We start from the raw sequence: 108,660 nt of genomic DNA, 5'->3' as shown, positions 1-108,660 counted from the left end.
CGGGGGGGCCCCCCCCCCCCGCCCCGGGGGGCGCCCCCCGGCCCCGGGCACCCCCCCCCCCTGCGCGCCCCCCCCCCCGCCGGCGGCGCCGTGCCCGGCCCCCACGGCCCCGTTCCGGCTGCCATGAGCCGGGAAGGAGGCACACCGTGGCCGGTGAGATCCCACCCGCCCAGCCGCCCACGGGCGTTCCCGGCCGCCGTCCCGCGGGGTCGCGCCCGCCGCTCCTGTGGCGGTGGCGCCGGAACCCCCTGCGGCGCCGCACCGACCGGCTGCGGGTCTGGCTGACGCTCGGGCTGGTGCTCGGCGTGCTGGTGACGGCCCCGGCGGCGATGTTCACCGTCGGCGACGCGGCCCACCGCCACTACCGGAGCGTCGCCACCCACGAGGCCGCGTCCCGGGACCAACGCCCCGCCGTCCTCGTCCGGGACGCCCCACGGCATCCGGAACCGGGGTCGGACGAGGCGAGGCGCACCCGGTATCCGGTCGAGGTCCGCTTCACCGGCCCGGACGGGACGTCGCGGACCGGGCGCACGGACGTCGAGCCGGGCCGGACCGCCGGCAGCACCGTGCTCGTCTGGGTCGACCCGTCGGGCGGCATCACCGGGCCTCCGCTCAGCACGGAGCAACTGCGCAGCCGCACGATGGGCTGGGCCATCCTCGCCTTCCTCGGCGTCGTCCTCACCGGCCTCGCCGCCCACGGCGTCGCCGGGCTCGTCCTGTGGCGCCGCGACCTCGCCGCCTGGGACGCCGCGTGGGCCGCCACCGCCCCGCGGTGGAGCAGGTCCCCGTGAGGGGCGTCAGGCCGTCGCCGCGTCCGGGGCCGGCGGGGTGAGGTGCTGGGCCAGCCAGGTCGGTACGCCGCCCAGCAGCCGGAAGAGCCGTCGGGCCTCCTCCCGCAGCCGGGACGCCTCCGGTTCCGTCTCCGCGTCCGCGAGGGACGCCAGCGCGGGCGCCGTGCCGACGAGGTACCCCAGCTCCTCGCGGATCCGCAGGGACTCGGCGAAGCCGTGCCGCGCCTCGGCCAACTCGCCCTCCCGCAGGGCGAGTCCGGCCAGATGCCGCCAGGTGAAGGACAGCAGCAGCGGCTGTCCGTGCGCGGTCGCCCCGGCGTGCGCGCGCCGGTACGCCGCGCGGGCGGACTGCGGTGAGCGGCTCAGGTTCTCCGCGACCAGTCCGCGCCGGAAGTCCAGCAGCGCACGCCCGTCGGCCCCCGGCGCGATGAGCGCCGCCGCCCGGCCCAGCGCGGCCCGTGCCTCGTCGGCCCGGTCGCGCACCTGGTGCACGGTGGCCGCGTAGGCGAGTTGCCCTCGTTCACAGGCGGCCGCCCCGCGCTCGTCGTCGCTGTGGGCCAGCGCCTCCGCGGTGCGCAGCGCGTCCTCGGCCTCCGCCCAGCCCTGCTCGGTGTACAGGCACCGCTCCACCAGCAGCGCGGTCCGCTGCAGGGCGGTGGCCGCGGTGACCGGCTCCAGCAGGGCCGCCGCGTCGGCCCAGCAGGCGCGCGAGCGCAACCGCCATACCGCGGTCTGGAGCGGATCGTCACCCTCGGTCGTTCCCCAACCAGAACCAGCCATGGCGGAATGCGCCACGTCGCCCTCCCCTTAGCACGCCATCGAGCTCTCGAGTGGTGGCCGCATCTCAGCACGGATCCGGCGGCCCGGCCAAGGGGATGGGTGAAAGATTTCACAAAGTCGTGGGACTTCCCGCGCCCGAGGTTTGGGGATGTTCCGGGCCGGAAAGCGCCCGCGCCTCAGCTCATCCGCAGTGCGAGGAAGAAATCCAGCTTGTCCTCCAGGCGCGACAGGTCACGCCCCGTCAACTGCTCGATCCGGCCGACGCGGTAGCGCAGCGTGTTGACGTGCAGGTGGAGCCGGTTCGCGCAGCGTGTCCAGGAGCCGTCGCTGTCGAGGAAGGCCTCCAGCGTCGGGATCAGCTCGGCGCGGTGGCGGCGGTCGTAGTCGCGCAGCGGGTCGAGCAGCCGCGCGGTGAAGGCGCGCCGGACGTCGTCGGGGACGAAGGGGAGCAGCAGCACGTGCGAGGCCAGCTCCTGGTGGCCCGCCGCGCAGACCCGGCCGGGCCGGGCCGCGGCCACCCGCCGCGCGTGCCGGGCCTCCTCCAGCGCCCCGCGCAGCCCCTCCGCCGAGTGCACGGCCGCGCTGACGCCGAGCGTGACCCGCCCGTCCCCGTCCAGCCCCGCGGACAGCGGTTCCCGTACGGACTCCAGCAGCGCGTCCGCGAGGACGCCGGTCTCGGAGCCGTCGTGCTCGGTGGAGACCGCCGGCAGCGGTACGAGGGCCACGGCCTCGTCACCGGTGTGCGCCACGGCGATGCGGTCGGAGTGCTCGGGGCCCGTGGCGTGCGGGTCGACGAGGATCTCCTCCAGCAGCGACTGGGCGACCGGGCCGGTCTCCGCCGTACCGTCCTCCCACTCGACGCGGGCCACCACGACCTGCCAGTGCGGGGCGGCGCCGAGTCCGGGCAGCAGCACCGGCGCCGCCACCCGCAGCCGGGCCGCGATCTCGGCGGGCGCGGCGCCCGTCTGCACCAGCTCCAGGACCTCCTGCGCCAGCCGCCGCCGCACCGTGCGGGCCGCGTCCCGGCGGTCCCGCTCAACCGCGATCAGCTGCGTGACCCCGTACAGCAGGTCGAGCCGCTCCTCGGCCCAGTCCCCGGCGTCCGCCTCCACCACGAGGAGCCAGTCCGACAGCACCGTCTCCCGCACCTCCCGGGACACACCCACCGCCTGCGGGGTGCGGGCGCCGGCCCGCACCGGGAAGACGCTGTACGTGCTCCCCGCCACCGGCACCCGGTGCGGTGCGCGCCGCCCCGCGCGGGTGGCCGCCAGGTGCTCCGCCGCCAGCCGCGCGCACACCTCGGCGGGCAGCGCGGGGCCCGCCGCCTTCGAGCCCGCGACCGGCCGCCCGGTCGGCGACAGCACCCAGGCCCGCAGGTCCAGGTCGGAGCCGAGGAGGTCGAGGACCACGTCGGGGCCGCCGCCCGCGGGGCCCGAGGTCATCATCCGGCGGTGCCGGTCCACCACGGCCGCGAGGTCACCGGCCCGCTCGCCCGAGACCTGCCGGACGACGTGCTCGGTGATGGTCGCGAAGGCCACCGACTCGTGCACCGCGAACAGCGGCAGCCGGTGCCGCACGCAGGCCAGCACCAGGTCCTCCGGCACGCTCCCCAGCTCCGCCTCGCCGGCGGCCAGGGCGCTCACGCCGGACTGCACCAGGAGGCGCACGAAAGGCTCGGAATCGTCGGCGTCCCGCCGCCAGGCCAGGCCGGTCAGCACCAGTTCACCGCCCGAGAGGTAGCGGCTGGGGTCCCGCAGGTCGGTGGTCATCACGCCGCGGACCGATCGGTCCAGCTCGTCCTCGCCGCCGAGCAGCTTGAGGCCCAGCGCGTCGGTGTCCAGCAGTGCGCGCAGCCGCATTCTCGTCGCCGCCGATCTTTGTCTCGAAGTGTTCCAGGTCACGCGGCTGTGGCGCGCGTTTCCGGAGGAAAACGAGGAGGTTACTGAGGACCTCCTTTCATACGAATCTACAAGATGCCTGCCCTGGCCAGCCAACTCCTTCATGGTTTCTGCGACTGACCCCGGTGGAGCACAGGACGGTGTACTGAGGCCAATCCACGTGAACAGCACATGAACGAGCCGGGCCCGCCGCACACGGATTGGCTCAATCTGTACGCCCCACAAGTAGACGAAGAAGAGAGCCGGTCATGGACTTCCTTCGCCCCGCCAGCTGGGAGGAGGCGCTCGCCGCCAAGGCCGAGCACCCCACCGCTGTGCCGATCGCGGGTGGCACCGACGTGATGGTCGAGATCAACTTCGACCACCGCCGGCCCGAGTACCTCATGGACCTCAACCGCATCGGCGACCTCTTCGAGTGGGAGGTCGGCGAGGACTCCGTACGGCTCGGCGCCTCCGTGCCCTACACCAGGATCATGGAGAACCTGAGCGCCGAGCTGCCGGGTCTCGCCCTCGCCTCGCACACGGTCGCCTCCCCGCAGATCCGTAACCGCGGCGGCGTGGGCGGGAACCTCGGCACCGCCTCCCCGGCCGGCGACGCCCACCCGGCGCTGCTCGCCGCGGGCGCCGAGGTCGAGGCCGAGTCGGTGCGCGGCAGGCGCCTGATCCCGATCGACCAGTTCTACACGGGCGTCAAGCGCAACGCCCTGGAGCCCGACGAGCTGATCCGTGCCGTGCACGTGAAGAAGGCCGACGGACCCCAGCAGTTCTCGAAGGTCGGCACCCGCAACGCCATGGTCATCGCCGTGTGCGCCTTCGGCCTCGCCCTGCACCCCGAGACCCGCACCGTGCGCACCGGCATCGGCTCGGCCGCCCCCACCCCCGTGCGGGCCAAGGCGGCCGAGGAGTTCCTGAACGCGGCGCTCGACGAGGGCGGCTTCTGGGACAGCGGAAAGATCATCACCCCGTCGGTCGCCAAGCAGTTCGCCGAGCTCTGCTCCGGCGCCTGCAACCCGATCGACGACGTCCGCGGCACCGCGAACTACCGCCGCCACGCCGTCGGCGTCATGGCCCGCCGGACGCTGACCTGGACCTGGGAGTCGTACCGCGGCACCCGCACCGCCACGGAGGGAGCTGCGTAATGCGCGTCAACTTCACTGTCAACGGACGTCCGCAGGAAGCCGACGACGTGTGGGAGGGCGAGTCCCTGCTGTACGTGCTGCGCGAGCGGATGGGCCTGCCCGGCTCCAAGAACGCCTGCGAGCAGGGCGAGTGCGGCTCCTGCACGGTCCGCCTGGACGGCGTGCCGGTCTGCTCCTGCCTGGTCGCGGCCGGACAGGCGCAGGGCCGCGAGGTCGTCACCGTCGAGGGCCTCGCGGAGTTCGCGAAGGACCGCGCCGAGGGCTGCGCCACCGGCGCCTGCGGAAGCGACGCGGGCAAGGGCACCACCCTCGACCAGGCCAAGCGCTGGCAGGCCGGCGGCACCGACTCCCAGACCGGCGAGGGCACCGAACTGGCCCCGATCCAGCAGGCGTTCATCGACGCCGGCGCCGTCCAGTGCGGCTTCTGCACGCCCGGACTGCTGGTCGCCGCCGACGAGATGCTGGAGCGCAACCCGAACCCGTCCGACGCGGACATCCGTGAGGCGCTGTCGGGCAACCTGTGCCGCTGCACGGGCTACGAGAAGATCATGGACGCGGTCCGCCTGGCCGCGGCCCGTCAGTCCGAGGGGGTCTGAACATGGCTGCCACCGGCGCACCCACCAAAATCACCCAGGGTTCCCAGACCAAGGGCGGTATCGGCGAGTCCACGCTCCGCCCGGACGGCACCCTCAAGGTCACCGGCGAGTTCGCGTACTCGTCCGACATGTGGCACGAGGACATGCTCTGGGGCCAGATCCTGCGCTCCACCGTCGCGCACGCCGAGATCGTCTCCATCGACACCGGCGAGGCCCTCGCCATGGCCGGCGTCTACGCCGTCATGACGTACGAGGACCTGCCCACCGAGGTACGCAACTACGGCCTGGAGATCCAGGACACCCCCGTCCTCGCCCACGGCAAGGTCCGCCACCACGGCGAGCCCGTCGCCATCGTCGCCGCCGACCACCCGGAGACCGCGCGCCGCGCCGCCGCCAAGATCAAGGTGGAGTACCGCGAGCTGCCCGTCATCACCGACGAGGCCTCCGCGACGGCGCCCGACGCGATCCTCGTCCACGAGGGCCGCGACGACCACCACATCGGCCACGTCCCGCACCCCAACATCGTGCACCGCCAGCCGATCGTCCGCGGCGACGCCGACGCGGCCGCCGCGCGGGCCGACGTGATCGTCAAGGGCGAGTACTACTTCGGCATGCAGGACCAGGCCTTCCTCGGCCCCGAGTCCGGCCTCGCGGTGCCCTCCGAGGACGGCGGCGTCGAGCTGTACGTCGCCACCCAGTGGCTGCACTCCGACCTGAAGCAGATCGCCCCGGTACTCGGCCTGCCCGAGGACAAGGTCCGCATGACGCTCTCCGGCGTCGGCGGCGCCTTCGGCGGGCGCGAGGACCTGTCCATGCAGATCCACGCCTGCCTGCTGGCGATGCGCACCGGCAAGCCGGTCAAGATCGTCTACAACCGCTTCGAGTCCTTCTTCGGCCACGTGCACCGCCACCCGGCCCGCCTCTTCTACGAGCACGGCGCCACCAAGGACGGCAAGCTCACCCACCTCAAGTGCCGCATCGTCCTGGACGGCGGCGCCTACGCCTCCGCCTCCCCGGCCGTCGTCGGCAACGCCTCCTCGCTCGCCGTCGGCCCCTACGTGATCGACGACGTGGACATCGAGGCCATCGCCCTCTACTCCAACAACCCGCCCTGCGGCGCGATGCGCGGCTTCGGCGCGGTCCAGGCGTGCTTCGCCTACGAGGCGCAGATGGACAAGGTCGCCAAGGAACTCGGCATGGACCCGGTGGAGTTCCGCCGGATCAACGCCATGGAGCAGGGCACCCTCATGCCCACCGGCCAGCCGGTCGACTCCCCGGCGCCGGTCGCCGAACTGCTGCGCCGCGTCAAGGCGATGCCGATGCCGCCGGAGCGCCAGTGGGAGTCCAGCGAGGGCGCCGACGTGCGCCAGCTGCCCGGTGGTCTGTCCAACACCACGCACGGCGAGGGCGTCGTCCGCGGTGTCGGCTACGCGGTCGGCATCAAGAACGTCGGCTTCTCCGAGGGCTTCGACGACTACTCCACCGCCAAGGTCCGCATGGAGGTCATCGGCGGCGAGCCGGTCGCCACCGTGCACACCGCCATGGCGGAGGTCGGCCAGGGCGGCGTCACCGTGCACGCGCAGATCGCCCGTACCGAGCTGGGCGTCACCCAGGTCACCATCGCGCCGGCGGACACCCAGGTCGGCTCGGCCGGCTCCACCTCGGCCTCCCGGCAGACGTACGTCACCGGCGGCGCCGTGAAGAACGCCTGCGAGCTGGTGCGCGAGAAGGTCCTGGAGATCGGCCGCCGCAAGTTCGGCTCCTACCACCCCGCCTGGGCCACCGCCGAACTCCTGCTGGAGGGCGGCAAGGTCGTCACCGACGGCGGCGAGGTCCTGTCCGGCCTCGTCGACGTCCTGGAGGGCGAGACCGTCGAGGTCGAGGAGGAGTGGCGGCACCGGCCGACCGTGCCCTTCGACCTGCGCACCGGCCAGGGCAACGGCCACGTCCAGTACTCCTTCGCCGCGCACCGCGCCGTCGTCGAGGTCGACACCGAGCTCGGCCTGGTCAAGGTCATCGAACTGGCCTGCGCGCAGGACGTCGGCAAGGCGCTCAACCCGCTGTCCGTCATCGGGCAGATCCAGGGCGGCACCACCCAGGGGCTGGGCATCGCCATCATGGAGGAGATCGTCGTCGACCCCAAGACGGCGAAGGTCAGGAACCCCTCCTTCACGGACTACCTGCTCCCCACCATCCTCGACACGCCGACGATCCCGGTCGACGTGCTCGAACTCGCCGACGACCACGCGCCGTACGGGCTGCGCGGCATCGGCGAGGCCCCCACCCTGTCGTCCACCCCGGCGGTCCTCGCGGCCATCCGGAACGCGACGGGGCTGGCGCTCGACCGCACGCCGGTACGACCGGAGCACCTCACCGGCACGGCGTGAGTCAGGGGGTGTCGTCCGGATCGGGCCGGCACCAGGCAACGGCGCCCATGGAACCGAGCCGAGTGGGGTCTGGTGCGTGCAGCTGCAAGGCGGAGGAGGGCGACAGGGCGGAGCCCTGGCAACCGACGACAACGCCGCAGATGTGCGTGCCAGACCCCGCGACCCCGGCCGGATCCGGACGACACCCCCTGAACCTCCGGGCGGCGCACGGAACGTCACACACTCCGCGCCGCCCGGAGCACCGACCGGGTCCCGTCCCGCTCGCGGGCCTCGAAGTTTCAACAATCATGCGTTCGTCTCGGGCCGTCCCCCGGGTCGTGCACATCCCAAATCCCCGCAGCCGCCCCAGCGGCACGCGCGGGTGCCCCTTTGAACCTTGGGAGACGGCCCCATGACCCAGCAGTCTGTGGAGCCCAAGACCACCGCCGAGGAAGCGGGCGCGGGTTCCCGCGTCCCCTCCGGCCGGTCTTGGCTCGACCGGTACTTTCACATATCGCACAGAGGATCCACGGTCGCGCGTGAGGTGCGCGGCGGCATCACCACCTTCATGGCGATGGCGTACATCGTCCTGCTCAACCCCGTCCTGCTCGGCGGCAAGGACGTCGCGGGCGACACCCTCAGCCAGAAGGCCCTGATCACCGCGACGGCGCTCGCCGCGGCGGTCACCACGCTCCTCATGGGCTTCATTGGCAAGGTGCCGCTGGCCCTGGCCGCCGGACTCTCGGTGTCCGGCGTCATCGCCGGCCAGGTCGTCCCCCAGATGACCTGGGGACAGGCCTTCGCCATGTGCGTGATGTACGGCGTGGTCATCATGCTGCTCGTGGTCACCGGGCTGCGCGAGATGATCATGAACGCGATCCCGCTCGCCCTCAAGCACGGCATCACGATGGGCATCGGCCTCTTCATCGCCATCATCGGCCTGGTGAAGGGCGGCTTCGTACACGCCGGCGAGGCGACCCCGCTCACCCTCGGCCCCGCCGGCGAACTCGCCGGCTGGCCCGTGCTGCTCTTCGCGGGCACGCTGCTCCTGATCTTCATGCTCCAGGCGCGCAACACCCCGGGCGCGATCCTGATCGGCATCGTCACCGGCACCATCGTCGCGGCGGTGCTGAACGCCGCCGGGGTCATCGACCCCAAGCAGTGGGCGAACGGCGCTCCGGAACTGCACGGCAGCGCGGTCTCCATGCCGGACTTCTCGCTCTTCGGCACGCTGGAGTTCGGCGGCTGGGGCGAGGTCGGCGCGATGACGGTCGGCATGATCGTCTTCACGCTGGTGCTGGCCGGGTTCTTCGACGCGATGGCCACCATCATCGGCGTCGGCACCGAGGCCAAGCTCGCCGACGAGAAGGGCCGCATGCCGGGCCTGTCGAAGGCGCTGTTCGTCGACGGCGCCGGCGGCGCCATCGGCGGTGTGGCGGGCGGCTCCGGCCAGACCGTCTTCGTGGAGTCCGCGACCGGCGTCGGCGAGGGCGCCCGCACCGGGCTCGCCTCGGTCGTCACCGGCGCGTTCTTCGCGGCCTGCCTCTTCTTCACGCCGATCACCGCGATCGTGCCGCAGGAGGTGGCCTCCGCCGCCCTGGTCGTCATCGGCGCGATGATGATGATGAACGCGCGGCACGTGGACTGGGCCGACCGGGCCACCGCGATCCCGGTCTTCCTGACCGTCGTCCTGATGCCGTTCACGTACTCCATCACGGCGGGTGTCGCCGCCGGAGTGATCTCCTACGTCGCCATCAAGGTCGCCCAGGGCAAGGCCCGGGAGATCGGCGCGTTCATGTGGGCCCTGACGGTGATCTTCGTCGTCTACTTCGCCCTCAACCCGATCGAGAGCTGGCTGGGCGTGCACTAGCCGCCACGACGGGAACCCGTTCACGTACCCCTTGTCTCAGGAGGACCGACAGATGCTGGACATCGCCGACGAGCTGAACCGGTGGGTCGAGCAGGGACGCGACTTCGCCGTGGCCACCGTGGTGGCCGTCGGCGGCAGCGCCCCCCGCCAGCCCGGCGCCGCCCTCGCGGTGGACGCCGACGGCACGGCGATCGGCTCGGTCTCCGGTGGCTGCGTGGAAGGGGCCGTGTACGAGCTGTGCCGGCAGTCGCTGGAGGACGGCGAGACCATCCTGGAGCGCTTCGGCTACAGCGACGAGGACGCCTTCGCCGTGGGTCTGACCTGCGGCGGGGTCATCGACATCCTCGTGACACCGGTACGGGCGGCGGACCCCGCCCGGCCGGTGCTGGCCGCCGCGCTCGCCGCCTCCGCACGGGGGGAGGCGGCAGCGGTGGCGCGGGTCGTGAGCGGCCCGGCGGAGCTGATGGGCCGCGCGCTCCTCGTCCACCCGGACGGCTCCCGCGCCGGCGGTTTCGGCGCCCACCCCGAACTGGACCGGACGGTGGCCGCCGAGGCGGGCGCCTTCCTGGACGCCGGCCGCACCGGCACGCTGGAGATCGGTGAGCAGGGCTCGCGCTGCGGGGCGCCGCTCACGCTGCTGATCGAGTCCTCGGTGCCCGCCCCCCGCATGATCGTCTTCGGCGCGATCGACTTCGCCTCCGCGCTGGTCCGCGCCGGAAAGTTCCTCGGCTACCACGTGACGGTGTGCGACGCCCGCCCCGTCTTCGCGACCCGGCTCCGCTTCCCGGACGCCGACGAGATCGTCGTCGAGTGGCCCCACGAGTACCTGCGGCGCACGGAGGTGGACGCGCGCACGGTGCTGTGCGTCCTGACCCACGACGCCAAGTTCGACATCCCGCTGATCAAGCTGGCGCTGCGGCTGCCGGTGGCGTACATCGGCGCGATGGGCTCGCGCCGCACCCACCTGGACCGCAACGCGCGCCTGCGCGAGGTCGGCGTGAGCGACCTGGAGCTGACCCGCCTCAGGTCGCCCATCGGCCTCGACCTCGGCGCCCGCACCCCCGAGGAGACGGCCCTCTCCATCGCCGCCGAGATCGTCGCCACCCGCCGCGGCGGCACGGGTGCCTCCCTGACCGGCGCCCACACCCCGATCCACCACGACGGCCCGACGACACCGGCGGGGCGGATCGGGTCGGTGGCCTAGAAGCCCACGGCCCAGGTGGGGCGGGCCCCAGGGCAGCGCTGCCGCTCGGCCCGCGCGGGCCCGGGGCGGCACGGACGCGGCGCCGCCCGGCCCTGCGGGTCGGGAACGGCAAGGACGCCGTGCCCCGGGTTGCCCACCCTGTGCCGGGCCACCCGGCCCCGGGGCGGCTCAGCGGCGCGTCAGTGACACGTCCGCCACCACCGGCCGGTGGTCCGAGGCCACCGCTTCCTCCGGTACGGCGGCGCCGCGTACCCGCACGCCCTCGCCCACGGTCACGTAGTCGATCCGCTTCACGGGCGCCGCGGCCGGGAACGTGCCGCCGGTGCCCGACCCGGCGTCGCGCAGCTCCCGCCACAGCGGCCCCAGCTCGGGGGCCGTCGGCTCGGCGTTGAAGTCGCCGAGCAGCACCTGGCGTGCCCCGGGCCGGGCCGCCCGCTCCCGGGCCATGATCCGCCGCGTGTCGGCGACCTGCGCGACCCGAACGGCCGGGTCGGCCCGGTAGTCGAGGTGGGTCACGAACACCTGCACCGGCACCCCGCGCACCTTGAGCGTCACCTCGCCGAACCCGGGTGCGGGAGCCGGGACCGGGTTCTCGTCCTGCGTGGACAGACGCGTGATCTCGTGGTTCGCCGCGGAGCGGATCGGGAAGCGGGACAGCACCGCCACGCCGTACTCGCGCCGGGGGCCGCCCTCCGTCACGGGGTCGAGGCTGTAGATCGGCGCGAACGACACCCGCATCCCGAGCCGCCGTGCCAACTCCCCGGCCACGTCGAGCCCCTGGCTGCGGTCTCCCCAGTGCACGTCGACCTCCTGGAGGCCGATCACGTCCGCGTCGAGGGCGCGCAGCGCGGCGGCCTGCCGGTCGAGGTCGAAGACGCCGTCCGAGCCCGTGCCGGCGTGGATGTTGTACGTGGCGATGCGCAGCGGGACGGTGTGGCCCTGGCCGGCGGAGGCGGGCGGTGCCGCCACGGCCAGGGTCAACAGGGCTCCGGCGACGGACAGTTGGACGAAGGTGCGCGCTCTGGCAGACATGACGGCACGGTACGCGGGAATCGGGCGCCGCGAGCCGCGCCGCGCGAACTCGTCGCCGGCCCGTACCTCGTCCGCCACCCCGGGTTCACGGGCGCCGCAGCAACTGGTTGACCGCGCGGCCGAAGACGTAGCGACCCGAACCGCCGAGCGCGCGGTCGAAGGCGGACGGCAACAGCCGGACGTCCAGCTCCTCGCGCCACAGGACCCGGGTCCGGCCGCCGGGACCCGGCCGCACCTCGATCTCGGCCCACCCCCGCACCAGCCGGCCGCGCTTCTCCAGCCGGCACCGGCCCGGCGTGTCGTCCCCGGGCGGCTGCCAGACGGTGACCTCCATCCGGTCGTCGAAGGCGAACGGACCGCCGCCGGTGCGGGCCACGATCACCGTGCCCCGGCGCGTGGGCCCGGGCGTCTCGACGGTGACCCGGGTCAGCGGCACGGCGTCGCCGTGGCGGGACCAGGTGGTGAGGCGCCGCCACGCCTCGTCGAGGGGGAGCGGGGCGGTGCGTTCCAGCGAGAAGGTGACCACGCGACGATCGTAGGGAACGCGGGCCCCGGGATGCCGCCGGCCGGTCCGGGCGGTACCGCGCCGACCAGCAGTCCATCCGCAGACCTCACGCTCGGTGACATGTGGACGCATGTCCGGAAACGGAGTGCGTCCATGAGCGTTTGAGGCGACCGCCCCGCGGCACCCGCGAAGCCGAGACGGACCCCCGCGACACCTCGCCGCTCGGAGCACCCCTCATGCGCAACCCCGGTACCGACGCCACGTCCCACGACCCGCGCCACCCGCTGCGGCGCCCCGGCCCCGCGGCGCGCCGGGGGAGGGCGGCCGCATGAGCCCCGGACACGGCCGCGCGGGCCCCGGGAACGGCTACGCCGTCGTCGTCCCCACGCTCGTCCGCGACTCGCTGGCCGACTGCCTGGCCGCGCTGGCCGCCGCGACCGGTCCCGGCCCCGACGAGATCGTCCTGGTCGACGACCGGCCCGGGCCCCGCGCCGACCCGGGCGCGCTGGAGCACCCGCTGACCGTCCTCGGCGACCTGCGCGAGCGCACGGTGGTGCTGCGCAGCGGCGGACGCGGCCCCGCCGCCGCCCGCAACACCGGGCTCCGCGCGGTCACCGCGCCCTGGACCGCCTTCCTCGACGACGACGTCCAGGTCGGCCCGCACTGGTGCGGGGATCTGATCCAGGACCTCGCCGAGGCGGCCCCCGACACCGGCGCCGTGCAGGGCGTGATCGCCGTCCCGCTGCCCGGCGAGCGCCGCCCCACCGACTGGGAGCGCGACACCGCGGGGCTCGCCCGGGCCCGCTGGACCAACGCCGACATGGCGTACCGCACCGTCGTGCTCCGGCAGGTCGGCGGCTTCGACGAACGCTTCACCCGCGCCTTCCGGGAGGACGCCGACCTCGCGCTGCGCGTCCTCGACACCGGGTGGCGCATCCGGCGGGGCCGCCGCACCACCCGGCACCCCGTGCCGCCCGCCGCCCGCTGGGTGTCCCTGGGGCAGCAGCGGGCCAACGCCGACGACGCCCTCATGCGACGGCTGCACGGCCCCGACTGGTGGGCCAAGGCGGTGGCGCCGCGGGGTCGGATCCGGCGCCACGCGGCGATCACCGCCGTGGGAGCCGCGACCTTGGCCCTCACCGTCGCCGGGCGGCCCCGCGCCGCGGCCGTCACCGGCCTCGGCTGGGCGGCCGGCACCGCCGAGTTCGCCTGGGCCCGCATCGCGCCCGGCCCGCGCACCCGCCACGAGGTCACGACCATGCTGGTCACCAGCGCGCTCATTCCGCCCACCGCTACCTGGCACCGGCTCAGCGGCTTGTGGCGCCACCGCAACGCCCCCGCCTGGCGGGAGACGCCCGCATGAGCCCGCCCGCGGCCGCCGGGTGCGGGCCCCGCTCCGGCGCCCGCGCGCGGCCGGGCGTCGAGTTCCGCGCCGGCCCGGCCTCCGTCCCCGCCGGCGCTCGCGACGTCACCCGCGCCGGTACTCGAACCCGCGTCGGCATCCGCTCCCTCACCGGCCCCCCGGCCGCTTCCCGCAACAGCCGCCCCGAACCGCCGGACGGCTACGGCCGGGGAGCGGCCCCCAAGGAGGTGACCCGATGAGGATCGCCATGGTGTCCGGGCACGCGAGCCCCCTCAGCGAGCCCGGCGGTGACGCCGGCGGGCTGAACGTCTACGTGGCCCGCCTCGCCGAGGAGCTGGCGGCGCGCGGCCACGACGTCACGGTGCACACCCGCCGCGACGCCCCCGACCTGCCCGCCCGGGTCGCGCTGCCCGGCGGCGTGGTCGTCGAGCACGTGCCGGCCGGCCCGCCCGAGGCGCTGCCCGTGGAGGGGCTCCTGCCGCACATGGGCGGCTTCGGCGCACACCTGGCCCGGGTCTGGGCCCGGGAGGGGCCCGACGTGGTGCACGCCCACTTCTGGCTGTCCGGCCTGGCCGCGCGGACCGGCGTGCGGCCGCACGGCATCCCCCTCGTGCAGACCTTCCACACCCTCGGCACCGGCACCGGCGGCCCGCCCGAACGCGCCGCCGCCGAACGGCTGCTCGGCCGTGCCTGCCGACGCGCCCTGGCCGTCAGCACCGACGAGGCCGACGCCCTCGGCGCCCTCGGCATACCCGCCCGCCGGGTGTCGGTGGTGCCCTGCGGAGTGGACGCCGAGCACTTCCACCCCGCCGCCGACACCGGCCGCACCCCCGAGCGCCGCCAACGGCACCGGCTGCTCGCCTGCGGACGACTGGTGCCCGGCAAGGGCTACGACCAGGCCGTCCGCGCCCTCGCCGAGGTCCCCGACGCCGAACTCCTCGTCGCGGGCGGCCCGCCGGCCGGTGCCGTGGCGGCCGACCCGGAGGCCCGGCGCCTGACCGCGCTGGCCCGCCGCACCGGTGTCGCCGACCGGGTCCGGCTGCTCGGCGCGGTCCCCCCGGACGACATGCCCGCCCTGCTGCGCAGCGCCGACCTGGTGCTGTGCACCCCCGTCCACGAAGCGTTCGGCTTCGTGCCGCTCGAGGCGATGGCGTGCGCGGTGCCCGTCCTCGCCACCGACGTCGGCGCCCACCGCGACTGCGTGGCGGACGGCAGCACCGGCCGCCTGGTCGCGCCCGAGGACCCCGCCGCCCTCGCGGACGCCGTCCGCGCACTCCTCGCCGAGGAACGGCTCCGCCGCCAGTACGGCAGGAACGGCCGCGAACGGGTCCTGCGGCACCACACCTGGACCCGGGTCGCCGACGCGGTGGAACAGGTCTACCGCCTGGCCCTGCCCGAGACGCCCCCGGTGACCGCCCCCTCAGCGCCCGACGACCGGCCCGAAGGCCTCGCGCACGTCGGCGGCGGAGGGCGTGACGGCCATCCGTGACGGCAGACTGTCGAAGTACCTGAGGATGCCCGGGCAGCTCTCGCCGCCCATCTGCACCTTGCGGTCGGTCACGAGCTTCCCGGTCCGCAGGGCGTACGCCTTCACCCGGACCGCCAGCCTGTTGAACCTGACACTGCCGATCCGGCCGTTGTGGTCCCGGTACCGGCACGTCTCGACGACGTCCCCCGCCTCCGTCCCGTCCGCGCACACCACCAGCGCGGCGTCGGCCGCGTCGCCGGCCTTCCACGCCTCGGGCAGCTTGTCCGTGTACGTGGTGGCCTCGGTGTCGCCGACGAACAGGGCGCGGCTCTTCCCCTCGCGGTACGCGGGCGCCCCGGCGTACTTCGCCGGTTTCCGGCAGTATCCGGTGCTCATGCTCTTCGCCTCCGTCACCAGCGACCTGACGTCGCTGAGCTGGATCGCCAGGCCCGCCTTCCTGATGCCGCCGCGCGCGTCGTCGGCGCGGTCGTCGCCGGGATGCTCGTCGAGCAGCCGCTGGTACATGTCCCGCGCGTTCACCCACTGCCCGTCGGCCAGGAGGGCGTCTCCGCACTCCTCGAGCGCCTCGGGGGCTATCCGGGCCGCGGTGGCCGAGGAGGGGCCGTCGAGGGCCTTCGGCCCGGACTCGCGCTCCCGCAGCCAGTCCGCGATGTCCATCGTCCGGCAGCCGTCCTCGGTCGGCAGCCCCTCAAGGAAGTCCGTCAGCGTCACCCCGACGGCCCGTTCGTTGCCGGGCTCGCCGAGGACCGCGCCGAGCCGTCCGAAGCCGGTCTCCAGCGCGTCCAGGTCGCCGGTCAGCCCGGTGCTCAGGTAGCCGGCGGCCGTGTCCAGGCGCTCGCACGCCTCGACCACGGCGTCACCCCGGGCGGCCACCGGTGCCGCGGCGAGCCGGTGGCGGAACCCCACCTCGTCCTGGGCCGCCACCGCCTTGCCGCAGTCCCCCCGCGCGTGGGCCCCCGCCACGGCGTCCTCGATGCCGTGGGTGTCGTACCGCACCCACCCGGCGGCCACCAGCACCGGCAGGGTGAGACCGAGCGCGAGCACCCGCTGACCGGTCCGGGGGCCCGCCGCGGGGTGCCGCCGCGCCAGCCACAGGCCGTGCGCGACCATCACCGCCCACCACAGCAGCAGGAGCACCTCGCACCACGTCTCGGCCGTCGAGTACGTCAGCCGCAGCAGCGCGACCGTGACCACCGCGCACGCCCAGAACAGCCACCGGCGCCCCAGCATCAGATAACCCGCCCCGAGCAGCGAGGCGTTGCCGACCGCGACGGCCAACGGGTCGGGCTCACGCGGCGGCCGGGGCCCCACGGGAGGCCGGGGCTCCCAGCCCGGATCCCAGTACCCGGGCCGGCCCGCCCCCGGCTCCTCGGCCTCGGAGTGCTCCGGATCCTCGTACGGCGGCCGGGTCACGCGTCCAGCTCCTCGCCGGTGCGGAGGTACTCCTCACGGGCCCGGACGTACTCCTCGGCGGCCGGGCGGTACAGCAGCACCACACCCGGGACCGCGAGCAGCGCGCCGAGCAGCAGCGTGGTGCCGCCGTACAGCGCGTCCCCGAACGCGAACGCCGCCCCGAGCACGAAGACCACCGCCGTCAGGCAGGTCACCGCGGTCCGGGCGCCGCGCCGTCCCCGGCCGGCCCGGACCGCGAACCAGAAGCAGACCGCCACCAGCAGCAGCACCAGGGCCCCCGCCTCCTGCGGACCGGCCGCCGTCGTCGCGGCGACGAACGTTCCGAGCATCACCAGCACCACCGCCGGCGTCACGCTCGGCGGGCGACGGGTCGCCTCGGCGGTCATCGGATCACTTCCCTCATCTGTCCGTCCCTGAGCCCGGCGTACGCCCACGACCGTCGGCGTACGCGAGGTGCCTGCGGGGTGGCGCGGCCATGAGCGGCACGGCCTGCGCGCCACCCCGCAACTCCCCCGAGCACCGATTCCACCCCGCGGTGGCGTTGTTCAGCAGCCCGGCCGCCGCCCTGAACAATGCGGAACCGGCACGCGGCCCACCGGGCGGCACCCGACCCCGCGGAACCGGAGTGAAGACACCGTGAACTCCGCGTGCGCCACCGGCGGATGCCCGCCCCCGCGCTTGCCGCCCCTCCCGCGCGTGCCTACCGTGGGCGCCCGGACGGGGACCGGGAGCCACGGCGGGGCGGGGACACGTGAGCGGACGCGGAGTGGGACGCCGGGAGCGACGGCTCGACCCGGGAGCCGGACCGGTGCAGCGGTTCGCCGCCGAACTCCGCGCCCTGCGCGAGTCGGTGGGCCGGCCGACGTACCGGACGATGGCGGACCAGGTGCCGTTCTCGGTCACCGCCCTGTCCCAGGCCGCGGCCGGGCGTCAACTCCCCACGCTCGCCGTGACCCTCGCCTACGTCGAGGTCTGCGGCGGCGACCCCGAGGAGTGGGAGCGGCGCTGGCGGGCGGCGAGCGCGGAGGCCGCCGCCCTCGCCGCCGCCGAGGAGGAGTCCCGCCCGCCCTACCGGGGCCTGACACGCTACGAACCGGACGACGCGGCGCTGTTCTTCGGCCGCGACCGGCTCGTGGACCGGCTGACCGCGCTGACCCGCCGGCACCGCTTCACCGCCGTCTTCGGTCCCTCCGGCAGCGGCAAGTCCTCCCTGCTGCGGGCCGGGCTCATCCCCCGCCTGCGCACCCCGGAGACCGGTCCGGACGCGCCCTGCGCCCCCGCGGCCGTCCGCGTCCTCACCCCCGGCGCCGACCCGCTGAGCACCCACGCGGACCGCCTGGACCCCGCTCCCGGCGCGGCACCGGGGGCGGACACCTGGCTCATCGTCGACCAGTTCGAGGAGCTGTACACCCTCTGCGCCGACCCCGCCGAACGCAACGCCTTCGTCGACCGGCTGCTCGCCGCGGCCGCGCCGGGCGGTTCCGTGCGGGTGGTGATCGCCGTACGCGCCGACTTCCTGGGACGCTGCGCCGAACACCCCGCCCTCACGGCGGCGTTGCAGGACGCGACGCTGCTCGCCGGTCCGATGAGCCGCGAGGAGCTGCGGGAGGCCGTGGTCCGGCCGGCCGCCGCCGAGGGCCTGGTCGTCGAACGCGCCCTGACGGCACGGCTGCTCGACGAGGTCGAGGACGCCCCGGGCGGACTGCCGCTGATGTCGCACGCCCTGCTGGAGACCTGGCGGCACCGCACCGGCCGGACCCTCACCGAGACCGCCTACGAGACCGCCGGCGGCCTGCGCGGCGCCGTCGTGCGCACCGCCGAGGAGGTCTACGGCGAACTCGGCCCGCCCCAGGCCGAACTGGCCCGCCGCGTCCTGCTGCGGCTCGTCGCACCGGGCGACGGCACACCCGACACCCGGCGGCCCGCCGAACACGCCGAACTCGACCTCGGCGACCAGGAAGGCACCCGCGCCGTCCTGGACCGGCTGGTCCGCGCCCGGCTGCTCACCCTCGACGACGGCACCGTCGAACTAGCCCACGAAGCACTGATCAGCGCCTGGCCGAGACTGCGCGGCTGGATCGACACCGAACGCGACCGGCTGCGCGTCCACCGCGCCCTCTCCGAGGCCGCCCGCACCTGGACCGGCCTCGGCCGGGAGAACGCCGCGCTCTACGCGGGCTCCCGCCTGGCCGCCGCCCACGAGGCCTTCCCGCCCCACCAGCACGTCGAACTCACGCCGACGGAGCGCGAGTTCCTGGCCGCCTCGACCGGCCGGCGGCGACGCGCGGTGTGGCTGCGGCGCGGGCTGTCGGCCGCCCTCGCCCTGCTGGTGCTCGTCGCGTCCGGCACCGCCGTCATCGCCCTCGGGCTGCGCGACGACGCCCGGGCCGAGCGGGACGTCGCCGTCTTCGGCCGGATCACCGCGGAGGCCGACCGGCTGCGCCCCACCAGCACCCCCCTGTCCGCCCGGCTCGACATCGCCGCGCTCGGCATGCGCACCACCCCCGAACTCAGGACGGCGCTCACCACGGACGCGGGCCGGGTGCTGTCCACCCGGCTCCCCGGACACCGGGACATCGGCAGCGCCGTGGCCTTCGCCCCCGACGGCCGCACCCTCGCGAGCGGCGGCCACGACGGCACCGTACGGCTGTGGGACACCTCGGGAGCCGACCCGCGCGCACCGCTCGGCGAGCCGCTGCGCATCACCGGCGACGACGTCGGCGCGCTCGCCTACTCGCCCGACGGCACGCTGCTCGTCGCGGCCGGGCAGGACGGCGGCATCCGCCTGTGGGACGCCCGCGACCGCGCGCGGCCCCGCCCGCTGGGCCGGCCCCTGGTGAGCCACGGGGGGAAGTCCGTCACCTCCGTCGACCTCGCCCCCGACGGCCGCACCCTCGCCACCGCGGGCGACGACGGCACCCTCCGCCTCTGGGACGTCCGGGACCCGGCCCGGCCCACGCCGCTCGGCGACCCGGCCCGCGCCGACACCCGCAGCGTCCGGGACGTCGCCTTCGCGCCGGACGGCCGCACCCTCGCCACCGCCGGACACACCGGGACCGTACGGCTCTGGCGGGCCGGCGGCGCCGACGGGCCGGCCCCGCTCGGTGAGCCGCGGCGCGCGCACGACGAGGCGGTCTGGTCCCTCGCGTACTCCCCGGACGGCGACACCCTGGCCACCGCCGGCTACGACGACATGGTCCGCCTGTGGGACGTCTCCGGCGGCGACGCCCCGCGCCCCCTGGGCGAAGCGCTCACCGGGCACTCCGCCGCCGTGTGGTCCGTGGCCTTCAGCCCGGACGGACACACCCTGGCCAGCGCCGCGCAGGACGACACCGTGATCCTGTGGAACGTCGCCAACCCCGCCTACCCGCAGCGGATCGGCGAACCGCTGACCGGCCACACCGAGGGCCTGTGGGACCTGGCGTTCGCCCCGGACGGCCGCACCCTCGCCACCACCGGCGCCGACCGGGGCGTCCGCCTGTGGCACCTGCCGGAGAACGTCCTCACCGACTTCACCAACCCGCTCACCGCCGTGGCCTACGCCCCCGGCGGGCGGCTGTTCGCCGCCGCGAGCACCGACGACGCCCTGGTCCGGCTCTGGGACGTCGGCCGGCCGGAACACCCGCGCAGGCTGCCGCGAGCCCTCACCGGCCACGAGGCCGCCGTCCTCACCGTCGCCTTCTCCCCGGACGGCCGCACGGTCGCCTCCGGCGACGAGGACGGCGCCGTACGGCTGTGGGACGTCTCCGACCCGGCCCGTCCCGCCCCCGCGGCCACCCTCCCCGGCGCACACCCGGGCGGCGCCCTCACCGTCGCCTTCGCCCCGGACGGCCGGACCCTCGCGACCGGCGGCGCCGACGAGCGGGCCCGGCTGTGGGACGTCCGCGACCGCGACGACGTACGTCCCGTCGGGGCGCCGCTGACCGCCCACACCGACTGGGTCGGCTCCGTCGCCTTCTCGCCGGACGGACACACCCTCGCCACGGGCAGCCAGGACAAGACGGCCCGCCTGTGGGACGTCCGCGACCGAGACCGGGCCCGGCCGCTGGGCGAACCCCTGACCGCCCACGGCGACTGGGTCAACTCCGTGGCCTTCGCCCCCCGGGGGCACGTCCTCGCCACCGGCGGCCGGGACCGCACCGTACGGCTGTGGGACGTCACGGACCCCGGCCGGGTCCGGCCCCTGGGCGAGGAGCTGACCGGACACCGCGGCGGCGTCACCTCCGTGTCCTTCGCCCCTGACGGGCGCACCCTCGCCAGCGGCGGCGAGGACCACGCCGTACGCCTGTGGAACGTGGCCGACCCCGCCCACGCCGAGGCGTTCGGCGGCCCCCTGACCGGCCACCTGGATACGGTCACCTCGGTCGCGTTCGCGCCCGGCGGCGACACCCTGGCCTCCGCGGGCAACGACCTGACGGCCAGGATCTGGACCCTGGACACGGACCGGGCCGTACGGCACGTCTGCGCCCGCACCGGCGGCGACCTCACACCCGCCCGCTGGCACGAACTGCTGCCGCAACTCGCCTACCGGCCCACCTGCCGGTAGCGCCCCCGGCTCACAGCGCGTTGGTCACGGTCACCGTCACCTGCGCGCCGGGCGCCGTCCCGGCGAGCGCGGCGGTCACCGCGTCGCGCACCGCGCGGGCGACGGTCAGGGCGCGGTGACCGCGGCGGACGACGATCTGGACGTCGACCTCCCACGGCCCCGCCGCGGAGGCCCGGGTCACCCGGACGCCCGCGGGCGCCCGCCCGGCCGCGCGCGGCGGTCCGGTGCGGGCGGAGCCCCGGACCAGGTCCGCGAGCCCCGGGCGCAGAAAGGCGACGCCCGGCACGCCGGCGGTCACCCGCGCGACGGTTCCGGCGAGTGCGTCACGGCCGGTGGCGGCAGCGGTCACGGTCGGGTCCCTTCTGCCGCGCCGGCCGGTTCCGGCTCCGCGCCGGCCGGCTCGGTCACATCGGTGATGTGCACGTCCACGTGGTCCACCGGCAGTCCCAGGGAGTCGTCGGCCGCTGCGCGCACCCGCCGCCGGATCTCCTCCGCCAGGTCGCGCAGGTGGGCCGTGAGCGGTACGACGACCTCCAGCCGTACCCGGACCGGCCCGCGCGAGGGCCCGGTGCCGGACTCGGCGGGCCGGATCCGGCAGGAGCCCGCGCGTACGCCCGGCACGGTCTCGGCGGCGGCCCGCAGCGCCTTGGCCGCCATCGCCTCCCGCACCCACAGGTCCTCCGCGGGCTCACCGAGAGGCAGCGGCCGGCCGGGCCGCAGCTCCAGCCGGACGACGTCCATGACCCGCTCGGTCAGCGCCCCGGCGTCCCACTGCGGCTCCCGCCCGCTCCCCGCCTCGCGCACCGCGGCCCCGAGCAGGTCCAGTTGCCGGACGGCGGCCGAGCAGTGCGGGCAGTCCCGCAGGTGCGGGTCGTCCGCGGCGTCCTCCCAGGACTCCCACACCGCGGACAGCAGCCGCCCGCATGCCAGCCGTTCGTCGTCGCCGGGGTCGTGCGCACCGCCGGGCCCGGTGCCGGGCCCGGGCAGCTCAGCGCCGGTGTTCATCGCCATGCGGTCATCGCCTCCGTCAGGCAGCGTCGTGCGCGGAACACCCGGCCGCGGGCAGCCTCGGGGCTGATCCCGACCGTCTCCGCGATCGTCTCGTACGACTGGCCCTCCAGCTCTCTGAGCACCCAGCAGACCCGCTGCTCGGGGGAGAGCTCGGACAGCGACCTGCCCAGCGCCAGCGCGGCGGCGTGCGACTCGGCGGCCCGTGCGGGGGAGACCGCGTGGTCCGGCGCCTGCGGCTCGGGCACGCTGTCGAGGTCCGTGACGGGCCGTCTGGAACGCAGCATGTTCAGGCACCGGTTGACGACGATGCGGTGCATCCAGGTGCCGAAGGCGGACCGCCCCCGGAACTCCGGGAGCCTGCGCCACGCGCTGACGAACGCGTCCTGCACCGCGTCCTCCGCCTCGGAGGGACTGCCCAGCATGCTCGCCGCCAGCCGCAGCAGCCCCGGCGCGTGCCGGCGCACGAGCGCCTCGAAGGCGTCCTCGTCGCCCTCGGCGGCCCGTACCGCGAGCAGTCCGTCGTCGCCCGGCACGTGCGCTCCCTTCCGTCGTTCCCCACGGTTCCCATGGGCGGGTTCCCCAGTTGGACACGCCGCCCGCTCCCGGCGTTACGCGAAGAGGTGAGGCCGCGGGAGAAAAAAAATCCCCCGGGCCGCGTAACGCCGCACCGCGACCCGTGTCCAACGTCCAGCAACACCAAACGACCACCGTTGACGGAGGACACCATGACGACGACACCGCAGACGGCCACGACCGAGAAGAAGAGCGGCGGCACCGGCATCGGCGCGCAGGGCGGCGCGACCACCGTGAGCGGCGGCTCCACCGGCGCCACCGAACCGGCCGGCACGCGGGGCCGTACGTCCATCGCCGACGTCGTGGTCGTCAAGATCGCGGGCATGGCGGCGCGCGAGATCCCCGGCGTGTACGACATGGGCGGCGGCCTGTCCCGCACCATCGGCGCGGTCCGCGACCGGGTGCCCGGCGGCCGGCCCAACGTGGGCCGCGGCGTGAAGGTCGAGGTCGGCGAGCGGCAGACCGCGATCGACCTGGACCTGGTCGTGGAGTACGGCGTCCCGATCGCGGACCTCGCCCGGGACGTGCGGGAGAACGTGATCGACGCCGTCGAGCGCATCTCGGGCCTGGAGGTCGTCGAGGTCAACATCACGGTCAACGACGTCCACCTGCCCGACGACGAGGACCCGGAGCGGCCGGTGGAGGCACGGGTGGAGTGAGGAGCGTTTTCCGGAGCATGAGCAGGTGCGAGGCGGAGGTGAGTGATGAGCAGAGCGGTGATCGGAATGCTGGTCGGCATGGCGCTGGCCTTCGCCGGGTATTTCGGCGGGTTCGGGGCGTTCCTGCTGGTGGCCGCGCTGGGCGCGGTCGGCGCCGTGGTGGGGCGCCTGATCGACGACGGCACCGACTGGCGTGAGTTCCTGGCCCCCCGGGACCGGAGGCCGAGGTGACGGCGGCACCGGCCGAACGCGGCAGGACCGTCGTCGCCGACCGGGCCGTGCGCCGCATCGCCGAACGCGCCGCCACCGAGGCCGACCTCGGCGGGCGGCGCGCCCGGGTGACGCACGGCGCGGCGGCCGTCCACGGGCGCCACGCCGATGTCCGCGTGGACGTACGCCTGCCGTATCCGGCGGCGCTCGGCGAGACGGGGGAGCGGGTCCGGAGCCGGATGGCAGACCGGGTCGCCGAGCTGAGCGGCCTGACGGTGCGTGCGGCGACGGTCCGCGTCCAGTCGCTGGCCGCGGACCGGACGGCCCCGTCGCCGCCCCCGGCCGACGGTGCCGGTCCCCCACGCCGGGCCCGGCGGCCCTGGTCGGGACGCCGGGTCCCCGCCGCGCTGGTCGCCCTCGTCGGGACGGGAGCCTGTTCGCTCCTGCTGTACGACGTCCTGGCCGTGCACGTCGCCGGCCGCGGACCGGCCGCCTGGCGCACGGACGCGGTCGACTGGGCGGCCACGCACGGCCCCGGGGACGCCCCGGTCGTCGCGGGCGGCGCCGTCGCGGCCGTCCTGGGTGCCTGGCTGCTGTGGCTGGCGCTCACCCCGGGCCTGCGCGGGGTGCTCCCGATGGCCCCGGTGCCGGGGAGCGGCCTGCAGCGGGCGGTACTGGAACGGCCGGCGGTGGCCGAACTCCTCCGGGACGCCGTCACCGCCGTACCCGGGGTGACGGACGTCCGCGTGCGCTGCGGCAGACGGCGCGTCCGCGTCCGCGCCCGCCTCGGCTTCGGCGATCGCACCACGACCCTCACCGCGGTCCGTACCGCCACCGCCACGACCCTCGGCACGCTCGGCCTCACCCGCCCCCTCAAACCCCGCGTCACCCTGCGCCCGGAGCCCCACTGGCGCCCACCGGAGGCGACACCGACGGCGCCGCCCGCCGGGCCGGGACCCGCCACCGAGCCGCCGCCGCCCCCGAAGGAGACCGATTCGTGAACCCGATGCGCAACGCCGTCAACCGGACGCTGCTCGCGCTGACCGGGGCGGCCCTGCTGGCCGGCGGTGGATGGCTCGGGCTCGGCGGCGGCGCGGTCGCCGACCGGCTGCCCGGCTGGTGGCCCCGGCCCGAGGACGGCACCGTGCTGCTGGACCGGGCCCGTCTCGCCGATCTGCGCGGTGCGGACTGGTGGACCCCCGTGGTCGTCGCCGGTACGGCCGCCGCGCTGCTGCTGTGCCTCACCTGGCTCCTCGCCCAGCTGCGCCGCGACGGTGACCGGCGGCTGCCGCTGGCCGGCCCGCCCCTCACCCTGCGCTCCCGCGCGCTGGCCGACGCGGTCGCCCACCGCGCCGAGGCCACCCCGGGCGTCACCCGCGCCCACGTACGGCTGCCCGCCGGCCGGAAACGCTCACGGGCCCGCGTACGGCTGCTGCTCGAACCCGGCGCCGCACCCGGCCGCGTCCTCGAACGGCTCACCCACGGCCCGCTCGACGAGGCCCGCGCCGCCCTGGCACCCCACCCGCTGCGCACCCACCTCCGCATGGGCGTACGGTCCCGTCGCGAGCGGCGTACCCGGTGACCACGGTGGCGACGTACCTGGAGACCAGGCTGACCCGGCTCCGGAAGCGCACCGTGCCGTGGAGCGGCGCGCTGCGCCGCGTGCCGCGCGCGATGTGGGACGACAACGACTCCGACTGGGCGGCGGCCCTCACCTACTACGCCGTCCTCGCCCTGGTGCCCGCCCTCGTCGTCACCGCGTCCGTCATCGGCCTGGTCGCACCGGACCTGACGGACCGTCTGATCGACGACGTGACGTCCTGGGCGCCCGCCCAGTCCGGTGCCGAACTGCACCGCACCCTGCGGGAGATGGCGGGGGAGCGCTCCGCCGCGCTGACCGTGGCCGTGGCCGGCTGCGCGGGCGCGCTCTGGTCCGCCTCCAGCTACCTGGCGGTCTTCCGGCGCGCCCTGCACGAGATGCACGGCCTGCCCGACCGGCGCCCCCTGTGGCACCGGCTGCACCGCATCGTCCTCACCGCGCTGAGCCTGCTCGGACTGCTCGTCGCCGGCGCCCTGGTCCTGCTGCTGACCGGACCGCTGGCCCGGGCGCTGGGCCGGCTGGCCGGCATCGGCACGACGGCGACCGCCGCCTGGTCCCTGCTCCGCTGGCCGCTGCTGGTGTGCCTGGTCGCGCTGCTGGTCCTCGTCCTGTTCCGGACCGGCCCCGCCCCGGCCCGCCGCAGCCGGGAGGCGGTGCCCGGCGGCGCCCTGGCGGCGCTGCTGTGGCTGACCTCCTCCGCGGCCTTCTCCCTCTACGCCTCCGGCATCGGCACCTACGGCCGCCTGTACGGCTCCCTGGCCGGGGTCGTGGTCTTCCTGGTGTGGCTGTGGGTCTCGAACCTGTCCCTGCTGGCCGGTGCCCGTTTCGTCGTGGAACTGAGCCGCGCCGACCGCGGACGGAACCCGACCGCAGGCCCCGCTACCGTGCACCCATGACGACCAAGGCAGGCACGAGCGCCCCCGTCCTCGGCATCCGCGCCCTCAACCGCGCCACCCTCGCCCGGCAGTTGCTGCTGCGCCGCGCGGCCATGTCCGCCGAGGCCGCCGTCGCACATCTCGTCGGACTCCAGGCGCAGAACGTCAAGCCCCCGTACTACGCGCTCGCCGCCCGCCTCGACGGATTCACGCCCGGGGACCTTTCGGAGGCGATGGCCGGCCGACGGGTCGCCCGCCTCGTCACCATGCGCTCGACCATCCACACGCACACCGCCGACGACTGCCTCACCCTGCGCCCCCTGGTGCAGGCCGCCCGGGACCGGGAGCTGCACGCCTTCCGCAAGGGCCTGGTCGGCGTCGACCTGGACCGGCTCGCCGACCACGCCCGCGACCTGGTCGAGGCCGAGCCGCGCACCATGGCCCAGTTGCGCGAGGCCCTGCTCGCCGAGTGGCCCGACGCCGACCCGCAGTCCCTTGCCGTCGCCGCCCGCTGCCGCCTCCCCCTCGTGCAGGTCACCCCGCGCGGACTGTGGGGCAGGAGCGGCCAGGTCACGCTCACCACCGCCGAGCACTGGCTGGCCCGCCCCGCACGGCCCGCGCCCGCACCGGACGACACGGTCCTGCGCTACCTCGGCGCCTTCGGACCCGCCTCCGTGAAGGACATGCAGACGTGGGCGGGACTGACCCGGCTGCGGGACCCCTTCGAACGGCTCCGCCCCCGGCTCGTCACCTTCCGCGCCCCGGACGGCACCGAACTCTTCGACCTCCCGGACGCGCCGCGCCCCGACCCGGACACCCCGGCCCCGCCGCGCTTCCTGCCCGAGTTCGACAACCTGCTGCTCTCCCACGCGGACCGCGCCCGCGTCGTCCCGCCCACCCACAAGGGCCGTACCTGGACGGGGAACCAGGCACACCGCGTCCTCCTCGTCGACGGCTTCGTGGCCGGACTGTGGAAGCCGGCGGACGACGCCCTCGTCGTCGAACCCTTCGACCGCCTGCCCAGGGAGCGCCGGGACGAGGTCGTGGCCGAGGGGGAGCGGATGCTGGCCGTCATGCAGCCGGAAGCCGCGTACGGCGTCCGCTTCGGGACGGTACGCGGCTGACGGCATTGGAGAGGGGGCGTTGCGGGCCGCTCGTGGAGGCTCGCAACGCCCCCTGGCTTGCACCTGAGGGGTACTCAGGAGATCAGGAGACCTGCCGGGGCGGGGCTACGAGGTGACCTGCGCGGTCACCTGGTCCGAGAACGTGGTCAGCCGGGAGTAGACCCCCGGATAACCGGCCCTCGCGCAGCCCTCGCCCCAGGAGGTGACCCCTGCCAGGACGCCCCCGATGATCAGGGGTCCGCCGCTGTCGCCCTGGCAGGTGTCCACGCCGCCGGACGGCAGCCCGGCGCATACCATGTCGCTCGCGACGAAGTCGGAGCCGTACGAGCCGCCGCAGTCGGCGTCCGACACCACCGGCACGGTCGCGGTCCGCAGCTGGTTGGAGGAACTGCCGTTCTCCCGGGTGGTGCCCCAGCCGAGCACGCGGGCCTCGTTGCCGGCCGCGTAGACCGAGGTGTCCGAGGAGGAGACGTACTTCGCCGGGGTGTACGGCATCGACGAAGCCAGCGTCAGCACCGCCACGTCGTCGCCGTTGGTGGCGTCCGTGTAGTCCGGGTGCACCCAGATCCGGCTGACCCGGGCGACCGTGCCGTCCGAGCCGTCGAGGTAGGTGCGTCCGCCGACCACGCGGACGCTGCCCGCGCTCTCGCCGGCCATGCAGTGCGCGGCGGTGACGACCTTGGTGGGTGAGACGAGGGTGCCGCCGCAGAACTGGTTCTCGGAGGCGTCGGTGACCTGCATGACGAACGGGTACGCGCCCGTCGTGGTGGTGGTGCCGCCGACGATCGGCTGCGGCGCGGCGACGGCGGAGGGGGCGGCGAGCAGCGCGGCTGCGCCGGCGGTGGCCAGGACGGTGGCTGCCGATCTGGCGCGGATGAGCCCGAACATGAGTCTCCTCAAGGGTTGCCGGTGGGGGGTCGCACGGGCGTGGGGGGTTGCACGGGGGTCTCGGGACAGACCCCCGTATGCCCGGGCGAGCGGCACGTGTTCACGCTAGAACCGGCGGTCGGGGCACCCCAATGAGGGAACCCCCTAGGGGAGGCGGGCAGGGAAAACCCTCGGTGCGTGGCCGGTAAACCCCCGCCGTTCTCAGTCCGTTCGCCCGCCCGCCGCCAGCCGGACGAGGTCGACCCGGGACCGGATCCCGAGCTTGCGGTAGACCCGGGTCAGGGTCGCCTCGACGGTCTTGACGCTGACGAAGAGCCGGGCGGCGATCTCCCGGTTCGTCGCGCCCTCCATGACCAGTGCGGCCACCTGACGCTCCATCGCGGCCAGCCCCGCGAGACCGTCCGGCGTGGCGGCCGGTGCCGGGGACGGTCCCGCCGACCGCGCGGCCGCGGCCGCCTCCACCCGCTCCAGCCAGGGCAGCGCCCGGCAGCGCCGGAACAGCCGCGTCGCCTCGTCGTACGACGCCGCCCCCGGCGCCCGGCCCGGCCGTTCGGCGTGCAGTTCGGCCAGCGCGAAGGCCGCCCGCGCCTCCTCCAGGCCGTACCCCAGCCCCGCCAGCCGCTCCCGAGCCGACGTCAACCGCGCGACGGCCGCCCGGTGTTCGCCCCGGCCCGCGCGCACCAGGGCCTCCGCCCGGTCCAGCACGGCGAGCACGCTGCCCCGCCCGAGCCGCAACGCGTGCGCCCGGCTGACCTCGATGACGTCCATCGCCTCGGCCGGCTCGCCGGTCCGCACCAGCGCCTCCGCCAGATCGCCCTGCCACCGTCCGCGCGCCGGGTCGGTGATGCCCGCCCCGGCCTCCAGCTCCCGCACCCGGCGCAGCGCCCGCACGGCCGCAGCCGCGTCGCCCGCCACCAGGTTCGCGTGGCCGAGCGCGGCCAGCGCCCGCGACAGGTACACGGCGTCGCCGTCCTCCTCCGCCCGCCGCACCGCCTCCCGCGCCAGCTCCAGGGCCCGGTCCGGGTCGCCGCCCGCGGCCTCGGCGAGCGCGGCCTGCATCGCGCCGGCACCCTCGCCGATGCCCGCGTCCCGGGCCAGCGTCAGGCTCTCCCGCGCCAGTTCCAGGGCCCGGCCGCAGTGCCCGGAGTGCAGCTCGGTCTCGGCCAGGAAGCGCAGATAGTGGACCTCGCTCTCGGCCATGCCGCGGCGGCGCACCTCACGCAGCAGCGTGGTGACGGTGGCCCGCGCCTCGGCCAGCCGGTCGCTCATCACCAGCCACCGGAACCGGGACGACCCGGCCCCGTTGTGATGGCACGCCACCCGCGGGTCCTGCGGCTCGGCCAGCGCCCGTCCGATGGTCGCCGGGGCGTCCGGATGCCCCATCAGCGTCTCGCACTGGGCCTGGAACGCCAGCGCGAGCAGTTCGGTGCGCCGGTCGGCGCCCCGCGCCGCCAGCCGGGCGGCGTGCGCGGCCTCCTCCCGGCCCTGGGCGAAGTCGCCCTGCACCACCAAGGAGCGCCAGGCCAGCTGGTAGTGGACCTGGGCGAGCAGCCGCGGGTCGTCGCCCGCGTCGGCCAAGGCCTGCGGGAAGACGGCGTCGACCTCGCCGATGGCCTGCCCGGCGGCCTCGATCACCACCATCCAGGCGCGGACCCGGTCGCCCGGTGCGGTGGCCCGGGTCAGCACCTCGCGGGCGATGTCCCGGGCCAGATCCTGCTCGCCCGCCGTGATCGCGTCCTCGGCGGCCGCCACCCGGCGTTCGTCCGGTCCCGGCGCGCTGTCCGCCGGGGTGTGCCGGGCGGCGAGCAGCCCGAGCGAGGCGGCCACCGACGGCGCCCCGCGGTCCCGGGCCAGCGAGGCGGCCTCCGCCAGCCGCGCCGCGACCTCGGGGTCGGTACCGGTGGTGGCCAGGGCGAGGTGCCGGGCGCGCTCGATCGGGTCCGAGGCGGCCGTGGACAGCGCGGCGTGCGCGGCCCGCCGCTCGGGCGCCGGGGCCTCGGCGTACAGCGCGGCCGAGATGAGCGGGTGCGCGAACCGTACGGTCGGTCCCTCCGGGTCGGTCGCCAGCAGTCCGAGCGCCGCCGCCTGGGCCGTCTCGGCCTCGGCGTTCTCCCGGCCGGCCGCGCGCAGCAGGGCCGGCGTCGGGCGGGCGCCGGCGCTCGCCACCAGCAGGGTGCGGCGGGCCTCGTCCGACAGCATCTCCAGGCGGGAGAGAACCAGGGCGCGCAGCGAGGTCGGCACCGGCAGCGGTTCGCCGGGCCGGGGCGCCGCGGGGCTCTCGGCCAGCGCCCGGCCCAGTTCCAGGGCGAAGAGCGGATTGCCGCCGCTGGTGCGGTGGATGTCGCGGACCGTGGCCCGGTGCAGGCCCGCGTAGCCGCGTTCGCCGAGCAGTGTCGCGACCTGGGCGCGGGTCAGCGGGCCGAGGCGGACCGCGCGGGTGTCCGGCGGGGAGGCGCGCAGATGGCGGTCGTACTCGGCGTCCTCCGTCTCGGGCCCCTCGGTCCGCACCGCGCACAGCAGCCGCACCGGGGTCTCGCCCAGGCGCCGGGCGGCGAAGCCGAGGAGTTCCGCGCTGGCCGGATCCAGCCACTGGAGGTCGTCGGCGACGACGAGGACGGGGCCCGCGGCGGCGAGGGCGCGCAGGGCGGACAGCACCGCCAGCCGCAGCGCCAGGCCGTCGCGCTGGAGGGTGGACTCGCCGCGGCCGGTGAGCGCCGACTCCAGCGCGGTGCGCTGCGCGGCGGGCAGCGTCCGGGACACGTCGTCCAGGACCAGACCCAGGAGGTCGGCCAGGGCGAGGAAGGGAAGATGCGATTCGGACTCCGTGGCCGAGCAGCGCAACACGGTGTGCGAGGTGCGGGCATATTCCGCCGCCAGGGTGCGCAGGACGGTCGACTTTCCAATTCCGGCGGGTCCGTGCAGCAACACACTGCCGCCCCGGGCCAGCTGCTCACGTGCCGCGCCGAACGACTCCTCCCGCCCGATGACCAGGTCGGAGCGGAATCCGGCAGACTCCGCGAAGTCCCGTGGCACGGTGACCGCTCCCTCCGAGTGTCGTGTCCGGGCCAATGTTAGGCAACGGGCCATTGGATTAAGGAGGGACGAGGAGGTGAGGCAAATAACAAACCGGCGGGCACGGAAATCAAAGAGCCGTGGGAAATCCCCGGGCCGCCCCGCACCCTACGGCAGCCATCCTGTCCGGCGGGCCCGGGCGACCGCCTCCGTGCGGGTGCGGGCGCCCAGCTTGCGCATCGCCGAGCGCAGGTAGCTCTTCACGGTCTCCGCGCCCAGCCCGAGCCGCTCCGCGGCCTCGACGTTCGTCGCGCCCGCGGCCACGCAGGCCAGCACGTCCACCTCGCGCGGGGCGGGCCGGGGCCCCGTTCCCGGCCCGCCCCCGGGCGCCAGCAGGCCGCAGGCGCGCAGCAGCTCCTCGCGCAGCGCGGGGTCCGCGATCCGGGGCGCCAGCGCCCGCAGCGCCGCGTGGGCCTCGCGTACCTGCTCCCAGCCCGCCGCGTCCGCCGGGTCGGGCCCCCGGCCGGGCCGGGCCGCCGCCAGCAGCTCGTCCGTCTCCTCCCGCAGCACCAGCGCCTGCTCCACGTCCCGGGCCGCCGCCACGGCCGCTCCCAGGGTGCGGTCGCCCAGCGGCTGCGCGGTGCGCAGGGCGCCGTACAGCACACCGCGCACCCGGCGCCGTACCACCACCGGGACCGCCAGCACCGAGCGCAGCCCCTCGGCGGCGACGGGCCGGTCGTACTCGTGGCTGATCTGCGCGGAGACGGAGTAGTCCGTCACGGCGCAGGGTCGCGACAGCGCCACCGCCCGGCCGCCGAGCCCGTTGCCCGAGGTCACCGCGAGGGCGCTGAGCGCGGCCGTCGCCGTGCCGCTCAGCTCGCTGATGCGCACCTGCCGCCGGCCCGCCTCCACCAGCCCGCCGAAGGCCACCGGCAGCCCGGTCGCCCGCCGCAGCCGCACCAGCGCACCCCGGATCTCTCCGCCGTTCCCCGGCTCCACCGCCACCCGTTCCGCCCTCCCTCGCACCCGTCCCGGGGCGCACACCCCCGTTCGGGGGTAGTGAGACCTGCATCACGGATTACACGATGGCAGAGAGCCGCCCGGCAAGGTCCGGCACGAAGGAGGACAGATGACGACGGCCACGGAGCTGTTCCGCAGCGCGCGGGACTTCCTGCTGGAGCACCGCGAGGACTACACCGCCGCCTGCGAGGGCTTCACCTGGCCCCGCCCCCGGGACTTCAACTGGGCGCTGGACTGGTTCGACGTCATCGCCGACGGGAACGAGCGCACCGCGCTGCACATCGTCGAGGAGGACGGCTCGGAGGTCCGGATCTCCTTCGCCGAGATGTCCGCCCGCTCCGACCGGGTCGCCAACCGGCTGCGGGAGTGGGGCGTGCGTGCCGAGGACCGCATCCTCGTCATGCTGGGCAACCAGGCCGAACTCTGGGAGACCGCGCTCGCCGCGATGAAGCTCCGCGCCGTCGTCATCCCGGCCACCCCGCTGCTCGGCCCCGCCGATCTGCGCGACCGCGTCGACCGGGGCAAGGTGCGGCACGTGATCGTCCGCGCCGGGGACGCCGGCAAGTTCGACGACGTGCCCGGCGACTACACGCGCGTCGCCGTCGGCGGCACGGCACCCGGCTGGCTGCCCTACGCGGACGTGTACACCGCCGACGCCGGCTTCACCCCGGACGGCCCCACCGCCGCCGACGACCCGCTGATGCTGTACTTCACCTCGGGCACCACCGCCCGCCCCAAGCTGGTGGAGCACACCCACGTGTCGTACCCGGTCGGCCACCTGGCGACCATGTACTGGATCGGTCTGCTCCCCGGGGACGTGCACCTGAACATCTCCTCGCCCGGCTGGGCCAAGCACGCCTGGTCGAACCTGTTCGCACCGTGGAACGCCGAGGCGACCGTCTTCCTGTACAACTACACCCGGTTCGACGCGGCCCGCCTGATGGCCGAGATGGACCGGGCCCGGGTGACCACGTTCTGCGCCCCGCCGACCGTGTGGCGCATGCTCATCCAGGCCGACCTCACCCAGCTCGCCCACCGCCCGCGCGAGGTCGTCGCCGCCGGTGAGCCGCTCAACCCCGAGGTGATCGAGCAGGTCCGCGCGGCCTGGGGCGTGACCGTCCGGGACGGCTTCGGCCAGACCGAGACCGCCGTGCAGGTCTCCAACAGCCCCGGACAGGTGCTGAAGACCGGCTCCATGGGCCGCCCCAGCCCCGGCTACCGCGTCGAACTCCTCGACCCGGTCACCGGTGCCCCGGGCGCCGACGAGGGCGAGATCGCCCTGGACCTGTCCGCGCACCCCGTCGGCCTGATGACCGGCTACCACGGCGACCCCGACCGCACGGCGGAGGCGATGGCCGGCGGCTACTACCGCACCGGCGACATCGGCTCCCGGGACGGCGACGGCTACCTGACCTACGTCGGACGCAGCGACGACGTCTTCAAGGCGTCCGACTACAAGATCTCCCCGTTCGAGCTGGAGAGCGCCCTGCTGGAACACGAGGCGGTCGCCGAGGCGGCGGTCGTGCCCGCACCGGACGCTCTGCGCCTCGCGGTGCCGAAGGCGTACATCGTGCTGGCGGCGGGCTGGGAGCCGGGACCGGACACCGCGAAGGTGCTGTTCGAGCACTCCCGTGAGGTCCTCGCCCCCTACAAGCGCCTGCGCCGCCTGGAGTTCGGCGAGCTGCCCAAGACCGTCTCCGGCAAGATCCGCCGCATCGAGCTGCGCGAGGCCACCGCGGCCGGTTCCGCGAACGAGTACCGCGAGGAGGACTTCCGGTGACCCCACCCCTGTCGTACGCCCACGGCACCAGCACCACCCCCCTGCTCGGCGACACCATCGGCGCCAACCTCGACCGGGCGGTCGCCGCCCACCCGGACCGCGACGCCCTGGTCGACGTACCGTCCGGACGTCGGTGGACCTACGCGGAGTTCGGCGCCGCCGTCGACGAGGTGGCGCGCGGACTGCTGGCGAAGGGCGTCGCCCAGGGCGACCGGGTCGGCATCTGGGCGGTCAACTGCCCGGAGTGGGTCCTCGTCCAGTACGCCACCGCCCGCATCGGCGCCGTCATGGTGAACGTCAACCCGGCCTACCGGGCACACGAGCTGGAGTACGTGCTCCGGCAGTCGGGCATCAGCGTCCTCGTCGCCTCCCTCGGCCACAAGGGCAGCGACTACCGGGCGATCGTGGAGCAGGTCCGCGGCCGGTGCCCCGCGCTGCGCGAGACCGTCTACATCGGCGACCCCTCCTGGGACGCGCTGAGCGAGGGCGCCGCGCGGGTTCCGCGGGACCGCCTCGACGCGATCGCCGCGGGGCTGAGCTGCGACGACCCGGTCAACATCCAGTACACCTCCGGCACCACCGGCTTCCCCAAGGGCGCCACCCTCTCCCACCACAACATCCTCAACAACGGCTACTGGGTGGGCCGCACGGTCGGCTACACGGAGCAGGACCGAATTTGTCTGCCGGTGCCCTTTTACCACTGTTTTGGCATGGTGATGGGGAATCTGGGGGCCACCTCCCACGGCGCGTGCATCGTCATCCCCGGCCCGTCCTTCGAGCCGACCGCCACGCTGGAGGCGGTGCGGCGGGAACGGTGCACATCCCTGTACGGCGTCCCCACGATGTTCATCGCGGAGCTGAACCTCCCCGACTTCGCCTCGTACGACCTCACCTCCCTGCGCACCGGCATCATGGCGGGCTCGCCGTGCCCGGTCGAGGTGATGAAGCGGGTGGTCGCCGAGATGCACATGGAGCAGGTCTCCATCTGCTACGGCATGACCGAGACCTCCCCGGTCTCCCTCCAGACCCGCATGGACGACGACCTCGAACACCGCACCGGCACCGTCGGACGGGTCCTGCCGCACATCGAGGTGAAGGTCGTCGACCCGGTGACCGGGGTGACCGTGCCGCGCGGCGACGCCGGTGAACTGCGCACCCGCGGCTACAGCGTGATGCTCGGCTACTGGGACGAGCCCGAGAAGACCGCCGAGGCGGTCGACGCGGGCCGCTGGATGCACACCGGGGACCTCGCCGTGATGCGCGAGGACGGCTACGTGGAGATCGTCGGCCGCATCAAGGACATGATCATCCGGGGTGGCGAGAACATCTACCCGCGCGAGGTCGAGGAGTTCCTCTACGCCCACCCGAAGATCGCGGACGTCCAGGTGGTCGGCGTACCGCACGAGCGCTACGGCGAGGAGGTCCTCGCCTGCGTCGTCCCGCGCGACGCCGCCGACCCGCTCACCCTGGAGGAACTGCGTGCGTACTGCGACGGGCGACTGGCCCACTACAAGGTGCCCAGCCGCCTCCAGCTCCTCGACTCCTTCCCCATGACCGTGTCGGGGAAGGTGCGCAAGGTGGAGCTGCGGGAGCGGTACGGGGAGCCCGCCTGAGCGGGACTACTGGACCAGCTCCAGGTGCGGGTGGTCCGCGGACACCGGGCAGACGTGGAGTTGCAGGGCGTAGCCGCCGGCGACGACGACCCGGGTGTAGTTCGCCGGAGGAACGCCGGGGGGAAGCGGGTCGCGGGCCCGGTCCCCCTCGGGGGCCCAACTCCCCGAGCCCTTGTTCCACTCGGTCGAGGCGATGGTCAGCAGCGGGTCCATGCCGGTGCCGCAGGCGGCGCAGGTCCGGGGCATGGGATCGGTCAGACCCCAGCGGGACCAGCCGCCGGCCTTCCAGCCGGGAGAAACGGACAGCTGGTTGACGTAGAACTCCTGCGGCGCGACGGCGTAGGCGCTGTCCACAGCGTCTCCGGCCGCCTCCCACCTGCTCCAGTCCGCCAGCCGCTCCCGCAACTCCTTGTCCAGCTCCAGGAAGTGGGGGTACTCGGTGACCTCCTCGGGTGAGAGCAGGCACGGCTGGGGCACGTAGTCGGAGGACTGGACCGCGGACGGCTCCGGAGGCGAGCCGAGGACGTCGGTGACCTCGGCCGCGGACCGCCAGTACAGCGCGGTCCTGGGGTGGGCCGGGTGGTCGAAGGGACACCACAGGACCTGGAGCAGATCGGCGTCGGCCCGCCCGGGCGCGCGCAGCAGGGGGACGTCGCGCACGTACAGCTGCGCCACGGGCAGCATGGCGACCGGGCCCTCGGGCCACGGGCGGCCGGCGCTGATCCGCTCGAGGACGGCCCGCTCCTCGGGCGTGTACCCGGACGCCGCGGCCTCGTCGATGCGCCGCCGCACCCGCACGTCCTCCGGTGACGTGGGCTCGTTCACCCCGTCCCACTCGTGCGGGCCTTCGCAGTACGGCCACGGCTCGCCGGCGGGCCACAGCAGCGGCCCGCCGACCGAACTGTCGTGCCGCGACGGCGACCCGGCCCGGGGATGCAGCCGGGTCGCCGTGCGGGCCAGCGGAGCCAGTTGAGGGAAGAGCGCGGTCACGTCGAACGGCCGCGGTGGGGTGGTACGACTCATACTGGCTCCCGATGGCGTGCTCAGCCGGGTTCAGTTCCCGAGGTTCAGCGTCCCGGTGTTGCCCTTGGTGTTCGTGATGTAGACCTCGGGGAACAGCGGCTGGGACGTTCCGTCCGCCCGCTGCACTGTAGCCGTCATCGTGACCCCCACGGGGATCGTGCTCGTGGCGTCCTTGTAGTCGGGCGTCACCTGGTAGAAGAGCGCGTCGTTCGCCTGGAAGTTGGGGTCCTCCTTCACCAGCTTCTGAGCCGCCTGTTCGAAGGTCCGCATGCTGGGCGTGCCGGTGTTCATGCCGGACTGCCAGCAGGGAACGAGGTTGTCCTGTCCGCCGTCCAGCACCTGGCCCTTGCCGCCGAGGATGTTGGGGATCAGGTGGCACCGGGCGAGCCCGGTGTTCGGCGAGTGGGTGTCGCGGTACAGCTGCGCGTCCTGCCATCCGGTGATGTCGCCGGACGCGTCGCTGCCCTCGTCGAGGTTCTTGCCCAGGCAGGCCTGCGCCACGGCGGCGCGGGTACCGGGCCCGTTCGGGGTGGTGGTCTTGTTCACCTGGGGGACCGCTTCGGTCGTGTTCCTGATCCAGCCGTCACCGGCCCGCAGCGATCCGTTCGGCTGTGTCCGCAGGCAGGCTCCCTGCGGCTGGTCGGTCGAGCCGGTGATCTCCACCTTGAACGGCTCCGCCTCGACGACCCGTTGGTTCACGAAGCCGCCGGAGAGCTGGTTCTCGGCGGACTGCTTGTCCGCGGCGGGGACGTGGGCGCGCACGCAGGACGTGCCGGAGCCGGCGTCCCCCAGTCGCTGTACGGCCCAGCCCCCGCCGGTGTTCTTGAGGACGATCTCGGCACACAGGGCGCCGTCGGTCCCGCCTTCATGGGTGGCCGCGAAGGGGAACATGCCGCAGCTGTCGTTCGCGACGACGTCCGGCATGGCCTGGAAGGGCTTCGACCCCCCGCAGGTGCGACCGGTGCGGTCGGCGATGCCGTTCTTCGCGCGGGTCAGCGGCTTGTCGCGTCCCCAGCCGCCCGCGTTCTGCTGGGCCCACTGGTATCCGACCGCCGCGGCGCCCGCGCTGGCGTCGATGCTGACCACCGGCATGATGCTGGGCACCACGCAGCCGGGGCCGGGCGTGCCGGCGGAGGCGGTGTCCCGGACGTCGTCGTCGCAGCGGATCTGCTCCGGGTTGCTCCAGGACGCGCTCGGGTCGATGATCTGGGCGCCGGGATAGGACACGAACAGCTCGTACGACGTCGTGAACTCGACCGCGGTACCGGCGGCCGGGGTGGAGGAGTAGGCCACGCGGCCGGTGCGGGAGTCTCCCTTGACCAGGGTGCCCTTGTACCAGGGGGCCGTCTTGGTGGCCTTGCAGCCGGCCGAGCAGGCGGACCTGAACCTCGCCTCCAGCGTGGTGACGGCCCCGGTCGCGCCGGTCATGGTCACGGTCACGTGCTCTTCCCACGACGTGCCCTCGGCGGGCAGCAGGGCACTGGTCGTCACGCTCAGCGTGCCGGTGCCGATCTGCTGTCCGTTGGCGTCCTTGAGCACGTACAGCACGGTCAGGCCGTTCACGCAGTAGCCGAAGCGGTTGAACTTCCACGTCCCGGGGGACGTGATCGTGCATGTGGCCGAGTCGGCGGGGGCCGCCGCCCGGGGCTGTGCGGCGAGGCTCTGCCGCCCGGCCGTCTTCACCGCTGTGGTGGTCGTGCTGACGCAGGCCTGCACGGCGCCCGCCCGGCGCTCGCGGGAGCCGGCGGCGGTGGGCTCGCAGCGCTCCCCGGGGGTCACCTCGACCGGCCTGGTCTTCGTGGGCACGGACACGTCGGCCGGATCGGCCGGGTCGGTCCGGTCGGCCTGGCGCGACGCCTGAGGTGCCGCCGCGGGCGTCTCCTGCGCCGGGGCCATCGCCGTGGTGGAGGCACCCATGGCCACGACGGCCAGCAGGGAGAGGATCACGCGCCGGAAGCGCGGTATTCGAGACGAGGGTCTCATGGTGGGACTGCCCTTTCGCATGTGGCGTGGTGCCCGGTGCGGGCCGGCGTGCCCGGCCCGCGGGCGGTCAGAAGATGGACGACAGTCCGCTGGTGATGGAGGAGACGAGTTCCTTGCCCTCTTCGGCGACCTTGTTGACCACGGGGGCCACCTTCTTGATGCCGGTGGTCACGAGCTTGCCCCGGCCGAAGGTGGCCAGGTTCAGTGCGGTGCCGCCCAGGGACTCGACGAACTCGCCGCTGGTGAAGCCGTGTTCGATGCCGGTGAACAGGGCGCCGAGCGCCCCGGCCCCGAGGGAGAGGTAGCCGAAGAAGGCCGCTCCGGCCGCCAGCGGCGGAAAGGCCAGGCTGGCCAGCCCCAGACCGGCGGCGATGAATCCGGAGGCGATACTGACCTTGTTGGCGGCGTCCGCCCACCAACCGGCGTCCGACCACCAGTCCTCCTCGGAACCGGAGCCGGTGCCGGTGCCGTTCGGGTGGACCTCGTCGTTGGTGCCGTTGTCGGCCGGGTCCCTGCCCTCCTCGCGCTCCCGCTTCGCCTTCTCGGCGGCCTCCTTGGCCTTCTGGGCGATCTCGGCCCGGCGCTTCTGGACGGCGATGCTGCGGGCCTCGCTGGCCGCCGCGGCCGCCGTGGCCTTGTCCCGGCCGGCCTCAAGGGCGGACTGGCGGGCACTGGCCGCCGACGCCTGGGCACTGTAGGAGGACTGGAGTGCCGAACGGGCGGCGTCCACGGCCTTGTTGGCGGAGTAGTTCGCCGACCTGGCGGCGCCCCGCGCGGTCGACGCGGCCGACTTGGCCTGGTTCGCGGAGGTCTGCGCGTCCGCCGCCGACCGGTCCGCGGCGTCGGCGTTCTCCCGGGCCTGATCGGCGTAGCCCTCGGCCTTGTCGGCGGCGTCCAGGGCCTTGTCGGCCCACTCCTTCGCCTCGGCCGCGGCCTGCCGGGCGTCGGCGGCGGCCTTGGAGGCCAGCGCGGCGTTCTGCTGCGCCGTGTAGGCGATCTTCGCCGCGGCCGCGATCGCCCCGCGCACCGCCGCGACGTGGGTGGCCGAGTCGTGGTCGAGCTGCGCCGCCTGGTGCCGCACGACCTGGACGAAGTTGCGGCGCATCCAGGTGGGACCCTCGAGGGCGACCTCGCCGTACGACTTGACGTACTCGCCGCCGTTCGCCACCGAGGTGGCGGTCTCCACCGCGTCGTCCTCGCGTATCGCCTCGGGGTAGGTCCGCTCGAAGAAGTCCTGGAGCGCTTCGGGGGTGTTCTTGTCCAGCGCGTCGTTGGCGGCCTTGATGACCGCCTTGCCCGGCTTCTGGTTGATGATCCGGGCGATCTGGACCTTGTTGTCGTCCTGCGAGGCCCGGATCATCCCGGAGGTCAGGAAGTCGCCCACCGCCGCGGCCTCGCCGCTCGCCAGTGCCGACTGGGCCGCCTCCGCGATGGCGGGGCTGGATATCTGTGCGATGTACAGGACGGTCTCGCGGTCGTCCTGGTTCTGGGCGATGGTCCGGTCGAGGTCGACCCAGGACAGGATGTCGTCCTCGGTCCCGGCCAGCGCGTGCTGGGCCGCCTCCCGCGTCCACGCGCCCTTCGCCTCCAGCAGCCCGGTGGCCGCCTTGCGTCCGAGCGTGGCCGCGAGCGCCAGGTCACCGGTCTCCCACAGCGCCTTCTCGGCCGCGGCGATCAGCTCCTTGAGGGCCGCGGCGGTCTGTGCCTCCTGGCTGCGCTTGTCCTCGTACTCGGCCTGCTCCTCCGCCTCGATCTCGGCGAGCAGCCGGGCCTCGTCCATGCCCTGGAGCCGGTCCTGCTCCAGGCGGGCCAGTTCCGCCTCCCGTGCCGCCGTCTCCACCGCCATGGCTTCCTCGACGGTCTTGGTGGCGGTGTCGGCCGCCTTCACGGCCGCCGCCGCGTGCGCGGTGGACTTGTTCGCGTAGTCGATGGCCTGACCGGCGAACTTCACCGCCTCCTCGGCGGCAGCCGCCGCCTTCTCGGCGTGGTCGGCCGCGGAGTTGGCGGCGTCCCGGGCCTTGCGGGCCGCGCCGGCCGCGGTGTTGGCGAGGGCCTGGGCCGTGGAGGCGGCGTTGGTCGCGCGGTTGGCGGCGGTCGTGGCGATGGCGGCCTGGCGCTTGGCCTCGGCCGCCTCGGACTGGGCGGCCCCCGCAGCGCCCGCGGCCTGCGCCGAGGCGTTGGCGGCGGCCGCGGCGTTGCGCGCGGCGGAGGCGGCCGAGGAACCGGCACTGGCGGCCTGCGCGGAGGCGGCCGCGGCGTAGTCGGCGGCCTTCGCGGCGGAACGGGCCTTCCCGGCCGCGTTCTTGGCGGCGACCGCGGCGTTCTTGGCCGCCTCGGTCTTCTTCGCGTCCTTGGAGGCGGCGATGGCGGCGTTGTAGGCGGCGGAGGCCGCGTTGCCCGCCGTCGCGGCGGCCTGGGAGGCCGCGGTGGCCGCCGAGGAGGCGCGCCGGGACGCGGTCACCGCCGCGTTGGAGGCGCTGATGGCGTTGCGCGCGGCGTTCGCGGCGCCCTTGGCCGCACTCGCGGCCTTGCGCGCGGCCGCGGCGGACTTCTTCACGTCGTCCTTGGCAGCGGCGGCCTCCGCGGCGGCCTTCTCGGCCGCCTCCTTGGCCTTCTCGGCCGCGGTCTGGGCGCGCGCCGACGCCTCCACGGCCTGGTCGGTCTCGGCCTGGGCGCGCCTGCCCTCGCGTTCGACCACCGCGACGAGTTCGGCGATGGTGGCCGCCTCCTGGTCCCGGGCCCGGGCGATGTGCTGCCCGGTGTCGAGGAACCACTGCACGTCGTTGGCCGTACCGCTCAGCGCGCGGTCCGCGTACTTGCGCACCTCGGGCCCGCCCTGGAACAGCATGGACGACACCTGGACCCTGGCGTCCTCCAGCCGGGCGTCGTACTGCCCGTCGGTGAGGAAGGTCTCCAGCGCCGCCCGGGTACCGGCGTCCAGGGCGGCGGAGGCCTCGCGCCGGACGGCCTTGTCGCCGGTGGAGGAGACGATGGACGTCGCCACGCCCAGATCCTCCAGCAGGGCGGGCTTGTACCCCGTCTCGAGGAAGGCCGCGATGGCCGCGTCGCCGTTGTCGAGCGCGGCGACCGCCTCGCGGCGCAGGCCCTTGCCGGAGCGGGCGAGGTAGCGGGCGACGGCGACCCGGTTGTCCTCGACCGTCACCTTCGGGAGGGTCTCGGAGAGGAACGTCCGCACCTCCTCGTCGGTGCCGTACAGCACGTAGGCCGCGGCGGCCTTGGTCGCCTTGCCGCCGGTGGCCCACGCCTGGACGACCCTGGCCCGCTCGGTGTCCGGCAGGGTGAGCGGGTCGGCCGGCGCGTCGCCGGCCGCGGCGCTCGCCGGGCGGGTGAGGGTCAGCGGACCGGCGGCGGCAGCGGTGACGGCGGCCGCTGCGCCGAGGAGCCGTCTGCGACTCCAGAACGACGTCTGCATAGGGTTTTCTCCTGGCGTTGGATTCAACGGGAATTGGGCCGGGATGGAGAGCCGGAGTGACCATACCAATGGGCGCCGAACGTTAAATGAGTTGCGTCCGACTGCATTTGATGATCCGCCAGATTGCCTGCTGCACAGGCCGGTTGCTTCTTCACGACTTCTCCACAGATCTTCGTACAACCTTTCCTTGGGGTGTCGAGAGTCACACGGGATCTTCAACTACCGTCCGTTTTGGCGCAGTTCATGACGTGGACAGTGATCGAAGATGGAGGTGGCATGGACAGGCTCAAGCGGAGATACGGAATGGCGAATGCCTCGTTTCTGCATTTCCGCGAGGTCTGGGGGGCCCTCATTGAATGCGGAGCCTTCATGCCTTTCAGGGGAGCCGGATGACGGAAATCCGGCCGGAACAGATTTGGACTGCGATGAAGGTACGCACCACCATTGCGCGTGTGCTCGGCGCCTCCGCCCTCGCCGGCGGCCTGGCCTGGGCCGTGCTGGCGTCCGGCGTCCAGCCGGCCGACGACGGCCCGGCGGTGTCCGTGGCGGACGAGGCTCCCGGCTACGCCGTCGAGGACTTCGCCTATCCGCAGGCCGACAAGATCCTCGAGGAGCAGGGCATCGTCCTCAAGCGAGGGGACGGCCACATCACGCTGGCCGACTGCTCCAGCGGCACCGACCTGCTCCAGGTCATGGCCCGGCGCGAGTCCCAGCCGTTCTGCTTCAAGACCGTCGGCGACTCGGGCTGGCTGACCCTGGAGATCCCCGCCGTCTACGTCATGCGGGGCAACGACTACGCGACGCAGGTGGACATGACCGTCGGGGACGAGGAGAAGTCCTTCGACCTCGAGAAGAACACCTGGACCTCGGTGGGCGAGAGCGCCGACGAGCAGAACCGTGAGCACCTGCTCGTGGAGATCAGGACCTCCAAGTAGCGCCCAGCCGAAGCCCTTTGACGGACCAGCCAGCAAGGAACCCCACCATGCGACACACCAGACCCGTGCGCCTCGCCGCACTGGCCGCGGCCCTGACCGCGGGACCCCTCGTCCTGACCGCCGTGCCCGCGGCCGCCGTGACGGGGCCCGCCGCCCCCGCCTCCGACACCACGCACGCCTACACCGCGCAGATCGTGGTCGGCGACCACGACCGCGGCTGCTCCGGCGTCCTGGTCGACACCGAGTGGCTGCTCACCGCGGCCAGTTGCTTCGCCGACAAGCCCGCCGAGAGCCTCGCCGTGCCCGCGGGCAAGCCGGCCAAGACCACCACCGCGACCATCGGCCGCGCCGACCTCACCGGCACCCAGGGCGCGGTCCGCCAGGTCGTGGAGCTGGTCCCGCGCACCGACCGCGACGTGGTCCTGGCCCGGCTCAACCGCCCGGTCACCAACGTGACCCCCCTCGCGCTGGCCACCACCGCCCCCGCCGCGGGCGAGGAGCTGACGCTCGCCGGCTACGGCCGCTCCAAGACCGAGTGGGCGCCGCTGAACCTGCACACCGGGGTCTTCTCGGTGGACGCGGCCGCCGCCACCACCGCCACCGTGACCGGCAAGGACGGCGTCGCCGCGTGCATGGGCGACACCGGTGGCCCGCTGGTCCGCACCGTGAACGGCACCAAGCAGCTGGCCGCCCTCGGCAGCCGCTCCTACCAGGGCGGATGTTTCGGCATCGACGCCGCCGAGACCCGCACCGGCGGTGTCGTCACCCGCGTCGACGACCTCGGCTCCTGGGTGGCGTCCAAGGCCGGCGCCAACCGGATCACCGACTTCAACTGCGACGGCGTCGCGGACATCGCCGTCGCCGACCCCGAGGCGACCGTCGGCGGCGACGCCAAGGCGGGCCTGGTCCGCGTCGTCTACGGCGGCGGCAAGGGCACCGCCGAGATCAACCAGGACCTCGACTGGGTGCCGGGCGGGGCCGAGGCCAACGACCTCTTCGGCCAGGCCATCGACACCGTCGACTACAACGAGGACGGCTGCACCGACCTCGCCGTCGGCACCCCGGGTGAGAACCTGGGCGACGCCGTGGACGCCGGCATGGCCGACATCCTGTACGGCGCCCCGGGCGGCCTCGGCACCGGCGCCACCAAGAACACGCACTTCCAGCAGGCCGAGGGCAACGGCTCGATCAGCGCCTCCACCCCGGAGAACGGTGACCTGATGGGGCAGGCCATGGTGGCCGGCACCACCGCCGCCGGTGAGCCCTTCGTCGTCATCGGCACGCCCGGTGAGGGCCTCGGCGACGCCGCCAAGGCGGGCGAGGCGTTCTACGTGCGCGGCGGCACCAACGTCTCCGTCCACCAGGACAAGCTGGGCGTCCCGGGTGGTGTGGAGGCGGGCGACGGCTTCGGCGCCGTCCTGGCCGCCGACGCCAACCACCTGGCCATCGGCGCGCCCAACGAGAACATCGGCGGCGACGACGCGGCGGGCAACCTCGCGGTCTTCACGCACACGCTGAACAGCGAGAAGCGGCCCACCGCGATCTTCGGCCTCGACCAGGACCTGGACACCGTCTCCGGCGGTGCCGAGGCCGGCGACCGCTTCGGCGCGGCCCTGGCGCTGGCCCCGTACCGTCCGTCGGGCGCGGCCACGGCCAACGAGTCGATCCTCGCGGTCGGTTCGCCGGGCGAGGCCCTGAACGTGGACGGCGTCAGCAAGGCGCAGACCGGCGGCGTCATCACCTTCCGGGTCACCGCCGCGGGCACCTACACCCAGCTCGACGGGTACTCCTCGGGCACGGCCGACGACGACGTCTCCGGCACCTCGGAGGCCGGTGACCACTTCGGCGCCACCATCACCGCGATCAACACGGCGCCGCGCGCCGTGAGCACCGCGGCGACCATGAGGATGGCCATCGGCGTCCCGGACGAGGCGATCGGTTCGGCGACCTCCTCCGGCGCGGTCCACGTCTTCTCGATGCTGGGCGCGCCCGGCGCCAACGACAAGTGGATCGAGTCCGGCGACGGCGACGGCATCCCGGGCGCCCCGGGGGCCAACCAGCGCCTGGGTTCGAGCATCCACTTCACCGGCACGCACCTGTACGTCGGCATGCCCTACGGCCCGAGCGCCCGCGGCGCGCTCTACGCCCTGCCGATGTCCAACGTGACCCTCGGCCAGCCCACCGCCGCCGTCACGGCCTACCAGCCGGGACAGGGCGGGCTCCCCGCCGTCGGCACCGCCTTCGGGTACGCGGCGAGGTAGTCACCGCGGTACTCCCCAGCAGCACCTCTCAGTCGGCCGTGGCGTCCAGCGCCACGGCCGACTCGTTCACCGGGCGCGGCACTCCCGACGGGTCGAGCACGAACAGCGCCACCCCGAGCAGGTCGGCACGGACCCGGGCCTCCTCGGCGTATCCGGTGAGGGAGAAGTAGACGCACCGCGCGGACTCCGCCATCGCCGTCAGCCACAGGCACTCCACGTCCCGCAGCGAGGCCGGGCCCACCGTCGGATCCACCTGGACGACGAGACCGGCCGCGGCCAGCCCGATGCCGGACAGCGGCCGCTGGTCGGCGCGGCGCACGTCCCGGTGCCCCAGCCCGCGCAGATACAGCACGGCCGCGGTGACCGCGTCGCGCGCGGTGCGGATCGGGACCGCCCGGTGGGCCGGGACCCGTGACCCGGGGGCGCGCCCGGACCGGCCCGGGGCCGCGTCGTCCACCGGCACGCGCAGCACCGTCCCGCACGGGCACCCCAGCTCCGGCCGCGGCCACCGGCCGAACGCCCCGCAGGCCGCGCAGCGCACGCCGACCCACTCCTCTTCCCACGCCCGGTGGGTGACCGCGGTCGCCGTCCCGTGCGGATCGAGCGCGGCCGCGACGGGCTCGCCGCACGCACAGGGATACGAGGGCGCCGTGTAGCGGTGCCGCCGCCCGCAGGCCGTGCAGCACACCGAGATGGTCTCGGACATGACCCCATCGTCCTCTCTTGACTGCCCTCGGCTGCCCACTTACATTACTTCCAGATCGTAGAAAACAAATTTCGCTATACGGAAGTTGCTACGGAAGAAGCTCACCGCGGGGCGCGACGGGAGTGCGAATCCGACAGCCGGAGCAGGAGTACTCGATGGCTCGTATGACCGCTGCCCGAGCGGCAGTTGAGATTCTCAAGCGCGAGGGCGTCACCGACGCGTTCGGTGTGCCGGGCGCGGCGATCAACCCCTTCTACGCGGCGCTCAAGGCGTCCGGCGGCGTCCAGCACACCCTCGCCCGCCATGTCGAGGGCGCCTCGCACATGGCCGAGGGCTACACCCGTACCCACCCCGGCAACATCGGTGTCTGCATCGGCACCTCGGGACCGGCCGGCACCGACATGATCACCGGCCTGTACTCGGCGATCGGCGACTCCATCCCGATCCTGTGCATCACCGGCCAGGCGCCGACCGCGGTGATCCACAAGGAGGACTTCCAGGCCGTCGACATCGCCTCCATCGCCAAGCCGGTGACCAAGATGGCCGTCACCGTCCTGGAGGCCGCGCAGGTCCCCGGCGTCTTTCAGCAGGCGTTCCACCTGATGCGCTCGGGCCGCCCCGGGCCGGTCCTGATCGACCTGCCGATCGACGTCCAGCTGACCGAGATCGAGTTCGACCCGGACACCTACGAGCCGCTCCCGGTCTACAAGCCGGCCGCGACCCGCGCCCAGGTCGAGAAGGCGATCGGCATGCTGAACGCCGCCGAGCGCCCGCTGATCGTGGCCGGCGGCGGTGTCATCAACGCCGACGCCGCCGACCTGCTGGTGGAGTTCGCCGAGCTGACCGGCACCCCGGTCGTGCCGACCCTGATGGGCTGGGGCGTGCTGCCCGACGACCACGAGCTGAACGCCGGCATGGTCGGCCTCCAGACCTCGCACCGCTACGGCAACGCGACCTTCCTGGAGTCCGACTTCGTCCTCGGCGTCGGCAACCGCTGGGCCAACCGCCACACCGGCAAGATCGACGTCTACACCAAGGGGCGGAAGTTCGTCCACGTCGACGTCGAGCCGACCCAGATCGGCAAGATCTTCGCCCCGGACTACGGCATCGCCTCCGACGCCAAGGCCGCGCTGGAGCTGTTCGTCGAGGTGGCCAAGGAGCTGAAGGCGGCCGGCAAGCTGCCCGACCGCTCCGCGTGGGCCGCGTCCGCGCAGGAGAAGAAGGCCACGCTCCAGCGCCGTACGCACTTCGACGACATCCCGATCAAGCCGCAGCGGGTCTACGAGGAGATGAACAAGGCCTTCGGCCCGGAGACCCGGTACGTCTCCACCATCGGCCTCTCGCAGATCGCCGGCGCCCAGATGCTGCACGTGTACCGCCCGCGGCACTGGATCAACTGCGGCCAGGCGGGCCCGCTCGGCTGGACCGTCCCGGCCGCGCTCGGCGTCGCCAAGGCCGACCCCGACGCCCAGGTCGTGGCGCTCTCCGGCGACTACGACTTCCAGTTCATGATCGAGGAACTGGCCGTCGGCGCGCAGCACAAGATCCCGTACGTGCACGTCCTGGTCAACAACTCCTACCTGGGCCTGATCCGCCAGGCGCAGCGGGCGTTCGAGATCGACTTCCAGGTCAACCTGGAGTTCGAGAACATCAACTCGCCCGAGCTGGGCGTCTACGGCGTCGACCACGTCAAGGTCGCCGAGGGCCTGGGCTGCAAGGCGATCCGGGTGACCGACCCGAACGAGCTGGGGGCGGCCCTGGAACAGGCCAAGAAGCTGGCCGCCGAGCACCGGGTGCCGGTCGTCGTCGAGGCGATCCTGGAGCGCGTCACCAACATCTCGATGTCGGGCACGAACGACATCTCGAACGTGGTGGAGTTCGAGGAGGTGGCCACGGAGCCGGGGCACGCCCCGACCGCGGTCAAGACGCTCAAGGTCTGACCCGCACCACCCGCACGGCCTGAGGGCGAGGGCGGTCCGTCGACGCGACGGGCCGCCCTCGCGCGCGTCCAGGGCCGCTCAGTCCCCTCCGCCCCCCGATCCGCAGCCCCCGTGCCCCCCGTGGCCGGAGCCCCAGTCGCCCGTGACCGAGTCCTCGTACTCGTCCCGCCACCGGAGGAACCTGCCCCGGCCCAGGGAGAAGCGCACCCCGTCCTTGGCGGCCCCCGGGTCCGTCAGGCCGGTCCGCAGCGCGAAGCGCGGCAGGAGCACGCGCAGAGCGGCGTCACCGTGCAGGGCCACCGCCAGGAGCGTGTCCTCGTCCGACATCCCGTGCCGGACCCTCTGCAGGGGGTGCCGTGCCCGCCAGAACTCCACGCGCCGGCGGGCGCCCCGGGTGGGGCCCAGCCGGGGGTAGCGCAGCAGCCCCTCGTCCGCGAGCGGGATGCGCGCCAGCGCGACTGCCAGGCGGACGTCCGGATGCCCGACCAGCTCACGGGCGGTACGGAGCTCGCGCAGGCAGTCGAGGACGGTGCCCGCGAACGGCCCCAGCCCCTCCGGCTCCGGCCCCGTGGCGCACAGTGTCCTGCGGGGGCCGATCTCCAACGCCCCCCGCAGGTGCAGGTCGACCACCGCCACCGTCACCGCGGCCCGCGGCCCGCCGCCCAGCAGCGCGATCTCGTACGGCTCCCAGCCGATCTCCGTGCCACCGTCCATGGCCCTCACCCCCGTGTGTCCGGGGATGTGCCCGGCGCGGGGGGTGGTTCAAGCGCGCGGCCGCGTTCTCAGAGGAAGACTTGAGGGAGGACGTGGGCGCGGTCAGCCCTGGGGGTGCTCGTGGTGCTCGTGCAGCCCCGGCCACTCGTCCGGACCGCCGCCCTGCCACTCGACGAGCGCGTCCTCGGCCACGTCGGTCACGTACAGGTCGGCCAGGCGCAGCAGTTCGGCGACGTCGTCGATGTGGGAGGCGACGCCCAGTGTCTCGTCGCCGGAGGTGACCCGGCGGGAGCCGTCGAGGGCGGGGGAGTGGACGACGATGTGCGGATGCTCCGGTGGATGTGCCATGACTTCAGGCTGCTGCGGGCGCCCCGGATCCGCACCCCGGCCAACGCCGAAGAGCGCCGGATGCGGGACCGTCCGCATCCGGCGCTCTCCAGCCGGTGAAGGTTCTTCACGTGGTGTCCGTCCGGCGGCGCGAGGCTGGGCGCGACAGGTCGTTCGCGCCGCCGGACGGAGTCTTGGGGCCTCCGTGGAATGCGGAGGCGGGGTTTGGCTGGGACCGCGGCGGTGCGACGGGCCCGGAGCGCTCCTCCCCTCAGGTCGTAGGAGGTACGTCCGTGCCCTTCACCACCGCACTGGCTCGCTGGCCGCCGCGGTCCTCGCCCTGCCCGCGCCGGCACCGGGCTCTCACCCCTCATCCGGGCTGCTCGGTGCCTGCGCGGGCCGCGCACACGGTCCCGGCCTCCCCGCCGGGTGCCGTGCGCGAGCCTGTGGGTCAGTCCTCGCGCAGGGCGCGGACCGCCTCCTCGACGCGCTTGCCGTACTCGGTGTCGGCCGCGTGGAAGTGCGCGAGGTTCTTCTCGACCACGTCGTTGCGGGAGACCTGGGACAGGCCGCCGGCGATGGTCGCGATCAGCCGCTTCTTCTCGTCCTCGGACATCAGCCGGTACAGCTCACCGGCCTGGAAGAAGGGGTCGTCCTTGGTGTGCTGCGGCGCCTCGTGGCTGCCGGTGTGGCCGGAGACGGCGAGCGGCGCGGCCAGCGGGCGGCCGGTCTCGACCGGGCCGTCGTAGGAGTTCGGCTCGTAGTTCCTGGCGTCACGGCCCTGCGGGTTGGACGCCATGAGGCCGTCGCGGCCGTAGTTGGCGGCGCCGCCGGGCACCGCCTTCGGGGCGTTCACCGCGAGCTGGGTGTGGTTGACGCCCAGGCGGTAGCGGTGCGCGTCCGCGTAGGCGAACAGCCGGCCCTGGAGCATCTTGTCGGGGGAGGGACCGATGCCCGGAACGAAGTTGTTCGGGGAGAACGCGGCCTGCTCGACCTCCGCGAAGACGTTGTCCGGGTTGCGGTCGAGCACCAGGCGGCCCACCCGCCGGAGCGGGTAGTCGGAGTGCGGCCACACCTTGGTCACGTCGAACGGGTTGAAGCGGTAGTTCGCCGCCTCGGCCACCGGCATCAGCTGCACGTGCAGCGTCCAGGACGGGTACACGCCCCGCTCGATCGCCTGCACCAGGTCGGTCTGGTGCGAGGTCGGGTCCTGCCCGGCCTGCTCGGCCGCCTGCTCGGCGGTCAGGCAGCGGATGCCCTGGTCGGTCTTGAAGTGGTACTTGACGAAGAAGGACTCGCCCCTGGCGTTCGTCCACTGGTAGGTGTGCGAGCCGAAGCCGTCCATGTGGCGGTACGACGCCGGGATGCCGCGGTCGCCCATCAGCCAGGTCACCTGGTGTGTGGCCTCGGGCGAGTGCGCCCAGAAGTCCCAGACGTTGTCCGGCTCCTGACGGCCCGAGAACGGGTCGCGCTTCTGCGAGTGGATGAAGTCGGGGAACTTGATCGGGTCCTTGATGAAGAACACCGGGGTGTTGTTGCCGACGAGGTCGTAGTTGCCCTCCTCGGTGTAGAACTTCAGCGCGAAGCCGCGCGGGTCGCGGACCGCGTCCGCGCCGCCGAGCGAGTCGGCCACGGTGGAGAAGCGCAGGAAGACCTCGGTGCGCTTGCCGACGGTGCTCAGGAAGTCGGCGTGCGTGAAGCCGGTGACGTCGTCGGTCACCTCGAAGTGGCCGTAGGCGCCGGAGCCGCGGGCGTGCACCACGCGCTCCGGGATGCGCTCGCGGTTGAAGCGCGCGAGCTTCTCGAGGAGGTGCTGGTCCTGGATCAGGAGGGGGCCGCCGATGCCGGCGGAAGCGGAGTTCTGGTTGTCGGCGACCGGGGCGCCGGACTCGGTGGTGAGCACGCGCTGCGACATCGTGGGCCTTCCGTGGTCTTCCGTGCGAGATTCAGCGGAAACTTGTTTCCGCTTCGTGGAGCCTAGATTTGGGGCAGAGACACGTCAACAGTTTGTTGAAGTGGGTTCCGGGCGGCGCCGCCGCTCGGGCGCGACAGGACAGGTGTCAGCGACGGCGCCACCCGGAGGTCTGGTGCGGTGCGTACGGTCAGACCTGGGCGCCGGACAGGCGCTCCACGGCCCGCAGCAGGGCCGAGTGGTCCAGGCCGCCGTCACCCTGGGCGCGCAGCGAGGCGACCAGCTGGGCCACCACGGCGCCGACCGGCAGCGCGGCGCCCACGTTGCGGGCGGCGTCGGTGACGATGCCCATGTCCTTGTGGTGCAGGTCGATGCGGAATCCGGGCTTGAAGTCGCGGCCCAGGAAGTTGTCCTTCTTCCGCGTCAGCACGGTCGAGCCGGCCAGGCCGCCGTTGAGGACGTCGAGGGCGGCCTTCAGGTCCACGCCCGACTTCTCAAGGAAGACCACGGCCTCGGCGCACGCCTGGATGTTCACGGCGACGATGAGCTGGTTGGCGGCCTTCACGGTCTGGCCCGAGCCGTGCGGACCGCACAGCACGATGGTCTTGCCGAGCGCCTCCAGGAGCGGCTTGGCCTCGTCGAAGTCGGCCTGCTCACCGCCGACCATGATGGACAGCACGGCCTCGATCGCGCCGGCCTCGCCGCCGGAGACGGGGGCGTCCAGGACGCGGATGCCCTTGTCCTTGGCGGCCTTCGCGAGGTCCACGGAGGTCTGCGGGGTGATCGAGGACATGTCGACCAGGAGCGCGCCGGACTTCGCGTTCTCCAGGATGCCGTCGGGGCCGTAGGCGATGGCCTCGACCTGCGGCGACGCGGGGACCATCGTCACGACGACGTCGGCGTCGCGCACGGCCTCGGCGATCGAGCCGGCCACGGTGCCGCCCGCGGCGGACAGCCGGTCCAGCTTCTCCTGCTCCAGGGTGAAGCCGGTGACCTGGTAACCGGCCTTGATCAGGTTCTCGGACATGGGGGAGCCCATGATGCCGAGACCGACCCAGGCGACCTTGGGGAGCGTGCTCATGATGGGTACCTCTCTGAAAATCTGAAAGTCGCGAAAGTTCCTGCGGGGGCGCTCAGCGGGCCGCGCGGGCCTCGGCCGGCAGCCAGGAGAAGGACTGGGCGCTGGGGTTGTCGCCCGGCTTGTACTCCAGGCCCACCCAGCCGTCGTAACCGGCCTTGCGGAGCTGGTCGAGCAGCTCCTCCAGCGGGAGTGAGCCGGTGCCGGGGGCGCCGCGGCCCGGGTTGTCGGCGATCTGCACGTGGCCGGTCTTCGCGGCGTACGCGTCGATCACCCGCGGCAGGTCCTCGCCGTTCATGGACAGGTGGTAGAGGTCCATGAGGAACTTGGCGTTGCCCAGTCCGGTGGCCTCGTTGACCTGGTCCACGACCGCGATCGCGGCCGGCGCCGACACCAGCGGGTAGAGCGGCGACTCGGGCTTGTTCAGCGCCTCGACCAGCAGGATCGCGCCGATCCGGTCGGCCGCGCGGGCGGCCAGGACCAGGTTCTCCAGCGCGAGGCGGTCCTGCTCGGCCGGGTCCACGCCCTCGACGCGGTTGCCGTACAGCGCGTTGAGCGCCGTGCAGCCCAGCGACTGCGCGAAACCGGCGGCCACGTCGATGTTGGCGCGGAACCGGTCCGACTCCTCGCCCGGCACCGACAGGGCGCCGCGGTCGGGGCCCGGCAGCTGACCGGCGTAGAAGTTCAGCCCGGTGAGCTGGACGCCCGCGTCCTCGATCGCCGACTTCAGGGCGTCGAGCTCGGACTGCTCGGGGGTGGGCGAGTCGATCCAGGGCCACCACAGCTCGACCGCGGTGAAGCCGGCCGCGGCGGCGGCCGCGGGGCGCTCCAGGAGCGGGAGTTCCGTGAAGAGGATCGACAGGTTGACGTTGAAGCGCTGATCTGCGAAGCCCATCGGGTGCCGCGCTCCCTTCCGTTCGATCGTGTTCCGCATTACGGAAGTTCGTTTCTGCTTAATGGAAGATTGCCGTCGAGGTTCCGGGCTTGTCAAGAGGGGGCGGCGGAAAACGGTCACCCCGCGTTAGGTTGACCGCGTGCGATTGAGAGTGGAGTTCACGACCGAACCCTTCGACCTGGACGAGGCGCCCGCCCACGCGGTGGTGGCCCGCGAGGTCGTCGAGGCCGCCGAGCTGGACGCGGTCGACGTCGGCCCGTTCGGCAACACCGCCGAGGGCGGCGCCGACCAGGTGCTGGGCGCCGTGGACGCGCTGCTGCGCCGGACCCTGGAGGCCGGTGCCACCAGGATCTCGCTCCAGGTCAACGTGGTCGACGCGGCCGACGGGAGCCGGGGCGGGGAGGGCGAGCGGTGACCGGGCAGGGGGAGGAGCCCTTCATCGCGGCCGTGAAGCCGCTGATCGACGCCATCGGCGGCGAGATGGTCCCGCCGGACGAGGCCGGCCAGGACGACGTGGTGCTCTCCTGGGAGGGTGCCGACGTCGTCGCCGTACGGCTGCCGCAGCTCGCCGACTCCCTGGACCACATCCTGGCGGCCCTGGAGCGCCGGCAGGGCATGCCGCTGGCCGACCTGGACCGCAGGGCCAAGCAGGAGGTGGTGCGAATGCTGGAGGCGCGGGGCGCCTTCTCGGTGCGCCACGGCGTCGAGACCGTCGCGGGCGCCCTCGGCGTCAGCCGCTTCACCGTCTACAACTACCTCAACCGCGAGAAGGGCGCCTGAGTGGTGGCACGCGCCTGACCAGGCACAACACGCTGAACGGCAAGCCGCCGCCCGGTTACCGGGCGGCGGCTTTCGTAACCCCGAATTTTCAACAAAGTGTTGACGGCTTGTTTCCGAAGGCGTTAGCTATCGGCACGCCCGTTCAGCACAAGGCCACGGAGGCTCCCGTGACGTCCACATCCGCGTCGGGCCTGGCCCGATTCAACACCCTCGAGGAGTCCGCGGCACGCGCCGAGCTCCTCGAGGCGTGCGCCTCCACGGCTTGGGCCCGGCACCTGCTCGCCGCCCGCCCCTTCGCCACCCCCGAGGACCTGTACACCGCCAGTGACGCCGCCATGGCCGCGCTGACGGCCGAAGACCTCGCGGAGGCGATGGCCGGACACCCGCCGATCGGCCGCCCCAAGCCCGGCGACCCGACCTCGTCCCGCGAACAGGCGGGCATGGCCGGCGCCGCCGAGGAACTCAAGGCGGAGATGCTCGAACTCAACCTGGCCTACCAGGACAGGTTCGGCCACGTCTTCCTCATCTGCGCCACCGGCCGGACCGGCGAGCAGATGCGGGACGCGGTCAAGGAGCGGATCGGCAACTCGCCCGAGCAGGAGCGGGAGATCGTCCGCACCGAGCTGGGGAAGATCAACCGCATCCGCCTGACCCGACTCGTCGAACAGGACGCCTGACCATGAGCACCAGCACCACCGCCTCCGTGTCCACGCACATCCTGGACACGAGCGTCGGCCGCCCCGCCGAGGCCGTGGCCGTCCACCTCAGCGCCCGCTCGGGCGGCTCGGCCCAGCACGGGCAAAGAGGGGACTGGCAGCGGCTCGGCGGCTCCGCGACCGACGCCGACGGCCGGTGCAAGGACCTCCCGGCCCTGCCGGAGGGCACCACCCACGTACGCCTCGACTTCGACACCGAGACGTACTTCGCCAAGAAGCAAGCCGCGGCCCAGCAGGACGCCCCCGCGCTCCGGGACAGCGAGAACGGCCGGCCCGTGTTCTTCCCCGAGGTCACCATCACCTTCGCGGTGGTGCCCGGCGAGCACTACCACGTTCCGCTGCTGCTCAACCCGTTCGGCTACTCCGTTTACCGAGGGAGCTGACCGAAACCATGACCCGTTTCGTCCTGGGACAGAACCAGTACGGCAAGGCTGAGAACCGCGTCGTCAAGATCACGCGTGACGGCGACACGCACCACATCAAGGACCTGAACGTCTCCGTCGCCCTCTCCGGCGACATGGAGGACGTCCACCGCAGCGGTTCGAACGCCAACGTCCTGCCGACCGACACCACCAAGAACACGGTGTACGCCTTCGCCAAGGAGCACGGCATCGAGAGCGCCGAGGACCTCGGCGTCAAGCTCGCCCGCCACTTCGTGGACAACAACGAGCCCATCGGCCGGGCCCGGATCCGCGTCGAGGAGTACGGCTGGGAGCGGATCGAGACCTCCAAGGGCGGCGCCCGCTTCGTCGGCTCCGAGGAGATCGCCCACTCCTTCGTCCGCACCGGCCAGGAGACCCGCGTCGCGGAGATCACCTACGACGGACACGGCATCCAGGTGCTTTCCGGGTTCAAGGACCTCACCGTCCTCAACTCGACCAACTCCGAGTTCTTCGGCTACCTGAAGGACAAGTACACGACCCTCAAGGAGGACTACGACCGGATCCTCGCCACCACCGTCTCCACCTGGTGGCGGCACAACTGGGACGGCGTCGACTCGCACGCCCCGGACTGGGACCGCTCGTACAACGGGGTGCGCAAGCACGCGCTCCAGGCGTTCGCCGAGACCTACTCGTACTCGCTCCAGCAGACCCTCTTCGAGATGGGTGTGCGGGTGCTCAACTCCCGCGACGAGGTCGACGAGATCCGCTTCTCCATGCCCAACAAGCACCACTTCCGCTCCGACCTGTCGCCCTTCGGGATCGACAACGAGGCCAAGGACGGCGCCGTCTACTACGCCGCCGACCGCCCCTACGGCCTGATCGAGGCCACCATCCTGCGCGACGGCGCCGAGCAACTGATCCCGGTCGACATGACCAACCTCTGACGCGGTACGCGCGCCGCCGGCCCGGCCACCGAGGCCGGCGGCGCGCCACACCGGAGGGAACACCATGGCAGTGCCTGCATCGGAGCCGGCGAAAGGCTCCCGTTCCACCCCGCCGGTGCACACCGAGGACGCCGTCACGTCCGTGCACCCGGTGGACGAGAAGCTCCACCCCTCGCGGCTCGTCCCCGCCGCGCTCCAGCACATCGCCGCGATGTACGCCGGCGTCGTCACCCCTCCGCTCATCATCGGCCAGGCCGTCGGACTCGACCTGGAGGGCCGCACGCGGCTGATCGCCGCGAGCCTGCTCATCGCGGGCGTCGCCACGCTGCTCCAGACCCTCGGCGTCAAGGGCTTCGTCGGCAACCGGCTGCCCTTCGTCAACGCCGCGTCCTCGGCCGGCATCGCGCCCATCCTCGCCATCGCCGAGACCAACGGCGGCGGCGGCCAACTCCCCGCCATCTACGGCGCGGTGATGGTCGCGGGCGTGTTCTGCCTCGCCGTCGGCCCGTTCTTCGGCCGACTGCTCCGCTTCTTCCCACCGCTGGTCACCGGCGTGGTCATCACCCTCATCGGCGTCACGCTGATGCCGGTCCCGGTCGCCTGGGCGCAGGGCGGCGACAAGGCCGCCGCCGACTTCGGCTCGATGCGCAACCTCGCGCTCGCCGCCTTCACCCTCGGCGTCATCCTCGTCTTCCAGCGGTTCGGCAGGGGCTTCCTCAAGCAGGTCGCCCTGCTCTTCGGCCTGCTCGTCGGCACCCTCGTCGCCCTGCCCCTGGGCATGGCCGACCTCGGCGCCCTGAAGTCCGCGCCGGTCGCCGCGCTGCCCACCCCCTTCGCCTTCGGCGCCCCCGAGTTCCAGCCCGCGGCCATCCTGTCGCTGTGCATCGTGATGCTGGTCCTGATGACCGAGTCGTCCGCCGGCATGCTCGCCCTCGGCGAGATCTGCGACCGCCGCGCCGACTCCAAGGTCATCACCCGCGGCCTGCGCACCGACGGCCTCGCCACCCTGATCGGGCCGGTCTTCGGCGGCTTCCCCACCTCCGCCTTCGCGCAGAACGTCGGCGTCGTCTCGCTGACCCGGGTGCGCAGCCGCTACGTCGTCGCCGTCGCCGGCGCCACCCTGCTGGTCCTCGGCGCCTTCCCGGTGCTCGGCGCGGTCGTCTCCCTGGTCCCGATGCCGGTCCTGGGCGGCGCGGGCATCGTCCTCTTCGGCTCCATCGCCGTCAGCGGCATCCGCACGCTGTCCGAGGCCGGACTGGACGACAGCTCCAACATCATCCTGGTCGCCGTGGCGCTCGGTGCGGGCATCATCCCGCTGGCCGCGCCGGCCTTCTACGCCGAGTTCCCCGCCTGGGCGCAGACCGTCCTCGGCTCCGGCATCAGCGCCGGCGCGCTCGTCGCGGTCACGCTCAACCTCTTCTTCCACCATCTCGGCACCCGGAGCCGCCAGCCGGTTCCGGCACTCAAATCCTCCTAGGGTCCTGCCGTGCCCTCCCCGTGGGTACTCCCTTCCCCGTCCACGGGCCCCACTGAAAGACAAGGAAGCAGCATGGCAGCATCATCGGCAGCCGAGCGCACGGTCATCGAGAACTGCGCGATCGCGACCGTCGACGCGGGCGACACCGAGTACGCCTCGGGCCATGTCGTCATCGCCGGCAACCGGATCGAGTCGATCGGCGCGGGCAGCGCACCGGAGGGTCTGGACAACGTCGTACGCCGGATCGACGGGACCGGACACCTGGTCACGCCCGGTCTGATCAACACCCACCACCACTTCTACCAGTGGATCACCCGGGGCCTGGCCACCGACCACAACCTGTTCAACTGGCTGGTCGCGCTGTACCCGACCTGGGCGCGCATCGACGAGCCGATGGCCTACGCGGCGGCCCAGGGGTCCCTCGCCATGATGGCCCGCGGCGGCGTCACCACCGCCATGGACCACCACTACGTCTACCCGCGGGGCTCCGGCGACCTGTCCGGCGCGATCATCCGCGCCGCCCGCGAGACGGGTGTCCGCTTCACCCTCGCCCGCGGTTCCATGGACCGCGGCGAGTCGGACGGCGGGCTGCCGCCGGACTTCGCGGTGGAGAGCCTGGACGGCGCGCTCGCCGCCACCGAGGCCACCGTCAAGGAGCACCACGACTCCTCCTTCGACGCGATGACCCAGGTCGCCGTCGCGCCCTGCTCGCCCTTCTCCGTCTCCACCGAACTGATGCGCCAGGGCGCCGAACTGGCCCGCCGGCTCGGCGTGCGGCTGCACACCCACGGCTCGGAGACCGTGGAGGAGGAGAAGTTCTGCCACGAGCTGTTCGGCATGGGCCCGACCGACTACTTCGAGTCCACCGGCTGGCTCGGCGAGGACGTGTGGATGGCGCACTGCGTCCACATGAACGACTCCGACATCGCCGCCTTCGCCCGCACGAAGACCGGTGTCGCGCACTGCCCGTCCTCCAACGCCCGCCTGGCCGCGGGCATCGCCCGGGTCCCCGACATGCTCGCCGCCGGCGTCCCGGTCGGCCTCGGCGTCGACGGCACCGCCTCCAACGAGTCCGGCGAACTCCACACCGAACTGCGCAACGCCCTCCTCATCAACCGCCTCGGCGCCCACCGCGAGGCCGCGCTGAACGCCCGCAAGGCGCTGCGCCTCGGGACCCACGGCGGTGCGCAGGTCCTCGGCCGGGCCGCCGAGACCGGCTCCCTGGAGGCGGGCAAGCTCGCCGACCTGGTGCTGTGGCGGATGGACACCCTCGCCCACTCCGCGATCGCCGACCCGGTGACCGCGCTGGTCTTCGGCGCCGCGGCACCGGTCACGGCCTCGTTCGTGAACGGCCGGCAGATCGTCGAGGACGGCCGCCTGCTGACCGTCGACGAGGACGCCATCGCCCGCTCCACCCGTGACGAGGCGCAGCGCCTGGCACGGATCGCCGCCCAGGCCTGAACACCGTACGACAGCACACCATTTGATCTCCGGCCGGGAGGGACGGCTCCCGGCCGGTAGCCGTGGACCCGAGCGGGGCCCACGGCGGCCTACTCCGGGGCGTGCGCCCATGCGTACGCCCCGGGGGCGGTCACCGTTTCCCCAGACGGTCCGTCACGGTCCCGCACGACCATCACCACCAGCTCCACCTCCATGACACCCGCGTCAGAGCCGACGCGTAACCGACCGGAGGGACGCCGCCGTGGCCGACCACCCTGTTGACGAGAAACTCCCGCCCCTGAAGATGGCGACGACCGGCCTGCAGCACGTGGCCGCGATGTACGCCGGAGTAGTCGCACCACCCCTGATAGTCGGCGCGGCCATCGGGCTGTCCGCCACCGAACTCACCTTCCTCACCGGCGCCTGCCTGTTCACCGCGGGCCTCGCCACCTTCCTGCAGACCCTCGGCATCTGGAAGATCGGCGCCCGGCTGCCGTTCGTCAACGGCGTCACCTTCGCGGGTGTCGCCCCCATGACCGCCGTGGTCGCCTCCACCGACGACAAGTCCGACGCGCTGCCGATCATCTTCGGCGCGGTCATCGTCGCCGGACTCCTCGGCTTCTTCGCCGCGCCGTTCTTCAGCAAGGCGATCCGCTTCTTCCCGCCGGTCGTCACCGGCACCGTCATCACCCTGATAGGCATATCCCTGCTGCCCGTGGCCTTCGGCTGGGCGCAGGGACCCAGCCCCGACGCGGACGACTTCGGCTCGGCCACCAACCTCGGCCTGGCCGCGATCACCCTCGTCATCGTGCTCCTCTTGCGCCGCTTCACCCGCGGCTTCGTCAAGCAGATCGCCGTGCTCCTCGGCCTGGTCGTGGGCACGCTCATCGCGATCCCGTTCGGCGTCACGGACTTCGCCCCGGTCGCCGACGCCGACGTCGTCGGCTTCCCGACGCCGTTCCACTTCGGCGCCCCGCAGTTCCAGATCGCCGCGATCGTCTCCATGTGCGTGGTGATGGTGGTCTCGATGACCGAGTCCACTGCCGACATGCTCGCCCTCGGCGAGATCGTGGACCGCCCGGCCGACGAGAAGACCATCGCGGCCGGCCTGCGCGCCGACACCCTCGGCTCCGCGATCAGCCCGGTCTTCAACGGCTTCATGTGCAGCGCCTTCGCGCAGAACATCGGCCTGGTCGCGATGACGAAGATCCGCAGCCGCTACGTCGTCGCCGTGGGCGGCGGGTTCCTGGTGCTGATGGGCCTGTGTCCGATGGCCGCCTCGCTGATCGCCGTCGTCCCCCGGCCGGTGCTCGGCGGCGCCGGCGTGGTGCTCTTCGGCTCGGTCGCGGCCAGCGGCATCCAGACCCTGGTCCGGGCGAGCCTCGACAAGGACAACAACGTCCTGATCGTGGCGGTCTCGCTGGCCGTCGGCATCATCCCGATCGCCGCCCCGGAGTTCTACCACTCGTTCCCGGAGAACGCGAAGATCATCCTGGACTCGGGCATCTCGACGGGCTGTGTGGCCGCCGTCGTACTCAACCTGCTCTTCAACCACATCGGCGGCCGGGCACGGGAGGCGGAGGACGTGACCCACCCGATGGAGGCGGGAGAGGAGATCACCGAGGCGTCCAGGGAACGCGGCCACGCCGTGACCCCGGGCACCTGACACGAACCGGGCCGGCGCCTCTCCCGGAGGGACGCCGGCCCCGTGGCAGGCGGCGGCCGCCTACAGTCCGAACAGTGCCGGATCCGCGGCCAGTTCCTTGAAACGCTCCCGCGGATCGGTCACCAGCTTGCGTGCCCGCAGGTCCATGAGGCCGCCGACGCCCTCCACTTCGGCGGCCACGGTCCCGTCCTGCTTGCGGATGATCTGGTGGATGCGGAAGGTCTTGCCCTCACCCCACTCGAAGGCGCAGGTCACCTCGACCTCGTCCCCGGCGAGCAGTTCGCGCTGGAAGCGGATGGTCGTCTCCAGGGCGACCGGCCCCACACCGCGGGCCACCAGATCGGCCTGCCGGATGCCGGCCGCGCCGAGCAGTGACCAGCGGGCGTGCTCGGCGTAGTTCAGGTACACGGCCTGGTTGAGATGGCCCTGCGTGTCGGTCTCGTACCCGCGGACCGTCACGGGTACGGAAAACGGCTCACTCACCGCTGCTGCCTCTCCTCTTCTGCGTACGGACTTGTGGAGGTGCTGACCGGTCGATCCTGCCACGCCGGCGGAGCGTCACACCTTCCGTGGGGAGGCCAACAGGTAACGGGCCCGGGTGCGCGGCTCGGTGTGCTCGCCGACCTGCCACCCCGCCCGCTCCAGGGTCCGCGCGCAGGCCCGCCGCGCGGAGTCGTCCGGCTCGTGCACGGCGACGGCCTCCGGCTGCGGGGTCGCGCGCACCCGGTACCCGTCGTCGCCCTCCGGGCCCGCCGGACGGTGCCCGGCCGCCTCCAGTGCGAGGGCGGCGGCCCGCACCAGGTGGGTCCGCTCCCACGCGCAGGGCAACTCCGTACTGCCGTCGGGACGCGTCATCCGGCGCAGCTCGAGCAGTCCCTGCCAGGCGCCGCGCACCTCACGCAGCCGGGCAGGCCCGTCGTCGTCCGGCACGTCCTCCTCCCCGCCCACCCGCGCGGCGAACACGCCCCCGCCGGAGTCGGCGGCCGGAGCGGGCTCCGGGCTTCCCGGCGGGTCCGGCTCGGCGCCCGCGTCCCGTATCCGGTGCCCGGCCGGGGTCAGGAAGTGGTCGTGCGGCGGTCGCGGGTGCCGGAAGGCGAGCCCCCGCTTCACCAGCGCCGCCAGCTGCGTCTCCGACCCCTTGAGGCGCCCGGTGGTGGGATCGGCCGCGTCGATGACCCGCCGCTGCGCGGGGGTGGGCGACAGTGCCACGGCGTCCTCCCTTCCCCTCGCCGGTGATCACCGGCGACGCCTTCGGTGACGCTCTCGAAGACTACGACGGCGGTCTGACATTCCACGCGGCGACCACCGGCCGCGCGTGCTCCGTGCCCAGCCGGCACAGGGTGCCGGTGCCGAGCTGGAACAGCGCCCCGTGCGAGGGCGGCAGCCCCAGGTGCCGTGCGGTCAGCACCCGCAGGAAGTGCCCGTGCGCTACCAGCACCACGCACCCCTCGGTGTTGGCGAACGCCGCCTCCACCCGGGCCAGCACCCGGTCCGCCCGCTCCCCGACCTGCTCCGGGGACTCCCCGGGATGCTCCGGCGGCCCGGGCACGACACCGTCGCTGAACAGGAACCAGTCCGGCCGCTCCCGATGGATCTCGACCGTCGTGATCCCCTCGTACCCGCCGTAGTCCCACTCGTGCAGATCCGGGTCGACCCGCACCTCGTGCAGCCCGATCAGCTCCGCCGTCTCCCGGGCCCGCTGGAAGGGGCTGACGAAGGCCGCCCCGATCCGGTGCGAGCGGATCAGCGGCACCAGACTCCGCGCCTGGTCCCGCCCGTGTTCGGTCAGCGGCACGTCCGTCAGCCCGGTGTGCCGGCCCGACCGCGACCACTCGGTCTCGCCGTGCCGGACCAGAAAAAGATCACCCATGTCTCCAGGCTACGGTCCCGGGCAGGCCGTGGCCTCGCGGACCTCGGCCGCGGCCGGCAGCTCGATCCGCACCGTGAGCCCGCCCCGGAGGTTCGACGCCGCCGTGGCCCTGCCGTGGTGCGCCGAGGCGATGGACCGGACGATGGCCAGGCCCAGACCGTGGCCCGAGCGGTCGCTGCCGACCCGGGGCCGGGCCCGGTAGAAGGGTTCGAAGAGCCGGTCCAGCACGGCCTCGTCGACCGGCGGGCCGGTGTTCTCGACCTCCAGCACCACCCGCCGCGCCGCCTCGTCCCGGAAGACGCGGACCTGGACGCTGCCGTTCTCGGGCACGTTGTGGGCGAGCGCGTTGTCGAGGAGGTTGAGGACGAGCTGCCGCAGCAGGGTGGCGTTGCCGGTGACCTCGTGCGGCTCACGGCCGTCACCGGTGTCCACGTCCAGGCGGACACCGAGCGCCGCCGCCCGTCCGGCGCGCTCGGCGGACGCCGGCACCACCAGCCCGGCCAGGTCCACCGGGTCCGGGTCAAAGGGGCCGGGGCCCGCCCCGGCCAGGTCGAGCAGGGCCCGTACGACGCCGATGTTGCGCTCGTTGGTCTCCCGCAGCAGCGGAACCAGCTCGGCGAACTCCGCGGGGGTGGGGTCGTCCCCGACGACCTGGAGGGCGGCCCGGGTGGTGGCCAGCGGGGTGAGCAGCTCGTGCGAGGCGTTCGCGGCGAACCGCTGGTGCGCGGTGAACGACTCCTCCAGCCGGGCCAGCATCCTGTCGAAGGTGTCGGCGAGGCGCTTCAGCTCGTCCTCCGGCCCCCGCGCGTCGATCCGGTCCTTCAGATTGCCGTCCGCCGCCTTCGCCGCGGCCTCGCCGATGGTGTGCAACGGGGCGAGCAGCCGCCTGGTGAGGAGCCATCCCGCGCCGAGGCCCAGGGCCGTCACCAGCGTCACCCCGCCGACGGACACCAGCAGGACCGTGTTCCAGACGTCCTCCTTGCTGGTGATGTCGCCGAGGTTCCTGGTCTTGGAGCCCTGCTCGATCCCGGGGCCGTGCTCCCCGCCGGTGGGCCGCGCGGCGACGGTCCGGGGCGGGGCCGGGTCGGGCGCGGAGGCGGCGGGGACGATCACGGTCGTGCTGAGGTCGTACGTCGGAAGGAAGCGCATCCCGACGTAGGTGATCGTGACCATCAGTGCGGCGCACACGCCGAGCACCGCCCCGAAGCCGAGGTGGAGACGGGCGCGGATGCCCAGGGCCCTGGGGCGACGGGGGCGACGGACGCGGTTCACTCGGTCCCCAGGTAGTAGCCGGCGCTGATCGCGGTCCGCACCAGCCGGGGGTCGCCCAGCTTCCGGCGCAGGGTGTGCACGACCAGGCGCACCGCGTTGGTGGAGGAGTCGGTGCAGGCGTCCCACGCCTTGTCCAGGAAGTACTCGGCACTCAGCACCCCGCCGTCGGCCCGCATCAGCAGCTCCAGGACGGTGAGTTCCTTCGGGGTGAGGCGGATCTCGGCACCCGCGCGGGTGACCCTGCGCCGGTCGGTGTCCAGGCGTACGTCGGCGAAGGCGAGTACCGGGGCGTGGGCCGTGGGGCTGCGCCGGTACAGGGCGCGCAGCCGGGCGACCAGCTCGGGGAAGTCGAAGGGTTTGGCGAGATAGTCGTCGGCGCCCAGGCCCAGACCCTCGACCTTGTCCCCGAGCCGCCCGGCGGCGGTCAGCATCAGGATGCGGCACCCCAGGTCCATGGCGACGATCCGGCGGCACACCTCGTCGCCGTGCACGCCGGGCAGGTCACGGTCGAGGACCACCGCGTCGTAGTCGTAGACGGTGACCCGCTCCAGGGCCGTGGCCCCGTCGTGCACCACGTCGACCGCCACGGCCTCCCGGCGCAGTCCCATCTCCAGGACCCGCGCCATGTACTCCTCGTCCTCGACCACCAGCACCCGCACCCGCGTCAACCCTCGCTTCCCACGACTCCCACCCGGTACGGGACCGGTTCTATCAAGCCGCGCATTTGATCCGTGTATGAGCGGCCCGGCACCTGCCGGTTCCGGCAAACACCCCTCAAAGCACCGCGCTCCTAGCGTGGATCCCATGAATCTGTTCAAACGAGCCTGGTGGCGGCTGCGCGGTCATCCGGGCAAGACGGTCATGCTCGTCGGCCTGTTCTCCGTCATCTGCACCCTGGTCCTGTCCGGTTTCCTGATCCGGTCCGCCGCGGCCCGCGCCGCCGACTCGGCCAAGAGCAGCGTGGGCGCGGTGGCCACGATGCAGCTGGACGTGGAGGCGCTGATCGGCTCGGGCGGCGCGTCGCAGGGCGACGGGGCGCGGCCCGGCACCATCGGACCCGGTGGCGACCTGCGCAGCAAGCTCGTCGACAAGGTCTGCGGGTCGCCGGTCGTGGCGTCGTGCAACTACACCGTGGACAGTGGCGCCGCCCCCACGGACCAGGTCGCGCTGCACCGGCAGGGTGAGCCGCCGACCGGGCAGGACACCACGGGCACCGACCTCTTCAGGGCGGCCGGTGTCCGTGACCTTGACTCGGTCAGGGAGTTCCGCAACGGCGACTCGAAGATCGTCTCCGGTTCCGGACTCGAACGGGACAGCGCGAGCGACGCGATCGTCGTCGAGGAACGGGTGGCCGAGGACAACGATCTCGAGGTCGGCGACCGGATCAGGCTCAGGGTCGGTGAGATCGACCCCGAGAAGGGCGGCATGAGCACCAAGGAGGTCGAGTTCACCGTCCGCGGTGTCTTCAGCAACGGCACCGCCGACACCGGCACCTACGTACCGGCGATGGCCGACCCGGCGAACCAGGTCTACGTCACCCCGGAGGGCGCGACCCGGCTGCAGGGCAAGGAACCGACCGCCGGCGGAGCCGCCCTCAGGGACGCCACCTTCACCCTGCGCGACCCCGGCGACCTGGGCCGGCTGAAGAAGGACGCGGAAGCGGCCGGCATCGACATCGAGGTCTTCCCGCTGAGCGTCAACGACAAGGCGTACCGGACGATGGTCGGCCCCATCAACAAGACCGCGGACTTCGCCACGGTCACCGTATGGCTCGTCGCGGTCGCGGGCACCGTCATCCTCGCGCTGGTCATCGCCTCGAACATGCGGGAACGACGCAAGGAGATGGGCATCCTGCTCTCCCTCGGCGAGAAGAAGCCCAAGCTGCTCGGCCAGCACCTGGTGGAGGTCGTCTGCTGCGCGGTCCTCGCCGTCGGCTTCGCGGCCGCCGGCAGCCGGTTCGTCGCCCAGGCCGTCGGCGACCGGCTCCTGGCCGACCAGGTCTCGTCGGCCGAGGACGCCGCGGCGGACGAGGGCCCCCGACGTGACCCGTCCGACCCCACGGGACTCACCAACGAGGACCCGGGCGGGGCCGAGCCCGTCGACTCGATGGACGTCGAACTCGGCGCGGACGGCATCGCCGCCGTCGGCGCCACCGGCCTCGGCATCGCCGCCCTGGCCACGATCGTTCCCGGCACCCGGATCCTGCGCCTGAACCCGCGCGACATCCTCACGAAGGGCGACTGAGACGTGACCACCACCGATGCGGGCACCCCGGTCCTGCGGCTCTCCGGAGTGAGCCGCGTCCACCAGTCCGGCAACAGCCGCCGCACCGTCCTCAAGGACGTCGACCACTCCTTCGAGGAGGGCAGGATGTACTCCGTCATCGGCCCTTCCGGCAGCGGCAAGACCACCCTCCTGTCGATCGCCGCGGGTCTCGACTCACCGACCGCGGGCACGGTCCGCTTCCGCGGCCGGGACATATCGGAGATCGGCCTCGGCCGGTACCGCAACCGCCACGCGGCCACGGTCTTCCAGTCGTTGAACCTGCTCACCTACATGACGGCCGTGCAGAACATCACCTCCGCCATGGAGATCACCGGGGTGAAGGGCGTCCGGAAGAGGCAGCGTGCCGTCGAACTCCTGGACCTGCTCGGGGTGGAGGCGGCCGACCGGAACCGCAGGACGCCGGCGCTGTCCGGCGGTCAGCAGCAGCGGGTGGCCATCGCCCGGGCGCTCGCCTGCGAGGTCGACGTCCTCTTCGCCGACGAGCCCACCGGCAGCCTCGACCAGGACACCGCCGACGGGATCATCGGGGTGTTCCGGCGGTTGGCGCACGAGGAGGGCAAGTGCGTGATCCTGGTGACCCACTCACGGGCGGTCGCGGACGCGTCGGACGAGGTCGTCCGCCTCAAGCGGGGCAGGCTGACGAGGGCCTGAGCGGCCGCTACTGCCGGTACCCGCCCAGGAACCGGCCGATCCGCCCGATGGCCGCCTCCAGGTCGTCCGCGTGGGGCAGGGTGAGGATGCGGAAGTGGTCGGGGGAGGGCCAGTTGAACCCCGTCCCCTGCACCACCTGGATCTTCTCCCGCAGCAGCAGGTCCAGGACGAACCTCTCGTCGTCGTGGATGCCGTGCACCTTCGGGTCGATGCGCGGGAACGCGTACAGCGCGCCCCTGGGCTTCACACAGGAGACGCCCGGGATCTCGTTCAGCTTCTGCCAGGCCACGTCGCGCTGTTCGCGCAGCCTGCCGCCCGGGGCCGTCAGCTCGCGGATCGACTGGCGGCCGCCGAGCGCGGCCTGGATGGCGTACTGCGCGGGCGCGTTGGCGCACAGGCGCATGGAGGCCAGCATGGTCAGGCCCTCCAGGTAGTCCTTCGCGTGCTGCCTGGGGCCCGTGACGACCAGCCAGCCGGAGCGGAAGCCCGCCACCCGGTAGGTCTTGGAGAGCCCGCAGAAGGTGAGCACCACCAGGTCCGGGGCGAGGGCGGCGGCCGAGTGGTGCACGGCGTCGTCGTAGAGGATCTGGTCGTAGATCTCGTCGGCGAAGACCATCAGGCCGTGCCGCCGGGCGAGGTCGAGGATGCCCTCGACGATCTCCTTGGGATAGACCGCGCCGGTGGGGTTGTTGGGGTTGATGACGACCACCGCTTTGGTGCGGTCGGTGATCTTCGACTCCATGTCGGCCAGGTCGGGGTACCACTCGGCCTGCTCGTCGCAGAGGTAGTGCACCGCCTTGCCGCCCGCCAGAGTGGTCACCGCCGTCCAGAGGGGGAAGTCGGGGGCGGGGATCAGCACCTCGTCGCCGTCCTCAAGGAGCGCCTGCACGGCCATGGAGACCAGCTCCGAGACGCCGTTGCCGAGGAAGACGTCGTTCACGTCCACCTCGAGACCCAGGGTCTGGTAGCGCTGGGCCACGGCGCGGCGGGCGGAGAGGACGCCGCGCGAGTCCGTGTATCCGTGCGCCCGCGGCAGCATGCGGATCATGTCCTGGAGGATCTCCTCCGGCGCCTCGAAGCCGAAGAGGGCCGGGTTGCCGGTGTTGAGCCGCAGCACGCTGTGCCCCGCCTCCTCCAGCGCGTCGGCCTGCTCGATGACCGGGCCGCGGATCTCGTAGCAGACCTCGCTGAGCTTGTTCGACTGCCGGAACTCCATGCGCCGCTTCCCCTCCGGTATCTGGTGTTGCTTGGTTTTACCAAGTAGGAGCTTGGAAAGTCCAACAACTTGTCTACACTGCGTCGCATGTCACCTCGCCGAAGCTACGACCAGTACTGTTCCGCCGCCCGCGCGCTCGATGCCGTCGGTGACCGCTGGACCCTGCTGATCGTCCGGGAGCTGCTCGCCGGGCCGCGGCGCTACACCGACCTGCACGCCGACCTGCCCGGCGTCAGCACCGACGTGCTCGCCTCGAGGCTGAAGGACATGGAGCGCGAGGGGCTGGCGACCCGGCGCAGGCTGCCGCCGCCCGGAGCGGCATACGTCTACGAACTCACCGCGCGGGGACACGAGTTGCTGCCGGTGCTGGAGGCTCTCGGCGCGTGGGGCGCGGGCGAGCTGGGGGAGCGGCGGCCCACGGACGCCCTGCGGGCGCACTGGTTCGCGCTGCCGCTGCTGCGCGCCCTCAGGGCGGCCGGGGCGGCTCATGGGCTGGTCGAGGTCCGGCTGGAGGAGGGCGACTTCCACTTGCACGCCGGTGCGCGGGGCGACGACGGCTCCGTGTACGGAGACGGGCCGGCGCCAACGGAACCCGACGCGCGGCTGGTGCTGGACGCCGGGACGTGCGCGGCGCTGAGCCGCGGTGAGACCGGGCTGCGGGAGGCGGTGCGGGAGGGCCTGGTCGAGGTCACCGGCGACGGCACGGCGGCCAAGGCGCTGCGCGAGGGGTGAGACACCAGGAGGCCCACCCCGGGTGCGGAGTGGGCCTCCTGAGCGCACGTCAGGCCGTCGGCGGCACCCGCGACGGCCGGCCCGACCCGCGGGTCAGCGCGTAGCCGCCGATACCCGCGAGCGCGGCCAGTACCGCGCCGGCGCCGGTCCACACCCAGCGGTCCGACCACCAGCCCGACGACCAGCCGTCCTCCGGCTCGATCGCGGAGAGCACGGCACCGCGCTCCTCGCCGTCCTCCCCGTCGTCCTTGCCGGAGGACGCCGCGACTCCCGGCACCAGCGGCTCGGCGAGCGAGCCGTCGACCGTCGCGGCCCCGCCGATGTCCTTCGAGTCCACCCGTATCTCGGTGCCTATCGGGACGCCGAGATCGGACGTCGGCAGGTTCACGGCCGTCAGCCGGACGTAGTACGTGCCCGGCAGCGGGTCGTTGGCCCACGGCTCCGACCAGGCGCGCACCGTGCGCAGCACACAGGCCAGTCGCAACGCGGAGGCGTCCGCGGCGGCGGTGCGGTTCTCGGCGCCCCACTGGCAGGCCTGGCGGCGGCGCAGACCGTCGTACACGTCGATCCGCCAGGTCTGCGCCTCGTGCGTCTCGGGCAGCTTCACCGTGGCCCGTACGGTGGGCCGTTGGCCGGCGTCGGCGGGGAACGACCAGTACAGGTAGTCGCCCGCGGAGCCGTTCGCCGTGGCCCGCTGCCCCTGCTCGATCTCGGCCGCCGTGCGGAACGACGTACCCGCCTCGGTCGGCGCGCCGTCGTCCGACGGGCTCGCGGAGGGCGAGGGACCGGCCGCCGCGGGGGCGGCGGCGAGTCCCAGCAGCAGCACTGCCGCGCTCAACGCTCGGGTAAATCGCATCAGTTGGTCCTCCAGATCGCGAACCGCCAGCGCGACAGCCAGCCCCACAGCAGACCGGCCAGGAAGCCGACGAGCACCAGCAGGCCGAGCAGCCACCAGCCCCGGCCGAGACCGAAGGAGGCCACGTCGTCGGCGTCGCTCGGGGCGTCCACGACATCGACGGTCAGCTCCAGCGGCAGACCGGGCGTGGTCTTCACGCCGGAGGCGACGGAGAAGGAGTGGGTGACCTGGAGGCACACGGCCTCGGCCGCCGAGTCGGCCGAGTCCTCGTCGGAGTCGCTCTCCGCCTTCGGGTACCGCAGCCCCGTCGAGAGCACGTCGGTGCGGCCGTCGCCCGCCGCCTCGCCGCGCACGATCTCGCGCCCGTGCGCCGTCACGGCCCGCAGCAGCACGCCGTGGGACGGGTTCACGGCCCGGTCGGCGCCCACGCTCACCGAGGCCCGCAGTTCCTCGCCGGGCGCCACGTCGACCCGGTACCAGCGCTGCCCGCCGAACTCCGCGCGGTCGGTGTACAGACCCGACTTCAGCGTCGGCGCCTTCGCGCAGGAGTCCGCGCCCTCGGTGGCGACCGGCGTCACCACCGGGTCGGCCGCGCGGTCCACCAACTGGTTGACCTTCTCGGTCAGTTCGTCGGTGTGCTCGACCGACGTGTAGGTACCGCCGGTCGCCTCGGCGATGCAGCTGAGCTGCTGGCGCATCTTCGCGTTGGGGACCAGGCCCAGCGTGTCGATGGTCAGTCCGATCCCCTTGGCGGCGATCTCGCGGGCCACCTCGCACGGGTCGAGCGGGGCGCAGGTGTCCTCGCCGTCGCTGATCAGCACGATCCGCTTGGACCCGGCGCCGCCGTCGAGGTCGTCGGCCGCCTTCAGCAGCGCCGGACCGATCGGCGTCCAGCCGGTGGGAGCCAGCGTGGCCACCGCCGTCTTCGCCTCGGTGCGGTCCAGCGGGCCCACCGGGTAGAGCTGAGCCGTGTCCTTGCAGCCCGTCCTGCGGTCGTCGCCCGGGTAGTCGGCGCCGAGCGTGCGGATGCCGAGCTGCACCTCTTCGGGTGTCGCGTCCAGCACCTCGTTGAACGCCTGCTTCGCCGCGGCCATCCGGGTACCGCCGTCGATGTCCCGCGTCCGCATCGACCCGCTGACGTCGAGCACCAGGTCGACCTTCGGAGCGTCCTCACCCGTGGGTTCACCGGCCACCGCTCCGGCCGGGAACGCCAACCCGGCCGTCAGCGCGGCGAGCAGGGCACACGTGCCCGCCGCCAGCCGTGTTCTTGTGATCATCGGCGGATCCTATTGACCACGGACGCCGGGCTCCAAAACGAGACCGCGACGACGCCCCGACTTCACCCCGCGTGCAGCGGATTGGGCAGCTCCGTCCACAGATCCCCCGCCGTCCCCGGCGAAGTCCGCATCAGCGTGAGCGACTTCACCGGCAGCGGCTCCTCGCACAGGGCGAGGACGTCGGGGGTGCCGGGCAGTTCGCGTACCGCCTCCTCCAGCGCCTTGCCCAGCGCCGCACCGGAACCCGCCGTCGCCGCCAGCGCGCCGCCCACCAGCGAACCGAACAACTTGCGCCGCAGCGCCACCGGGTCGTCGGTGAGCATCCGCGCGGGAAGCGGCGGGACGGCGACGGCGTGCCGGGCCAGACGGGCCGGGCTGACGCGGATGTCGGCCAGGTCGCGGTAGACCAGGCGCAGCGGTTCGCCCGCCGGGGAGAGCACCACGAGCAGGTTCTGCCCGTGCGCCTCCAGGGCCACGCCCAGCTCCAGCAGGCGCATCCCCACGCCGAGCGCGAGCCGTGCGAACGCGGCCTGCCACCCGGGCGACCCGGACAGGCCGGTGCCCGCCAGCGCGGCCACCGGGACCACGTGCTCGCCGGGGGCCGCGTAGGCCCGCGGCGACTCGCGCAGTACGGCGGCCAGGTCGGGGGAGCCGGCGGCCACCGCCCCCAGGGTGCCGGTGACGTGCAGCAGCCCGTCCAGGCGCGCCGCCAGCTCCTGCCCGAAGCGGGACACGTCCGCCGACGCGCCGACCGAGGCGACCGAGATGTCCCGCACCGAGGACGTCAGGCGGGCGCTCAGCGCGGTCTTGACGTGCGGTCCGCCGGGCACGGCCAGGGTCCGCAGGGACATCAGGGGGTGCGCGGCGATCCCCTCCTCGCAGGGCCGCTTGAGCACGTGCGCCGCCTGCCACGGATGCACCGGGACCAGCACCGCCGACCCGTCCCGCAACTCCCGCGGCCACACCCCCGTCACCAGGCACTCGGCCGCCGGGACCGGCACCAGGCCCAGCTCCACCACCGGCCCGTGCTCGGGCCCGTACGCGAGCTGCTCCGCCACCGAGAAGCCCGGCCGCGAACGGCAGCCGGGGTGGTAGGGATGCCCGTCGACCACGCGGCGTTCCCAGCCCCAGTCGGTCTCCGGCCACTCGTCCGGGTGAATCTCGGGCGCGGCACCGCCCGCCGCCCGCGGCTGCCCGGCGCGCGACAACGCCAACGAGGCAACGCTGTGACCGAGTTCGGCGGCGAAACCGGTGGAGTGCGCTACGGCGAGGTCGGTCATCAGCCGCTCCGGATCGTCGTACGCGACCTCGTCGAGGTGGACGACCGGGGCGTACGCGTCCGTGCGGTACGGGTCGGCCGCCGGACCGGCCAGCCGCCGGCCGTCCCCGAGGCGCACCACCAGCCCGTCCCCGGCGGGCTCCCGGCCCGCGATCCAGGGCAGCGGCTCATGGGCGAACGCACGCCACAGCCGGGACAGCACGGCCGCGCGGGCGCCCGGCCGCTCGGCGGCGAACCGGTCGGCCAGGGCAGGGCGGACGGCCGCCAGCTCGTCGGCGACCTCGGCCTCTGTGCTGCGGGGACGGTGCACGGGCGGGCTCCTCGGGTACGGGTACGACGGCAGGCGGAGGGAGGACTGCGGGCCCGGCGTCTACAGACATACTGATCGTCTCCGCCCTCTCCGCCATGGACAGACCGTAGGGAACGAGCTGAACGCGTGGATCTCCTGCCCCCGCCCACCGGCGCCGACGCCGCCCGGGACGCCGCTTCCCCGGGCGGCATCGCCGAACGCGCCGACGCCTTCGCGGCCGTACCGCTGCTGAACTGCCTGCTGCGCGAGGTGGCCCGGCCGCTGCCCGGCGCCGGGGCGCGCCCGGTGTACCGGCTGCCCGGCGGCAGACTGCTGCGCGTGCGCGCGGGCCGGCGTCCCGCCGAACCGGAACTCCGCGCGGCGGGCGGCTGGCACCGCGTCGGCCACGCCGAGCTGGTGAAACTCGTCGCGGAGGAGCTGCACCGGCACACCGGCCGGGCCAACCACGAACTGCCCACCGAGATCACCGACAGCCGGGACGCGGTGGCCGCGCTGCTGACGGCACGCGCGCGTGCCACCCCGCCGGAGGACCCCTACCTCCGCTCCGAGCAGTCCCTCCTCACCGGCCACACCCACCACCCCGCCCCCAAGGCGCGCGGCGGCGGCCCGCACACCGGCTGGCTGCCGTACGCGCCCGAGGCGCACGCCCGGTTTCCGCTGGTGCTGCTCGGTGTGCGCGAGGACACGGTCGTCGACGAGGGCGACACCGCCGCCCTGGACGCCCTCGGCCAGGCCCCGCCCGGCTACCGGCTGCTGCCGGCCCACCCCTGGCAACTGGAGCTGGCGGCGACCGCCCTCGCCCCCGCCTTCGCCGACGGACGGCTCGTCCGGCTGGGCACCACCGGCTTCTTCACCTGGCCGACGGCGGCGATCCGCACGGTGTACGCGCCCGAGTACCTGCCGGGGCGCGACCTCTTCCTGAAGTTCAGCCTCGACGTGCGCATCACCAACGACATCCGGCGCCTGTGGCGGCACGACCTGCTCCGGCTGCGCCGCACCGACACGGCGGTCACCGAGGCGTTCGCCGCCGCCGGGCCCCCGGCGGCCTGGCTGGGCGACCGCGGCCACCGCACCGCGGACTTCGCCTTCGAGGAGCTGGCCGTCGTCGTCCGCGACGGACTGCGCGACCGCGTCCTGCCCGGCGCGACCCCGCTGCTCGCCGCCGCGCTCGTGGAGGGCTTCCCCGGCAGCCCCCTGGCCCGCGCCACCGATCCGGCGGCCTGGTGGCGGGCGTACCTCGACGCCGTCGTGCCGCCCGTCCTGACCGCCTTCGCGGACGACGGCGTCGTCCTGGAGGCCCACCTCCAGAACACCCTGGTCGCCGTGGACGCCGACGGCACCCCCGTGCAGGCCCTGTTCCGGGACGCGGAGGGCGTCAAGCTGGTGCCGGACACCTCCCGCGCGGACGGGTGGGAACGGCTGGTGTACTGCCTGGTCGTCAACCACCTCTGGGAGATCGCCGCCGCCCTGGCCGAGCACCACCCCGGCCTCGACCCCTGGCCCGCGGTCCGCCGCGCCCTCTCCCGCCACGCCCTCCCCGAAATCCCGGCCCTGCTCACCGCCCCCACCCTCCCCGCCAAGACCAACCTCCTCCTGCGCTGGACGGGCGCCGACGGCGCGGACGCCCGCTACCTGCCGCTGCCCAACCCCCTGCGGGAGGCGTGAGCGGACCGGTACCGCCGCGATAATCCGTGCGATCGCGGGCCCCGGAGGTGCACACTCGCTGCATGGCGGACATCGAGGCGTTCCGGGACGAGGCCGCCCGCTGGGCGGCCGGCGGGACCGGCGACACGGCGGGCGAGCTGGCCGAGGCGCTCGGGCTGCGGACGGCGGTACTGCTCGAGGGCCCCAGCGACCTCGCGGCCGTCGAGGCGCTGGCCGAGCGGCAGGGCCGTGACCTGGTCGCCGAAGGGGTGGCCGTGGTGGCGATGGGCGGGGCGATGAGCGTCGGCCGCTACGCCGGTCTGCTCGGCCCGCCCGGTCTCGGCCTGTACCTGAAGGGCCTGTGCGACGTGGGCGAGGTGCGGTTCTACGAACGGGGCTGGCAGCGGGCCGGGGCACCGCGGGACTTCTTCGTCTGCGAGGCGGACCTGGAGGACGAACTGCTCCGCGCCCTCGGCCCGGACCGGGCCGAGGAGATCATCCGGGCCGAGGGCGAGCTGCGCCCCTGGCAGACCTTCCTGGGCCAGCCCGCCCAGCACGGCCGCTCCAGGCACCAGCAGCTGCGGCGCTTCCTCTCCACCAAGAAGGGCCGCAAGATCCGCTACGGCCGCCTCCTGGTCGAGGCCCTCGACCCCGCCCGGACACCCGCTCCACTCCGCGGACTCTTCACGAGTCTGTGACCGGGCGGGCCCTCGCCGGGCGGGCGCCGCGTCAGAAGCGGGTCAGCCGGCCGATGTCCACCGGGTCGATCCCCGTGAGCTGCGCGATGCGGGGCGCGGGGATCCCGGCCGCGTGAGCGCGGTGCACCAGGGTCTCCCAGTCCTGGGTGACCTCGCGGAAGCCGAGGAGCTCCCGCTCCAGGTCGGTGATGGACGCCGGGGTGCACTCCTGCTCCACCCGCAGGGCCTCGTCGGCGGTCAGCGGCACGGGCAGCCGCTCGGCGTCCTCCGGGATGAGGACGTCCTTGGCCGCCGGAAGAATCCTGACCTGCTCGGACCCCGGCGCCGTGTCGTGCGCGGAGAGCCAGCCGCGCACGGCCGGGGTCTCCAGACACTCCAGGGGACCGACCGCCGCCAGCGGCGCCGCGAGCCGCGGATGACGCTCCGGCAGCAGGAACAGGTACGCGTCATCGGCCATCGCTCAGCCTCGCCTTTCCCGACACGGTTGTGAACCACCGATCTTAGTGCCGCGCGGGGGCGCCGGAGCGCCCGGCGCCGGGTGCTGCCGACGGTTCTTGAAGTATGGGTAGCCTTACCTAAGTTAATCGCGTAAGGTCCGGCACGGGACAGCCGCGTGAAGGTCACGACCGCCGCACACCTGGAGACTCCGACGTCATGATGCCCTCACCTCGCCCTGCGGTATGCCCTGTTGGGCTGCACGGATGCCCGCGTCAGGCCGGGCGGCGCCACGGATCCGCCGGTCCGAAGGCCGGTGTCCGGTGAGCGGTGCACGGGACCTGGAGGGGCGGTTCGCCCTGGTCACCGGGGCCGGACGGGGGATAGGTGCCGCCGTGGTGGACGCGCTCGTCGCGCAGGGAGCGCGGGTCCTCGCCACCGACCTGGACGCGACCGCGGTGGAAGCCGCCGCCGACGGGCGTGGCGGGGCGGACGGCGGCGTGGTCGGCGCGCGGGGCCTCGACGTGAGTGACGCGGCGGCCGTGGAGCGCGTGGTCGACGAGGCCGAGCGTGAACTCGGGCCGCTGGACGTCGTGGTCAACGTGGCAGGCGTCCTGCGCGGTGGTGCCGTATGTGAACTGGACGACGCCGACTGGGCGGCCACGTTCGCAGTCAACACCCATGGTGTGATGCACGTGTCCCGTGCCGCCGCGCGCCGGATGGCCGCCCGCGGCCGGGGAAGCATCGTCACCGTCGCGTCGAACGCCGGGGGCATTCCGCGTACCGGGATGGCCGCCTACGCGGCCTCCAAGGCCGCCGCGGTGATGTTCACCAAGTGCCTGGGCCTGGAGGTCGCGTCCTCCGGGGTGCGGTGCAACACCGTTTCACCGGGCTCCACCATGACCGAGATGCAGCGGGCCATGTGGGGGGAGTCCCCCGCGGGTGTCGAGGCAGGGCGGCGTGGCGTCATCGAGGGCGACCTGGCCTCGTACCGCACGGGCATTCCGCTGGGCCGGATCGCCGAGCCCTCCGACATCGCGGACGCCGTGGCCTTCCTGGCCTCCGACCGCGCCAGGCACATCACCCTGCACGACCTCTACGTGGACGGCGGGGCCACGCTGCGCGCCTGAGCCGGACGCCGCCGCCGTCGTACGTCCTACGTCATACGTCCCGGACGGGAACTCCCGTATGCCGCGCCGCTGCGGCCCGCCCCCCACCCCTCCCGCCAGAGACCCCTGGAGCCTGCCGTGCCCGCCGAACCGACCCCTGCCAAGCCGGCCCCCGCCCCGACCGCGCTCACCCCCGGCGTCGACGCCCCCACCTGGCCCGCCGAGTTCGCCGGCCGCTACCGGGAGGCCGGGTACTGGCGTGGCGAGACCTTCGGCGGGGTGCTCCGCGAGCGGGCCGCCGCCCACCCCGACCGGATCGCCCTGGTGGACCCCGCGCCCGAGCGCAGGGTGCGGACGTACCGGGAGCTGGACGAGGCGGCCGACCGGCTCGCCGCCGGCTTCGCGGCGCGGGGGATCGGGCGGGGGGACCGGGTCGTCGTCCAGCTGCCGAACGTGGCCGAGTTCGTCGAGGTGGTCTTCGCGCTGTTCCGGATCGGCGCGCTGCCGGTGTTCGCGCTTCCGGCCCACCGGGACACCGAGATCCTGCACTTCTGCTCCTTCAGCGAGGCCGTCGCCTACGTCGTCCCGGACGTGCTCGGCGGCTTCGACCACCGTGAACTCGCCGCACGCGTCCGGCAGAACTGCCCGGGGCTGAAGGAGGTGTTCGTGGTGGGCGAGCCCGGCGTGCACACGGCGCTGTCCGAGGTGCCCCGCGACCCGTCCGGACCGCTGCCCGGACCCGAGCCGCACGAAGTGGCGTTCCTGCAGCTCTCGGGCGGGACTACCGGGGTGTCCAAGCTCATCCCGCGCACCCACGACGACTACGTCTACTCGCTCCGCGGCTCCAACGAGATCTGCGGCGTCGACGCCGGCACCCGCTACCTCGTGACCCTGCCCGCCGCCCACAACTTCCCGATGAGTTCACCCGGTTGGCTCGGCACCCTGTACGCGGGCGGCACGGTCGTCATGTGCCCCGGGCCCGAGCCGGCGACCGCCTTCGCGCTGATCGAGCAGGAGGGGATCACCCTCACCGGTCTGGTGCCGCCGCTCGCGTTGCTGTGGACGGAGGCCGCCGCACGCGGCGAGCACGACCTGTCGTCGCTCGGCCTGGTCCTGGTCGGCGGCGCCAAGTACAGCGAGCAGGCGGCGCGTCGGCTGGAGCCCGCACTGGGCTGCCAGCTGATGCAGGTCTTCGGCATGGCCGAGGGCCTGGTCAACTACACGCGCCTGGACGACGATCCGGAGACCGTCGTCACCACCCAGGGCCTGCCGATCTCCCCCGACGACGAGATCCGCATCGTCGACGACGCCGACCAGGACGTGCCGGACGGCGAGTTCGGCCATCTGCTCACCCGAGGCCCCTACACCATCCGTGGCTACTGGCGGGCGCCCGAGCACAACGGGCGCTCGTTCACCGAGGACGGCTTCTACCGCACCGGCGACATCGTGCGCCGCACGCCGAGCGGACACCTGGTCGTGGAGGGCCGCGCCAAGGACCAGATCAACCGGGGCGGCGAGAAGGTCGCACCCGAGGAGATCGAGAACATCATCCTCGCCCACCCCGACGTGCACGACGTCTCACTCGTCGCGGTGCCCGACGACTTCCTCGGCGAACGCACCCTCGCCCACGTGATCCTGCGCGAGGGCGCCGAACCGATGCGCCCCGCGGCCGTCAAGGCGTTCGTCCGCGCCCGCGGAGTCGCCGCGTACAAGATCCCCGACCTGGTCCGTTTCGTGGACGCCTTCCCCCAGACGGGCGTCGGCAAGGTCAGCAAGAAGGGCCTGCGCTCCGCCGCGTCCGCCCCCGAGCAGCTCTGAGGAACCCCCATGCCACTTCCCGCCATCGCCGCCTATCCGCTCCCCACGCCCGAGGAGCTCCCGGACAACCGGGTCTCCTGGACGGCGGACCCGGCCCGTTCCGTGCTGCTCGTGCACGATCTGCAGCAGCACTTCCTGTCCGCCTTCCCGGCCGGCGAGCAGCCGCTGACCGGGATGCTCGCCAACACCGCCCGACTGCTGGACGAGGCACGCCGGCTGGGCGTGCCGGTGGTGTACTCCACCCAGCGCGGCGGGCAGAGCCCGCGGGAGCGCGGGCTGCAACTCGACTTCTGGGGACCCGGGGTCGCCGACGATCCGGCGGTGCTGGCGGTACCCGCGGACGTGGCGCCGGCGCCCGGGGACACGGTGCTGACGAAATGGAAGTACAGCGCCTTCGCCCGCACCGACCTGGAGGAGCGGCTCCGGGGCTGGGGCCGCGATCAGCTGGTGATCGTCGGTGTCTACGCGCACATCGGCGTGATGATGACGGCCTGTGACGCGTGGATGCGGGACATCCAGTCCTTCGTGGTCGCCGACGCCGTGGCGGACTTCTCCCCGGCCGACCACGAGATGGCGCTGCGCTGGTCAGCGGGTCGCTGCGCGGTGGTGTCCACCACGGACCGCACGCTGCGGACCTGGCTTGACACCCCTCTGTCCGATGCGAAAGATTAGGTAAGCCTTACCTAAGTGAATGCCGCAGTTCAGGTGTGGTCCTGGTGGGACCCGAACAAAGGACGAGGATGTCAGCAGGGCACGTAGACGCCGGACGGGACGACGGGCAGGCGGTCCACGATCTGGTCGGCATAGGTTTCGGCCCGGCCAATCTCGCGCTGGCCATCGCGATCGAGGAGCACAACGCGCACAGCGGTGGCGCCCGCTCACTGCGCACCGCCTTCCTGGAGCGGCAGCGGGAGTTCGGCTGGCACCGGGGCATGCTGCTCGCCGGCGCCACCATGCAGGTGTCCTTCCTCAAGGACCTGGCCACGATGCGCGATCCGAGCAGCCGCTTCACCTTCCTGCGCTTCCTGCACGAGCGGGGCCGGCTCGTCGACTTCATGAACCAGAAGACGTTCTTCCCGACGCGGATCGAGTTCCACGAGTACCTGAGCTGGTGCGCCGCCGGGGTGGCCGACCAGGTGCGCTACGGCCGGCAGGCCGACTCCGTCCTCCTGGAGGACGGCGGCGCGTCCGACGTCCTCCAGGTGCGCTCGCACCCGGCGGACGGCTCCGCGGCCGAGGGCGAGACGCTGCGGACCCGCAATCTCGTCATCGGCACCGGACTGACGCCGAGACTCCCCGAAGGCGTCGAACTGGGCCCGCGGGTATGGCACAACCGGGACCTGCTGCCCAACTCCCGTTCGCTGAAGAGCCGTCCGCACCGCCGTTTCGCCGTCGTCGGCGCCGGTCAGTCCGCCGCGGAGACCGTCGAGTTCCTGCACCGCGAGTTTCCGGACGCCGAGGTCTGCGCGGTCTTCAGCCGGTACGGGTACAGCCCCGCCGACGACAGCGCCTTCGCCAACCGGATCTTCGACCCGGGGGCGGTGGACGACTTCTACGCCGCGCCCGACGACGTCAAGCGGTCGCTGCTCGACTACCACTCCAACACCAACTACTCGGTCGTCGACCCCGATCTGATCGAGCAGCTGTACCGGACCTCCTACCAGGAGAAGGTGGCCGGCGACGAGCGGATGCGGTTCCTCAACACCACCGCCCTCACGGCCGTGGAGGAACGCGAGGACGGGACCCGCCTCCACCTGCGGCCGCTGATCGAAGGGGAGCCGTACACCCTCGACTGCGACGCCGTGGTGATGGCGACCGGCTACCGGCCCACCGACCCGCGCACCCTGCTCGGCCCGCTGGCCGAGGAGTGCCTGACGGACGGTGCGGGCCGGCTTCGGATCAGCCGCGACCACCGGGTCCTCACCACCCCGCGCGTGCGCGCCGGGATCTACGTACAGGGCGCGGCCACCGAGCACACGCACGGGATCACCTCCTCACTGCTCTCCGCCCTCGCGGTCCGCTCCGGCGAGATCTGCGACGCCCTCCTGCTGGACCGGGCCGGACGGGCGGTGCCGGCTCCGGCCGGCGCGGTCGAAGCGGCCGCAAGCCTCGCCGTCACGGCCGAATGAACCCGCGCCGGGACGCGTACGGACACGGCCGGGTCCCCGCTCCGGGAACACCCCCCTCCCTCCACGCCCCCGGCCCCACCCGAGCAAGGAGCTTCCATGGGCGCCAACCCCTTCGAGGACGACGGAGCCGACTTCTTCGTCCTGGTCAACCCGGAACAGCAGCACTCGCTGTGGCCCGCCTTCGCCGAGGTGCCCGCGGGCTGGACCGTGGTGCACGGTGAGGACTCCCGCGCCGGCTGCCTCGCCTACGTGGAGGAGCACTGGACGGACATGCGTCCCGCCGGCCTGATCGCGCACGCCGAACGCGCACGGTGACCCGCCGGGAGCCCGTGCCACACGCTCCCGGCCACAGACGCAGCTCGACAACCCGACCCCGCAGCCCGATCGGGGCTTCATCCGCTACGCCGGAACAAAGGATTCGCAGACGTGTCCATATCGACATCGGCGCGCCCCCACCCCGTCTACGAGGCCGCCGACCTGCTGGCGGCCTACCTGACCGGATCGTTCTACTTCTCCTCGCCGCGCGGCACGATGCTGGCGGACGGGGTGCACTCCCGTGTCGCACCGGCCGGAGGACCGCTCGCCGAGACCGCCGCCCGGGCGATGGACGCGGCCGCCCTGGCTGGTGTGCCGGACCCCGTGGTGGTCGGAGCCGTCGGTTTCCGCCCCGAGGCGGAGGCCTCCCTGGTGGTGCCCGCCGTCGTACGGCGGGCGGGTGCGCCCGAGCACATACAGGTGCCGGACCTGCACACCCACGAGGGCTGGCAGGTCCGGCCGGTCCCCGAGCCCGAGGGTTACGTCGAGGGGGTGGGCCGCGCGCTGGACCTCATCCGCGACGAGAAGCTCCGCAAGGTCGTCCTCGCCCGCTGTCTCGAACTCACCGCCGACGCGCCCGTCTGGGTGCCCACCCTGCTTTCCCGGCTGGTGTGCGGCAACCCGTCCGCCTACGCCTTCGCCGCCGACGTCACCGCCCCCGGCGACGGTGCCTCGCGCACCCTCGTCGGCGCCAGCCCCGAACTGCTGGTGTCCCGACGGGGCGCGACCGTGACCGCCAACCCCCTGGCCGGTTCCGCCCCGCGCTCCGGCGACGAGGCGCTGGACCGTGAACGCGTCGCCCGACTGCGGAACTCGGCCAAGGACCTCGGCGAACACGCCCACACCGCGGGACAGGTGGCGGAGGTGCTCGGCCGGTTCTGCACCGACCTGGAGGTTCTCGACAGCCCCGAAGTGCTCGGCACCCCGACCATGTGGCACCTGTCCACCAGGATCACCGGCCGGCTGCGCGACGCCGCCGACCCCGCCGCCTCTTCGCTCGGTCTGGCTCAGGCCCTGCACCCCACCCCGGCGGTGGGCGGAGTCCCCACCGCCGGAGCCGTCGACGCCATCGCCGAGATCGAGGCCCAGGACCGCGGCTTCTACGCCGGCATGGTCGGCTGGAACGACCGGCACGGCGACGGCGAATGGGCGGTGACGATCCGCAGCGCCGAGGTGTACGACCGGACGGTACGGATCTTCGCCGGCGCCGGAGTCGTCGCCGGCTCGAGTCCCGAGGCCGAACTCGCCGAGACCACCGCCAAGTTCCGCACCCTCCTCAAGGCGCTCGGCCTGGAGGAACTGGCGTGAAACCCCACCGCAGCGGCACGACCGCCCCCACACCAACAGGAGTCAACCGGTGAACCAGACACTGTCGTCCGAGCGGATTCTCGCGGACGTGGCCGAGATCCTCGGGTGCGACACCTCCGAGATCGGCCCCGAGGAGAACCTCTTCGACCTCGGCATGGACTCGGTCCGGCTGATGACCCTGACCGAGCGCTGGCGTGCGGCCGGCGCGTCCGGCCTGGAACTCCCCGACCTCGCGGAACAGCCCGAACTCGCCCACTGGATCAGCCTGCTGACGGACAAGAGGGAAAGTCCGTGACGGGAAGGGGCCATGCGCACCGGCACCTGGAGCGGATCGCCGAGGTGCGGGCCGGGAGCGTCCCGGAGAAGGTGCGCTATCCGATCCGCATCCGTGAGGCACGGGTCGTGCGCACCACCATGGTGGGCACCGGACTGCTGCGGCTGACCCTGGGCGGACCCGGCGTCGAGGGCTTCGAGTCCCACTCGCCGATCGACCACGTGAAGCTGATCTTCCCGGAGCCGGACGGCTCGCTGCGCCTCCCGGAGCCCCACGGCGACCTGTTGCGCTGGCCGCGCCCGGCACCCACCTCACGCGAGTACACCGTGCGCCGTCACGACGCGGCGACCGGGGAGATCGACATCGACATCGCCCCGCACGAGGGCGGTCTGGCCTCCGACTGGGCCCGGGGCGTGGCCCCCGGTGCCCGCGCCCACGTCGCGGGCCCGCCCGGCGGGCTGATCGTCCCCCCGGTCTACGACCGCTACCTGCTGGTCGCCGACATCACGGCGCTGCCCGCGGTCGCCCGCTGGCTCGAGCACCTGCCCGGCGACGCGCGGGGCTGGGCGTTCGTCGAGGTCGCCGACGCCACGCAGGAGATCCCGCTCTCCGCCCCGGAGGGTGTCGAGGTGCACTGGCTGCACCGCGGCGCCCGCCCGGCCGGCACCGGTGACCTCCTGGTCCGGTCCGTCACCGGGATCACCGTGCCCGAGGGCGAACGGCTGTACGCCTGGATCGCCGGCGAAGCGGGGCAGATCAAACCCCTGCGCCGCTGGATCCGGGACGAACTGCGCCTGGAACGCGCCGACTACGAGATCAGCGGCTACTGGAAGCGCGGCGTCGCCGACTTCGACGACGACCACGACCACGAGCCGCACGGGCACGACCACGAGCCGCACGGGCACGACCGTGACCAGCGAGGAGCATGAGGCGGGTCGCACCCGCCGCCCCGCCCTTCCCCTCCCCGACCCGGTGTCCGGTACTCCGACGGTCGTCCCCACCCTGCAAGGAGAGTGAGTTGACCACCCCACGCGTCCCCTCGCGCCGGCTGCTTCCCCTGACCGGCGCCCAGCGGGGAATCTGGAACGCCCAGCGCCTGGAGCCCGACTCCCCGTACTACCTGGTCGGGGACGTGGTGGAGATAGCGGGCCGGGAGCCGGTGGACGCCCAGGCGGTGGCCGAGGCCGTCCGCGCCACCACCGAGGAGGCCGAGAGCCTGCGGCTGCGCGTGTACGACACCGCCGACGGGCCCCGTCAGGCCGTCAGCGACGAGCCGGTGCCGACGCCCCGCGTCATCGACCTCAGCGACCGGCAGGACCCCGCCGCCGCCGCGGAGGCGCTCGTCGAGGCCGAACGGAGCCGGGCCGCCGAGAGCTGCCGCCTCATGGTGGACCGCTCCCTCTACGCACCGGTCGTCATCAAGCTGTCGGACCACGAGGTCTGGTACACCCAGCTCGGCCACCACCTGGTCTTCGACGGCTACAGCGGCGCCATGATGGCCCGCCGCACCGCCGCCCACTACACCGCCCTGGCCGGCGGGACCGAACCCTCCGCCTGCAACTTCGGCACCATGGAGGCCCTGGTCGAGGTCGATCAGGAGTACCGGGACAGCGCCCGCGCCGCCGAGGACCGGGCGTACTGGGTGGACCGTTTCACCCCGCTGCCCGGACTCGGCGAGGAGCCGGCCCCCGCCGCACCCTCCGGCCGCTCGCTGCTGGTCCGGACCGAACTCGGCCCCGAGGACGTGGCGCGGCTGCACACCTTCGCCAAGGCGGAGAACGTCACCTGGGGCGAGGCGATGATCGCCTGCTACGCCGCCTTCCTGCACCGCGTGCTGGGCGACGACGAGGTCGTCTTCGCGCTGCCGCTGATGTGCCGCAGGGCCGCGGTGGAACTTCGTACCCCCGCCATGGCGGTCAACGTGCTGCCCCTGCGCACCCGCGTCCACCCCGAGGACGGGCTGGCCGCGCTGACCCGGCGCGTCGCCGCGACCCTGCGCGAGATGCGCAGGCACCAGCGCTACCGCGGCGAGGACCTGCCGCGCGACCTCGCGGTCCCCGGCGCCGGCGCGCTGCTGCACGGCCGCGGGATCAACCTCAAGGCATTCGACCTGGCGCTGGACTTCGCCGGTGCCCGCGCGGTGATGCGCAACGTGGCCGGCGGACCGCCCGAGGACCTGGGACTGTCGGTGCTGCCCACCCCGTCGGGCGGCCTGCTCCTCGGCTTCGAGGTGGACGCCCGTGACAACGACCGGGCCACCGTGGACGGCCGACTGGCCGCCCTGCGCGCCCTGCTGACGGGCCTGCTCGACGGGCACCCCGTGGGCCGCGTCTCCCTGAACCCCGACGGGCCTCCCGCCGAATGGGCACCGCCGGCGCTGCCCGGCGAGCACCTGTCCGTGCCCGAGGCCCTCGATGCCGTGGCCGCCGCCGGGCCGGCGCGCACCGCCCTGGTGTGCGGGGAGGAACGCTGGTCCGCCGGTGAACTCGCGGGCCGGGTGCACCGGCTGGCCCGTGCGCTGCGCGCCCGCGGCATCGGTGCCGAGGACGTGGTGGCACTGGCCCTGCCCCGCTCCGCCGAGATGGTGACCGCGCTGCTCGCGGTGGTCGACGCGGGCGCGGCCTTCCTGCCCCTGGACACCGCGTACCCGCCGGAGCGGCTGCGCGCCCTGGTCGCCGACGCCCGTCCCACGCTCGTGGTGACCTCCGGCGCGGCCGGCGCGATCGAGGGCGTCGACGGGACCGACTGGAAGACCCTGCTCGACGACGCGGACGGACTCTCCGCCGAACCGCTGGCGCCCGCCGAACTCGCCGCCCCGCGCCACCCGGAGCAGCTGGCCTACGTGATCCACACCTCCGGCTCCTCCGGCCGCCCGAAGGGTGTGCTCGGACGGACCGGCGGTCTCGCCGCCCTGCTGCACCACCAGCGGTCCACCGTCGTCGCGGAGGCGGAGCGCTCCGCCGGCCGCCCCCTGCGGGTCGCCCACACCTACTCCTTCGCCTTCGACTCCGCCCTCGACCACCTCGTCTGGCTGCTGTGCGGACACGAACTCCACGTCTACGACGCGGAGACCGCCCGCGACGCCGAACTACTCCTCGCCGCCTTCACGCGCGACGGCATCGACGTCGTCGACACCACGCCCTCGATGGCCGTGCCGCTGATCGACGGAGGGCTGCTGGGCCTCGGACCGACGCTGCTCGTGCTCGGCGGCGAGGCCACCCCGGCCGCGCTCTGGCAGCGGATCACCGCCGCCGGGATCACCGCCCGCAACATGTACGGGCCCACCGAGGCCACCGTCGACAGCACCACCGCGCTCCTGACCGGCGCCGAGCCGACCATCGGCCACCCCCTCGCGGGCACCCGCGTCCACGTACTGGACCACGCCCTGCACCCGGTGCCCGCCGGCGCCGTCGGCGAGCTGTACCTGGCCGGCCCCCACCTGGCCCGGGGCTACCTCGGCATGCCCGGGACCACCGCCGAACGGTTCGTGGCCGATCCCTACGGCCCGCCCGGCTCCCGCATGTACCGCACCGGTGACCAGGCGCGCTGGGTTCCCGGACGCGGACTGGACTACCTCGGCCGCGCCGACGGCCAGGTGAAGGTGCGCGGCCACCGGGTGGAACTCGGCGAGGTCGAGTCGGCACTGGCCGCCCTGCCGGACGTCACCGCGGCTGCCGCGGACGTACGGGCCGCCCGCCTGGTCGGGTACGTCGTGCCCGCCACCGGCACCACCACCGTCACCCCTGACGGGATCCGGGCCGCCCTGTCCGAACGGCTGCCCGAACACCTGGTGCCGGCGGCCGTGGTGGTGCTCGGCGCCCTGCCCCTCACCCCCAACGGCAAGCTCGACCGCGCCGCCCTGCCCGCCCCCGCCGCGGTGGGCCGGGGCCGGGAGCCCCGCACCGAACACGAACGGCTGCTGTGCGGCGTGCTCGCCGAGGTCCTCGAGATGGAACAGGTGGGAGTCGACGACGACTTCTTCTCGCTCGGCGGCGACAGCATCACCGCGATCACCGTCAGCAGCCGGCTGCGGCGCGCCGGTCTCGAACTGCGCCCCCGCGACCTGCTGGCCCGGCGCACCTTCGCCGCCCTCGCGGCCTCCGCCACCGCGGCCAAGCCCGCCGACGAACCCGCCGACGAACCCAGCGGGCCGGTGACCGCCCCGCCCATCGTCCGGCAACTCCTCGACGTCCACCCCGATGTGGACGTGGTCGCGGGCTACGCGCAGTGGACCGCCCTGCGCGTCGGCGAACTCACCCTCGACGACCTCCTCGCCGGCGTACGGACCGTCCTCGACCGGCACGACGCGCTGCGCCTGTCCGTCGGCGCGTCCGGCACCGAGGTGCTGCCGCGGGGCACGGTCCGCGCGTCGGCCACCGAGACGCACGGCGAGGACGCCTCGGCGGTGGCCGAGCGCCTCGCGGGCGAACTCGCCCCCCGCCACGGCGATCTGCTGCGTGCCGCCCTGATCCGTACCGCGGCCGGTGAGCCCGACGAACTGGTGGTCGTCGTGCACCACCTCGCCATGGACGGCGTCTCCTGGCGGATCCTTGTCCCCGACCTCCAGGCGGCCTGCACCGGCGGCGAACCGGAGCCGGTCGGTGCCTCCTGGCGGCGGCACGCCCAGCTCCTCGCGGAGCGGGGCCGGACCGGGGCGTGCCGTCAGGAGCTGGGCCACTGGCAGTCCGTCCTGGACTCCGCGACCCGGCTGGGCGCACGGCCGCTGGACCCGGCACGCGACACCGTCTCCACGGCCCGCCGCACGGTCACCCTGGCGTCCCCGGCCGTCACCGAGGCCCTGCTGACCACGCTGCCCGCGGCCTACCGGGCGGGTGTGGACGAAGTGCTGCTCGCGGCGCTGACGCTCGCGCTGCGCGAGTCCGGGGCCGCGGCGAGCCCGGAGGAGACCGGCGGCGGCGACACCGTGACCGTCACCCTGGAGGGCCACGGCCGGGAGGACCTCGACCTCTCCCGCACCGTGGGCTGGTTCACCGGCGAACACCCCGTGCGGGTGCCCGCGTCCGGCGGACCCGCCGACGTCCTGCGCGCGGCCAAGGAGGCCAAGCGCGGTGTCCCCGGCAACGGCCTCGGCTACGGCGTGCTGCGCTACCTGGACCCGGCGGGCGCCGCCCTGTCCGCCGTCCCGGCCCCCGACGTACTCCTGAACTACCTGGGCCGCTTCGCCGCCCCGGCCGGTGACGGCTGGCGGCTGCCGGAACGGGAAGCCTTCTCCGTGATCGAACCCGGTGCCAAGGCACTGGAGCAGGTGCTGGCCCTCAACTGCTTCGTCCACGAGGAGGGCGAGCCCCGGCTGGCCGTCGAGTGGACCGCCGCCACCGGAGTCCTCGACACCGAGACACTGGCCGCCCTGCAACAGGCATGGGACCGGGCCCTCCACGTCCTCGCCGAGCACGCGCTCCACGCCACCGGCGGACTCACCCCGTCCGACCTGCCCCTCGTCACCCTGGACCAGGACACCATCGCCACCCTGGAACGCCGGGGCCGCCTGGCGGACGTGTGGCCCGCCACCCCGCTGCAGGTCGGCCTCTCCTTCCACACCCTGGTCCGCGACGAGGACGACACGGACGTGTACGTCGTCCAGGCCGTCACCACCCTCGAAGGCGCCCTGGACCCCGCGCGCATGGCCGAGGCGGCTCAGGAACTGCTGCGCCGCCACCCCTCGCTCCGCGTCCACCTCGCCTCCGCGGGGGACGAGGTCGTGCAGGTGGTCCCGGCGGAGGTCGCGGTGGACTGGCGGCAGGACGACGACTTCGACACCGCCGCGCGCGAGGAACTGGCGCGGCCCTTCGACCCGTCGACGCCGCCGCTGATCCGCTTCCTGCTGTCCCGGGTCGCCCCGGATGTGCACAAGCTGGCCATCACCAACCACCACGCGCTGCTGGACGGCTGGTCCATGCCGCTGGTCGGCCGGGCGCTGCTCGGCATCTACGCCGAACTGGGCGGCGGGGACGCCGTGCCCCCGGCCGCCGACCCGACCGAGTACTACCGCTGGCTGGTCGCCCGGGACCGCGGAGCCTCCGAGGACGCCTGGCGCCAGGCGCTGGCCGGCGTCGACGGGGCCACCCGCCTCGCCCCCGCCACGGCCGGCGGCGCGGTGGAGCGGCCCGGACGTGTCTCCGTCGGACTCGGCGCCGAGTTCAGCGAGCGGCTGCGCGCCTTCGCCCGGGAGCAGGGTGTCACCCTCACCACGGTCTTCCAGACCGCCTGGGGCCTGCTCCTGGGCAGGCTCACCGGCCGCAGCGACGTCGTCTTCGGCTGCCCGGTGTCCGGCCGGCCCGCCGAGGTCGGCGCCGTGGAGTCCATGATCGGGCAGCTCGGCACCACCATCCCGGTCCGGGTACGCCACCACCAGGACCAGAGCACCCGTGAACTCCTCGCCGAGGTGCACGCCGAGAGCGTCCGCCTCGCGGAGCACCACTACATCGGCCTGCCCGGCATCCAGCGACTCGCCGGAGTGGGTGAACTCTTCGACACCATGCTGGTGATGGAGAACTTCCCGCTCGCCAGCCGGAAGCGCACCCCCTTCGCCCCCGGGCTCGACCTGGCCGCGGTGGACATCACCGACGCCACGCACTACCCGCTCACCGTGATCGTGCTCCCCGACGACGACGCGATCACTGTCGGTCTCGGCTACCAGCCCGGCGCCTTCACCGAGTCCCGGGTCGCCGACATCGGCCGCTGGCTGCACCATCTGCTGCGGGAGATCACCGGCGACCCCGAGCGGCCGGCGCTCGCCCTGCCCGTGCTCGGACCGGAGGAACGGCAGCGGATGCTGCGCACCGGCACCGAGACCGCCCCCGCCCGCGCGTACGGCCCCTGGCTCGACGTCTTCGCCTCCTGGGTGCGCCGCAAGCCGGACGCCGAGGCCCTGGTCTGCCGCGACCGCAGCCTGTCGTACGACGAACTCGACCGGCGGGCGAACCGGCTCGCGCACGCGCTGCTGCGGCGCGGCGTACGGCCGCAGGACCCGGTCGCGGTCTTCCTGGGCCGGGACGTCGAGATGACCGTCGCCCTGTTCGGCGTGGCCAAGGCCGGAGCGGTCTACGTGCCGATGGACGCGAGCTACCCCGAGGACCGCCTGGCGTACATGCTGGACGACCTCGCCCCCGCCGCCGCCGTCACCACCGGGGCCGAACTGCCCACCGCACGCGACATCCCCGTACTGCGGCTCGACGACCCGTCCACCCTCGACGGAATGCCGGACACCGACCCCGCCGAGGCCCGCGCCGGGCTGACCGAGGACGCCCTGGCGTACGTCATCTACACCTCCGGAACCACCGGGCGCCCCAAGGGCGTCGGCGTCACCCACCGGGGGGTGCCCGATCTGATCGCGCTGCAGGAGGAGGTCGTCGGGATCACCGAGCACGACCGCTACCTGCACTTCGCCTCCACCGGCTTCGACGTGGCGTTCTGGCAGACCATGGTTCCCCTGCTGTCCGGCGGTACCTCGGTCATCGCCCCCGAGGAGGTGCGCGTACCGGGCGACGAACTCCTCGACTACATCGTCGAACACCGGGTGACCGGGGTGAACCTCCTGCCGTCCTTCCTGGCGGCCATGCCCGACGACCGCACCGTGGACCCCGACGTGTTCTTCGTCGTCGGCGCCGAACGGCTCGACCCCGAACTCGCGCGCCGCTGGGGCACGGGCAGGCGGGCCCTCTTCAACGCCTACGGCCCCACCGAGGTCACCATCAACTCCGTGACCTGGCAGTACGATCCGGACGACGCCGGACCGCTGCCGATCGGCCGGCCCGACCCGAACGTCCGCGCCTACGTGCTGGACCGGGGGCTCCAGCCGGTGGGCACCGGGACCACCGGAGAGCTGTACCTCGCCGGCCCCAGCCTGGCCCGCGGCTACCTCGGACGGCCCGGGCTGACCGCCGCCGCCTTCGTGGCCGACCCGTTCGGTCCGCCCGGGGAGCGGATGTACCGCACCGGCGACCTGGTGCGGTGGCGCCCGGACGGGCAGCTCGTGTTCCTCGGCCGGGTCGACCACCAGGTCAAGATCCGCGGATTCCGCGTCGAACTCGGTGAGATCGAATCCGCCCTGACCCGCCATCCGGCGGTCCGCGCGGGCGCCGTGATCATGCGTGAGGGCAGGCTCGTCGGCTACCTCATCCCCGCCGACGGCACCACCCCCGACACCACGGAGATCCGCTCCCACCTCGCCGCGCGACTGCCGGACCACATGGTCCCGACCGCCCTCGTGGTGATCGACGCGCTGCCCCTGAGCCCCAGCGGCAAGCTGGACGCCGCCGCCCTGCCGGCCCCGGAGACCGCCGCGACCCGGCGCCGTGATGCCGCGAGCCCGGCCGAGGCCGTCCTGCTCGGCGTGGTCCGGGACCTCCTCGGCAACGAGGAGATCGGCCCCGAGGACGACTTCTTCGCCCTCGGCGGCGACAGCATCGTCTCCCTGCAGGTGGTCTCCCGGGCCCGCCGCAAGGGACTCGGACTGCGCGCCCGCGACGTGTTCGAGGGCGCGACGGTGGCGGGGATCGCCGCCCGCGCCCGCGCCCTGGAGGAGGCCGAGGCACCGGCGGTGGGCGACGCCCCGCTCACCCCGGTCATGCGGGACCTGCTGCGCCGCGCGGGCGACGCCGCCGACGGCTTCTGCCAGTGGGTGGAGGTCGGCGTCCCCGCCGGCGGCGACGAGGACCGCTGGCGCGGAGCGCTCGACGCCGTGCTGGCCCGGCACGACGTCCTCCGCGCCCACCTGGCCCAGGACGCGCTGCGCATCCCGCCGGCGGGCACGGTCACGGCGGCCGAGGTGCTGCTCCGGGTACCGGTCGCCGGGAACCTCTCCGCCGGAGAACTGCGCGAACTGATCGACGCCCGGATCGCCGCCGCCCGCGCCGGAATGGCACCCGCCACCGGGCCGCTGCTGCGCGCCCTGTGGGTGGACGCCGGGCTCTCGGTGCCCGGCAGGCTCGTCCTGATCGCCCACCACCTCCTGGTGGACGGCGTCTCCTGGCGCGTCCTGCTCGACGACGTGCGGCACGCCTACGAGGGCGGGGAGCTGGTCCGGCACGGGATGTCCTTCCTCGCCTGGGCGCGTTCCCTGCGCGAGGCCGACCGGCGGTCCGAACTCCCGCACTGGCGGCGGACGACGCCCACCCTGCCGATCGCGGCCCGGCCGCTCGACCCCGCCCGCGACACCGTGGCCACCGCCGTCCACCACGAGATCCGGCTGGACGCCGACGCCACCCGGGCACTGGTCACCACCCTGCCCGCCGCCCTGCGCGCCACTCCGGACGCGGGACTGCTGTCGGCCCTCGCCCGGGCGGTACGCGCCTGGCGCGGCGGCCCGCGCCTGCTGGTCGCCCTGGAGAGCCACGGCCGCCCCGGCCACGTGGACCTGTCCCAGACCGTGGGATGGTTCACCGCCGTGCACCCCGTACTGCTCGAGGCGGGGGAGGACCCGGCTCAGGTGGCGGAGCGGCTGCGCGCCCAGGGCGACGGACTCGGCCACGGCATCCTCACCACGGCCGGACTGCTGGACCCGGTCGAGCCCGAGATCGCCTGGAACTACCTCGGCCGCTACACCGCCGCTCCCACGGAGGAGAGCCCCTGGCAGTCCCCGCCGGACGCGGACCCCCTGGGCTCCGGCGGCACGCCCGAACTCCCGCTGCCGCACGCCCTGATGGTGAACGCCCTGGTACGGGACGACCGCCTCGGCATCCGCCTGACCTGGCCGGGCGACCTGTTCACGGGGCCCGAGATCGAGGAACTGGCCGGACATCTGCGCACCGCCCTGCTGGAGACGGCGGCGGCGACCGGGGAACTGGTCCGGCTCGGCGACGGCCGTCCGGTCGCCGAGGTGCAGTCGCTCGCCCCGCTGCAGTCGGTCATGCTGCGGCACTCGCGCACCGAGCGCCCCGACCCGTACACGGTGCAGTCCTGCTTCTCCCTCGCCGGACCGCTCGACGCGGACGCCCTGCGGGAGGCCGGGGCGGACCTGCTGGCCCGGCACCCCAACCTGCGGGCCGTCTTCCCCGGCGCTCTCGGGCTCGTCCCGCGGTCCGCGCGACCGGACTTCAGGGTGTCCGACGGCCCGGCCGAGGAGGTCCTCGCCGCCGACCTGGCCGAGACCTTCGACCTCGGCGCCGGGCCGCTCTTCCGGCTGACCGTGATCCGGCACCACGCGGAACGCTCCGACCTGGTCCTGACCACCCATCACGTACTCTCCGACGGCTGGTCGGCCCCGCGGATCCTCACCGAGCTGTTCTCCCTCTACACCGCCCGGGTGCGGGGCGGGACGGCCGACCTGCCGGAGCCCGTGCCGTTCTCGCGCTACCTCGACTGGCGCGCTGCGAACCCACCCTCCCTCACAGCCTGGGCGGATGAACTGGCGGACCTGCCCGAGGGGGACCACTTCGGCGCCGGAGAGCCGGGCCCCGCCTGGCAGGAACCCGCGGTGGTCACGGTCGACGCCGCCCTGGTGGCCGAGCTGAGCGGCATCGCCGCCGAGCGCGGACTGACCCGCAACACCCTGGTGCAGGGCGCCTGGTCGATCCTCCTCGCGCGCCGCGCCGGGCGGGCGGACGTCTGCTTCGGCGCCATGGTCGCCTGCCGTCCGCCGGAGCTGGAGGGCGTCGAGGAGATCATCGGCCTGCTGGCCAACACGGTGCCCGTGCGGGCCCGGTTGAGCGGCACCCTCGCCGAGACGCTGATCGCCCTGCAGAACGGACAGCGCGCGCTGCTGGAGCACCATCACGTCGACCTCTCCGACCTGGAGCGGCTGACCGGCCGGCAGCGGCTCTTCGACAGCATGGTCGTCTTCGAGAACTACCCGGTCGACCGCGACAAGCTGCGCGAACCCGCCCCCGGGCTCACCCTCGTCGGCACCCGGTTCCGCGAGGCCACCCACCACCCGGTCACCCTCACCGTGATGCCCGAGGGCGACGGCTGGACCTGCGTGCTCGCCCACCGTGCCGGGGTGGACGCCGAGGGGCTCGCCGAGGAACTGCTGACGCTACTGCGCCGGCTGGGCGACCACCTCGAGGACGACGTGCGCACCCTCCTGGAGGGCCGATGAGCGAGCCGCCCGTACGGGCCGAACCGGCGAAGGCCCCGCCGGACCGGGTGGACAGGGGACTGCTGCGCATCGCCTTCATCCTGGTGCTCGGCACCTTCATGGCGTCCCTGGACGCCACCATCGTCAGTGTCGGCATCGACACCCTGACCCGGGAGTTCGACGCCTCCGTCGGTGAGATCCAGTGGGTCAGCAGCGCTTACCTGCTGGCCGTCGTCACCGCGGTGCCCGCCTCCGGCTGGCTCGCCGACCGCTTCGGCGGCCGGCGGGTCTGGCTGGCCGCCGTCGGCGTGTTCCTGATCGGCTCGGCACTGTGCGCCCTGGCCTGGTCGGCGACCAGTCTGATCGTCTTCCGGGTGATCCAGGGGCTCGGCGGGGGAGTGCTGCCGCCGACCGGGCAGGCACTGCTGGCGCGTATCGCCGGACCGACCCGCACCGGCAAGGTGATCAGCGTGGTCGCGGTCGTGCCCCTGCTCTCCCCGGTGCTCGGCCCCCTGGCCGGCGGCGCACTGCTGGGAGTTGCCTCCTGGCAGTGGCTGTTCCTGGTCAACCTGCCGATCGGCGCGGTCGCCGTGCTGCTCGCCCGGCGGTACGTCCCGGTGGTGCCGCCCGCCGCCAAGGGCGCGGCGTTCGACGTACGCGGGGCGCTGCTGCTCTCGCCTGGCCTCGCGGTCCTCGTCTACGGGCTGACCGAGGTCTCCGAGGGGCGTCGCCTCCCGGGCTTCCTCGGCGTGGGGGCGGGGCTGCTGATGCTGGCCGCGTTCACCGTGCACGGGCTGCGGACCCGCGGCACCCCGCTGATCGACCCCCGGCTGTTCGCCCGGCCGCCCTTCGGCCCGGCGGCGCTCGCGCTGCTCGTGCTCGGCGCCTCGGTGTTCGGCACGGCCTTCCTGCTGCCCCTCTACCTGCAGACCGGCGAAGGACTCTCGGCCTGGGAGGCAGGTCTGCTGCTGGCTCCGCAAGGGGTGGGCGCGGCGGCCGGGTCGGTACTGGTCAACCGGACCATCAACGCGGTGTCCCCCCGGGCCCTGGTCGTCACCGGCGTCGGTCTCGTCCTCGCCGGAACCGTCCCGTTCACCCAACTCGACGGCGGCCTGCCGGACGCCGTCATGGTCGCGGCGCTGGCGGTACGCGGCTTCGGCATGGCCATGATCGGCGCCCCGTTGATGAACATCGTCTACACCCGTATCGAGCCCTCCCACCTCGCCCGCGCCTCCGGAGCGCTCAACCTGCTCAACACCGTCGGTGGTTCCCTCGGCACCGCCGCCCTCGCCGTGATCCTGCAGAGCCGGCTCGACGCCCGGCAGGACGTTCCCGCGGCGTTCTCCGACACCTTCTGGTGGGTGGTGGGGCTCGCGCTGCTCGCGGCGGCGGGGACCACCAGGCTGCCCAGGACCCCCGTCGACAGGAGTGCGTGATGCTGCTGCCCGTCCCGGCCGAACTGCACTCGGCCGTCCCTCTCGCCCCGGCCACGGCACAGGCCGTCGCGGCCCACCGCGACACCGTCGCCGCGGTGCTCGACGGCAAGGACCCCCGACTGCTCGTGGTCGTCGGACCCTGCTCGGTCCACGACACCGAGGCGGCCCTGGAGTACGCGGACCTGCTCGGCGGGGCCGCGCGCCGGCTCGCCGACGACCTGGTCGTCGTCCTCCGCGCCTACCTCGAGAAGCCCCGTACCGCGCTGGGCTGGAAGGGCCTGCTCGACTCGCCCGGCCTCGACGGCAAGAGCGACCTGGCCGCCGGACTGCGCGCCGGACGCTCCTTCCTGGTCGAGGCCGCCGGGCGGGGGCTGCCGCTCGCCTACGAGTTCGTCGACCCGCTGCTCGCCCCGTACGTGGCGGACACGGTCTCCTGGGCCGCCATCGGGGCCCGTACGGTCGCCAGCCAGCCGCACCGGCACCTGGCCTCGTGGCTGCCCATGCCCGTCGGCATGAAGAACTGCGTCTCCGGCGACCTGCGTCCGGCCGTCGCCGCCGCACAGGTCGCCGCCCACCCGCATGCCCTCCCCATGCTCTCCCCGCAGGGGCGACTCACCCTCACCCACACCGTCGGCAACTCCCACCCGCACGTGGTGCTGCGTGGCGGGCCGGTCCCCAACTACGGTGCCGACGAGGTGGAGCGGGCCGCCGGCCTGCTGGCGGCCTCCGGCCTGAGGCGGTCCGTCGTCGTGGACGCCTCCCACGGCAACAGCGCCAAGGACCACAACCGCCAGGCCGAGGTCGTCGCCGAGCTGGCCCGGCGGATCGGCGAAGGCGAGCAGGCCCTCACCGGTGTGATGATCGAGTCCTACCTTGCCGACGGCCGCCAGAACCTCACGGCACAGCCACTGCGGCCCGACCTGAGCGTCACCGACGCCTGCCTCGGCTGGGAGCGTACGGAGCCGCTGCTCGACGCCCTGGCCGTGGCCTCCCGGCACCGCAGACGGGCCCGGGCGGCGGTCCCCGCGTAGGGCGGCCCCGAGCCCCTTTCACGTCCCCTCACGCACAGCAACAGTTCCAAGTTCAAGGAGGAATCCTCATGCGCGTCGTCATGTTCGGTTACCAGACATGGGGTCATCGCACTCTGCAGGCACTGCTCGACTCCTCGCACGACGTGGTGACCGTGGTGACGCACCCGAAGAGCGAGCACGCCTACGAGAAGATCTGGAGCGACTCCGTCGCCGACCTCGCCGCCGAGCACGGCGTGCCGGTGGTCATCCGCAACCGGCCCGACGACGAGGAGCTCTTCCAGCTCCTCAAGGACGCCGACCCGGACATCATCGTCGCCAACAACTGGCGCACCTGGATCCCGCCGCGCATCTACAACCTGCCCCGCCACGGCACCCTCAACGTCCACGACTCGCTGCTGCCGAAGTACGCCGGCTTCTCCCCGATCATCTGGGCCCTCATCAACGGGGAGCCGGAGGTCGGGGTCACCGGCCACCTGATGGACGAGGTGCTCGACGCCGGGGACATCGTCCTCCAGCGCTCGGTGCCGGTGGGGCCCGAGGACACGGCGACCGACCTGTTCCACAAGACCGTCGACCTCATCGCCCCGGTCACCATCGGCTCCCTGGACCTGATCGCCTCCGGGCAGACCGAGTTCACCGTGCAGGACCGGTCGCAGGCCACCTTCTTCCACAAGCGGGCCGAGGAGGACATCCGGATCGACTGGGGGTGGCCGGCCGAGGACCTCCAGCGGCTCGTCCGGGCACAGTCCGCCCCCTACCCGGCCGCCTTCACCTACCACAAGGGCAGCCGGCTGGAGATCCTCTCCGCGGTGGTCTCGGAGAACCGTTACGGCGGCACGCCCGGACGCATCTTCTACCGGGAGGGCGAGGGAGTGGTGATCGTCGCGGGTGCCGACGCCCGCACCGGCCGCAACCACGGTCTCGCGGTGACCCGGGTACGTACCGAGGACGGCCGGGAGCTGCCCGCCGCCGAGTACTTCACCAGGATGGGCGGCTACCTCACCGACAGGCCCTGAACCGACGTCCGAGGGCGGCCCGGGGGCGAGCTCACCGCCCCGCCGGCATCGGCCCCGGGCCGCCCGGGCCGTGCCGGGACGTACTGGCCGACCGGGCCGTCGGCGACCTCGGCGGTGGCCCGACCACCTTGTTCCCGAACGGGGAGAGGAACCCCTTGACCACCGCCACGCCGTGCCCCGCGACAGCGCAGCCCGGCGCCCTGTGCCCACCCGCCCCCGGCGCGTGGTCCGTTCGGTCCGCACGGTCCGACGACGCCACCGCGCTCGCCGCGCTCTCCCGCCCGTTCGTGCGCTCGGGCGCACTGCGCGAGCGCCCGCGCACCCAGTACGTCTCCGACGCCCCGGACTTCCTCGTCGTCGAGGCCCCCGACGGAACCCTCGAAGGCTGCGTCGGGCTGAGCGTCCACCGCGCCGACCCCGGAGCCGGCCGGCCCGCCGCCGGAGTCCTCTACAACTTCTGCGTCGCCGGACACCGGCAGGGGTGCGGCCTGGGAGCCCGGCTCCTGCTCGCCGCGCTGGCGAGGGCGCGGAGCCGCTCCCTGCAGACCCTGTTCGCGGCGACGACGGGCGGCGGCCGGCTCTTCCTCCGGCACGGCTTCGCACCGGTGTGCCCGAATCAGGCACCTGCAGCCTGGGCAGGGGCCCTGGACCCCCGGCGCGAGGCGCGCGTCCTCGCCCGCGCCGTGTGAGGCGGAACCGCGAAGGGCGGGGGCCTGCGGGCGCCCGCGCGGCGCCTTGGACCAGGGTGCCGCTCGGTCGGGCGGAGCCCGGCAGGCTCTCAGCGGCCGTTGCCGCCCGTCACACGCCGTCCTCCTCGGCCTCGGCCTCGGGCGCCGGGTCCGGAACCACGGTCGTGCCCGGACCGTCCGCGGCGAGGAGGCCGCGAAGCACCGCGTGGGGCACCCGGCCGTCGATGATCCGTGCGCTGCGGACACCGGCCCGAACCGCCCGCAGGCAGCCCTCCATCTTCGGCAGCATGCCGCCCGCCAGCCCAGGCAGCAGTGCTTCGAGTTGACCGGCCGTCAGGCGACTGACCACCTCGCCGCTGTGCGGCCAGTCCGCGAACAGGCCCTCGACGTCGGTCAGCACCACCAGCCGCTCCGCGCCGAGGGCCACGGCCAGCGCGGACGCCGCGAGATCGGCGTTGACGTTGTAGACCTCCCCGTCCACCCCCCGCGCGACGGGTGAGATCACCGGGATGCGGCCCTCCTTGAGCAGCGTGCCCACAGCGCCCGGTTCGACGGCCACGACTTCTCCGACGAGACCGATGTCCACCGGCCGCCCGTCCACCCACGCGGGGCGCCGTACGGCCGTCATGGTCCGCGCGTCCTCGCCCGACATCCCCACCGCGAAGGGGCCGTGGGCGTTGAGGGCGCCCACGAGTTCCCGTTGCACCTGGCCGGTCAGCACCATGCGGACCACGTCCATGGTCTCCGGCGTGGTCACCCGCAGGCCCGCCTCGAAGCGGACCTCCAGGTCGAGGCGGGCCAGCATGGAGCTGATCTGCGGTCCGCCGCCGTGTACGACGACCGGGCGCAGGCCCGCGTGCCACAGGTCCACCACGTCCTGGGCGAACGTCCGGTGGAGGGCGGGGTCCACCATGGCGTTGCCGCCGAACTTGACGACGACCGTCCGGCCACCGGGCTCCACCGGCCGGGACGGGCCGGCGGCCGGGCCGCTCGCGAGGGATCCACGGGCAGCGGTCACACTCACGAGCCACTCCATTCAGGGGATTCTGTTCGGCGAGAGGTCGTGCAGCAGCGCCTCGGTCGTGCACACCACGCCGGTGCGGACGGCCCATCGCAGGGCCATGGCGTGTTCCTCGGCGGACAGATCCGCCACGGCGTCGGCGACGACGAAGGGCTGAATGTCGTTCATGAAAGCGTCCGTGGCCGTCAGGAGGACGCCGTGGTGGGCGTAGACCCCGCAGACGATCAACTGGTCGCGCCCCTCCGTGCGCAGCAGTCTGCCGAGGTGGCTGTGGAGGAAGGCGTTGGGACGCACATTGGCGAGCAGATGCTCACCCGGACGGGGCGTGAGCGGATCGATGATCGCGGCCGCGTCGGGTTCGTCCCCTATGCCGGGCCCCCAGATGTCGGCGACGAGGCCGCGTTGGCCGGGCCGCCGGCCGGCCGGTTCGGCGCTGAAGACGACCGGCATGCCGAGGACCCCGGCGAGTTCACGCAGGGCCGCGATGTTGTCGACGAGCTCCACGACGGGGGAGCGCCCGGGCGTGAAGGGGGCCACGAAGTGGTTCTGCATGTCATGGACCAGAAGCGCGGCCCGACGGGGGTCGACGTCCCAGGAGGCGTACGAGCGGGGGACGTCGGCGCGGCCCGGCATGGGGTAGGGGCCGATGGCCGGTGGGCCCATGGTGATTCCTCCCCGGGCGGCGCCGACGGCCCGCGCCCTCGTTTCTAATTAGCTTAGCCTAACCTAACGTGCCGTTCGAGGAGCGCGGCCACCACAGCCGAGAACGCCGGCGTCCGCACCAACCGCCACCGGTGACCTGCCCACCCCGCCCGTTTCACGACCACCGCGCCTACCGCGTGACACAAACTGTCCATATGACAGATGAAGCCACCGACCAGCTCCTCGACCACTTCGTCAGCGTCGTCCGGCCAGTTGTGCCTCTGGTTTCGGTGTGGGCGCACGGATCACTGGCCGGAGGTGACTACCAGCCGGGCCGCAGCGACCTCGACCTGATCGCCGTCCTCGACCGACCCTGCACAGCACTGGAGGAACGGCGGCTCGGGGAAGTGCACGAGAGCCTGGGGAGTGCCATCCCCCTCGCGTCGAAGCTGCACTGCAGCTATCCCACAGCCGCGGAGCTGGATGATCCAGCTCGCTCGCACCTCACCTGGGCCCACGAGGAACTCATGCACCGGGCGGTCACCCCGGTCACCAGGCGTGAACTGCACGACTTCGGACTCGTCCTGTACGGCCAACCGCCGGCAGCCCTCCTGCCCCCGGTGACCGACGCACAGGTCGCCGACTTCATCATCAGCGACATGGCAAGCTTCTGGCGACCGTCCCTCGACCACCCCGAGCGTTGGACCCGCGACATCTGGGTCGACCTCGGCCTGCTGACCCTGGCCAGAGCAAGGGTGACGTTGCAGGACGGCAAGCTGATCACCAAGGCCGAGGCTCTCGACGTCCTCACCGAAATGGGAGCTCCGCGGGAGGTCGTGGACGACATCAGGCAGCGCCGCTACGGGAACCACAGCCGAGCCACGGAGCAATGGGCCGCCCGCCGAGCCGAGCTCACACTCACCTTCCTCAAGCCCGCGATCGAGCAGATCAGGACACTCCCTTCGCAAGGCCATGGACCAGCCCACTAGGACGAAGAACTCGCGACGGTTGACTACGCGAGCTGACCTCCTGATGCTCCACTCCACCGCATATCCGCCACAAGGCGGCCAGCCCGGCAGGAAGCCGAAATCCCAGGTGCTGCCTCGATGGCGGGAGCCCAGACCGTCGAGGCGCACCTGTGGCATCGGAGCCAAAGATCCTGTCGGTCACGCCTTCCTGTCGCTGTGTCAGCTGAGTGCCAGTCAGCCGACTCGTCAGGAAGAGCTGATACACGACAGACCGGGAGTCCGCGGACAGCTATTTCAGGAACGCGGCGAGGGTGTGCCCTGCGCTACTTCGCACTCGGCAGCGAACTCGTCGAGGAGCTCGAACAGGACCTTGATCGCCTGCTGTTCGTCCTCAGGCGGGAGGTTCCAGATGTCGTCCCAACCGTTCGGGAGGGCGATGTGGAGGACCTGGCCGGGCCAAGCGTGGTTGCAGTCGACTCCGCGACGTGCGACGAGCCAGTCGTGCCAGCCGGTGAGCCCGTTCCCACCGTGCCGGAGAGCATGCTGGTCGTAGCCGGTCAGGAACGCGGTCAGCATGTGGAAGGAGGTCTTGCCGACGAACATGCCGGGACGTTGGCCGAGGCAGGCGAAGTACTCGCGTTCATTCATTTCCGACAGAGGCTTCATATGTCCCCACCCTCCACGTCACCGGCACTGTCGTCCAGGGCAGGACGAAGCCTGCTGCGGGCCGCCTCCAGACGTTCGGCGTAGTCCGTAGCAAAGACCCGCCGGCGACTTGTAGGGCCAGGGGATCGCCCCATTGAAATCCACTCGTGTTCCCCGCCGCTCGACGGGATCATGAGCTGCCGCCGTGCCGCGTCCGGGACCGCGATCGTTCATGTGCCGACCTGGGAGGGACTCTGTATGACCCTTGCACCGATAGTCCGACGCGTGCTCGGCGACGGCCCCTTCGCCGAGATCGGGGAACCTGCTCTGGCCGTCGCTGACGAGCGCTCGCGGACAGTCGCTGTGGGTGGGGACGTCGGGCATATCCAGTGGAGTGGCAGCGGGACGGCGGACTCCCGATGGACGGGGCACCGGATCGGTGTCTATGAGCGGAACGGACTGCGGTGTCGGCATCTGGTGCGGTCGAGATACCCCGTCCGGTCTCTCGCCTTCCACCCGGTTCTTCCCCTGTTGGCCGTTGGTACCGGGGACTACGACGGCGGCTACTTCTTCGAAGGCGAGCTACTGCTGATCCACCTGGACTCCGGCGACGTGGTGTCCGCCCTCCAGTACCCGCGGGAGGTGCTCGGCGTGGAATGGCGCAGCGAGACTGCACTTCGGCTGGTCCTGGCGCCGTGTGACGACTGGGAGAACCCGCAGGCACACGAGCAGGGTCACGCGGCCGTTGTGGCTCGCTCGGATTGGGGTGCCGTCGGGCAGGGGGCGATCGCTGCCGAGGAGTTGGCCGCTCCCGCGGAACCGGTCCGCCGGCCGGACCACAGCGCGGAGGCCCGCCAGTTCCTTGCGGGCCTCGCGGCCTCGGCCGGTCGGCTGTGGTCCGTACGTCGACGGGTGTGGGCTGTCGAAGGTACGGAGGACGGTCTCGTGCTGGCTGCTCTGGACGGGGTCCTGGCAGAGTCGTGGCTGCCATCCGGAGATCGGCGTTGGGCGGTCGAGGACGAGGAAGGCGGCCGGCAGTTGGTTCTGTCCTCCGACGGCGCGTCGGTGTGGACCAACGCCGAACGCCGCTTTCGCCACAAGGGAGGACACCGGGAGAGGTCCGCACCCCGGCTGGCCCGAATCACTGTCGATAGAGGGCAGGTGCTGGAGACCCTGAGCCCAGGTGTGTCCACGGTTCTCGTGGCAGGCGACCACGGGACGATCCTCAGGCCGTTGGACGGCCGTCGCCGGCGTACTCAACGGCTGCTGATGCTCGACCTCGACGGTCCGGTAGACGGTCCGGAGGTCAGCCGCTTCGACTTGTTCAACCACCCGTTCGCCGTCCGTCGCGCGAGCCGCCCGTACATCTTGGTCGGCACTGACCCGGACGAGCCGCACAGGGACAAGTGGGTCACCACCGTGGACGCCAACGGGACGTTGCGGCGGCTCTTCCCGCACTCCTGGGTGCCGGAGGAGCATCACTTCGGGGGCCCCGGGGTCGAAATGGGCCAGTCCCTGGTCTATGCCGGCACCGTCCACCACGGCCAGGGACTCCAACCCGGGGGCGCCTACGTGGTGCGGCGATCCCTGAACGGCTCAGTGCAGTGGCAGTACCGCACCGATCATCCCGCCACTGCCCTCGACACTGACGGGGACAGTGTGTACGTGGCCTACAACTCCGGCGTCCTGACAGCGCTGGACGCCGGCGACGGCTCTGTGCGCTGGCACATGGAGCTCAAGGTCGACGGAGCACCGACCACCGCACTGTCCCTCGCTGTGGCGCCCCAAGGACACTTGCTCATCGGGACCGTCGACGGCCGGATCCTGGATGCCCGGCTCGGCCGTGACTCCGGGAGCTAGGCGTCGACCTCGTACCGCCCGACCTCCAGGAAGTGACGCAGCGCTTCCGGAGTGCCGTCGTCCAGGGCCGCGCTCGCCGCCGCGCGCAGGGTGTCGCTGGTGTCGGGGTCGCCGAGTATGCGGAAGACGGCGACGCGGTCGTCCTCGGCCTGTGCGAGGCGGTAGCCGGTCTCGAGCCAGGCGCGTGTCTGCTCGGGGTTGTCGTTGTCGAGGAGCTCGTTGATCTCCTGAGTCACGCGTCGGCCGCTGTCGGGGTCGCCGAGTATGCGGAAGACGGCGACGCGGTCGTCCTCGGCCTGTGCGAGGCGGTAGCCGGTCTCCAGCCAGGCACGCATCTGCTCCACGGTGCCGTTGTCGAGCAGCTCGTTGGCCTCGCGTGTCACGCGTCGGCCGCTGTCGGGGTCAGCGAGAATCCTGGTGATGGCCACGCGCAGATCGTCGATGTCCGTCTCGTCGTAGGCGGAGCCCGGGCCCGACACCACCGCGGCGGTCGACGGCGCTGCGCCGGCCGCGAAGGAGGGTGTGGAGAGCAGCAGGGCCGGTGCGAGGGCGCCGACGGCCAGGGCGAGCGTCGCGCGAGTCAATCTCATGAGTCAACCACCTTGTGTCGTAGCCGCGTCGTGCTGTCGCCGCATCGTTCCAAGACGCGGCGGAACGGATCACTGCAGGAACCACGCAGTCTTCACGGGTTCTTCCTTGCCTACCGTCCGCGCACCACGGCGCGTGCCGACGCTGCTCGGCCACATCACTCCGGTCTCGGCGGGCAGCCGGCAGGTCAGAGCGCCTTGACCTCGGCGCCCTGCAGCGATGTGATCGAAGCGGGGGCGGCCACAGCGTTGACGGGCCATCAACCCCGACAGGCCCACATGAGCGTGAGCCGGTCACGCCAGCGGCGCACGGAGTCCAAGTGCAGGCCCGTCTCTCCGGATGAGGCGCGCGTTGGAGCGGCCGCGGGTGGCATGCAGGACTACTTGTGCGCACGCCCGCCGCAGTGACGAAGCCCAGACGACGTCGCGATCGGCCGCAGCCCGAGGTCGACACGCATGAGATGGCGCATCCTCCAGAGGGGGCCCCAAGCTTGTTCATGCTCTCTCACGCGGTTCCTGTGCTCTCTCTCCCTGCCCAGCCGCGCCTTGATCGAGCCGGATCAACAGGCCGTAGAGATGGCCAAGATGGCGCGTTGCCGTGCTGGCCGCCGCACGCTCGTTCCCGCGGCTGGCCGGCAGGGAGCCGGGCGCGCTCGCGGTGCGGCCGAGTCGCGCGTCATCTGTGAGACAGCGGTGACAATTAATGATTTGTCTTGGATCATTGGTGACGTTTCGTGTCTGACACGTGCCATGCGTGAACAGTGGCGCGCCGACATCAGGGGTGGGATCAGGGGTGGGATCAACGTTGGGCAACACGTTAGGAAGAAGGAGCAGGCTGACGGCAGTACTGCTCGCGGGCGCTCTGGCCGGGACAGTGCTGACGGCGGCTCCCGGTACCGCGTTCGCGGCCCCGGGGGCCGCCGGCCCGGACGGCGTCGCGACGGCCGTGGTGCCCTCGGGGCCGGGCATGGAACTGCCGGCCGCGTCGTTCACACAGATGGCGGTGGACGAGGCAAGCCGGCGCGTATGGATGGCCGGTGACCGGGTCTACCCGGACGGATCCCGGGACGGGGAGCTGGTGGGCGTCCTCTACGGAGGCACCGGCCCGGCCACCGCGAGTGCCCACCTCGCGGCCCCGCTGTCCGGCGTCGCGGTGGAGCCGGACGGCTCGAAGGTCTACGCCGGGCAGTCGGACCACATCGCGAGCTTCCAGCACGACCGGGGGTCTTTGGACCCGCTCGACCCGTTCGCGGCACCGGCCGACGACTGCGGGCGGGAGCTGGTGCACACCGGCGGCCGGCTGTTCTTCACCAGCCGGCCTTCGGTGTCACCCGGGGGCTGCGCCGACGGGCTGGGCAGTGTCGGCGTCGCCGGGCAAGCGGACGGCGGCGGCGCCGGGGAGGTCTTCTACTCGGGTGCCCCGCTCCATCTTGAGGGAGGACCCGGTGGCCTGCTGGTGATCGCTCCTGAGCGCCCCTCTCCGCTCGACGACCCCGACCTGGGCATCTACCGGGTGACGGACGGGGCGGACGGCCATGTGCTGGAGTTCCTGGGCGAACGACGGTTCGCCGAGGACGGCACGGGCACGGGCATGGACTTCCGGGACGCCGACTTCTCCGCGGACGGTTCCGTCCTCGCGGTGGCCGACGGGGACCGCGGCACCGTACTGCTCACCGGCCAGGACGCCCGCTTCCTCGACAACCCGTACACGCCGCTGCCCCAGGGCGTGGCGCCCACGGCGGTCGCCTTCAGCCCCGACGGCAAGTGGTTCGCCCAGGGCGGCGCGGCGTCGGGCGACGAGGCCGACCTGACGTTGGCGTTCGCCGATGCGTCGGTCGAGCGGCAGCCGCTGCGCATCCGCTTCGAGGACGAGGCCGCCGGCCACCGCGTGGTCCCGCGCGGCATGGAGTTCTCTGGGGACGGAGAGCAGCTCTTCGTCGTGACCTCCGATCACGAGGGCACCAGGTTCTGGCTGCACACCATCCAGACGCGGGAGGCCCTGGCCGCGTCGCGCATCGTGGACGTGACGCACGGACCGGCCGTCGCCGGTGAGCCGTTCAGGGTGACCGGACGGCTCGACCTGGACGGACTGGCCCCCACCGAGACGCCGCGGATCACGGTGCAGCGGCTGAACGGTGCGGAGTTCTCCGATCTGCCGCCGCTCCCGGTCGCCGAGGACGGGACGTTCGTACTGGAGGACGTTCTGCCGGGCGAGGCCGGCAACGTCCAGTACGTGCTCGGCTACGCGGGTGACGAGGTGCACTACCTCTCGGAGTACTGGCTCGTGGTGGACACGGTCGAGGCGCCGAGCCCGGTGACCCGCGGCGGTCCTCGGTAGCCACGCGGCGCCACAGGCTCCTCACCTTCTGCCTGGACCCCCCCGAGGCGAGCGGCCCGGTCCTCATCCGATGGCCGTCCGCTCGCACTTGAGGGACCTAACTGCATGGCACCTGCAGGCGAATGTGCGTACGATCCGTGAATTCGTATACACGTTCGCTTGCGCACTCGCATGCGTTGATGCCGAGGGTGGGGATGTACATGAACAACGGCTACCGCGAATCCGTGGTGCCCAGGTGGCAACTGAAGAGCCGTTTGGGGGCCTTGGCGGCAGCAGGCGTGCTGGCCCTGATGCCGCTCGGCATGGCGCACGCGGACGAGCCCAACTCGCCCGCCACGCCGACCGAACAGGGCATCGCAGGGGGCGGCGGCGTCGGCTGCGCCGAGGACGAATCCGCTGCGGGCACCGTCGGCAGCCCCGAGCCGCGGCTGACCGCCCGTGTCCACGGACAGTCCGACACCTCCCAAACGGCGAACCTGCGGGCCGACTTCACCGTCGACAGCCGAAACGCGGACGGCTCATGGACACCAGTGACAGTCACACTGGCGCCCTCCACGGGCTTCGTGAATGACGGCACGGTCGTCACCGCCACCGTCACGACGACGCTCTCCCCGGACACCCTCTACCGTATGAACGCCGCCACCCGGTCCTATGCGGGCAGCCAGTACACGGTCTCGGCCGCCACCGCGTTCTGCTACTTCACGGTGGATCCGACTGCCCCGCAGGCCCCCAGGATCACCTACGGCGGGCCCTACACCGAGTGCACCTCCAACGACTGCACCGCCCGGGGCGGCGCGGGCGTCCCGGGCACCTTCACCTTCGCCCCCGCGGAGGGAGACTCCCCGGTCATCGGTTACCGGTACAAATTCAGGACCGACGCCACGTGGACAGACGTCTCCGGTTCCTCGGCGACCATCACGTTCACCCCGCCGTCCCGCACGTTCGAGACACTGGAGGTCGCGGCACAGGACGTGTTGAGCCGGTACGGGGCCAGTACGACCACCTCCTTCATGGTCGGGTAGACAACGCCCAAGCTCCCGTCGCCGGCCCCCTGCGCCAGGCAGCTGAAGGCAGCTGCGCCCGGGCGAAGGGAGCCCGCGTCCCTCGCCGATCAGGGCAGGTCGAGACCCGGCCGGATCTGGCTGTCCGCGGTGGCCACGATCGTCTCGCGGACGTCGCGGGGCTCCCAGCCCAGTACCGACCGGGCCTTCTCGTTGCTGATCACAGGGACGCGGCCGTGCAGGGCTGCGGCGTCCCGCAGGGCAGGCGTGGTCTTCGCCGCTTCGCGCACCTGCTCGACCGTGAGTTCCACGGCGGGCAGGAGGTCGGCCGCCGCGGGAAAGTGCTCGCGCAGGATCTGCGCCATGCCGAACAGGCTCACCGATGGTCCGCCCACCGCGAGGAAACGCTCGCCCGCGGCCTTCGGGTGCACCATGGCACGCAGGTGCAGATCCACGACGTCGCGCACGTCGACGACGCCGAAGTACATGATCGGCACCACGGGCATCTGTCCGGCCAGCATGCGCTTGACCAGGCCGACGGAGGCGGACGGCCGGTCGCCCAGCTGGGGGCCGAAGATGCCGGTGGGGTTGATGACGGTCAGCTCGATGTCCCCGCGGGCACGGACGTAGTCCCAGGCCGCACGCTCGGCCAGCACCTTCGACTTGTGATAGGCGGGCAGGCCCTCGGTGCCCGGATCGGTCCAGTCGGCCTCCGAGTAGTGGTTGTCGGGCTTGACGGTGTAACCGACCGCCGCGTACGAGGACGTCATCACGACGCGCGGGACGCCCGCATCGCGGGCCGCGGAGATGACGCGCAACGCACCGTCGCGGGCGGGAAGGACGACCTCGTCCTCCGTCTCGGGCGGGGTGGCCGGAAAGGGCGACGCGTGGTGCAGTACGTGGCCGACCCCCTCCATGGCACTCCGCCAGCCGCGGTCGGCGGCGAGGTCGGCGACGGCGAACTCGAGCCGACCTGCCGGGTCGACCCCGGCCTGCCGGAGCGCGGCCACCACGCCCTCCCGCTGCCCGGGCTCCCGTACTGTCACCCGGGTCCGGTATCCCTCACGTACCAGCCGGACGACCGAGTGGCTGCCGACGAACCCGGTGCCACCCGTGACAAGCACCGTCCCCCGATGCGACGAGGAGACGGTGGAATCCGCTGTGCTCAATGTGTTCAGTCCTTCAGCATGAATTGGTCCATGACGCGTACGACGGCGTCGACCGCCTGCTGCTCGGCGCCCAGGTCCCCGCGCACGCGGGCGTCCCACAGGTCGGCCTTCCGGCGCAGATACGTCAGGCGCAGTTGCAGTTGTTCGATGTCGGCGGCCAGTTTCCGCGCCTGCGAGGAGAACAGCTCCCGCTGCTCGGCGGCGGCGGCATCGCCCTGGGCCAGCAGGTCCAGGTAGCGGCGCATCCCGCTGACGGTCATCCCCGCCGAGCGCAGGCACGACAGCGCCTCGACGCGCTCCACGGTCGCGGGGCCGTACCGGCGATGCCCGCTCGACGCGTCCCGGGCCACGGCTCCCAGCAGGCCGATCTTCTCGTAATAGCGCAGCGTGGGTTCGCTGAAGCCGGATCGTCGCGCCATCTCCTGGATGGTCAGATCCCCGCCTCGTCCCCTGGTCGCTCCTGCCATGCCCACAGCCTCCGGTACTTCAAGCGCTTGAAGTCAAGCTCGCTCGCCCGCGACCTGGGCGCAACCGAAGGCGCCTGACCGACCCGGACGACTTCGCGCCGCGAGCCGGCCCCCAGCTCCACTCATCGGCGTGCTGGGACGCCGTGGCGCCTGGTTACTATGCTCACCTCATGCCGGAGGTGGACGACCAAGGGATGCAAGGCCAGTAGGCGATGAGATATTCGAAGTCGTTGCGAGATGTCGCCGTGACCCGCTACATCGAGCCCCTGCGATCCGGCGGCTCCGTCCCCGGTGTCGTCGAGGCCGACGACCTCGGCACCTACGTCCTGAAGTTCACCGGCTCCGCGCAGGGCCACAAGGCCCTGGTCGCCGAGGTGATCGTCGGTGAACTGGCCCGGGAGCTGGGCCTCCGGGTGCCCGAACTCGTCCTCGCGCACTTCGACCCGGCGATCGCCGAGCACGAACCGCACCAGGAGGTGCGCGACCTGCTCGACGCCAGCGCCGGACTCAACCTCGGCATGGACTACCTCTCGGGCGGCGCCGACCTCACGCCCGAGCTGGCCGAAGCGTTCCCCGTGGACGCGCGGGAGGCCGGACGGATCGTCTGGCTGGACGCCCTCACGGTGAACGTGGACCGCACGGTGCACAGCTCCAACCTGATGGTCTGGCCGACCCTCGGTGTCGCACCCCCGCGTCTGTGGCTGATCGACCACGGTGCCGCGCTCGTCTTCCACCACCGCTGGGACACCTCCGCCCCGGAGAAGGCGTACGACTTCCGCCACCACGCCCTCGGCCACCACGCGCCCGACGTCCGGGCCGCCGACGCCGAACTCGCCCCGAAGGTGACGGAGGAACTGCTGCGTGACGTGGTGGGCCGGGTACCGGACCCCTGGCTGACCCCCGAGGCGGGCTTCGGCACACCGGACGAGGTGCGCTCCGCCTACGTCGGCTACCTGCACGCGCGCGTGCGGGCGTCCGGGAAGTGGCTGCCCACCGACTTTCCGGGCCGCGACGAGCTGGCCGCCGAGAACGCCGCCCGCGCCGCCCGGACCGAGCGGGGGCGCCCGGCCTGGCTCAAGCGCGTCCCCGACCTGCACGGCAGGCCGGCCGCCGAACGGGACTGGTCCGCCCACCTGGACTGAGACACGACCGCGCCCCCGGTGCCGTGCGGTACCGGGGGCGCGGGTCGGTCACGGACGCCGGGCGTCAGCCCTTGAGCTGCTCGTACGCCGGCAGCGTCAGGAAGTCGGCGTAGTCCTCGTCGAGCGAGACCGTCAGGAGCAGGTCGTGGGCCTGCTGCCAGTTG

General features: G+C 73.3%; 90 protein-coding genes (1 of these 90 cut by a window edge). 52 read left to right on the top strand and 38 right to left on the bottom strand.

What is annotated here, in order from left to right; genetic code table 11:
- Positions 1-146 precede the first annotated feature (146 nt).
- Positions 147-791 carry a hypothetical protein gene (locus ACGF3J_RS09435; protein ID WP_393853777.1) on the top strand — a complete coding sequence of 215 codons (645 nt, stop codon included), beginning with the start codon at positions 147-149 and terminating at the stop codon, positions 789-791.
- Between the two features lie 6 nt (positions 792-797).
- Here ACGF3J_RS09435 and ACGF3J_RS09430 read toward each other — a convergent pair whose 3' ends face one another.
- Complete coding sequence (locus tag ACGF3J_RS09430; protein WP_161327639.1) at positions 798-1,586, bottom strand: hypothetical protein; 789 nt, start codon at positions 1,584-1,586, stop codon at positions 798-800.
- Positions 1,587-1,747: 161 nt separating this feature from the next.
- The gene (locus tag ACGF3J_RS09425) at positions 1,748-3,430 is read right to left on the bottom strand and encodes a PucR family transcriptional regulator (RefSeq protein WP_393853776.1); all 1,683 of its coding nucleotides are present in this window, start codon (positions 3,428-3,430) and stop codon (positions 1,748-1,750) included.
- 287 nt (positions 3,431-3,717) lie between these two features.
- On the opposite strand from ACGF3J_RS09425, the gene ACGF3J_RS09420 reads away from it, so the two are divergent.
- The 5 genes from ACGF3J_RS09420 (at position 3,718) to ACGF3J_RS09400 (ending at position 10,644) form a co-directional block, all read left to right on the top strand.
- Entirely contained in the window at positions 3,718-4,608 is an 891-nt protein-coding gene (locus ACGF3J_RS09420; RefSeq protein WP_393853775.1) for an FAD binding domain-containing protein, read from the top strand.
- Positions 4,608-5,204 (top strand): (2Fe-2S)-binding protein, encoded by a 597-nt coding sequence (locus ACGF3J_RS09415; RefSeq protein WP_393853774.1) that lies wholly within the window; start codon positions 4,608-4,610, stop codon positions 5,202-5,204. Before ACGF3J_RS09420 ends, ACGF3J_RS09415 begins: the two co-directional genes overlap by 1 nt.
- Before the next feature lie 2 nt (positions 5,205-5,206).
- Positions 5,207-7,591 carry a xanthine dehydrogenase family protein molybdopterin-binding subunit gene (locus ACGF3J_RS09410; protein ID WP_393853773.1) on the top strand — a complete coding sequence of 795 codons (2,385 nt, stop codon included), beginning with the start codon at positions 5,207-5,209 and terminating at the stop codon, positions 7,589-7,591.
- 391 nt (positions 7,592-7,982) lie between these two features.
- A complete protein-coding gene (locus ACGF3J_RS09405; protein ID WP_393853772.1) occupies positions 7,983-9,440 on the top strand; it encodes an NCS2 family permease in 1,458 nt (485 codons plus the stop codon).
- 52 nt (positions 9,441-9,492) lie between these two features.
- A complete protein-coding gene (locus tag ACGF3J_RS09400) occupies positions 9,493-10,644 on the top strand; it encodes an XdhC family protein (protein WP_393853771.1) in 1,152 nt (383 codons plus the stop codon).
- 168 nt (positions 10,645-10,812) lie between these two features.
- On the opposite strand, the gene ACGF3J_RS09395 is transcribed toward ACGF3J_RS09400, so the two are convergent.
- Together ACGF3J_RS09395 and ACGF3J_RS09390 are read right to left on the bottom strand one after the other, a co-directional pair.
- The gene (locus ACGF3J_RS09395) at positions 10,813-11,676 is read right to left on the bottom strand and encodes an endonuclease/exonuclease/phosphatase family protein (RefSeq protein ID WP_393853770.1); all 864 of its coding nucleotides are present in this window, start codon (positions 11,674-11,676) and stop codon (positions 10,813-10,815) included.
- Between the two features lie 85 nt (positions 11,677-11,761).
- Positions 11,762-12,202, bottom strand: coding sequence for an SRPBCC family protein (locus tag ACGF3J_RS09390; RefSeq protein WP_161327479.1), 441 nt, complete (start codon positions 12,200-12,202; stop codon positions 11,762-11,764).
- 307 nt (positions 12,203-12,509) lie between these two features.
- Here ACGF3J_RS09390 and ACGF3J_RS09385 point away from each other — a divergent pair, with 307 nt between their 5' ends.
- The 3 genes from ACGF3J_RS09385 to ACGF3J_RS09375 are packed head-to-tail and all read left to right on the top strand — an operon-like array spanning position 12,510 to position 15,033.
- Positions 12,510-13,544, top strand: coding sequence for a glycosyltransferase (locus ACGF3J_RS09385; RefSeq protein ID WP_393853769.1), 1,035 nt, complete (start codon positions 12,510-12,512; stop codon positions 13,542-13,544).
- A complete protein-coding gene (locus ACGF3J_RS09380) occupies positions 13,541-13,783 on the top strand; it encodes a hypothetical protein (RefSeq protein WP_393853768.1) in 243 nt (80 codons plus the stop codon). Before ACGF3J_RS09385 ends, ACGF3J_RS09380 begins: the two co-directional genes overlap by 4 nt.
- Positions 13,780-15,033: a glycosyltransferase gene (locus ACGF3J_RS09375; RefSeq protein ID WP_393853767.1), complete on the top strand. Its 1,254-nt coding sequence runs from the start codon at positions 13,780-13,782 to the stop codon at positions 15,031-15,033. Before ACGF3J_RS09380 ends, ACGF3J_RS09375 begins: the two co-directional genes overlap by 4 nt.
- Here ACGF3J_RS09375 and ACGF3J_RS09370 read toward each other — a convergent pair.
- Together ACGF3J_RS09370 and ACGF3J_RS09365 are read right to left on the bottom strand one after the other, a co-directional pair.
- A complete protein-coding gene (locus ACGF3J_RS09370) occupies positions 14,965-16,446 on the bottom strand; it encodes a tol-pal system YbgF family protein (RefSeq protein ID WP_161326336.1) in 1,482 nt (493 codons plus the stop codon). The two genes, ACGF3J_RS09375 and ACGF3J_RS09370, sit on opposite strands and share 69 nt — an antisense overlap.
- Positions 16,443-16,832, bottom strand: a complete 390-nt coding sequence (locus ACGF3J_RS09365; RefSeq protein WP_161326337.1) for a hypothetical protein — start codon at positions 16,830-16,832, stop codon at positions 16,443-16,445. The genes ACGF3J_RS09370 and ACGF3J_RS09365 overlap by 4 nt, the downstream gene beginning before the upstream one ends.
- 365 nt (positions 16,833-17,197) lie before the next feature.
- Between ACGF3J_RS09365 and ACGF3J_RS09360 the strand changes: the two genes are divergently transcribed.
- The gene (locus ACGF3J_RS09360; RefSeq protein ID WP_393853766.1) at positions 17,198-20,992 is read left to right on the top strand and encodes a WD40 repeat domain-containing protein; all 3,795 of its coding nucleotides are present in this window, start codon (positions 17,198-17,200) and stop codon (positions 20,990-20,992) included.
- Positions 20,993-21,002: 10 nt separating this feature from the next.
- Here the strand turns inward: ACGF3J_RS09360 and ACGF3J_RS09355 are convergent, their stop codons facing one another.
- The 3 genes from ACGF3J_RS09355 to ACGF3J_RS09345 are packed head-to-tail and all read right to left on the bottom strand — an operon-like array spanning position 21,003 to position 22,536.
- The gene (locus tag ACGF3J_RS09355; RefSeq protein WP_393853765.1) at positions 21,003-21,341 is read right to left on the bottom strand and encodes an Asp23/Gls24 family envelope stress response protein; all 339 of its coding nucleotides are present in this window, start codon (positions 21,339-21,341) and stop codon (positions 21,003-21,005) included.
- On the bottom strand, positions 21,338-22,003 hold the full coding sequence (locus ACGF3J_RS09350) for an Asp23/Gls24 family envelope stress response protein (RefSeq protein ID WP_393853764.1): 666 nt from the start codon (positions 22,001-22,003) through the stop codon (positions 21,338-21,340). Before ACGF3J_RS09350 ends, ACGF3J_RS09355 begins: the two co-directional genes overlap by 4 nt.
- A complete protein-coding gene (locus ACGF3J_RS09345; protein WP_161330274.1) occupies positions 21,994-22,536 on the bottom strand; it encodes an RNA polymerase sigma factor in 543 nt (180 codons plus the stop codon). The genes ACGF3J_RS09350 and ACGF3J_RS09345 overlap by 10 nt, the downstream gene beginning before the upstream one ends.
- Positions 22,537-22,728: 192 nt before the next feature.
- On the opposite strand from ACGF3J_RS09345, the gene ACGF3J_RS09340 reads away from it, so the two are divergent.
- The 6 genes from ACGF3J_RS09340 to ACGF3J_RS09315 are packed head-to-tail and all read left to right on the top strand — an operon-like array spanning position 22,729 to position 27,044.
- Complete coding sequence (locus ACGF3J_RS09340; RefSeq protein WP_161330275.1) at positions 22,729-23,235, top strand: Asp23/Gls24 family envelope stress response protein; 507 nt, start codon at positions 22,729-22,731, stop codon at positions 23,233-23,235.
- Positions 23,236-23,280: 45 nt separating this feature from the next.
- The gene (locus tag ACGF3J_RS09335; RefSeq protein WP_161330276.1) at positions 23,281-23,466 is read left to right on the top strand and encodes a hypothetical protein; all 186 of its coding nucleotides are present in this window, start codon (positions 23,281-23,283) and stop codon (positions 23,464-23,466) included.
- Positions 23,463-24,446: a DUF6286 domain-containing protein gene (locus ACGF3J_RS09330; RefSeq protein WP_393853763.1), complete on the top strand. Its 984-nt coding sequence runs from the start codon at positions 23,463-23,465 to the stop codon at positions 24,444-24,446. The genes ACGF3J_RS09335 and ACGF3J_RS09330 overlap by 4 nt, the downstream gene beginning before the upstream one ends.
- Complete coding sequence (locus tag ACGF3J_RS09325) at positions 24,443-25,027, top strand: hypothetical protein (RefSeq protein WP_393853762.1); 585 nt, start codon at positions 24,443-24,445, stop codon at positions 25,025-25,027. The genes ACGF3J_RS09330 and ACGF3J_RS09325 overlap by 4 nt, the downstream gene beginning before the upstream one ends.
- The gene (locus ACGF3J_RS09320) at positions 25,024-25,941 is read left to right on the top strand and encodes a YihY/virulence factor BrkB family protein (protein WP_393853761.1); all 918 of its coding nucleotides are present in this window, start codon (positions 25,024-25,026) and stop codon (positions 25,939-25,941) included. Before ACGF3J_RS09325 ends, ACGF3J_RS09320 begins: the two co-directional genes overlap by 4 nt.
- Complete coding sequence (locus tag ACGF3J_RS09315) at positions 25,938-27,044, top strand: winged helix DNA-binding domain-containing protein (RefSeq protein ID WP_393853760.1); 1,107 nt, start codon at positions 25,938-25,940, stop codon at positions 27,042-27,044. The genes ACGF3J_RS09320 and ACGF3J_RS09315 overlap by 4 nt, the downstream gene beginning before the upstream one ends.
- Before the next feature lie 105 nt (positions 27,045-27,149).
- Here ACGF3J_RS09315 and ACGF3J_RS09310 read toward each other — a convergent pair whose 3' ends face one another.
- The 3 genes from ACGF3J_RS09310 to ACGF3J_RS09300 form a co-directional block, all read right to left on the bottom strand.
- Entirely contained in the window at positions 27,150-27,932 is a 783-nt protein-coding gene (locus ACGF3J_RS09310; RefSeq protein WP_161331275.1) for a trypsin-like serine protease, read from the bottom strand.
- 201 nt (positions 27,933-28,133) lie between these two features.
- Positions 28,134-31,019 (bottom strand): ATP-binding protein, encoded by a 2,886-nt coding sequence (locus ACGF3J_RS09305; RefSeq protein WP_393853759.1) that lies wholly within the window; start codon positions 31,017-31,019, stop codon positions 28,134-28,136.
- A 93-nt stretch (positions 31,020-31,112) separates the two neighbouring features.
- Positions 31,113-31,949: a response regulator transcription factor gene (locus ACGF3J_RS09300; protein WP_393853758.1), complete on the bottom strand. Its 837-nt coding sequence runs from the start codon at positions 31,947-31,949 to the stop codon at positions 31,113-31,115.
- 124 nt (positions 31,950-32,073) lie between these two features.
- Here ACGF3J_RS09300 and ACGF3J_RS09295 point away from each other — a divergent pair, with 124 nt between their 5' ends.
- The gene (locus ACGF3J_RS09295; RefSeq protein WP_393853757.1) at positions 32,074-33,744 is read left to right on the top strand and encodes an AMP-binding protein; all 1,671 of its coding nucleotides are present in this window, start codon (positions 32,074-32,076) and stop codon (positions 33,742-33,744) included.
- Positions 33,741-35,357, top strand: coding sequence for an AMP-binding protein (locus tag ACGF3J_RS09290; protein ID WP_161332260.1), 1,617 nt, complete (start codon positions 33,741-33,743; stop codon positions 35,355-35,357). Before ACGF3J_RS09295 ends, ACGF3J_RS09290 begins: the two co-directional genes overlap by 4 nt.
- A 6-nt stretch (positions 35,358-35,363) precedes the next feature.
- Here ACGF3J_RS09290 and ACGF3J_RS09285 read toward each other — a convergent pair whose 3' ends face one another.
- The 3 genes from ACGF3J_RS09285 to ACGF3J_RS09275 all read right to left on the bottom strand — a co-directional run bounded on the left by ACGF3J_RS09285 (position 35,364) and on the right by ACGF3J_RS09275 (position 41,796).
- Positions 35,364-36,380, bottom strand: coding sequence for a hypothetical protein (locus tag ACGF3J_RS09285; protein ID WP_393853756.1), 1,017 nt, complete (start codon positions 36,378-36,380; stop codon positions 35,364-35,366).
- Positions 36,381-36,410: 30 nt separating this feature from the next.
- Positions 36,411-38,363, bottom strand: coding sequence for a DNA/RNA non-specific endonuclease (locus tag ACGF3J_RS09280; RefSeq protein ID WP_393853755.1), 1,953 nt, complete (start codon positions 38,361-38,363; stop codon positions 36,411-36,413).
- 67 nt (positions 38,364-38,430) lie between these two features.
- A complete protein-coding gene (locus ACGF3J_RS09275) occupies positions 38,431-41,796 on the bottom strand; it encodes an ALF repeat-containing protein (RefSeq protein WP_393853754.1) in 3,366 nt (1,121 codons plus the stop codon).
- A gap of 425 nt (positions 41,797-42,221) precedes the next feature.
- Here ACGF3J_RS09275 and ACGF3J_RS09270 point away from each other — a divergent pair, with 425 nt between their 5' ends.
- On the top strand, positions 42,222-42,731 hold the full coding sequence (locus ACGF3J_RS09270) for a hypothetical protein (protein WP_202558636.1): 510 nt from the start codon (positions 42,222-42,224) through the stop codon (positions 42,729-42,731).
- Between the two features lie 47 nt (positions 42,732-42,778).
- A complete protein-coding gene (locus tag ACGF3J_RS09265; protein ID WP_161330834.1) occupies positions 42,779-44,992 on the top strand; it encodes a S1 family peptidase in 2,214 nt (737 codons plus the stop codon).
- Positions 44,993-45,020: 28 nt separating this feature from the next.
- Here ACGF3J_RS09265 and ACGF3J_RS09260 read toward each other — a convergent pair whose 3' ends face one another.
- Positions 45,021-45,698: a hypothetical protein gene (locus ACGF3J_RS09260; RefSeq protein WP_161330835.1), complete on the bottom strand. Its 678-nt coding sequence runs from the start codon at positions 45,696-45,698 to the stop codon at positions 45,021-45,023.
- A gap of 155 nt (positions 45,699-45,853) precedes the next feature.
- Between ACGF3J_RS09260 and gcl the strand changes: the two genes are divergently transcribed.
- Positions 45,854-47,638, top strand: a complete 1,785-nt coding sequence (gene gcl / locus ACGF3J_RS09255; RefSeq protein WP_393853753.1) for a glyoxylate carboligase — start codon at positions 45,854-45,856, stop codon at positions 47,636-47,638.
- A 78-nt stretch (positions 47,639-47,716) separates the two neighbouring features.
- Here the strand turns inward: gcl and ACGF3J_RS09250 are convergent, their stop codons facing one another.
- The 5 genes from ACGF3J_RS09250 to ACGF3J_RS09230 form a co-directional block, all read right to left on the bottom strand.
- Positions 47,717-48,352 (bottom strand): TIGR04222 domain-containing membrane protein, encoded by a 636-nt coding sequence (locus ACGF3J_RS09250; protein ID WP_161330837.1) that lies wholly within the window; start codon positions 48,350-48,352, stop codon positions 47,717-47,719.
- A 102-nt stretch (positions 48,353-48,454) separates the two neighbouring features.
- Complete coding sequence (locus ACGF3J_RS09245; RefSeq protein ID WP_161330838.1) at positions 48,455-48,700, bottom strand: hypothetical protein; 246 nt, start codon at positions 48,698-48,700, stop codon at positions 48,455-48,457.
- 430 nt (positions 48,701-49,130) lie between these two features.
- Entirely contained in the window at positions 49,131-50,594 is a 1,464-nt protein-coding gene (locus ACGF3J_RS09240) for a catalase (RefSeq protein ID WP_161329056.1), read from the bottom strand.
- Between the two features lie 187 nt (positions 50,595-50,781).
- A complete protein-coding gene (locus ACGF3J_RS09235; protein WP_161330992.1) occupies positions 50,782-51,672 on the bottom strand; it encodes a 2-hydroxy-3-oxopropionate reductase in 891 nt (296 codons plus the stop codon).
- A gap of 52 nt (positions 51,673-51,724) precedes the next feature.
- Positions 51,725-52,564 carry a TIM barrel protein gene (locus ACGF3J_RS09230; protein ID WP_161330993.1) on the bottom strand — a complete coding sequence of 280 codons (840 nt, stop codon included), beginning with the start codon at positions 52,562-52,564 and terminating at the stop codon, positions 51,725-51,727.
- 139 nt (positions 52,565-52,703) lie between these two features.
- Between ACGF3J_RS09230 and ACGF3J_RS09225 the strand changes: the two genes are divergently transcribed.
- From ACGF3J_RS09225 to ACGF3J_RS09190, 8 genes are all read left to right on the top strand, one after another.
- Complete coding sequence (locus ACGF3J_RS09225; protein ID WP_393853752.1) at positions 52,704-52,979, top strand: thiamine-binding protein; 276 nt, start codon at positions 52,704-52,706, stop codon at positions 52,977-52,979.
- The gene (locus ACGF3J_RS09220; protein WP_161330995.1) at positions 52,976-53,344 is read left to right on the top strand and encodes a helix-turn-helix domain-containing protein; all 369 of its coding nucleotides are present in this window, start codon (positions 52,976-52,978) and stop codon (positions 53,342-53,344) included. Before ACGF3J_RS09225 ends, ACGF3J_RS09220 begins: the two co-directional genes overlap by 4 nt.
- Positions 53,345-53,511: 167 nt before the next feature.
- Positions 53,512-54,021 carry a 2-oxo-4-hydroxy-4-carboxy-5-ureidoimidazoline decarboxylase gene (uraD, locus tag ACGF3J_RS09215; protein ID WP_393853751.1) on the top strand — a complete coding sequence of 170 codons (510 nt, stop codon included), beginning with the start codon at positions 53,512-53,514 and terminating at the stop codon, positions 54,019-54,021.
- A gap of 2 nt (positions 54,022-54,023) precedes the next feature.
- Positions 54,024-54,443, top strand: a complete 420-nt coding sequence (uraH, locus tag ACGF3J_RS09210; RefSeq protein WP_161330997.1) for a hydroxyisourate hydrolase — start codon at positions 54,024-54,026, stop codon at positions 54,441-54,443.
- An 8-nt stretch (positions 54,444-54,451) separates the two neighbouring features.
- Positions 54,452-55,387 (top strand): factor-independent urate hydroxylase, encoded by a 936-nt coding sequence (pucL, locus tag ACGF3J_RS09205; RefSeq protein WP_161330998.1) that lies wholly within the window; start codon positions 54,452-54,454, stop codon positions 55,385-55,387.
- 64 nt (positions 55,388-55,451) lie between these two features.
- Positions 55,452-56,864, top strand: coding sequence for a nucleobase:cation symporter-2 family protein (locus tag ACGF3J_RS09200; RefSeq protein ID WP_161330999.1), 1,413 nt, complete (start codon positions 55,452-55,454; stop codon positions 56,862-56,864).
- A gap of 72 nt (positions 56,865-56,936) precedes the next feature.
- Positions 56,937-58,325, top strand: a complete 1,389-nt coding sequence (locus ACGF3J_RS09195) for an 8-oxoguanine deaminase (RefSeq protein WP_161331000.1) — start codon at positions 56,937-56,939, stop codon at positions 58,323-58,325.
- 241 nt (positions 58,326-58,566) lie between these two features.
- A complete protein-coding gene (locus ACGF3J_RS09190; RefSeq protein WP_161331001.1) occupies positions 58,567-59,970 on the top strand; it encodes a nucleobase:cation symporter-2 family protein in 1,404 nt (467 codons plus the stop codon).
- 60 nt (positions 59,971-60,030) lie between these two features.
- On the opposite strand, the gene ACGF3J_RS09185 is transcribed toward ACGF3J_RS09190, so the two are convergent.
- The 5 genes from ACGF3J_RS09185 to ACGF3J_RS09165 all read right to left on the bottom strand — a co-directional run bounded on the left by ACGF3J_RS09185 (position 60,031) and on the right by ACGF3J_RS09165 (position 63,771).
- Positions 60,031-60,453 (bottom strand): acyl-CoA thioesterase, encoded by a 423-nt coding sequence (locus tag ACGF3J_RS09185; protein ID WP_161331002.1) that lies wholly within the window; start codon positions 60,451-60,453, stop codon positions 60,031-60,033.
- A 75-nt stretch (positions 60,454-60,528) separates the two neighbouring features.
- Positions 60,529-61,179, bottom strand: coding sequence for a hypothetical protein (locus tag ACGF3J_RS09180; RefSeq protein WP_393853750.1), 651 nt, complete (start codon positions 61,177-61,179; stop codon positions 60,529-60,531).
- Positions 61,180-61,240: 61 nt separating this feature from the next.
- Positions 61,241-61,840, bottom strand: coding sequence for a histidine phosphatase family protein (locus ACGF3J_RS09175; RefSeq protein ID WP_161329126.1), 600 nt, complete (start codon positions 61,838-61,840; stop codon positions 61,241-61,243).
- A 9-nt stretch (positions 61,841-61,849) separates the two neighbouring features.
- The gene (locus tag ACGF3J_RS09170) at positions 61,850-63,112 is read right to left on the bottom strand and encodes a HAMP domain-containing sensor histidine kinase (RefSeq protein WP_346346122.1); all 1,263 of its coding nucleotides are present in this window, start codon (positions 63,110-63,112) and stop codon (positions 61,850-61,852) included.
- Positions 63,109-63,771, bottom strand: coding sequence for a response regulator transcription factor (locus ACGF3J_RS09165; protein ID WP_161329128.1), 663 nt, complete (start codon positions 63,769-63,771; stop codon positions 63,109-63,111). Before ACGF3J_RS09165 ends, ACGF3J_RS09170 begins: the two co-directional genes overlap by 4 nt.
- A gap of 145 nt (positions 63,772-63,916) precedes the next feature.
- Here ACGF3J_RS09165 and ACGF3J_RS09160 point away from each other — a divergent pair, with 145 nt between their 5' ends.
- Complete coding sequence (locus tag ACGF3J_RS09160; RefSeq protein ID WP_161329125.1) at positions 63,917-65,356, top strand: ABC transporter permease; 1,440 nt, start codon at positions 63,917-63,919, stop codon at positions 65,354-65,356.
- Positions 65,357-65,359: 3 nt separating this feature from the next.
- Positions 65,360-66,049: an ABC transporter ATP-binding protein gene (locus ACGF3J_RS09155; RefSeq protein ID WP_161329124.1), complete on the top strand. Its 690-nt coding sequence runs from the start codon at positions 65,360-65,362 to the stop codon at positions 66,047-66,049.
- A gap of 7 nt (positions 66,050-66,056) precedes the next feature.
- Here ACGF3J_RS09155 and ACGF3J_RS09150 read toward each other — a convergent pair whose 3' ends face one another.
- A complete protein-coding gene (locus ACGF3J_RS09150; protein WP_161329123.1) occupies positions 66,057-67,265 on the bottom strand; it encodes a pyridoxal phosphate-dependent aminotransferase in 1,209 nt (402 codons plus the stop codon).
- Positions 67,266-67,352: 87 nt separating this feature from the next.
- Here ACGF3J_RS09150 and ACGF3J_RS09145 point away from each other — a divergent pair, with 87 nt between their 5' ends.
- Complete coding sequence (locus ACGF3J_RS09145) at positions 67,353-67,997, top strand: helix-turn-helix domain-containing protein (protein ID WP_161329122.1); 645 nt, start codon at positions 67,353-67,355, stop codon at positions 67,995-67,997.
- 49 nt (positions 67,998-68,046) lie between these two features.
- On the opposite strand, the gene ACGF3J_RS09140 is transcribed toward ACGF3J_RS09145, so the two are convergent.
- The 3 genes from ACGF3J_RS09140 to ACGF3J_RS09130 all read right to left on the bottom strand — a co-directional run bounded on the left by ACGF3J_RS09140 (position 68,047) and on the right by ACGF3J_RS09130 (position 71,719).
- Positions 68,047-68,853: a hypothetical protein gene (locus ACGF3J_RS09140; RefSeq protein ID WP_161329121.1), complete on the bottom strand. Its 807-nt coding sequence runs from the start codon at positions 68,851-68,853 to the stop codon at positions 68,047-68,049.
- On the bottom strand, positions 68,853-70,130 hold the full coding sequence (locus ACGF3J_RS09135) for a VWA domain-containing protein (protein WP_161329120.1): 1,278 nt from the start codon (positions 70,128-70,130) through the stop codon (positions 68,853-68,855). The genes ACGF3J_RS09140 and ACGF3J_RS09135 overlap by 1 nt, the downstream gene beginning before the upstream one ends.
- 62 nt (positions 70,131-70,192) lie before the next feature.
- Positions 70,193-71,719 (bottom strand): IucA/IucC family protein, encoded by a 1,527-nt coding sequence (locus ACGF3J_RS09130; RefSeq protein ID WP_393853749.1) that lies wholly within the window; start codon positions 71,717-71,719, stop codon positions 70,193-70,195.
- A 126-nt stretch (positions 71,720-71,845) separates the two neighbouring features.
- On the opposite strand from ACGF3J_RS09130, the gene ACGF3J_RS09125 reads away from it, so the two are divergent.
- Both ACGF3J_RS09125 and ACGF3J_RS09120 read left to right on the top strand, forming a co-directional pair.
- Complete coding sequence (locus ACGF3J_RS09125; protein ID WP_393853748.1) at positions 71,846-73,384, top strand: IucA/IucC family protein; 1,539 nt, start codon at positions 71,846-71,848, stop codon at positions 73,382-73,384.
- A gap of 62 nt (positions 73,385-73,446) precedes the next feature.
- Entirely contained in the window at positions 73,447-74,061 is a 615-nt protein-coding gene (locus tag ACGF3J_RS09120; RefSeq protein WP_161327393.1) for a TOPRIM nucleotidyl transferase/hydrolase domain-containing protein, read from the top strand.
- A 31-nt stretch (positions 74,062-74,092) separates the two neighbouring features.
- Here ACGF3J_RS09120 and ACGF3J_RS09115 read toward each other — a convergent pair whose 3' ends face one another.
- A complete protein-coding gene (locus ACGF3J_RS09115; RefSeq protein ID WP_161327392.1) occupies positions 74,093-74,518 on the bottom strand; it encodes a DUF6003 family protein in 426 nt (141 codons plus the stop codon).
- A gap of 301 nt (positions 74,519-74,819) precedes the next feature.
- On the opposite strand from ACGF3J_RS09115, the gene ACGF3J_RS09110 reads away from it, so the two are divergent.
- The 13 genes from ACGF3J_RS09110 to ACGF3J_RS09050 all read left to right on the top strand — a co-directional run bounded on the left by ACGF3J_RS09110 (position 74,820) and on the right by ACGF3J_RS09050 (position 96,656).
- A complete protein-coding gene (locus ACGF3J_RS09110; RefSeq protein ID WP_346346003.1) occupies positions 74,820-75,626 on the top strand; it encodes a 2,3-dihydro-2,3-dihydroxybenzoate dehydrogenase in 807 nt (268 codons plus the stop codon).
- Positions 75,627-75,743: 117 nt separating this feature from the next.
- Positions 75,744-77,423 (top strand): (2,3-dihydroxybenzoyl)adenylate synthase, encoded by a 1,680-nt coding sequence (locus tag ACGF3J_RS09105; protein WP_393853747.1) that lies wholly within the window; start codon positions 75,744-75,746, stop codon positions 77,421-77,423.
- 9 nt (positions 77,424-77,432) lie between these two features.
- Positions 77,433-78,095: an isochorismatase family protein gene (locus ACGF3J_RS09100; protein ID WP_161327389.1), complete on the top strand. Its 663-nt coding sequence runs from the start codon at positions 77,433-77,435 to the stop codon at positions 78,093-78,095.
- Between the two features lie 68 nt (positions 78,096-78,163).
- Positions 78,164-79,552, top strand: coding sequence for a lysine N(6)-hydroxylase/L-ornithine N(5)-oxygenase family protein (locus tag ACGF3J_RS09095; RefSeq protein WP_161327388.1), 1,389 nt, complete (start codon positions 78,164-78,166; stop codon positions 79,550-79,552).
- Between the two features lie 96 nt (positions 79,553-79,648).
- Positions 79,649-79,867 carry an MbtH family protein gene (locus ACGF3J_RS09090; RefSeq protein ID WP_161327387.1) on the top strand — a complete coding sequence of 73 codons (219 nt, stop codon included), beginning with the start codon at positions 79,649-79,651 and terminating at the stop codon, positions 79,865-79,867.
- Between the two features lie 111 nt (positions 79,868-79,978).
- The gene (locus tag ACGF3J_RS09085; RefSeq protein WP_346346002.1) at positions 79,979-81,175 is read left to right on the top strand and encodes an isochorismate synthase; all 1,197 of its coding nucleotides are present in this window, start codon (positions 79,979-79,981) and stop codon (positions 81,173-81,175) included.
- A gap of 49 nt (positions 81,176-81,224) precedes the next feature.
- A complete protein-coding gene (locus tag ACGF3J_RS09080; RefSeq protein WP_161327386.1) occupies positions 81,225-81,470 on the top strand; it encodes a phosphopantetheine-binding protein in 246 nt (81 codons plus the stop codon).
- Positions 81,467-82,378 (top strand): siderophore-interacting protein, encoded by a 912-nt coding sequence (locus tag ACGF3J_RS09075; protein WP_161327385.1) that lies wholly within the window; start codon positions 81,467-81,469, stop codon positions 82,376-82,378. Before ACGF3J_RS09080 ends, ACGF3J_RS09075 begins: the two co-directional genes overlap by 4 nt.
- An 89-nt stretch (positions 82,379-82,467) precedes the next feature.
- Entirely contained in the window at positions 82,468-92,505 is a 10,038-nt protein-coding gene (locus ACGF3J_RS09070) for an amino acid adenylation domain-containing protein (RefSeq protein ID WP_393853746.1), read from the top strand.
- A complete protein-coding gene (locus ACGF3J_RS09065) occupies positions 92,502-93,920 on the top strand; it encodes an MDR family MFS transporter (RefSeq protein WP_161327383.1) in 1,419 nt (472 codons plus the stop codon). The genes ACGF3J_RS09070 and ACGF3J_RS09065 overlap by 4 nt, the downstream gene beginning before the upstream one ends.
- On the top strand, positions 93,920-94,951 hold the full coding sequence (locus ACGF3J_RS09060; RefSeq protein WP_393853745.1) for a 3-deoxy-7-phosphoheptulonate synthase: 1,032 nt from the start codon (positions 93,920-93,922) through the stop codon (positions 94,949-94,951). Before ACGF3J_RS09065 ends, ACGF3J_RS09060 begins: the two co-directional genes overlap by 1 nt.
- Before the next feature lie 68 nt (positions 94,952-95,019).
- On the top strand, positions 95,020-95,967 hold the full coding sequence (locus tag ACGF3J_RS09055; RefSeq protein WP_393853744.1) for a methionyl-tRNA formyltransferase: 948 nt from the start codon (positions 95,020-95,022) through the stop codon (positions 95,965-95,967).
- A 155-nt stretch (positions 95,968-96,122) separates the two neighbouring features.
- Positions 96,123-96,656 carry a GNAT family N-acetyltransferase gene (locus tag ACGF3J_RS09050; protein WP_393853743.1) on the top strand — a complete coding sequence of 178 codons (534 nt, stop codon included), beginning with the start codon at positions 96,123-96,125 and terminating at the stop codon, positions 96,654-96,656.
- A gap of 109 nt (positions 96,657-96,765) precedes the next feature.
- On the opposite strand, the gene argB is transcribed toward ACGF3J_RS09050, so the two are convergent.
- Together argB and ACGF3J_RS09040 are read right to left on the bottom strand one after the other, a co-directional pair.
- Positions 96,766-97,569 (bottom strand): acetylglutamate kinase, encoded by an 804-nt coding sequence (gene argB / locus ACGF3J_RS09045; protein WP_393854032.1) that lies wholly within the window; start codon positions 97,567-97,569, stop codon positions 96,766-96,768.
- A gap of 123 nt (positions 97,570-97,692) precedes the next feature.
- Positions 97,693-98,340, bottom strand: a complete 648-nt coding sequence (locus ACGF3J_RS09040) for an isochorismatase family protein (protein ID WP_202557476.1) — start codon at positions 98,338-98,340, stop codon at positions 97,693-97,695.
- A 194-nt stretch (positions 98,341-98,534) separates the two neighbouring features.
- On the opposite strand from ACGF3J_RS09040, the gene ACGF3J_RS09035 reads away from it, so the two are divergent.
- Positions 98,535-99,308, top strand: coding sequence for a nucleotidyltransferase domain-containing protein (locus tag ACGF3J_RS09035; protein WP_393853742.1), 774 nt, complete (start codon positions 98,535-98,537; stop codon positions 99,306-99,308).
- A 273-nt stretch (positions 99,309-99,581) separates the two neighbouring features.
- On the opposite strand, the gene ACGF3J_RS09030 is transcribed toward ACGF3J_RS09035, so the two are convergent.
- Positions 99,582-99,935, bottom strand: a complete 354-nt coding sequence (locus ACGF3J_RS09030) for a hypothetical protein (RefSeq protein WP_393853741.1) — start codon at positions 99,933-99,935, stop codon at positions 99,582-99,584.
- Between the two features lie 255 nt (positions 99,936-100,190).
- On the opposite strand from ACGF3J_RS09030, the gene ACGF3J_RS09025 reads away from it, so the two are divergent.
- Complete coding sequence (locus tag ACGF3J_RS09025) at positions 100,191-101,792, top strand: PQQ-binding-like beta-propeller repeat protein (RefSeq protein ID WP_393853740.1); 1,602 nt, start codon at positions 100,191-100,193, stop codon at positions 101,790-101,792.
- On the opposite strand, the gene ACGF3J_RS09020 is transcribed toward ACGF3J_RS09025, so the two are convergent.
- Entirely contained in the window at positions 101,789-102,382 is a 594-nt protein-coding gene (locus ACGF3J_RS09020) for an ALF repeat-containing protein (RefSeq protein WP_393853739.1), read from the bottom strand. The two genes, ACGF3J_RS09025 and ACGF3J_RS09020, sit on opposite strands and share 4 nt — an antisense overlap.
- Before the next feature lie 802 nt (positions 102,383-103,184).
- On the opposite strand from ACGF3J_RS09020, the gene ACGF3J_RS09015 reads away from it, so the two are divergent.
- Both ACGF3J_RS09015 and ACGF3J_RS09010 read left to right on the top strand, forming a co-directional pair.
- Positions 103,185-104,717, top strand: a complete 1,533-nt coding sequence (locus ACGF3J_RS09015) for a hypothetical protein (RefSeq protein WP_393853738.1) — start codon at positions 103,185-103,187, stop codon at positions 104,715-104,717.
- Between the two features lie 179 nt (positions 104,718-104,896).
- A complete protein-coding gene (locus ACGF3J_RS09010; RefSeq protein ID WP_393853737.1) occupies positions 104,897-105,739 on the top strand; it encodes a hypothetical protein in 843 nt (280 codons plus the stop codon).
- 89 nt (positions 105,740-105,828) lie between these two features.
- Here the strand turns inward: ACGF3J_RS09010 and ACGF3J_RS09005 are convergent, their stop codons facing one another.
- Positions 105,829-106,842, bottom strand: coding sequence for an NAD-dependent epimerase/dehydratase family protein (locus tag ACGF3J_RS09005; protein WP_393853736.1), 1,014 nt, complete (start codon positions 106,840-106,842; stop codon positions 105,829-105,831).
- 50 nt (positions 106,843-106,892) lie between these two features.
- Entirely contained in the window at positions 106,893-107,306 is a 414-nt protein-coding gene (locus tag ACGF3J_RS09000; RefSeq protein ID WP_393853735.1) for a MerR family transcriptional regulator, read from the bottom strand.
- Between the two features lie 260 nt (positions 107,307-107,566).
- Here ACGF3J_RS09000 and ACGF3J_RS08995 point away from each other — a divergent pair, with 260 nt between their 5' ends.
- The gene (locus tag ACGF3J_RS08995) at positions 107,567-108,496 is read left to right on the top strand and encodes a HipA family kinase (protein WP_161326377.1); all 930 of its coding nucleotides are present in this window, start codon (positions 107,567-107,569) and stop codon (positions 108,494-108,496) included.
- A gap of 64 nt (positions 108,497-108,560) precedes the next feature.
- Here the strand turns inward: ACGF3J_RS08995 and aceB are convergent, their stop codons facing one another.
- A protein-coding gene (aceB, locus tag ACGF3J_RS08990) for a malate synthase A (RefSeq protein WP_161326376.1) crosses the window boundary here: on the bottom strand, positions 108,561-108,660 show its final stretch. The gene runs 1,523 nt beyond the window's last position; 100 of the gene's 1,623 nt are visible here — the last part of the coding sequence; the start codon falls outside the window, past its right edge — the gene reads right to left on this strand; its stop codon occupies positions 108,561-108,563.

It is taken from the genome of Streptomyces sp. NPDC048171 (genome assembly GCF_043202655.1).
In the GTDB taxonomy this organism is placed as follows: Bacteria; Actinomycetota; Actinomycetes; order Streptomycetales; family Streptomycetaceae; genus Streptomyces.
The sequence above is the reverse complement of the archived record's forward strand: the minus strand, read 5'-3'. Positions and strand labels throughout refer to the sequence as shown.

Excerpts from the sequence above, each read along its gene's own strand:
- ACGF3J_RS09145 (WP_161329122.1), top strand. The coding sequence starts at position 67,353 with ATGTCACCTCGCCGAAGCTACGACCAGTACTGTTCCGCCGCCCGCGCG.
- ACGF3J_RS09135 (WP_161329120.1), bottom strand. The coding sequence starts at position 70,130 with ATGATCACAAGAACACGGCTGGCGGCGGGCACGTGTGCCCTGCTCGCC.
- ACGF3J_RS09240 (WP_161329056.1), bottom strand. The coding sequence starts at position 50,594 with ATGTCGCAGCGCGTGCTCACCACCGAGTCCGGCGCCCCGGTCGCCGAC.
- ACGF3J_RS09030 (WP_393853741.1), bottom strand. The coding sequence starts at position 99,935 with ATGAATGAACGCGAGTACTTCGCCTGCCTCGGCCAACGTCCCGGCATG.
- ACGF3J_RS09095 (WP_161327388.1), top strand. The coding sequence starts at position 78,164 with ATGTCAGCAGGGCACGTAGACGCCGGACGGGACGACGGGCAGGCGGTC.
- ACGF3J_RS09310 (WP_161331275.1), bottom strand. The coding sequence starts at position 27,932 with ATGTTCGGGCTCATCCGCGCCAGATCGGCAGCCACCGTCCTGGCCACC.
- ACGF3J_RS09175 (WP_161329126.1), bottom strand. The coding sequence starts at position 61,840 with ATGGGTGATCTTTTTCTGGTCCGGCACGGCGAGACCGAGTGGTCGCGG.
- ACGF3J_RS09090 (WP_161327387.1), top strand. The coding sequence starts at position 79,649 with ATGGGCGCCAACCCCTTCGAGGACGACGGAGCCGACTTCTTCGTCCTG.
- ACGF3J_RS09395 (WP_393853770.1), bottom strand. The coding sequence starts at position 11,676 with ATGTCTGCCAGAGCGCGCACCTTCGTCCAACTGTCCGTCGCCGGAGCC.
- ACGF3J_RS09415 (WP_393853774.1), top strand. The coding sequence starts at position 4,608 with ATGCGCGTCAACTTCACTGTCAACGGACGTCCGCAGGAAGCCGACGAC.
- ACGF3J_RS09055 (WP_393853744.1), top strand. The coding sequence starts at position 95,020 with ATGCGCGTCGTCATGTTCGGTTACCAGACATGGGGTCATCGCACTCTG.
- ACGF3J_RS09285 (WP_393853756.1), bottom strand. The coding sequence starts at position 36,380 with ATGAGTCGTACCACCCCACCGCGGCCGTTCGACGTGACCGCGCTCTTC.
- ACGF3J_RS09120 (WP_161327393.1), top strand. The coding sequence starts at position 73,447 with ATGGCGGACATCGAGGCGTTCCGGGACGAGGCCGCCCGCTGGGCGGCC.
- ACGF3J_RS09195 (WP_161331000.1), top strand. The coding sequence starts at position 56,937 with ATGGCAGCATCATCGGCAGCCGAGCGCACGGTCATCGAGAACTGCGCG.
- ACGF3J_RS09100 (WP_161327389.1), top strand. The coding sequence starts at position 77,433 with ATGCCACTTCCCGCCATCGCCGCCTATCCGCTCCCCACGCCCGAGGAG.
- ACGF3J_RS09380 (WP_393853768.1), top strand. The coding sequence starts at position 13,541 with ATGAGCCCGCCCGCGGCCGCCGGGTGCGGGCCCCGCTCCGGCGCCCGC.
- pucL (WP_161330998.1), top strand. The coding sequence starts at position 54,452 with ATGACCCGTTTCGTCCTGGGACAGAACCAGTACGGCAAGGCTGAGAAC.
- ACGF3J_RS09010 (WP_393853737.1), top strand. The coding sequence starts at position 104,897 with ATGCCGAGGGTGGGGATGTACATGAACAACGGCTACCGCGAATCCGTG.
- ACGF3J_RS09040 (WP_202557476.1), bottom strand. The coding sequence starts at position 98,340 with ATGGGCCCACCGGCCATCGGCCCCTACCCCATGCCGGGCCGCGCCGAC.
- ACGF3J_RS09020 (WP_393853739.1), bottom strand. The coding sequence starts at position 102,382 with ATGAGATTGACTCGCGCGACGCTCGCCCTGGCCGTCGGCGCCCTCGCA.
- ACGF3J_RS09385 (WP_393853769.1), top strand. The coding sequence starts at position 12,510 with ATGAGCCCCGGACACGGCCGCGCGGGCCCCGGGAACGGCTACGCCGTC.
- ACGF3J_RS09200 (WP_161330999.1), top strand. The coding sequence starts at position 55,452 with ATGGCAGTGCCTGCATCGGAGCCGGCGAAAGGCTCCCGTTCCACCCCG.
- ACGF3J_RS09160 (WP_161329125.1), top strand. The coding sequence starts at position 63,917 with ATGAATCTGTTCAAACGAGCCTGGTGGCGGCTGCGCGGTCATCCGGGC.
- ACGF3J_RS09250 (WP_161330837.1), bottom strand. The coding sequence starts at position 48,352 with ATGGACGGTGGCACGGAGATCGGCTGGGAGCCGTACGAGATCGCGCTG.
- ACGF3J_RS09305 (WP_393853759.1), bottom strand. The coding sequence starts at position 31,019 with ATGGCCCGTTGCCTAACATTGGCCCGGACACGACACTCGGAGGGAGCG.
- ACGF3J_RS09350 (WP_393853764.1), bottom strand. The coding sequence starts at position 22,003 with ATGGCGATGAACACCGGCGCTGAGCTGCCCGGGCCCGGCACCGGGCCC.
- argB (WP_393854032.1), bottom strand. The coding sequence starts at position 97,569 with ATGGTGGACCCCGCCCTCCACCGGACGTTCGCCCAGGACGTGGTGGAC.
- ACGF3J_RS09260 (WP_161330835.1), bottom strand. The coding sequence starts at position 45,698 with ATGTCCGAGACCATCTCGGTGTGCTGCACGGCCTGCGGGCGGCGGCAC.
- ACGF3J_RS09295 (WP_393853757.1), top strand. The coding sequence starts at position 32,074 with ATGACGACGGCCACGGAGCTGTTCCGCAGCGCGCGGGACTTCCTGCTG.
- ACGF3J_RS09280 (WP_393853755.1), bottom strand. The coding sequence starts at position 38,363 with ATGAGACCCTCGTCTCGAATACCGCGCTTCCGGCGCGTGATCCTCTCC.
- uraH (WP_161330997.1), top strand. The coding sequence starts at position 54,024 with ATGAGCACCAGCACCACCGCCTCCGTGTCCACGCACATCCTGGACACG.
- gcl (WP_393853753.1), top strand. The coding sequence starts at position 45,854 with ATGGCTCGTATGACCGCTGCCCGAGCGGCAGTTGAGATTCTCAAGCGC.
- ACGF3J_RS09025 (WP_393853740.1), top strand. The coding sequence starts at position 100,191 with ATGACCCTTGCACCGATAGTCCGACGCGTGCTCGGCGACGGCCCCTTC.
- ACGF3J_RS09410 (WP_393853773.1), top strand. The coding sequence starts at position 5,207 with ATGGCTGCCACCGGCGCACCCACCAAAATCACCCAGGGTTCCCAGACC.
- ACGF3J_RS09425 (WP_393853776.1), bottom strand. The coding sequence starts at position 3,430 with ATGCGGCTGCGCGCACTGCTGGACACCGACGCGCTGGGCCTCAAGCTG.
- ACGF3J_RS09245 (WP_161330838.1), bottom strand. The coding sequence starts at position 48,700 with ATGGCACATCCACCGGAGCATCCGCACATCGTCGTCCACTCCCCCGCC.
- ACGF3J_RS09230 (WP_161330993.1), bottom strand. The coding sequence starts at position 52,564 with ATGGGCTTCGCAGATCAGCGCTTCAACGTCAACCTGTCGATCCTCTTC.
- ACGF3J_RS09335 (WP_161330276.1), top strand. The coding sequence starts at position 23,281 with ATGAGCAGAGCGGTGATCGGAATGCTGGTCGGCATGGCGCTGGCCTTC.
- ACGF3J_RS09140 (WP_161329121.1), bottom strand. The coding sequence starts at position 68,853 with ATGCGATTTACCCGAGCGTTGAGCGCGGCAGTGCTGCTGCTGGGACTC.
- ACGF3J_RS09270 (WP_202558636.1), top strand. The coding sequence starts at position 42,222 with ATGAAGGTACGCACCACCATTGCGCGTGTGCTCGGCGCCTCCGCCCTC.
- ACGF3J_RS09400 (WP_393853771.1), top strand. The coding sequence starts at position 9,493 with ATGCTGGACATCGCCGACGAGCTGAACCGGTGGGTCGAGCAGGGACGC.
- ACGF3J_RS09405 (WP_393853772.1), top strand. The coding sequence starts at position 7,983 with ATGACCCAGCAGTCTGTGGAGCCCAAGACCACCGCCGAGGAAGCGGGC.
- ACGF3J_RS09000 (WP_393853735.1), bottom strand. The coding sequence starts at position 107,306 with ATGGCGCGACGATCCGGCTTCAGCGAACCCACGCTGCGCTATTACGAG.
- ACGF3J_RS09065 (WP_161327383.1), top strand. The coding sequence starts at position 92,502 with ATGAGCGAGCCGCCCGTACGGGCCGAACCGGCGAAGGCCCCGCCGGAC.
- ACGF3J_RS09150 (WP_161329123.1), bottom strand. The coding sequence starts at position 67,265 with ATGGAGTTCCGGCAGTCGAACAAGCTCAGCGAGGTCTGCTACGAGATC.
- ACGF3J_RS09315 (WP_393853760.1), top strand. The coding sequence starts at position 25,938 with ATGACGACCAAGGCAGGCACGAGCGCCCCCGTCCTCGGCATCCGCGCC.
- ACGF3J_RS09420 (WP_393853775.1), top strand. The coding sequence starts at position 3,718 with ATGGACTTCCTTCGCCCCGCCAGCTGGGAGGAGGCGCTCGCCGCCAAG.
- ACGF3J_RS09035 (WP_393853742.1), top strand. The coding sequence starts at position 98,535 with ATGACAGATGAAGCCACCGACCAGCTCCTCGACCACTTCGTCAGCGTC.
- ACGF3J_RS09265 (WP_161330834.1), top strand. The coding sequence starts at position 42,779 with ATGCGACACACCAGACCCGTGCGCCTCGCCGCACTGGCCGCGGCCCTG.
- ACGF3J_RS09365 (WP_161326337.1), bottom strand. The coding sequence starts at position 16,832 with ATGACCGCCGAGGCGACCCGTCGCCCGCCGAGCGTGACGCCGGCGGTG.
- ACGF3J_RS09375 (WP_393853767.1), top strand. The coding sequence starts at position 13,780 with ATGAGGATCGCCATGGTGTCCGGGCACGCGAGCCCCCTCAGCGAGCCC.
- ACGF3J_RS08995 (WP_161326377.1), top strand. The coding sequence starts at position 107,567 with ATGAGATATTCGAAGTCGTTGCGAGATGTCGCCGTGACCCGCTACATC.
- ACGF3J_RS09060 (WP_393853745.1), top strand. The coding sequence starts at position 93,920 with ATGCTGCTGCCCGTCCCGGCCGAACTGCACTCGGCCGTCCCTCTCGCC.
- ACGF3J_RS09235 (WP_161330992.1), bottom strand. The coding sequence starts at position 51,672 with ATGAGCACGCTCCCCAAGGTCGCCTGGGTCGGTCTCGGCATCATGGGC.
- ACGF3J_RS09275 (WP_393853754.1), bottom strand. The coding sequence starts at position 41,796 with ATGCAGACGTCGTTCTGGAGTCGCAGACGGCTCCTCGGCGCAGCGGCC.
- ACGF3J_RS09115 (WP_161327392.1), bottom strand. The coding sequence starts at position 74,518 with ATGGCCGATGACGCGTACCTGTTCCTGCTGCCGGAGCGTCATCCGCGG.
- ACGF3J_RS09340 (WP_161330275.1), top strand. The coding sequence starts at position 22,729 with ATGACGACGACACCGCAGACGGCCACGACCGAGAAGAAGAGCGGCGGC.